The organism is Nocardia asteroides (genome assembly GCA_019930625.1).
GTDB classification, from domain to species: domain Bacteria; phylum Actinomycetota; class Actinomycetes; order Mycobacteriales; family Mycobacteriaceae; genus Nocardia; species Nocardia sputi.
Map to the genome: position 1 here is coordinate 5,862,701 of CP082844.1, position 115,343 is coordinate 5,978,043.

At 67.1% G+C, this 115,343-nt stretch carries 92 protein-coding genes and 5 pseudogenes (2 of these 97 running past the window's edge); 43 read left to right on the forward strand and 54 right to left on the reverse strand.

The features are described 5' to 3' along the window. The 4 genes from kdpA to K8O92_26595 all read left to right on the forward strand — a co-directional run. A protein-coding gene (gene kdpA, locus K8O92_26580) for a potassium-transporting ATPase subunit KdpA (GenBank protein ID UAK31339.1) crosses the window boundary here: on the forward strand, positions 1 to 677 show its end. The gene continues 994 nt to the left of window position 1, outside the view; the window shows 677 of its 1,671 coding nt (coding positions 995-1,671); its start codon lies beyond the left edge, outside the window; its stop codon occupies positions 675 to 677. Position 678: 1 nt separating this feature from the next. Continuing rightward, positions 679 to 2,835 carry a potassium-transporting ATPase subunit KdpB gene (kdpB, locus tag K8O92_26585; protein ID UAK31340.1) on the forward strand — a complete coding sequence of 719 codons (2,157 nt, stop codon included), beginning with the start codon at positions 679 to 681 and terminating at the stop codon, positions 2,833 to 2,835. A 1-nt stretch (position 2,836) separates the two neighbouring features. Then, positions 2,837 to 3,706, forward strand: coding sequence for a potassium-transporting ATPase subunit C (locus K8O92_26590; protein UAK31341.1), 870 nt, complete (start codon positions 2,837 to 2,839; stop codon positions 3,704 to 3,706). A gap of 198 nt (positions 3,707 to 3,904) precedes the next feature. Continuing rightward, complete coding sequence (locus tag K8O92_26595; protein ID UAK35962.1) at positions 3,905 to 5,035, forward strand: potassium channel family protein; 1,131 nt, start codon at positions 3,905 to 3,907, stop codon at positions 5,033 to 5,035. A gap of 202 nt (positions 5,036 to 5,237) precedes the next feature. Here K8O92_26595 and K8O92_26600 read toward each other — a convergent pair whose 3' ends face one another. Continuing rightward, positions 5,238 to 6,200, reverse strand: coding sequence for a DUF389 domain-containing protein (locus K8O92_26600; GenBank protein ID UAK31342.1), 963 nt, complete (start codon positions 6,198 to 6,200; stop codon positions 5,238 to 5,240). Between the two features lie 140 nt (positions 6,201 to 6,340). Between K8O92_26600 and K8O92_26605 the strand changes: the two genes are divergently transcribed. Continuing rightward, positions 6,341 to 6,829 carry a cation transporting ATPase C-terminal domain-containing protein gene (locus tag K8O92_26605; protein ID UAK31343.1) on the forward strand — a complete coding sequence of 163 codons (489 nt, stop codon included), beginning with the start codon at positions 6,341 to 6,343 and terminating at the stop codon, positions 6,827 to 6,829. 254 nt (positions 6,830 to 7,083) lie between these two features. On the opposite strand, the gene K8O92_26610 is transcribed toward K8O92_26605, so the two are convergent. Both K8O92_26610 and K8O92_26615 read right to left on the reverse strand, forming a co-directional pair. Beyond that, complete coding sequence (locus K8O92_26610) at positions 7,084 to 7,764, reverse strand: hypothetical protein (protein UAK31344.1); 681 nt, start codon at positions 7,762 to 7,764, stop codon at positions 7,084 to 7,086. 143 nt (positions 7,765 to 7,907) lie between these two features. Next, the gene (locus K8O92_26615) at positions 7,908 to 8,240 is read right to left on the reverse strand and encodes a sporulation protein (GenBank protein ID UAK31345.1); all 333 of its coding nucleotides are present in this window, start codon (positions 8,238 to 8,240) and stop codon (positions 7,908 to 7,910) included. A gap of 120 nt (positions 8,241 to 8,360) precedes the next feature. On the opposite strand from K8O92_26615, the gene K8O92_26620 reads away from it, so the two are divergent. Next, positions 8,361 to 8,666, forward strand: a complete 306-nt coding sequence (locus K8O92_26620; protein ID UAK31346.1) for a hypothetical protein — start codon at positions 8,361 to 8,363, stop codon at positions 8,664 to 8,666. A gap of 495 nt (positions 8,667 to 9,161) precedes the next feature. Here the strand turns inward: K8O92_26620 and K8O92_26625 are convergent, their stop codons facing one another. Continuing rightward, entirely contained in the window at positions 9,162 to 10,025 is an 864-nt protein-coding gene (locus K8O92_26625; protein ID UAK31347.1) for a universal stress protein, read from the reverse strand. Positions 10,026 to 10,179: 154 nt separating this feature from the next. Next, a complete protein-coding gene (locus tag K8O92_26630; GenBank protein UAK31348.1) occupies positions 10,180 to 10,524 on the reverse strand; it encodes a hypothetical protein in 345 nt (114 codons plus the stop codon). 264 nt (positions 10,525 to 10,788) lie between these two features. Here K8O92_26630 and K8O92_26635 point away from each other — a divergent pair, with 264 nt between their 5' ends. Both K8O92_26635 and K8O92_26640 read left to right on the forward strand, forming a co-directional pair. Beyond that, positions 10,789 to 11,139, forward strand: coding sequence for a DUF1918 domain-containing protein (locus K8O92_26635; protein ID UAK31349.1), 351 nt, complete (start codon positions 10,789 to 10,791; stop codon positions 11,137 to 11,139). A 93-nt stretch (positions 11,140 to 11,232) separates the two neighbouring features. After that, on the forward strand, positions 11,233 to 12,123 hold the full coding sequence (locus K8O92_26640) for a universal stress protein (GenBank protein ID UAK31350.1): 891 nt from the start codon (positions 11,233 to 11,235) through the stop codon (positions 12,121 to 12,123). A gap of 50 nt (positions 12,124 to 12,173) precedes the next feature. On the opposite strand, the gene K8O92_26645 is transcribed toward K8O92_26640, so the two are convergent. Then, on the reverse strand, positions 12,174 to 13,970 hold the full coding sequence (locus tag K8O92_26645; GenBank protein ID UAK31351.1) for a long-chain fatty acid--CoA ligase: 1,797 nt from the start codon (positions 13,968 to 13,970) through the stop codon (positions 12,174 to 12,176). Positions 13,971 to 14,293: 323 nt separating this feature from the next. On the opposite strand from K8O92_26645, the pseudogene K8O92_26650 reads away from it, so the two are divergent. Continuing rightward, a pseudogene (locus K8O92_26650) lies at positions 14,294 to 15,639 on the forward strand (phosphoribosyltransferase). A gap of 275 nt (positions 15,640 to 15,914) precedes the next feature. On the opposite strand, the gene K8O92_26655 reads toward K8O92_26650, so the two are convergent. Both K8O92_26655 and K8O92_26660 read right to left on the reverse strand, forming a co-directional pair. Next, the gene (locus K8O92_26655) at positions 15,915 to 17,618 is read right to left on the reverse strand and encodes a GAF domain-containing sensor histidine kinase (GenBank protein ID UAK35963.1); all 1,704 of its coding nucleotides are present in this window, start codon (positions 17,616 to 17,618) and stop codon (positions 15,915 to 15,917) included. Between the two features lie 209 nt (positions 17,619 to 17,827). Further along, on the reverse strand, positions 17,828 to 18,481 hold the full coding sequence (locus tag K8O92_26660) for a response regulator transcription factor (GenBank protein UAK31352.1): 654 nt from the start codon (positions 18,479 to 18,481) through the stop codon (positions 17,828 to 17,830). 327 nt (positions 18,482 to 18,808) lie between these two features. Between K8O92_26660 and K8O92_26665 the strand changes: the two genes are divergently transcribed. The 3 genes from K8O92_26665 to K8O92_26675 all read left to right on the forward strand — a co-directional run bounded on the left by K8O92_26665 (position 18,809) and on the right by K8O92_26675 (position 21,736). Next, positions 18,809 to 19,561: an SDR family oxidoreductase gene (locus tag K8O92_26665; protein ID UAK31353.1), complete on the forward strand. Its 753-nt coding sequence runs from the start codon at positions 18,809 to 18,811 to the stop codon at positions 19,559 to 19,561. Positions 19,562 to 19,571: 10 nt separating this feature from the next. After that, positions 19,572 to 20,561 (forward strand): nitroreductase family protein, encoded by a 990-nt coding sequence (locus K8O92_26670; protein ID UAK31354.1) that lies wholly within the window; start codon positions 19,572 to 19,574, stop codon positions 20,559 to 20,561. A 278-nt stretch (positions 20,562 to 20,839) separates the two neighbouring features. Beyond that, on the forward strand, positions 20,840 to 21,736 hold the full coding sequence (locus K8O92_26675) for a universal stress protein (protein ID UAK31355.1): 897 nt from the start codon (positions 20,840 to 20,842) through the stop codon (positions 21,734 to 21,736). Positions 21,737 to 22,011: 275 nt separating this feature from the next. Here K8O92_26675 and ppsA read toward each other — a convergent pair whose 3' ends face one another. The 4 genes from ppsA to K8O92_26695 form a co-directional block, all read right to left on the reverse strand. Beyond that, entirely contained in the window at positions 22,012 to 24,318 is a 2,307-nt protein-coding gene (gene ppsA, locus K8O92_26680) for a phosphoenolpyruvate synthase (protein ID UAK31356.1), read from the reverse strand. 258 nt (positions 24,319 to 24,576) lie between these two features. After that, entirely contained in the window at positions 24,577 to 25,131 is a 555-nt protein-coding gene (locus K8O92_26685) for a flavodoxin domain-containing protein (GenBank protein UAK31357.1), read from the reverse strand. Positions 25,132 to 25,270: 139 nt separating this feature from the next. Further along, positions 25,271 to 27,973 (reverse strand): cation-transporting P-type ATPase, encoded by a 2,703-nt coding sequence (locus K8O92_26690; GenBank protein UAK35964.1) that lies wholly within the window; start codon positions 27,971 to 27,973, stop codon positions 25,271 to 25,273. A gap of 32 nt (positions 27,974 to 28,005) precedes the next feature. Next, a complete protein-coding gene (locus K8O92_26695; GenBank protein ID UAK31358.1) occupies positions 28,006 to 28,914 on the reverse strand; it encodes a DUF302 domain-containing protein in 909 nt (302 codons plus the stop codon). Positions 28,915 to 29,082: 168 nt separating this feature from the next. Between K8O92_26695 and acsA the strand changes: the two genes are divergently transcribed. The 5 genes from acsA to K8O92_26720 all read left to right on the forward strand — a co-directional run bounded on the left by acsA (position 29,083) and on the right by K8O92_26720 (position 34,612). Further along, entirely contained in the window at positions 29,083 to 30,897 is a 1,815-nt protein-coding gene (gene acsA / locus K8O92_26700) for an acetate--CoA ligase (GenBank protein ID UAK31359.1), read from the forward strand. A gap of 77 nt (positions 30,898 to 30,974) precedes the next feature. Continuing rightward, positions 30,975 to 31,901: a pyruvate dehydrogenase (acetyl-transferring) E1 component subunit alpha gene (gene pdhA, locus K8O92_26705; GenBank protein UAK35965.1), complete on the forward strand. Its 927-nt coding sequence runs from the start codon at positions 30,975 to 30,977 to the stop codon at positions 31,899 to 31,901. Beyond that, positions 31,898 to 32,866: an alpha-ketoacid dehydrogenase subunit beta gene (locus K8O92_26710; GenBank protein UAK31360.1), complete on the forward strand. Its 969-nt coding sequence runs from the start codon at positions 31,898 to 31,900 to the stop codon at positions 32,864 to 32,866. The genes pdhA and K8O92_26710 overlap by 4 nt, the downstream gene beginning before the upstream one ends. Further along, positions 32,867 to 34,354, forward strand: a complete 1,488-nt coding sequence (locus K8O92_26715) for a 2-oxo acid dehydrogenase subunit E2 (GenBank protein ID UAK31361.1) — start codon at positions 32,867 to 32,869, stop codon at positions 34,352 to 34,354. Between the two features lie 3 nt (positions 34,355 to 34,357). After that, positions 34,358 to 34,612 (forward strand): acyl carrier protein, encoded by a 255-nt coding sequence (locus K8O92_26720; protein UAK31362.1) that lies wholly within the window; start codon positions 34,358 to 34,360, stop codon positions 34,610 to 34,612. A gap of 40 nt (positions 34,613 to 34,652) precedes the next feature. Here the strand turns inward: K8O92_26720 and K8O92_26725 are convergent, their stop codons facing one another. Next, positions 34,653 to 35,231 carry a CBS domain-containing protein gene (locus K8O92_26725; protein ID UAK31363.1) on the reverse strand — a complete coding sequence of 193 codons (579 nt, stop codon included), beginning with the start codon at positions 35,229 to 35,231 and terminating at the stop codon, positions 34,653 to 34,655. A 498-nt stretch (positions 35,232 to 35,729) separates the two neighbouring features. Here K8O92_26725 and K8O92_26730 point away from each other — a divergent pair, with 498 nt between their 5' ends. After that, positions 35,730 to 36,470: a hypothetical protein gene (locus K8O92_26730; protein UAK31364.1), complete on the forward strand. Its 741-nt coding sequence runs from the start codon at positions 35,730 to 35,732 to the stop codon at positions 36,468 to 36,470. Positions 36,471 to 36,572: 102 nt separating this feature from the next. Here K8O92_26730 and K8O92_26735 read toward each other — a convergent pair whose 3' ends face one another. Together K8O92_26735 and K8O92_26740 are read right to left on the reverse strand one after the other, a co-directional pair. After that, on the reverse strand, positions 36,573 to 37,964 hold the full coding sequence (locus tag K8O92_26735) for a WS/DGAT domain-containing protein (GenBank protein ID UAK31365.1): 1,392 nt from the start codon (positions 37,962 to 37,964) through the stop codon (positions 36,573 to 36,575). 431 nt (positions 37,965 to 38,395) lie between these two features. Beyond that, the gene (locus K8O92_26740) at positions 38,396 to 39,922 is read right to left on the reverse strand and encodes an AAA family ATPase (protein ID UAK31366.1); all 1,527 of its coding nucleotides are present in this window, start codon (positions 39,920 to 39,922) and stop codon (positions 38,396 to 38,398) included. Positions 39,923 to 40,570: 648 nt separating this feature from the next. Between K8O92_26740 and K8O92_26745 the strand changes: the two genes are divergently transcribed. The 4 genes from K8O92_26745 to K8O92_26760 are packed head-to-tail and all read left to right on the forward strand — an operon-like array spanning position 40,571 to position 45,734. Further along, entirely contained in the window at positions 40,571 to 41,557 is a 987-nt protein-coding gene (locus K8O92_26745) for a 1-phosphofructokinase family hexose kinase (protein ID UAK31367.1), read from the forward strand. A gap of 51 nt (positions 41,558 to 41,608) precedes the next feature. Then, positions 41,609 to 43,207 carry a beta-lactamase family protein gene (locus K8O92_26750; protein ID UAK31368.1) on the forward strand — a complete coding sequence of 533 codons (1,599 nt, stop codon included), beginning with the start codon at positions 41,609 to 41,611 and terminating at the stop codon, positions 43,205 to 43,207. Continuing rightward, a complete protein-coding gene (locus tag K8O92_26755; protein ID UAK31369.1) occupies positions 43,204 to 44,118 on the forward strand; it encodes an ABC transporter ATP-binding protein in 915 nt (304 codons plus the stop codon). Before K8O92_26750 ends, K8O92_26755 begins: the two co-directional genes overlap by 4 nt. Positions 44,119 to 44,126: 8 nt before the next feature. Next, a complete protein-coding gene (locus K8O92_26760) occupies positions 44,127 to 45,734 on the forward strand; it encodes an ABC transporter permease (GenBank protein ID UAK35966.1) in 1,608 nt (535 codons plus the stop codon). Between the two features lie 174 nt (positions 45,735 to 45,908). On the opposite strand, the pseudogene K8O92_26765 reads toward K8O92_26760, so the two are convergent. The 5 genes and pseudogenes from K8O92_26765 to K8O92_26785 form a co-directional block, all read right to left on the reverse strand. Next, positions 45,909 to 46,525 (reverse strand): annotated as a pseudogene (locus K8O92_26765) (maleylpyruvate isomerase family mycothiol-dependent enzyme). 44 nt (positions 46,526 to 46,569) lie between these two features. Beyond that, positions 46,570 to 47,043 (reverse strand): SRPBCC family protein, encoded by a 474-nt coding sequence (locus tag K8O92_26770; protein ID UAK35967.1) that lies wholly within the window; start codon positions 47,041 to 47,043, stop codon positions 46,570 to 46,572. A gap of 8 nt (positions 47,044 to 47,051) precedes the next feature. Then, positions 47,052 to 47,390 (reverse strand): metalloregulator ArsR/SmtB family transcription factor, encoded by a 339-nt coding sequence (locus tag K8O92_26775; protein UAK31370.1) that lies wholly within the window; start codon positions 47,388 to 47,390, stop codon positions 47,052 to 47,054. Positions 47,391 to 47,570: 180 nt separating this feature from the next. Continuing rightward, the gene (locus K8O92_26780; GenBank protein UAK31371.1) at positions 47,571 to 48,752 is read right to left on the reverse strand and encodes a cysteine desulfurase; all 1,182 of its coding nucleotides are present in this window, start codon (positions 48,750 to 48,752) and stop codon (positions 47,571 to 47,573) included. Then, a complete protein-coding gene (locus K8O92_26785; protein UAK31372.1) occupies positions 48,749 to 49,420 on the reverse strand; it encodes a metalloregulator ArsR/SmtB family transcription factor in 672 nt (223 codons plus the stop codon). The genes K8O92_26780 and K8O92_26785 overlap by 4 nt, the downstream gene beginning before the upstream one ends. Positions 49,421 to 49,629: 209 nt before the next feature. Here K8O92_26785 and K8O92_26790 point away from each other — a divergent pair, with 209 nt between their 5' ends. Both K8O92_26790 and K8O92_26795 read left to right on the forward strand, forming a co-directional pair. After that, positions 49,630 to 51,000 carry an MBL fold metallo-hydrolase gene (locus K8O92_26790; GenBank protein ID UAK31373.1) on the forward strand — a complete coding sequence of 457 codons (1,371 nt, stop codon included), beginning with the start codon at positions 49,630 to 49,632 and terminating at the stop codon, positions 50,998 to 51,000. Further along, positions 50,997 to 52,355 carry an MFS transporter gene (locus K8O92_26795; protein UAK31374.1) on the forward strand — a complete coding sequence of 453 codons (1,359 nt, stop codon included), beginning with the start codon at positions 50,997 to 50,999 and terminating at the stop codon, positions 52,353 to 52,355. Before K8O92_26790 ends, K8O92_26795 begins: the two co-directional genes overlap by 4 nt. A gap of 292 nt (positions 52,356 to 52,647) precedes the next feature. Here K8O92_26795 and K8O92_26800 read toward each other — a convergent pair whose 3' ends face one another. Then, a complete protein-coding gene (locus tag K8O92_26800) occupies positions 52,648 to 53,259 on the reverse strand; it encodes a disulfide bond formation protein DsbA (protein UAK31375.1) in 612 nt (203 codons plus the stop codon). A gap of 155 nt (positions 53,260 to 53,414) precedes the next feature. Between K8O92_26800 and K8O92_26805 the strand changes: the two genes are divergently transcribed. After that, positions 53,415 to 53,684, forward strand: coding sequence for a metal-sensitive transcriptional regulator (locus tag K8O92_26805; protein ID UAK31376.1), 270 nt, complete (start codon positions 53,415 to 53,417; stop codon positions 53,682 to 53,684). A 33-nt stretch (positions 53,685 to 53,717) separates the two neighbouring features. Continuing rightward, positions 53,718 to 54,128, forward strand: coding sequence for a DUF302 domain-containing protein (locus tag K8O92_26810; protein ID UAK31377.1), 411 nt, complete (start codon positions 53,718 to 53,720; stop codon positions 54,126 to 54,128). Between the two features lie 33 nt (positions 54,129 to 54,161). Here the strand turns inward: K8O92_26810 and K8O92_26815 are convergent, their stop codons facing one another. After that, positions 54,162 to 55,169, reverse strand: coding sequence for a hypothetical protein (locus K8O92_26815; protein UAK31378.1), 1,008 nt, complete (start codon positions 55,167 to 55,169; stop codon positions 54,162 to 54,164). Positions 55,170 to 55,419: 250 nt separating this feature from the next. Further along, positions 55,420 to 56,415, reverse strand: a complete 996-nt coding sequence (locus K8O92_26820) for a nitroreductase family protein (GenBank protein ID UAK31379.1) — start codon at positions 56,413 to 56,415, stop codon at positions 55,420 to 55,422. A gap of 205 nt (positions 56,416 to 56,620) precedes the next feature. On the opposite strand from K8O92_26820, the gene otsB reads away from it, so the two are divergent. Beyond that, on the forward strand, positions 56,621 to 60,529 hold the full coding sequence (gene otsB, locus K8O92_26825; protein UAK35968.1) for a trehalose-phosphatase: 3,909 nt from the start codon (positions 56,621 to 56,623) through the stop codon (positions 60,527 to 60,529). 37 nt (positions 60,530 to 60,566) lie between these two features. Here otsB and K8O92_26830 read toward each other — a convergent pair whose 3' ends face one another. From K8O92_26830 to K8O92_26840, 3 genes are all read right to left on the reverse strand, one after another. After that, on the reverse strand, positions 60,567 to 61,430 hold the full coding sequence (locus K8O92_26830; protein UAK31380.1) for a universal stress protein: 864 nt from the start codon (positions 61,428 to 61,430) through the stop codon (positions 60,567 to 60,569). Between the two features lie 17 nt (positions 61,431 to 61,447). Continuing rightward, positions 61,448 to 62,320 carry a universal stress protein gene (locus tag K8O92_26835; protein ID UAK35969.1) on the reverse strand — a complete coding sequence of 291 codons (873 nt, stop codon included), beginning with the start codon at positions 62,318 to 62,320 and terminating at the stop codon, positions 61,448 to 61,450. Between the two features lie 399 nt (positions 62,321 to 62,719). Then, positions 62,720 to 63,247 carry a flavodoxin domain-containing protein gene (locus tag K8O92_26840; GenBank protein ID UAK31381.1) on the reverse strand — a complete coding sequence of 176 codons (528 nt, stop codon included), beginning with the start codon at positions 63,245 to 63,247 and terminating at the stop codon, positions 62,720 to 62,722. On the opposite strand from K8O92_26840, the pseudogene K8O92_26845 reads away from it, so the two are divergent. The 4 genes and pseudogenes from K8O92_26845 to K8O92_26860 all read left to right on the forward strand — a co-directional run bounded on the left by K8O92_26845 (position 63,164) and on the right by K8O92_26860 (position 66,211). Next, positions 63,164 to 64,315 (forward strand): annotated as a pseudogene (locus K8O92_26845) (STAS domain-containing protein). The gene K8O92_26840 and the pseudogene K8O92_26845 sit on opposite strands and share 84 nt — an antisense overlap. Positions 64,316 to 64,395: 80 nt before the next feature. Next, complete coding sequence (locus K8O92_26850; GenBank protein ID UAK31382.1) at positions 64,396 to 64,998, forward strand: hypothetical protein; 603 nt, start codon at positions 64,396 to 64,398, stop codon at positions 64,996 to 64,998. 44 nt (positions 64,999 to 65,042) lie between these two features. Then, a complete protein-coding gene (locus K8O92_26855) occupies positions 65,043 to 65,285 on the forward strand; it encodes a hypothetical protein (protein UAK31383.1) in 243 nt (80 codons plus the stop codon). Between the two features lie 23 nt (positions 65,286 to 65,308). Beyond that, the gene (locus K8O92_26860) at positions 65,309 to 66,211 is read left to right on the forward strand and encodes a universal stress protein (protein UAK31384.1); all 903 of its coding nucleotides are present in this window, start codon (positions 65,309 to 65,311) and stop codon (positions 66,209 to 66,211) included. A 61-nt stretch (positions 66,212 to 66,272) separates the two neighbouring features. Here K8O92_26860 and K8O92_26865 read toward each other — a convergent pair whose 3' ends face one another. The 6 genes from K8O92_26865 to K8O92_26890 are packed head-to-tail and all read right to left on the reverse strand — an operon-like array spanning position 66,273 to position 71,281. After that, on the reverse strand, positions 66,273 to 66,737 hold the full coding sequence (locus K8O92_26865; GenBank protein ID UAK35970.1) for a hydrogenase maturation protease: 465 nt from the start codon (positions 66,735 to 66,737) through the stop codon (positions 66,273 to 66,275). A gap of 14 nt (positions 66,738 to 66,751) precedes the next feature. Next, complete coding sequence (locus K8O92_26870) at positions 66,752 to 68,041, reverse strand: Ni/Fe hydrogenase subunit alpha (GenBank protein ID UAK31385.1); 1,290 nt, start codon at positions 68,039 to 68,041, stop codon at positions 66,752 to 66,754. Further along, complete coding sequence (locus K8O92_26875) at positions 68,028 to 68,801, reverse strand: oxidoreductase (GenBank protein UAK31386.1); 774 nt, start codon at positions 68,799 to 68,801, stop codon at positions 68,028 to 68,030. The genes K8O92_26870 and K8O92_26875 overlap by 14 nt, the downstream gene beginning before the upstream one ends. Then, entirely contained in the window at positions 68,798 to 69,652 is an 855-nt protein-coding gene (locus tag K8O92_26880; GenBank protein UAK31387.1) for an FAD/NAD(P)-binding protein, read from the reverse strand. The genes K8O92_26875 and K8O92_26880 overlap by 4 nt, the downstream gene beginning before the upstream one ends. After that, on the reverse strand, positions 69,649 to 70,158 hold the full coding sequence (locus K8O92_26885; GenBank protein ID UAK31388.1) for a cyclic nucleotide-binding domain-containing protein: 510 nt from the start codon (positions 70,156 to 70,158) through the stop codon (positions 69,649 to 69,651). Before K8O92_26885 ends, K8O92_26880 begins: the two co-directional genes overlap by 4 nt. Next, positions 70,145 to 71,281 carry a 4Fe-4S dicluster domain-containing protein gene (locus tag K8O92_26890; GenBank protein ID UAK31389.1) on the reverse strand — a complete coding sequence of 379 codons (1,137 nt, stop codon included), beginning with the start codon at positions 71,279 to 71,281 and terminating at the stop codon, positions 70,145 to 70,147. Before K8O92_26890 ends, K8O92_26885 begins: the two co-directional genes overlap by 14 nt. 272 nt (positions 71,282 to 71,553) lie before the next feature. Here K8O92_26890 and K8O92_26895 point away from each other — a divergent pair, with 272 nt between their 5' ends. Then, positions 71,554 to 72,474, forward strand: coding sequence for a universal stress protein (locus K8O92_26895; protein UAK31390.1), 921 nt, complete (start codon positions 71,554 to 71,556; stop codon positions 72,472 to 72,474). A gap of 330 nt (positions 72,475 to 72,804) precedes the next feature. Here K8O92_26895 and K8O92_26900 read toward each other — a convergent pair whose 3' ends face one another. The 5 genes from K8O92_26900 to K8O92_26920 form a co-directional block, all read right to left on the reverse strand. Then, positions 72,805 to 73,251, reverse strand: coding sequence for a CBS domain-containing protein (locus K8O92_26900; GenBank protein ID UAK31391.1), 447 nt, complete (start codon positions 73,249 to 73,251; stop codon positions 72,805 to 72,807). Between the two features lie 291 nt (positions 73,252 to 73,542). Next, positions 73,543 to 74,457, reverse strand: a complete 915-nt coding sequence (locus tag K8O92_26905) for a universal stress protein (GenBank protein UAK31392.1) — start codon at positions 74,455 to 74,457, stop codon at positions 73,543 to 73,545. Between the two features lie 435 nt (positions 74,458 to 74,892). After that, a complete protein-coding gene (locus K8O92_26910; protein ID UAK31393.1) occupies positions 74,893 to 76,647 on the reverse strand; it encodes a GAF domain-containing protein in 1,755 nt (584 codons plus the stop codon). Between the two features lie 60 nt (positions 76,648 to 76,707). Then, complete coding sequence (locus K8O92_26915) at positions 76,708 to 77,355, reverse strand: response regulator transcription factor (GenBank protein ID UAK31394.1); 648 nt, start codon at positions 77,353 to 77,355, stop codon at positions 76,708 to 76,710. A 188-nt stretch (positions 77,356 to 77,543) separates the two neighbouring features. After that, positions 77,544 to 78,464 carry a universal stress protein gene (locus tag K8O92_26920; protein ID UAK31395.1) on the reverse strand — a complete coding sequence of 307 codons (921 nt, stop codon included), beginning with the start codon at positions 78,462 to 78,464 and terminating at the stop codon, positions 77,544 to 77,546. Positions 78,465 to 78,933: 469 nt separating this feature from the next. On the opposite strand from K8O92_26920, the gene K8O92_26925 reads away from it, so the two are divergent. The 3 genes from K8O92_26925 to K8O92_26935 all read left to right on the forward strand — a co-directional run bounded on the left by K8O92_26925 (position 78,934) and on the right by K8O92_26935 (position 85,098). Continuing rightward, complete coding sequence (locus tag K8O92_26925; protein ID UAK31396.1) at positions 78,934 to 79,899, forward strand: acyl-ACP desaturase; 966 nt, start codon at positions 78,934 to 78,936, stop codon at positions 79,897 to 79,899. Positions 79,900 to 80,373: 474 nt separating this feature from the next. After that, positions 80,374 to 80,754: a hypothetical protein gene (locus K8O92_26930; GenBank protein UAK31397.1), complete on the forward strand. Its 381-nt coding sequence runs from the start codon at positions 80,374 to 80,376 to the stop codon at positions 80,752 to 80,754. A gap of 126 nt (positions 80,755 to 80,880) precedes the next feature. Then, a complete protein-coding gene (locus tag K8O92_26935) occupies positions 80,881 to 85,098 on the forward strand; it encodes an HAD-IC family P-type ATPase (GenBank protein ID UAK31398.1) in 4,218 nt (1,405 codons plus the stop codon). Between the two features lie 52 nt (positions 85,099 to 85,150). Here K8O92_26935 and K8O92_26940 read toward each other — a convergent pair whose 3' ends face one another. The 6 genes from K8O92_26940 to K8O92_26965 form a co-directional block, all read right to left on the reverse strand. Further along, positions 85,151 to 86,719, reverse strand: a complete 1,569-nt coding sequence (locus tag K8O92_26940) for an MFS transporter (protein UAK31399.1) — start codon at positions 86,717 to 86,719, stop codon at positions 85,151 to 85,153. Positions 86,720 to 86,869: 150 nt separating this feature from the next. Then, entirely contained in the window at positions 86,870 to 88,279 is a 1,410-nt protein-coding gene (locus K8O92_26945; protein ID UAK31400.1) for a wax ester/triacylglycerol synthase family O-acyltransferase, read from the reverse strand. Positions 88,280 to 88,441: 162 nt separating this feature from the next. Further along, positions 88,442 to 90,454 carry an erythromycin esterase family protein gene (locus tag K8O92_26950; GenBank protein ID UAK31401.1) on the reverse strand — a complete coding sequence of 671 codons (2,013 nt, stop codon included), beginning with the start codon at positions 90,452 to 90,454 and terminating at the stop codon, positions 88,442 to 88,444. 464 nt (positions 90,455 to 90,918) lie between these two features. Beyond that, on the reverse strand, positions 90,919 to 92,577 hold the full coding sequence (locus K8O92_26955) for an STAS domain-containing protein (GenBank protein UAK31402.1): 1,659 nt from the start codon (positions 92,575 to 92,577) through the stop codon (positions 90,919 to 90,921). Then, complete coding sequence (locus tag K8O92_26960; GenBank protein UAK31403.1) at positions 92,574 to 94,406, reverse strand: phosphoenolpyruvate carboxykinase (GTP); 1,833 nt, start codon at positions 94,404 to 94,406, stop codon at positions 92,574 to 92,576. Before K8O92_26960 ends, K8O92_26955 begins: the two co-directional genes overlap by 4 nt. A 93-nt stretch (positions 94,407 to 94,499) precedes the next feature. Next, entirely contained in the window at positions 94,500 to 94,829 is a 330-nt protein-coding gene (locus K8O92_26965) for a metalloregulator ArsR/SmtB family transcription factor (GenBank protein UAK31404.1), read from the reverse strand. Positions 94,830 to 95,268: 439 nt separating this feature from the next. Between K8O92_26965 and cadA the strand changes: the two genes are divergently transcribed. Then, positions 95,269 to 97,635, forward strand: coding sequence for a cadmium-translocating P-type ATPase (cadA, locus tag K8O92_26970; protein ID UAK35971.1), 2,367 nt, complete (start codon positions 95,269 to 95,271; stop codon positions 97,633 to 97,635). Positions 97,636 to 97,900: 265 nt separating this feature from the next. Then, positions 97,901 to 98,053 (forward strand): hypothetical protein, encoded by a 153-nt coding sequence (locus K8O92_26975; GenBank protein UAK31405.1) that lies wholly within the window; start codon positions 97,901 to 97,903, stop codon positions 98,051 to 98,053. Here K8O92_26975 and K8O92_26980 read toward each other — a convergent pair. From K8O92_26980 to K8O92_27005, 6 genes and pseudogenes are all read right to left on the reverse strand, one after another. Beyond that, positions 98,042 to 98,197 carry a hypothetical protein gene (locus tag K8O92_26980; protein ID UAK31406.1) on the reverse strand — a complete coding sequence of 52 codons (156 nt, stop codon included), beginning with the start codon at positions 98,195 to 98,197 and terminating at the stop codon, positions 98,042 to 98,044. The two genes, K8O92_26975 and K8O92_26980, sit on opposite strands and share 12 nt — an antisense overlap. Next, complete coding sequence (locus K8O92_26985) at positions 98,194 to 98,442, reverse strand: DUF2892 domain-containing protein (protein UAK31407.1); 249 nt, start codon at positions 98,440 to 98,442, stop codon at positions 98,194 to 98,196. Before K8O92_26985 ends, K8O92_26980 begins: the two co-directional genes overlap by 4 nt. A 31-nt stretch (positions 98,443 to 98,473) precedes the next feature. After that, the gene (locus K8O92_26990) at positions 98,474 to 98,743 is read right to left on the reverse strand and encodes a metal-sensitive transcriptional regulator (GenBank protein ID UAK35972.1); all 270 of its coding nucleotides are present in this window, start codon (positions 98,741 to 98,743) and stop codon (positions 98,474 to 98,476) included. Positions 98,744 to 98,829: 86 nt separating this feature from the next. Next, positions 98,830 to 100,986 carry an MMPL family transporter gene (locus tag K8O92_26995; protein UAK31408.1) on the reverse strand — a complete coding sequence of 719 codons (2,157 nt, stop codon included), beginning with the start codon at positions 100,984 to 100,986 and terminating at the stop codon, positions 98,830 to 98,832. 453 nt (positions 100,987 to 101,439) lie between these two features. Next, positions 101,440 to 101,650: pseudogene (locus K8O92_27000) on the reverse strand (IS1380 family transposase). A gap of 667 nt (positions 101,651 to 102,317) precedes the next feature. Further along, positions 102,318 to 102,686, reverse strand: a complete 369-nt coding sequence (locus tag K8O92_27005; protein ID UAK31409.1) for a hypothetical protein — start codon at positions 102,684 to 102,686, stop codon at positions 102,318 to 102,320. A gap of 612 nt (positions 102,687 to 103,298) precedes the next feature. Between K8O92_27005 and K8O92_27010 the strand changes: the two are divergent. Continuing rightward, positions 103,299 to 103,642: pseudogene (locus K8O92_27010) on the forward strand (transposase). 13 nt (positions 103,643 to 103,655) lie between these two features. On the opposite strand, the gene K8O92_27015 reads toward K8O92_27010, so the two are convergent. After that, positions 103,656 to 103,886 carry an IS3 family transposase gene (locus tag K8O92_27015; protein UAK31410.1) on the reverse strand — a complete coding sequence of 77 codons (231 nt, stop codon included), beginning with the start codon at positions 103,884 to 103,886 and terminating at the stop codon, positions 103,656 to 103,658. Positions 103,887 to 104,186: 300 nt separating this feature from the next. Here K8O92_27015 and K8O92_27020 point away from each other — a divergent pair, with 300 nt between their 5' ends. Genes K8O92_27020 through K8O92_27035 form a run of 4 tightly spaced genes read left to right on the forward strand, consistent with a single transcriptional unit; the run spans position 104,187 to position 109,030 of the window. Then, the gene (locus tag K8O92_27020; protein UAK31411.1) at positions 104,187 to 105,095 is read left to right on the forward strand and encodes a hypothetical protein; all 909 of its coding nucleotides are present in this window, start codon (positions 104,187 to 104,189) and stop codon (positions 105,093 to 105,095) included. Positions 105,096 to 105,100: 5 nt separating this feature from the next. Beyond that, positions 105,101 to 106,054 carry an L-histidine N(alpha)-methyltransferase gene (locus tag K8O92_27025; protein UAK31412.1) on the forward strand — a complete coding sequence of 318 codons (954 nt, stop codon included), beginning with the start codon at positions 105,101 to 105,103 and terminating at the stop codon, positions 106,052 to 106,054. Positions 106,055 to 106,063: 9 nt separating this feature from the next. Then, positions 106,064 to 107,215, forward strand: coding sequence for an N-methyl-L-tryptophan oxidase (solA, locus tag K8O92_27030; protein UAK31413.1), 1,152 nt, complete (start codon positions 106,064 to 106,066; stop codon positions 107,213 to 107,215). A 6-nt stretch (positions 107,216 to 107,221) separates the two neighbouring features. Further along, on the forward strand, positions 107,222 to 109,030 hold the full coding sequence (locus K8O92_27035; protein ID UAK31414.1) for a DUF2264 domain-containing protein: 1,809 nt from the start codon (positions 107,222 to 107,224) through the stop codon (positions 109,028 to 109,030). Between the two features lie 13 nt (positions 109,031 to 109,043). On the opposite strand, the gene K8O92_27040 is transcribed toward K8O92_27035, so the two are convergent. The 3 genes from K8O92_27040 to K8O92_27050 are packed head-to-tail and all read right to left on the reverse strand — an operon-like array spanning position 109,044 to position 112,705. Then, positions 109,044 to 111,356: a xanthine dehydrogenase family protein molybdopterin-binding subunit gene (locus tag K8O92_27040; protein ID UAK31415.1), complete on the reverse strand. Its 2,313-nt coding sequence runs from the start codon at positions 111,354 to 111,356 to the stop codon at positions 109,044 to 109,046. Then, positions 111,343 to 111,840, reverse strand: a complete 498-nt coding sequence (locus tag K8O92_27045) for a (2Fe-2S)-binding protein (protein UAK31416.1) — start codon at positions 111,838 to 111,840, stop codon at positions 111,343 to 111,345. Before K8O92_27045 ends, K8O92_27040 begins: the two co-directional genes overlap by 14 nt. Next, positions 111,830 to 112,705, reverse strand: a complete 876-nt coding sequence (locus K8O92_27050) for an FAD binding domain-containing protein (protein ID UAK31417.1) — start codon at positions 112,703 to 112,705, stop codon at positions 111,830 to 111,832. Before K8O92_27050 ends, K8O92_27045 begins: the two co-directional genes overlap by 11 nt. Positions 112,706 to 112,898: 193 nt before the next feature. On the opposite strand from K8O92_27050, the gene K8O92_27055 reads away from it, so the two are divergent. After that, a complete protein-coding gene (locus K8O92_27055; GenBank protein ID UAK31418.1) occupies positions 112,899 to 114,014 on the forward strand; it encodes a glycosyltransferase in 1,116 nt (371 codons plus the stop codon). Here the strand turns inward: K8O92_27055 and asnB are convergent. Then, positions 114,004 to 115,343 carry the 3' portion of an asparagine synthase (glutamine-hydrolyzing) gene (gene asnB / locus K8O92_27060; protein UAK31419.1) on the reverse strand. 508 nt of this gene lie beyond the right edge of the window, so the window shows 1,340 of its 1,848 coding nt (coding positions 509-1,848); the start codon falls outside the window, past its right edge — the gene reads right to left on this strand; the stop codon is at positions 114,004 to 114,006. The genes K8O92_27055 and asnB overlap by 11 nt on opposite strands.

Consider the following 115,343-nt stretch of genomic DNA (forward strand, 5'->3'; position numbering starts at 1 on the left):
CCACCTTCGCCGCGGCGACCACGCTTACCTCCACCGGCGCGGTCGATTCGTCCCATGACTCCTCCACCAGCCTCGGCGGTCTGATGCTGTTGTTCAACATGCAGCTGGGCGAGGTCGCGCCCGGCGGTACCGGCTCGGGCCTGTACGGCATGCTGATCCTGGCGGTGATCACCGTGTTCGTTGCCGGACTGATGGTGGGGCGCACACCGGAGTACCTGGGGAAGAAGATCACGCCGCGCGAAATCAAGCTCGCCGCGTCGTATTTCCTGATCAGCCCGCTGATCGTGCTGGTCGGCACGGCGGTGGCCGTGGCGCTGCCCGGCCAGCGCGCGAGCATGCTGAACTCCGGGCCGCATGGTCTGTCGGAGGTGCTCTACGCCTTCACCTCGGCGGCCAACAACAACGGCTCGGCGTTCGCGGGCCTGACCGGCAACACCGAGTGGTACAACACCGCCCTGGGCCTGGCGATGCTTGTCGGTCGCTTCCTGCCGATCATCTTCGTGCTCGCCCTTGCCGGTTCACTGGCGCGGCAAGGCACCACTCCCGCGTCGATCGGCACGCTGCCGACGCACCGGCCACAGTTCGTCGGCATGGTCGTCGGCGTGACGGTCATCCTGGTCGCGCTCACCTTCCTGCCCGTGCTCGCACTCGGGCCGCTCGCCGAAGGAATCCACTGACATGTCCGGTCCCGTCATCGATGAGAACGTCGCCGCGCAGACCGTGCGCGCGCGTCCGCGGCGGGGCACGAGCGTCCCGAGTGGAGTGCTCGACCCGAAGCTGCTGCTGACCTCGTTGCCGGACGCGGTCCGCAAGCTCGATCCCCGCACCCTTTGGCGCAACCCGGTGATGCTGATCGTCGAGCTGGGCGCGATGTGGTCGACCATTCTCGCGCTGGTCGACCCGACCTTCTTCGCCTGGGCGATCGTCGTATGGCTCTGGCTCACCGTGATCTTCGCCAACCTGGCCGAGGCCATCGCCGAAGGCCGGGGAAAAGCCCAGGCAGACACGTTGCGCAAAGCCAAGACCGACACCATCGCGCGGCGGCTGGTCGATTGGTCGCCGGGCGCGCGGATGGTCGAAGAATCCGTCGCCGCGCCCGAGTTGCGCCGCGGCGATCACGTCGTGGTCGAGGCCGGGGAGGTGATCCCCGGCGACGGTGACGTGGTAGAGGGCATCGCCTCGGTAGACGAGTCCGCGATCACCGGCGAATCCGCGCCGGTGATCAGGGAATCCGGCGGTGACCGTTCGGCGGTGACCGGGGGCACCACCGTGCTGTCGGACCGGATCATCGTGCGGATCACCCAGGAACCGGGCCGCAGTTTCATCGACAAGATGATCGCGCTGGTGGAAGGCGCGAGCAGGCAGAAGACGCCGAACGAGATCGCGCTGAACATCCTGCTGGCGGCGCTGACGATCATCTTCGTCTTCTCGGTCGTCACGTTGCAGCCGATGGCGATCTTCAGCAAGGCGAACAACCCAGGGGTGCCGGACACCGCCGCGCTGGACGTGCACGGCGTCACCGGCATCGTGCTGGTTTCGTTGCTGGTGTGCCTGATCCCCACCACCATCGGCGCACTGCTGTCGGCCATCGGCATCGCGGGAATGGACCGCCTGGTGCAGCGCAACGTGCTGGCCATGTCCGGCCGCGCCGTCGAGGCCGCCGGAGACGTGAACACGCTGCTGCTGGACAAGACTGGCACCATCACCCTCGGCAACCGCCAAGCCACGGACTTCGTCCCAGTGCCCGGCGTGAGCAAGGACCAATTGGCCGACGCCGCCCAACTGTCCAGCCTCGCCGACGAGACGCCGGAGGGCCGCTCCATCGTCGTCTACGCCAAACAGGCCCACGGTCTGCGTGAGCGGACGCCGGGCGAGCTGACCCACGCGCACTGGGTCGAGTTCACCGCCCAGACCCGGATGTCGGGCGTCGACCTGGACGGCCGACAGTTGCGCAAAGGCGCGGCGAGCGCAGTGACCGAATGGGTGCGTTCCCGAGGCGGTGTGGTGCCCGACCAGCTCGGCGCGACCGTCGACGGCATCTCTGCGGCAGGCGGCACGCCGTTGGTGGTCGGTCAGGTCACCGATGGAGCGGCTGCGGTGCTCGGCGTGGTCCACCTCAAGGACGTGGTGAAGCAGGGCATGCGGGAGCGTTTCGACGAGATGCGCCGGATGGGCATCCGCACGGTGATGATCACCGGCGACAACCCGTTGACCGCCAGAGCGATCGCCGACGAAGCAGGCGTCGACGACTTCCTCGCCGAGGCCACGCCGGAGGACAAGCTGGCGCTGATCAAGAAGGAACAGCAGGGCGGGCGGCTGGTCGCGATGACCGGCGACGGAACCAACGACGCGCCCGCCCTCGCGCAGGCCGACGTGGGCGTCGCGATGAACACCGGTACCTCGGCAGCCAAAGAGGCGGGCAACATGGTCGATCTGGACTCCGATCCGACCAAACTGATCGAGATCGTGGAGATCGGCAAACAGTTGCTCATCACCCGCGGCGCGCTAACGACGTTCTCCATCGCCAACGACATCGCCAAGTACTTCGCGATCATCCCCGCGTTGTTCGTGCCGTTGTTTCCCGGTCTCGACCTGCTCAACATCATGCGGCTGGCCAGTCCGCAGTCGGCGATCCTGTCCGCGGTGATCTTCAACGCCGTCGTCATCGTGGCATTGATCCCGTTGGCGCTGCGCGGCGTACGTTACCGGCCGTCGAACGCGTCGAAGTTGCTCAGCCGCAACCTGACCGTTTACGGGCTCGGCGGCATCATCGCGCCGTTCCTCGGCGTCAAACTCATCGACCTCGTGGTCCGATTCCTCCCCGGGATGTCCTGATATGCGCTATTCGACCTGGATCCGGCAACATCTCGCCGCGCTTCGCGCGCTGCTGGCGCTCACGGTGGTCACCGGAATCGTGTACCCCCTGGCGGTCTTCGCGGTCGCGCAGCTGCCCGGACTGCGCGAGAAAGCGGACGGTTCGCTGGTCGAGGTGAACGGAACGACCGTGGGCTCCGTCCTGATCGGGCAGTCGTTCACCGATGCCGACGGCGCCGCTCTGGTGCAGTACTTCCAGAGCCGTCCGTCGGCTGCCGGCGACGGGTACGATCCGATGTCGACCGCCGCGAGCAATCTCGGACCGGAGGACGTCGTCGACGCCCCGGCACGCGCGAGCCTGCTCACCACGGTGTGTGCCCGAAGCAAGGAGGTCGGCGACCGTGAGGGGGTCGACGGCAGCCGTCCGTTCTGCACGAAAGACGGTGTGGGCGCAGTGCTCTCGATCATCGGCCCGCGCGACTCCGACGGAGATGTATCGCAGCCGGTGCAAGTCGTCAGCGTGAACCAGGCATGCCCGGCGACGCCGTTCCTGCACACCTATCGGGGCGTGCGGGTCGACTGCGCAGAACCGGGCCGGAGTTACTCGGCCGGCCGCATCGTGCCGATCCATGGCGATGCTCCCATCGACCCAGCGGTACCCGCCGACGCCGTCACCGCCAGCGGCAGCGGGTTGGACCCGCACATCTCTCCGGAGTACGCGGCCATCCAGGTTACTCGCGTCGCCAAGGCGCGCGGCGTTTCCGAACAGCAGGTGCGCATGCTGGTAGACGAACACACCAGCAGGCGGACTCTGCGGTTCCTCGGCGAGCATCGCGTGAACGTGCTTCAGCTGAACATCGAGTTGGACCACCGCTATCCGTACCGCGCATGAGAGGACGTGTCAGCTCATGCGCTGCAGGGACAGCGGCGAGATCCGGCGCGCCACTGCATGGGCAATCGCGTCCAGCGCGGGGGTTGGCGGCGATAAGGTGTACGGCGGTGTGCCGGGAAGTCTGGTCGGCGCGTTGTTGGTGCGTGTGCGGCCGGGAGGTTCGGTGATCGGAAGTGCGGCAGCGGCCCAGTGTCGGGGATGGTCACGTCAAGACATCTACTGCAGGCCGGTACGGACCTTGGTCAGGCTGCGGTGAGGCCGGTGCCGCAGGGGCGGCGTTCCTCGGGTATAGGCGTGTTGGCGTCGCGTCCCGGGTTCGGTCTGGTCGGTGTGGTGCGGGTACCGCATCAGGTCAGCAGCCCGTTGGCGGCTATCGCCCGCCGGATTGGGTACGCGGTGGCGGCGCTGACGGCCACCGTGCTGGTGGTGTACTCAGGGCGCGAGGGATACACCGATTCCCATGATGGACAGCTGTCGCTGCTGGACTGTGTCTATTACGCGACGGTGTCACTGTCGACGACCGGGTACGGCGACATCGCTCCGGCGACACCGACCGCACGATTGGTCAACATCTTCGTCGTGACCCCGTTGCGAGTGTCCTTTCTGATCGTGCTGGTCGGCACGACATTGGCTGTGCTGACCGAGGACTCGCGCCAAAGCTTGCGAATCCGGTGCTGGCGGCGCCGTGTGCGTGGACACACAGTGGTGGTCGGTTACGGCACCAAAGGCCGTGCGGCCGTGGAAGCGATGCTCGAGGAGGGCGCTCGGCGATCATCGATCGTCGTCATCGACACCGCGCCGGAGGCAGTCGAGGCTGCGGCCGGGCGCGGCGTGGTCACGGTGCGGGGGTCGGGCACCGCGTCGGAAACGCTGCAGCTGGCGGTGGTGAGCCGGAGTGCGGCAGTGGTAGTCGCTGTGGGACGCGACGACACCGCGGTGCTGTCCACCCTTACCGCCCGCCACCTCGCACCGGCGGTGCGGATCGCGGTGGCGGTACGCCAGAGCGAGAACTCTGAGCTGGTGCGTCGCTGCGGTGCCGAGGTGGTGGTGGTGTCATCGCAGACCACGGGCCGGTTGATGGGTGTGGCTACCGGCGCTCCGCGGGTGGTCGAGTTGATAGAGGATCTGCTCAGCCCGGAGGACGGCTTTGCTGTCGCTCAGCGACCCGCCGAACCGCACGAAATCGGCCTGACCCCGAGGGAGTTGCCCGACATCGTGCTCGGCATCGTCCGCGAGGGACAGCGCCTGCGCACGGCCACCCGCCAACCACCCGCCGTGGCCGTCGGCGACGAACTGCTGTATATCCACCGGGTCACCACCCAGCAATGACCCGTCCCGTGGGCCAGCGGCTACGGCGAACTCTGCGGTCCGCCGTAACCTGAGAAGTTCTCGGCGACCAAGTCTGCCACCACGTGAAAGTGTTCAGGCGGGGCGGACCACAGGCCAGGGATGCCGTCGCAACAGTCCGGAGACCGACTTCTCCGGCAATTGGTATTTCGCGGCAATCGCTACGGGACCGACCACTTGCTGCCTACAGCATCCGGCGCGGCGTGCTCATCGCTTTGGCACGCCGCAGCGACACCCGTGACCACACCGCCTGCTGCACTGCCACAGTCACCCAACCTGCCAGTGCCATTCCCGACAGGTTGACCACGAGTTGCAGGGCGCTGCCCCAGACGGCCGACCCGACACCGAAAGCAGCGCCGAGTGCGATATTGCCCGCGGCCGGCACGGTGGTGACAGAGATGAATACCCCGGCCAGCCCTCCCGCCTTGGCGGAGGTCAGCGCCAGCACTCCGGCGGCGGCAGCGACGACGGCGACGATGAACGACCATTTGTCGGGTGTGTAGATGAAGGCTGTCCCAGGCCGCGGGCCGGTGACGTCTTCTACGGTGATCCAGCCCAGCCCGCGCCCGAGCAGCGCGAGGGTGAAGGTGATCGCGATCGCGGTGGCGAAGCCGAGCAGCAGCGTGCGGACAGCGAGCCCGAACAAGGCGAATCGGCGACGTACCAGCGCGACTCCGAGTGCGGCGATGGCGCCGAACTCCGGCCCGAGGACCATCGCCCCGATTACCAGAATCTGACTGTCCAACACGATCGCGATCGCGGCGATCACGGTGGCGAAGGTCATGAAACTGAGATAGGTCCAGTTCAGCTCGGTTTCCTCATACGAGCGCTGGGCCACATCAGCCCATACCACCGCGTCTGCGCTGCTACCGGGGGTGCGTACCTCGCAATCGAACCCGCTGCGAGACAGCCAGGTACGCACCGGCTCGATCTCGATAGTGCCCACCCGGTGCAATCCGATCGCGCGCAACCGCTGGATCAAGTCGTTGGCCGCCTCACGCGCCACGTCGGCCACCAGCATGTCACCCTTGGGCCGCAGCGCAGCGCCGCGCATCACCGCCAGGCCGCTGACGGCATCGTCCTGTTCCAGAATTCGGATCACGTCATCGGTCATCTCGCTCGGAGCCAGCATTCGCAGTCGCAACACCCAGATAGTGTGCCGCGTCTTTCCGCTGGCATCGGCACCATCCGCCCCAACGATCGACTCAACCTAGTTTCCGAACGCGGCCGACAATCGTCGCCGGTGCCACGCTGCCGATACTGCCGACCCAGATCCTGTGGATCAACATGACCACTGCCGTATTGCTGGGCTTGATGCTCGCCTTCGAACCCGAAGAAGACGGGATCATGACCCGCCCGCCCCGCGATCCGGCACAGCCGCTGCTCACCCGCGCCCTGATCGTGCGGATCCTGCTGGTCTCCACCCTGCTGGTTGCCGGCTCGTGGTCGATGTTCGAGTGGGAACTCACCCGCGGAGCCGACTTGGCCGAAGCCCGCACCGCGGCGGTGAACCTGTTCGTCGTGGTCGAAGCCTTCTACCTGTTCAGCTGCCGTTCCCTGACGCGATCGGCATGGAGAATCGGCCTGTTCTCCAATCCGTGGGTCATCGCCGGACTCACCGCACAAGCGATCGGCCAGCTCGCTTTCACCTACCTGCCCGCCATGAACACCGTGTTCGACACCGCGCCCCTCGACACCGCCACCTGGCTGCGCATCCTCGCCATCGCCGCGGCCGCGAGCGTCGTGGTCGCGGTAGATAAACGTCTCCGGCGCTGAGGGCACACCGGCGCTGGAACACGTGGGTTGTGTGGCGGCCCGCTGCCTCGACCATATAGGCCCGCTGTTCGAGACGCTGGTAACTCCGTGCAGCAACTCTCGGTCGGAATGGATGCCAGGTGCCGGGGGAATCTGCCACCATGACATGAACATGCCTGGCGTCCTTGGCAGTTCGCCCCGACGCGCGAGTGCGGAGCGTGACTCGTTTGTCCCTGCATGGGGCGTCCGGAAGCAGCCGGATTGCTGTCGCCGGCTCACGTGTGATCGGAGACGACACCCGCGCTCGTCTGTGTGTTCTCCGCGGCGCCGAGGCGGCGGCGCAGGTTGGCGAACTGCCGCGCCTGCATGATCAGGTGAGCGGGCTGACCGACGAGGAAGTCGGTGACCGCCATCAAAGGGCGGGGCGCATCCCGTCCGATGGTGCGCACCACCAGGCGAGTGCGTCCGCCGGGTAGCTCGATGAGATGAAAGCCCCACACACCTTGCGTGAACATCCGGGGGAGCGGGCCCCGAGGATCGAAAGGACGGCCGCTGGGCAACGTGAGATCACTGCGCAGCACCAACGTCGTCGGACGATCGATGATCGCCACCGTGAAATACATGCGTCCGTCGACTGTCGCATTCACACGGTCGCCCACGCGCAAGTCCTGCCATTTCGGCACAATCCGTGTCGCGCTGGGCCGCCCGCGATTGTCCAACCGGTCCCAGCTGTACCAACCAGCACGGTCGGCGCCCATCTGAACCAGCCAACACCAGACGGTTTCCCGGGGCGCCTCGAGGGTTGTGGCCATGGTCGAGCAGCCAGTCGGGGCCGGAACCAGTGTGTCACCGGGATACTCGGCTGCCACCTCGGCAGGGGTGGCACCCCAGCGCAACATCCGGTGCCGCAACGCCAACGCCGCCACCGCGGCCAGCGGAAGAACGGGCCATCGCATATTCGTGCCTCCCGTCGGGGGTCTGTTCGTATGTTCAGCTCAGCAGTCCGGGTCCCAGCAGGGCCGATAGTCATGACGACGCGGGCGATAACCTTTCGGCCAGCAGCTGATCACACGGCAGGCGTGCGATGCTCGTGGCATGATTACCGGCCGAGCCGAGCGATTCGTGCACCGACAAGCAGCGCCGTAACGGTGACGGCGCCGACCACGGTGATGAGTCGATTGACGTCGATAGCCGGTCGCCAGCTCAGTCGGCCGTTGCGCAGGACATAGACGCCGACGGGCTTGGCGCCCAGGCCGAATCCGACGCCGGACCCTTCCTGTCCGGCCTTGTCGGCGCCCGTGCCGCCGCCCGCACCGCCGGATACGGTGGCGACAGCGATCAGGGTGGTGCCGTCCCGCTCGACGGGCTCGGCGTACACCCGTTGGACCGTCATGGCATCCTTCGCTGAGCCGAGAACGTCTTCGACCTTCATTGCGTCTCCTCTCGTGCGCTCGTACGGGTTGTTCCCGTCGGCCAGTTCAGGGTCCAACGGCAGCCACACGCGGACGAGAGTCGATCGGCCCTCAATCGTGGGAGGAACGGCAACAGATCGGTGCCGGACGGCGATCGAAGCCTTTATCCGCTGGTTTGTGTGTCCGGCTCGGACAGGACCTTTTCGATGCGTCCGTCCGATCACCACCGCCGCGACAGGCTCCGTTGCTGGCACTTCGAGGATCGCGACCGCTGGCGAGTCGGCGCGCTCAACGGTTCGCACTGTGGCTTCGAGACCAGCCTCCTTGGCCGGCCTTGCCCCTTCTTCGGCGACGGCGATGGCGTCGTGTCGAGCTGCCGAGCGTACTTCCTCGACGAGTTCCTGCCGGAGTGTTTCGTCGGACACCGTGTGCACATGATGGGGTAGCAATCCCGGGGAGACATAGAGGACAATAGCCGGGCTGCGTACGAACAGCGTGCCGCGGCCTTTATAGCTCGTGCAGCGCCGGCGAAGCCGTCATAGCAGATCAATATCTGCGGGGGCGGTGTGTTCGCCCTTTCTGCACCCGAAACGTCCGGACGATTACAGATATCGAGACTTGACGCAGAGGTGATCGCCGTTTCGGTAGATGCCACAGCATCGGATCTTTACGGCTTTCTAGTCGATAGATAGGTGGCCGCGACGACCATTGCCGCGATGATCGCGGTGATGACAACGGCGGCAGTAGGCCAGTCCATGATGGTTCCTTTCACGGGTCTCGATATCCACTGTCGCGCGATGAGCGTCGAGGTCGTAGGGAAATTGGTTACCGTCTCCGGGTCTTTGGGCCTCTTTCCATTCCTTTACGCAGACGTGTTCCTGACGCTGCTGCTGCCGTGGGCGAGCAAAACCAGCCCAACCGGCTCCCTGCGGCATGAGCAGTCAGCTCGCCGACCTGGCGATGATCACCGGCACCTCGGCCGCGTGCAGGACGGCCTGACCGACCGACCCGAGCGTCATGCCGGGAAAGCCGCCGCGTCCATGGCCGCCGACGACGATGAGCTGGGCTTTTTCGCCTATCTGGAGTAGCTGCTCGGCGGGGCGGTCCTCGACAACGATGCGCCGCACCCGAACCTCCGGATACTTCTCGCCGTATCCGGCCAGGCTTCGGGAGAGGAGTTCCTCGCCTTCCTCCTGCATATCGGCGCGTGAACTGAAGCGCAGGAAGTCCGACCACGTGTGCACCGCGATGAGTTCGACGCCGCGGAACGCGGACTCGTCGAAGGCGACCTCGACGGCGTGCACGCTGCTCGGTGAGCCGTCCACGCCGACCGCCACCGGGCCGTCGGATGGAGTGGAGGTTTCCGGGATGACGGCGACCGGACATGCGGCGTGCCGAGCCAGTGCGGTGCTGACCGATCCCAGTAGCCTGCGGTTGATGGCGCCGAGCCCCTGCGTGCCGACGACGAGCAGTCGCGCGGTCTTGGAACGATCACGTAGGACCGGGATCGGGGGCTCGTCCACCAGTTCGGCGCTGATATCGAGTTGGGCGATCGACGCGGATACGGAGACGGCGGCCGCGCGGGCGGTTTCCAAGGTGTGACGTACACCTTGCAAGTAATCATCGAAATCGAACTGTCCGAGTTCGATACCCGATCCGAAGCCACCCAGGACTCCGATCGCGTAGACGAGGTGTAGCGGCACTTGATGGTGAGCGGCGTCGGCGGCGGCCCAGCGCAAGGCCGCGAGCGCGTCGGAGGAGCCGTCGACGCCGACGACGATAGGGGGATTGCTGATAGTGGGCATCTGTTGCACTCCTTCCTGCTTCTCGCAGGTACCCCTTGCTGATCGATGAGCGGCGCACGGCACCGGATAGTGCGGGCAGCCGAGCCGGGCGACCACGACGGTTACGTGGCCTGCTTCCATGCCGCTGCCGGTACATCCACGGCTATCGACACGCCTACTGCGGTGCGGACGCGGTGGTGAGATGCTCGGCGATGAGAATGCGGTGGGCTTGCTGAGCCGCGTCGGCCCGGCGTTGGTCATCAATGTCATCGCTCGGCAATTGTTCGAACCCACGGGCGAGAACCGCCACGGCGTCACCTAGCAGCAGCACCCGGTGTTCCATTTCGTCCAGTCGTTCGGTAATTGCGTCAGCCGCGACCCTGTCACTGCCGGTTCCGCCGCGCAACATTGTGCGCAGAGGTGTCGGCAGCACCCAGGTGCCGATCTTCTCGGCGACGGTGTTGAACCGTTCGCGCGCGGTGTGTAGTGACGCTGCCGGTGAATCGCTCTTCGGGACCATGGCTTTCAGCATTCTCCCGGCCGCCGCGATTCGCCTAGGGTCCGATGGCCCTGAGTGGCGGGTGCTGTCGGCCCCGCTACGGGAAGCCTCCACCCGATGGTGCAGATGCCCCGCGAGAAACTGGGGTGTCAGCCTCACCCTGCGGATAACCGATAGCCGTACGCTGCACCGAGAAGGACCTGTGCCTGCGACCAATGACCCTACCGGCGGTACTCGCCCCGTTGCGACGATGAGTGCGGACGGGAACCGAGGAGGTTGGGCGGTATGCATGCGAACGTGGGGGACTGGCTGATAGTCGAAGGTCGCAGTGTCGGCGGCGCGGTTCGGCACGGTTTCATCGAGGAAGTGCACGGAAAGGACGGAATGCCGCCTTACCTGGTGCATTGGACCGATACCGGGCATCGGGCACTGACATTCCCCGGGCCGGACGCACATATAGCGACCCGCGACGAACTGCGTGTGCAAGAAGAAGTCACAGAGGCACACTTTTCCTCGAGGCACTATCGGACGAGCCGGTCGGCCGCGAAGCCCGCGCCCCGAGTAACCGGCACCGATGGCCCATCGGTGGTCCCTCCCCCGAGCCAGTTTCTCCGCGGCGGCGCGGAAGGCGATTGATCCGGGGCGGTCGCAGGGATGCGAAGCGACAGCCGGATGTGCAGACCAATTGGCGAGGATAGGTAGGGCAGCTGCGGCTTCCAGGTGAATATCATGACAGACAACACGACGCCACCACAGGGGCAGGTCGATCGGCCGACCATCGTCGCCGTCGACGGCTCGACCGTCTCCTATTACGCCGCGGCGTGGGCGGCGGCGGATGCGGCGTTGTATCGGCGCAGACTGTGCATCGTCACCTCGGTTCGGACCGGCTTCGGCGCGAGTGCACTCTCGGCCGACACCGGCGCAGCGCGGAGCCTGGACGTCGAGCGAGTGCTCGGCGAGGCTCTCGAGGTGGCTCGGAAGGCTGCGCCCGACGAGACGCTACCTGTGGAAACCGCACTGATCGCCGCTCCGATCCTTCCGTATTTGATCGATCGTTCGCGATCGTCGGGAATGGTGGTCGTCGGCAGCCGTCGTCTCCGGGCGTTCGGCCGTGGATTGCTCGGATCGGTGAGCACAGCGGTTACCAGGCGCGCACGTTGCCCGGTCGCGATCATTCGCTCGGCTCCGGCCACGGATGCGGCGTCCGCGGGCAAGCCGGTCCTCGTCGGAGTGGACGGAACGCCCAATTGCATACCGGCGGTCCGCCTGGCGTTCGAAGAGGCCTCCCGGCGCGAGGTCGAGTTGATCGCGCTGCACGCGTGGAGCGATACACGCGGGACCAATCTGATTCCGACCTGGGACGCCGTGCGCGAGCTGGAGACCGCGCTGCTCGCACAGAGCCTGGCCGGGTTCGGCGAGCGATACCCAGAGGTGCCGGTGCGACGAGTGTTGCTGCGCGACAGTCCTGTTCGCTGCCTGGCCGATGAAGCGCGGGACGCGCAGCTGCTGGTGGTGGGCAGCCGTGGTCGCAAAGGCGCGACGGGCATGCTGCCCCGCTCCACCACTTCCGCACTCGTGAATACAGCACAGTGCCCCATCATCGTCGTGCGTCATCTCTGAGGTTGTGTGGTAGACGGGTCCAGGTGTGGCTGAAGTGGGGCCGGTCGCGTTCACTCGCTGTACATCGCGCTTATCTCCGTGGCGAAGTCGCGGAGCACGATGTTGCGTTTGAGCTTCAACGACGGGGTGATGTAACCATTGGCCTCAGTGAGCTCGGTGTGCAGCAGCCGGAATTTGCGGATGGCCTCGGCCTGGGAGACGGCTTGGTTACCATCATCGATGGCGGCCTGGATGGCGGCGAGCAAGTCGGAATCGGAGGCGAGGTCGGCGATGGTGGCATCGGCGGGCTTGCCATTGAGCTGCTTCCAGGTGGGGAAGTGCTCGGCATCGACGGTCACCAGGCAGCTGATGAACGGCTTGCCGTCGCCGAGGACGATCACCTCTCCGATGATGGCGTGGGCGCGGATGCGGTCTTCGATCATCGCAGGGGCAACGTTCTTGCCGGCTGCGGTCACGATGATCTCCTTCTTGCGTCCGATGATGGTGAGGTATCCGTCGTCGTCGAGCGTGCCGAGATCGCCGGTGGCGAACCAGCCACCGCGGAACGTGTCGGCGGTGGCGTGTGGGTTGTTCCAGTATCCGGTGAATACATTCGGTCCTCGCAGCAGTATTTCGCCGTCGTCGTCGATGCGGACGGAGGAACCGGGGAGCGGCTGGCCGACCGTACCGATCTTCGGCCGGTCATCCGGATTGAACGTGGCGGCCGCGCACGTCTCGGTCAACCCATAACCTTCGAGCACGGTGAATCCGACGCCGCGGTAGAAGTGGCCCAGCCGTTCGCCGAGCGGCGCGCCGCCGGATATGGCGTGCGTAGCGCGCCCGCCCAGCGCGGTACGCAGCCGTCGGTAGACCAGGCGGTCGAACAGTGCATGGCGGACCCGGAGCGGAAGCCCGATTCGCCGCCCGGTGTCCAGGGCGCGGCTGTAGGCGATGGCAGCCGCGGCCGCCGAGTCGAAGATCCGTTCCCGGCCGGCGAGTTGGGCTCGGACGCGAGCGGTGTTGTACACCTTCTCGAAGACGCGCGGCACGCCCAGGATCAGTGTCGGCCGGAACGCCCCGAGTTCCGCGGTGACATCTTTGACGTCGCTGACATGGGCGAGGTCGACCGGGACGTACGCGGCCGCCACCTCGGCGATCCGGCCGAGCACGTGGGCCAGTGGCAGGAACAACAGCACCGAGGACTCTCCGGTACGGAACAGCGTCGGCATCCGAGCGGTGATATTGCCCAATTCGGCCAGGAAGTTGCCGTGGGTCAGCTGACAGCCCTTCGGGCGGCCGGTGGTTCCGGAGGTGTACACAATCGTCGCCAGGGCGTCGGCCGACAGAGTGGCTCGCCGCTCGGCCACGGCTGTGTCGCTGATACGGGTGCCCTCCGTGGTCAGAGTGGCAGCGGCGCCGGCGTCGATTTGCCAAGTATGGGTCAACTTCGGCAGTTGGTCGCGCACGGTTGCGACCACGGCCGTGTGGTTGTCGGTCTCGGTGACGACGGCGACCGCGCCGGAGTCGGAGACGATCCACTGCACTTGTTCGGAGGAGGAGGTCTCGTAGACCGGCACCGTGACCGCACCCGCACACCAGATCGCGAAGTCCAGCAGCGTCCACTCATACCGGGTTCGGGACATGACAGCCACCCGATCCCCGGCCTGGATGCCGTTGGCGATCAATCCTTTCGCCGTCGCCCACACTTCGTTGCGGAACTGGGCGGCTGTCACATCACGCCAACGACCGCCCACTTTGCGAGAAATCACGGTCAGGTCCGGATGCCGTGCGGCGTTGCGTTCGATCAAGTCGGTGAGGTTCGCGTCGGCAGGGACATGGTACAAAGCCGGTAATCCGAATTCGTGCATGATCGCTCCTCGGCGCCGCTGCCGGAAGGGCACACGGTGCGCTCGACCTAAGTCAGCTGCGCACAGTTGAGTATGGCTCCGATCGCATCGATGCTGCGATGGCTGTTGGCAGTCCTGCCTGAGGACCAAAGTCCTGTGTCGCCAGGGACCCTGCAGCACTGCGCCGCGCGCCATCACCCGCGCCGGGCCTAAGTGGTGCGGTGGGCGGTCACCCCTCGCCGCTGTCCTGGATTACGCAGGACCAACGGCTCTCCGCCCGGCGACGATCGGACCTGCCGTCACGAGGTGAGGACGGCAACGCTGGACCAGAGAGGAGGTCGGCGATGCTTTTCGATGATCGCCGTGACGCCGGGCGTCGCCTGGCGAAACGGCTGGAGTACCTGCGGGATGAGGATGTTGTCGTGGTGGGCCTGCCGCGTGGCGGTGTTCCCGTGGCCTACGAGGTCGCGAGGGTGCTGGGCGTACCACTGGACGTGCTCGTGGTACGTGAACTCGGTGTCCCATACCAGCCGGAACTCGCTTTCGGCGCGATCGGCGAAGATGGCGTCCAAGTGATCAACGACGTGGTCCTCGGTTACACAAGACTCACCCGCGAGGAGATCGCTGAGATAGAGCGTCGTGAACGCGCCGAATTGAGACGGCGGACCGAGCGGCTGCGGCGTGCTCACCCGCGTATCCCGCTGTTGGGTCGAACCGTGGTCGTCATCGATGACGGCATCGCCACCGGCGCGACGGCTCGCGCCGCCTGCCAGGTGGCGTGGGAACAAGGCGCACAGCGCGTTGTGCTGGCCGTCCCGGTGGCTCCCCGGGACACGCTGGCGATACTGCAGGACGTGGCCGATGAGGTGGTCTGTCTGGAGATGGCCACGTGGTTCGGCGCTGTCGGCGGCTGGTACCACAATTTCGGCCAAGTCGCTGACGCCGAGGTCGACCTGCTTCTTCGTTCTGCGGAAGACCGCAGCGAGTTCCCCCAAATGCCGGTGGACGATCCGCCGTTGTGTGATGAGGACATCCAGTTCCCGCTCGGTTAGGGCGAACTGTCCGGGTATCTCACCATTCCGGAGAACCCGCTCGGGCTGGTGATGTTCGCACACGGCAGCGGCAGCAGCCGTCGTAGCCCGCGCAACCGATTCGTTGCCGAGGTGCTGAACCGAGCCGGGCTGGCCAACTTCGTTTTCGACAAGCTCACTGCCGAGGAGGAGATCGACCGGTCACGAGTCTACGATATCGAGCTGCTGTCGCGGCGACTGCTCGATGTCATGCGATGGCTGACCGGTCGACCCGACATCGCCGGCCTGCGGATCGGGTACTCCGGGGCCGGTACGGGCGCCGCCGCTGCGCTACGGGCCGGGGCCGATCCCAGCGTCTCTATCGCCGCGGTGGTGTCGCGTGGCGGCCGGCCGTATCTCGCCGGGGCGGCAACTCGCGGTGGTCCGCGCACCGACGTTGCTGGTCGTGGGTGGGGCACGACCATTTAGTGCTGGGGCTCCATCGCACGGCGGTGCAAGAGATGTCGTGCGAAACCGCACCGACTGTGTTGCCCGACGCCACACACTTGTTGGCCGAGCCGGGCGCATTGGAGAAGGTCGCCGAACTCGCCCGCGACTGGCTGGTCGCTCAGCTGGCGCCCGCGTCGGCGGCGGGTGGCCGGACGGAGACTCGATCATGATCTCGATTTGCGTTCCTGCCGGGCAGCGCCAACAGTCGGCCGCCGCTGTGGACCTGCTCGATGTTGGCTCGACGACTCGGCGCGGCGAGCCAGCGGCCCCCACGCCGATCGAAGAGCGCTCGATCGCTCAGCTGCTAGCGGATGCCATCGCTCACCTGAACGCTTTGCGGCCGCTGTACGAGCTGCTCAGCCGGGGCCCGACGGCGGTGTCGACGGAAGCCGCACAGCACCGTCCGGCTAACGCGGCGGCGAAGTCCCGCCGTCCTGCTATCGGTTCAGCGCAGCGGCACTTTCCAGCACAGCCGAGTGCCGGGTTTGCCTTCTGGGCCGTTACCTGGTGTGACGGAGAAGGTCCCGGCCGCTTGTTCGGCACGCTGGGCCAGATTCGTCAGACCGCTGGGGGTGACCTCGCGGGGCATGCCGCACCCGTCGTCCTCGATGACGATGGTCAGGTCGTCGGCCACGGTGATCTCGACCGAGACCGACTCCGCGCCGGAATGCCGGACGGTGTTGCTGACCGCCTCGCGCACAACGGCTTCGGCATGATCAGCCAACTCCGGATCGATCACCGAGAGCGGACCGGCGATGTGTACGGAGGTTCGGATGTCGCTGGCGGCGGTCTGCTGGCGGATCGCCTCCTCGATGCGTTGCCGTACCCGCCCGCTGTGCCCCTCGCCGCCGTGCAGGTCGAAGATCGAGGTCCGAATCTCCTGCACCACGTCTTGCAGATCGGTGATCGCTTCGGTGATCCGTTCGCGTACTTCGGGAACGCGGGTGCGTGGGACGGTTCCCTGCAGGCTCAAGCCGACGGCGAACAGTCGCTGGATCACGTGGTCGTGCAGGTCGCGGGCGATGCGGTCGCGGTCGGAGAGGATGTCCAGCTCCCGCACGCGCTGCTGGGCGTCGGCCAGTTGCATCGCCAGCGCCGCCTGGTCGGTGAAGGCGGAGGTCAGTTTCAAGGTCTCGTCGTCATAGGGCGCCGACTCCACGCTGCGTAACGCGATGAGGACACCGACGGTGGAGTCGGGTGTCTGCATGGGCAGTACCAGTGCAGGCCCGGCCTCGGGGAAGATCTTGCCGAGATCGGCGCGGCGTGAGTCGTCGAGCCGTTGGGGGGCGTGCGCCCGGATCGCGGTCGCGATGGTGCTGTCCCCGGAGGGCAGTTCGACGAGCCATTGACCGTTGCGGGCGCCTGCGCCGTGGGTGATCACCAGTTCGGTGATCTCCTCGTGGCAGCTCTCTGGGTCCGGTACGACCGCGAGGAAGGTCCGCTCGGAGCAGGTGAGCCGACAGGTGTGGTCCACCAGGTGAGCCAGAACTTGATCGGAGTCGGTTGCGGCGAGGAATTCGGTGGTGATGTCGCGGGTGGCTTCGATCCAGGCCTGCCGGGTGCGGGCGGATTCGTAGAGGTGGGCGTTGTCGATGGCGATACCGGCCGCGGCGGCTAGGGCCCGCACGATGACCTCGTCGTCTTCGGTGAACGGCTGGCCGCCTGCCTTCTCGGTGAGGTAGAGGTTGCCGAAGACCTCGTCGCGGATGCGGACGGGCACGCCGAGGAAGGTGCGCATCGGCGGGTGGTGGGCGGGAAATCCGACCGAGGAGGGATGCTCGGCGAGGTTGTCCAGCCGGATCGGTGTGGGCTGGCTGAACAGCAATCCGAGCACCCCGTGACCCTGCGGGAGATCCCCGATCAGTTCGCGGGTCGGCTCGTCGATGCCCTGGTAGATGAACTGGGTGAGTTGCTGGTCGTGGCCGCGGACGCCGAGCGCGCCGTAGCGGGCCTCGACCAGGGAGATGGCGGTGTGCACGATCGTGCGCAGGGTGCGATCCAGGTCCAGCCCGGAGGTGACGGTCAGCATCGCCTCGATCAAGCCGTCCATCCGGTCGCGGGCGTCGATGATCTGCTCGATGCGATCTTTGACCTCGCCCAGCAGCTCACGCAGCCGCAGTTGCGAAAGCGTATCGCGGACCGAGTACATGCCTGCTGACGTGTCATCGGTCATATCGACTGCTCCCGAGTCCCAAGCTGTCCAGGGCAGGCGGCCATGCTGCAAGCCTATGCTAGATAAATGTCCGGCACGTCCGGATCAGCATTCGATGACGGCCGGTACTTCGCGTTGAAGCGATCTATTCGGCAAGCTCGGTTGTCGAGAGGTGCGCTATCAAAGACCGGTAAGTCTGACGATGATCAGAAGCCGGCGCTGGACCCGGACGGCCGGGATCGGAGTTTGGAGGCGTAGACGGCTGCCTGGGTGCGCCGTTCGAGGCCGAGCTTGGCCAGCAGTCGGGAGACGTAGTTCTTCACCGTCTTCTCGGCCAGGAACATGCGCTGGGCGATCTGCCGGTTGGTCAGTCCTTCGCCGAGCAGGTCGAGCAGTCTGCGTTCCTGCTCGGTGAGCGCGGCCAGCGAGCCGTCCTCGGTGTTCGCGCGCAGCCGCTGCATGAGGGCGGCCGCGGCGCGGTTGTCGAGCAGGGAGCGCCCGGCGCCCACCTCCTTGATCGCTTTCGCCAACTCCATGCCCTTGATGTCCTTGACCACGTAGCCGCTGGCTCCGGCGAGAATGGCGTCCAGCATGGCCTGCTCGTCGGTGAACGAGGTGAGGATCAGGCAGCGCAGATCGTCGAGTTTCGAGAGCAGATCGCGGCACAGTTCGATGCCGTTGCCGTCGGGCAGGCGGACGTCCAGTACGGCGACGTCCGGCCGCAGCGCCGGAATCCGGGCGAAGGCTTGGGCGACATCGCCGGCCTCGCCGACGACGGACAGCTCCGGGTCGTCGGAGAGCAGGTCCACGAGACCGCGACGGACGATTTCGTGGTCGTCGACCAGAAACACCGTGATCATGGTGGTGTCCAATCCAGGGGAGCAGTTGCGCGGTCGACACTACGCATCCGGCAGGCCGCTGGGTACCGACCAAAGTCCCTTGGAGGCGACCCTTCGTCCACACTCGCCGTGGTCCTTGCGAAGCCTCGATCCGGTCTTTGTCCATGCCTCGGGTCGATGCCCGGCTCGTCGGATCGGCGTGCGGCGGACCGGCGGTCGACGCGGGGCCGATCGTGGCCAGAGTGCCCGGTAATCGGTGACCTTCGGCCGTCACGGATGCCTGTTGGTTCGCGCGATGCTGAGTTCGAAAACAAGTGGGCACAGCCAGCTGAAAGGATCTTGATCGCCATGGCCGGACTCGAAGGCAGAAGCGCGGTCGTCACCGGCGGTGCACGCGGCATCGGCGCCGCCGTCGTATCCGCCCTGGCGAAGGAGAACATTTCCGTCGTCATCGGCGATCTGCTCGAACACGAGGGCAGCGCGTTGGCGGAGTCGCTCGGTTCGGGTGTGATCTTCCGTCGGCTGGATGTGACCGACGAGGGCGCGTGGCGCGCGGTCTTGGACGACGCGGAGGCGGAGTTCGGTCCCCTGGCGGTGTTGGTCAACAATGCGGGCATTATCGATTTCGGGGGCGTCGAGACTGAATCTCCGGTGATGTTCCGGCACGTCGTGGACGTGAACCTCTACGGCGCCTGGCTTGGTATGCATCTGGCGGCGCCGCGGTTGCGGGCCGCGGGCGGCGGGGTGATCGTCAATATCTCTTCGACTGCTGGGTTGATCGGGTACGCGGGTATCGGCGCGTATGTCGCGAGCAAGTGGGGTTTGCGGGGTCTGACCAAGGCCGCCGCTCTGGAATTGGGGCGCGCGAACGTTCGTGTGTGTTCGATACATCCCGGTCCCATCCACACGCCGATGACCGGGGCCATGGACGAGTCTGTGGCCGCGAATCAGCCGCTGGCTCGCTTCGGTGAGCCGGACGAGGTCGCGGCGATGGTGCGATTCCTGGTCACCGAGGCCACGTATTCGACTGGCTCGGAGTTCGTGCTCGACGGTGGTGCCACCGCCGGTCAGGTCCTGGGCCTGCCGGACGAAACCCGATGAGAGGCTAGCGATGCCGAAAACACATCCCGATCTCGAGACGCTGCGATCCGTGTTGGCGCTCGCGGCGCGAGCGCCGTCGGTGCACAACACCCAGCCATGGCTTTGGCGGCTCGGGCACGAGACCGTGCATCTGTATGCCGACGAGAGTCGGAGGCTGCCGCACACCGACCCGGAGGGTTGCGACCTGCTGTTGAGTTGTGGTGCGGTGTTGCATCATCTGCGGGTCGCGGCCCGCGCGGAGGGTTGGGAGACGACGATCCATCGGCTGCCGGATCCGGCCGCGCCTGACCATCTCGCGTCCGTCGAGTTCCATCCCGCCGCATTCACGGCCGAGGATGTCGAGTTGGCGCGCGCGATCAGCAGCCGCAGCACCGATCGCCGTCGCTACAGCTCCTGGGAGGTGCCGGCCGCGCACATCGAGGCCATCATCGCCGCAGGGGAGGCGACCGGGGTGCTCGTGCGCGACATCAATGAAGAACCGGCGCGGACCCAATTGCTGCGGGCATTCGAACAGGCAGCGTGGGAACATGCCCGTGACCTCGCCTACGGCGCCGAACTCGCGCAGTGGAGTGGCAGGCACGCGGCGCCGCAGGGGGTCCCGGCGCGCAACGCGGTGCTGGACGGCGCCGATCCGACGGTGCGTCCGTTCTCGAATCCGGGATTGCCGCAGGCGGTGGTGCGCGATGTCGACGCCGCTGACCGGATGCTGCTGCTGAGCACCAGCAGTGACGACCGATTGTCCCGGTTGCGCGCTGGTGAAGCCGCGAGTGCGGTGCTGTTGACCGCCACGACACTCGGTTTGGCGACGTGTCCGCTGAGCGAGCCGATGGAGTTGGCCGGCACCAGGAAACGCATCCGCGCGAACGTGCTGGACGATACCGGATATCCGCAGATCGTCGTTCGGATCGGTTACGCGATCCCGAGTGCCGATCCGATTCCCGCCACTCCGCGTCGCCCGCTCGACGAGGTGGTTCAGCCCCTGGACCCGTCGGGTTCGTGATGGTGCGCACGGAGAGGTGATCTCGAGGGCACAGTGTCCGTAGCCCGCGGTTCGCCTGTGGCGATCGCGGCCGCGGAGCAGTAATCCGCTGATCCGGGCGCAGAACCCCCTCGACAATCGCCAGAGCGGCGACGACGGTGGACGAATCGGCGCAGGTCGCGGCGGCAAACCGGTCGACGAAGCGATTCACAGCGCTCGCTGGATGGCCGAATGGCGCCGGACGAGCCGACCCATCGGCAAGGACACAGAAGAAACGATTCGGGACCGAGGAGAACGCGATGACCGAGAACTCGACTGCACGCACTGGGCAGACCGATCTGATCGTGGTCGCCGTCGACGGATCCGCGACCTCATACCACGCTGCGGCGTGGGCAGCCGCGGACGCCGCGTTGCATCGGTGCCGGCTGCATATAGTGACCTCCGTCGCCATTCAGCCCGGCTACGGTGCCGGTGCCATGCTGACCGAAGCCGATGTGCAGTGGCTGCGCAAGGACGGGGAACGGGTGCTGACCGAGGCCGCTCGGGTGGCCAGGGCGGCCGCGGCGGGCGAGGCGTTGGCCATCAGCACCGAGTTGACTCTCGAACCGATCATCCCGGACCTGCTGGACAGGTCCAGGCACGCCAGAATGCTGGTTGTCGGCAGCCGCGGGCTCGGAGCGGTCCGCCGTGAGCTGCTCGGCTCGGTGAGCATGGCGGTCACCCGCCACGCGCATTGCCCGGTCGCGGTCCTGCGCCCGGGTTCGGCACCCGATGTCGTCTCCTTCGATAAACCGGTTCTCGTCGGGGTGGACGGCACCACCACCAGCGTGCCCGCGATCGAAGTCGCCTTGGAGGAAGCCTCGCGACGCAAGGTCGGACTGGTCGCGTTGCACGCATGGAGCGATGCGAGCGGCATCGACCTCGTGCCAGGATGGGATGCCGTGCGAGAGCGAGAGGACGCGTTGCTCGCGGAGAATCTGGCCGGATTCGGTGAACGCTACCCGGATGTCTCGGTGCGGCGCGTACTGGTGCGAGACCGGCCGGTTCGCTCGCTGCTCGATCAGTCCGAAGACGTACAGCTCCTGGTGGTGGGCAGCCACGGCCGCGGTGGCTTCGCCGGCATGCTGCTCGGTTCCACCAGTGCCGCGTTGCTGCATTCGGTGGAGTGCCCCATCATCGTCGTGCGTGAGCGGTGAGCGCGTTCAAACCGGCCTACCACACAGTTCTCGTTCGGCGCAGGTCGTGAATTGCGACAGTGGATGTCGCGGCTGAGCACGAACGCCTGCGTCTCGCGCCTTTCGACCCGCCATTGGGGCTCGGTAAGGACAGCGTTTCCGGGGTCAGCCGCTGCCTTGCGCCGTCCAGGTGGTGTTCGAGTGGCATGACGGCATGCCGAGGTCCTGTCGCAACTCGCGTCCAACCGCCCGTGCAGGTCGTCCGAAGACCGGCGTCTCCGGAGGGCTTTTTAGTTTCAGCGAGCACCGTCATCCGAGGAGAGCGCCTGCTCGAGTAGCACTCGCCGTTCGGCGGCGGCGATCGCGCGACGGGCCGCCGGCACGGCGTCCGGCGTCACCGAGATCGATGTGATGCCCATCCGGACAAGGTATTCGGCGAATTCGGGCCGCGTCGAGGGCGCCTGTCCGCACAGCGAAGACGTGATCCGTAGCCGTCGCGCCGTCGCCACGATTTTCCCGATCGCGTCGAGCACTGCCGGATCGGACTCGTCGAACAGTTCAGCGCACGTAGTGGAGTCGCGGTCGACGCCGAGCATCAGCTGGGTGAGATCGTTGCTGCCGATGGAGACGCCGTCGATGCCGAGTCCCACGTATTCGGGCAGCCAGTGCACCACCGAGGGGACCTCCGCCATCACCCAGCGATGCAGTCCACGCTGGCTGCCGAGCGGGCTCATCTCGACCAGGTCCAGGCAGGCTTCCAGCTCCCACCGGGTGCGAACGAACGGAATCATCAAGTGCAGGTTCTGGGTTCGCTCTCGGACCAGAGCCAAAGCTTCGAGCTCCAGGGCGAATACCTCGGGTTCGCGGATGTAGCGGTAGCAGCCGCGGTAACCGATCATCGGATTGCGTTCATCCGGTTCGTACCGTGTACCGCCGGTGAGGTCACGAAATTCGTTGCTGCGCAGATCGGTCGCCCGGTAGATGACCGGCCGCGGGGCAAACGCCGTCGCGATTCGCTGCAGAGACTGGGACAGTCGCTCGATGAAGACGTCCTGCTCGCCGCGGGCGATCAGGTCCCTGGGATGGCGTCCCTCGAGCGCCTGCGTGATCAGCGTCTCCGCTCGCAGCAATCCGACTCCGTCGACCTCGGTAGCCGCGACACGTTCGGCGGCCTCCGGGAGCGCAAGGTTGACATAGATGCGCGTCGCGGTCGATTCCACAGCGGCGATCGGCGCCGTCGGACGAGGTTCGGCCCGCGCCGGTCCCGATCGCCCGGCCTGGATCTGGCCGGCGGATCCGTCGACCGTAACGACCGCGCCCTCGGTGAGGGTCGTGGTCGCCGTGCGAGTGCCGACCACGCACGGCACACCGAGCTCGCGCGCGACGATCGCGGCATGACAAGTCATCCCGCCACTGTCGGTGACCAGGGCCGAAGCTCGCGAGATGGTAGGCAACCAGTCGGGGTTGGTCATGGCCGCGACGAGCACTTCGCCGGCGCGCAGTGCCGAGCCCTCCGCCGGTGAACGCAAGATGCGCACGGTGCCGCTGGCCCGGCCCGGGGCGGCCGCGAGACCTCGCAGCAGTACCTGGGCCTGGGCAGGCTCGCGTATCGGAGGTTTTGCAGTGGTCTGCCCGGCGAGCGTGGTGATGGGCCGGGCCTGCACCAGCCATAACTGGTGGTCGTCGAATGCCCATTCGACGTCTTGCGGTCGGCCGCCGTGCAGCTGCTGGACCTGCAAAGCCGTCCGGGCCACCGACACCGCCTCGTCCTCGCTGAGTACCTGAGCGGCCGCCTCGTCGTCGCTCAACTCGATTCGCTGGTCGCCGTCGGGCCCGGACACGATGGCGAAGCTTTGATGGCCCGCACGCGCGGCGATCAGCGTGGGCCCCTTGGCGTCGAGCATGTAGGTATCGGGTTCGGTGGCTCCGGAAACAACGACCTCGCCTTGGCCACGAGCCGCCTCGACGACCACACGATCCCTGCGGCCGGTAGCCGGATCGGCGGTGAATGCCACGCCCGCCCTGCGGGCCGCCACCATGCGCTGCACCACTACCGCGATGTCGGGGCGTTCGTACATTTCGCGGCGGGCGCGATAGGTGAGTACCCGGGGCGTGAACAGCGATGCCCAGCAGTCGACGATGGCATCCATCAATCGGTCATCGCCGCGGATGTTGGTCCGCGACAGATTCATTCCCGCGAAGGATGCGGTCGCGCTGTCCTCGCCGATCGCCGACGAGCGCACCGCGACCGGAACCGAATCGCCCAGCCGGTGGTAGGCGGCCAGCACGGCGTCGTGCACTCCTGCCGCCATCGGTGTCTGGTGCACGAGCTTTCGCATACGGATGCACAGCTCGTCCAGTCGCGGTTCGTCCGAGTTAGCGCCCGCGGACGCGGCCTGAAGCGCCTCGGCATGCAGTGTGTCGAGTTCGGCGCCGTGCGGGCCGTGGATGATCACTTCCTCGTAACATGATTTGAGAATCGCGTACCCGGGTGGCACAGGCAGGTGCGCCGCCACCAGCTCACCGAGATTCGCCCCCTTGCCTCCGGCACGGTCGGCATCGGCCAGCCGCAGGTCACCGAGGTCGGCCACGTAATCGCCCATAACGGCTCCGATCGGTCGTACTTCGAACGTCGCGTCTGTTGTCAGCCTCGCTCAGTACCGCCGGCATTCACCACGGCCGAAGGTCCCCTGGTTCGTCCCGTTGGGCCCTGCCCGCGAACCCGGTCAGCGGTTCCCGCCTGGGAGCGGAAGGCCCCGCTGCTCGGTGGCACGTCCATCGGCGATGGCGCGCAGCCAATCGCATGCGGTGGGGGCTGCCGGCGCGACGGGGTCGCGGTGATGGCTCATTGTGTGCGCCTCTCACGGCTGGACCGTGGTGGAGCGGGCTGGTGGCAGCCGCAGACTTCGGGCGATGGTGTCCGCCCACGAACGGACCGCTGCCCAGTCACGCAGGTCCCCGTAGCGTCCTTTGCCCAATAGCCGGTAAAGGAGTCGAGTCCGCAGTGAAATGCCGTCACTGTCGTACCGTCCGGCGAACGCCCGGTAGTCGTGCGCCTGGATCGAATCGCGCAGAGCGGCGATTTTCCTCGGGACGATCCGGCCGAGGCGGCGGCCGATCGGGCCGCGCAGTGCCGGGGCGAGCCCCACGCTGAAGAGCCATACGTCCCGTTGCGCCAATTCGTCGTGGTGGGCGTGCACGTAGTCGGCGGCGGAAGGCAGGAACTTCATGTTGTGTACTGCGCTGCCCAGCACGAGGGTGTCGAATCGGGACAGATCGGGCGCGTGGTCGATATCGGCCAGTTCGACGATCGTGTCGCGACCCGACAGCTCGGTGCTGATGAATTCGGCGATGTCACGGGTCGATCCCTGTTCGGTCGCGTAGACGACCGCGATGCGGTGTTTGTCCTGGTCCATGTCGAAAAGCCTCCTCGTGTAGTTCCGGCTCGGTGAGAGGCCTCGTGCCCGGGCCGTGGGGACCATGGTCACAGCGATTGGCGGCAGTCCCGTGCCGAGCCGGGCCGGAAGAATGCGGACCCCTCGTGCAGGCGAATGCTCACGCGTGATTCGGCGCGGCCGCGCGGCGGCGCAGCAGCCAGCGCCGCAGTTCGTCGGCGCCCCACACGATGAACGGGTACGGCAATGTGAACGCGAGCATGGCGGGCGTCAGCGCGGCTGTCCCGAGCAGGCTCTGCATCACCGGGACGTAGATGATGATCGCGGCGAGGGCGAGTTCGAAGGCGATACCCCACAACAGCAAGGGATTGGACAGGACGCCGATCGAGCGGAGTGAGGCACGGTCGGTTCGTGCGGCGAACGCGGTGCCGATCTGGCCGGCGACCATACCGAAGAAGGTCATTGTGGTCGCCTGCTGGTAGGTATGGTGCAGCGGCGTGCCGGGACCGGTGGGGTCGCCCAGGTGCCAGCCACCCTGCAGCAGCACGAAGAAGAACCCTGCCATGGCCAGGACCGCGGCGATTACTCCGAGGAACAGCCAGGCGCGTAGCAGCATGGGCGTGCGGATCACCGACTCGCTGCGTTTGCGGGGCGGCCGTTGCATCAGACCGGGCTCGGCCGCTTCCCGTCCGAGCGCCAACGCAGGCAGCGTCTCGGTGCCGACGTCGAACGCCAGTAGCTGCATCACGGTCAGCGGCAGTGGGACCGCTCCGCCGGAGAGTGCGAACACCAGTAGCGGCGTCACCTCAGGGGTGGTGTGAGCGAAGATGTAGCAGATGAACTTCCGGATGTTGTCGTAGACCCGCCTACCGGCCTGGATGGCCGAGGTGATGGTGGCGAAGTTGTCGTCGGTGAGCACCATGGTGGCGGCCTCACGGGCCACGTCGGTGCCCGAGCGGCCCATCGCGACACCGATGTCGGCGCGCCGCAGGGCTGGTGCGTCGTTGACGCCGTCACCTGTCATGGCCACGACGTGTCCAGCGGCGCGTAGTGCGTCGGCGATGCGCAGTTTGGCCTCAGGGGACGAGCGAGCGAAGATGAGTTCGGCCTGCCCCGCCAGCAGTTCGTCGAGTTCGTCCTCGCTCATCCGTTCCAATTCCGTACCGGTGATCACGGTTGGCGTACCGCGCGTTATACCGATCTGGCCGGCGACGGCCGCTGCGGTCAGCCCGTGATCGCCGGTGATGACGATGATGCGGATACCCGCGCCGTGGCACAGCTGCACCGCCTCGGCAATCTCGGGCCGCGGCGGGTCCTCCATCGCTACCAAGCCGAGCAGGACCAGATCCTTTTCCGCTTGCTGCCGGTTCAGTGGCGCTGCGGAACCGGCGAGGTCGCGCGCGGCGACAGCCAGCATCCGCAGACCTCGGCGGGCGCGGGCGTCGACGAGTTCGGTGAGCTGCTCGCGGCGGTGCGGATGCAGAGGGCGGATGCCTCCCTCGATGCCGAGTTCGGCGGTGCACAGTGGCAGCAGCGATTCCGGCGCTCCTTTGGTGTGCACGTGCAGCCGACCGGTCTCGTCGGAATCGAGAGTCGACATCCGTTTGTGTACCGGGTCGAAGTGGAACAGACGCTGTCGGAATCGCTCCCGCTCCTCGGGCCGGACCTGCTCCCCGAGAACTGAGGCCGCCTCGAGCAGTGCCAGCTCGGTGGGGTCGCCGACGGCGGGCCCGGTGTCGTCGGCGAGACGCGCATTGTTGCAAGCGACGATCGCTTTGGCGAGGTCGGCCAGGGTGGGATCGCGCTTTCCGGGTGCGGCATAAGGGTCGTGAGTTCCAGTGGTGGTATCGATCGTGACAACCCGCATGCGGTTCTCGGTGAGGGTGCCGGTCTTGTCGGTGCAGATCACATCGGTGGAACCGAGGGTCTCCACGGCGCTGAGACGTTTGACCACGGCGCCGCGGCGCGCCAGCTCCCGCACCCCGATCGCCAGCGCCAGTGTGATCACCGGCAGCAGCCCTTCCGGGACGTTGCTCACCAGCAGAGCGATCGCGAAGATCACGGAGTTGATCGGGGACAGCCCAGCCCCGAGCATCGCCAGCGGGATGAACGCCGCCGCGAGCAGAACGGAGATCAACGCGATCAGCCAGGCGACGCGGCGCACTTGGTGTTCGAGGGGACTCTCGTCTCGCTCGACTCGTTCCGACAGCGCGGCGATGCGGCCGAGTTCGGTGTGCATTCCGGTGGCGAAGACGATGCCGCGTGCCTCGCCCTCGGTGCAGGAGGTGCCGCTGAAGACCAGTTCGCGGGCCTGCGCCAGCGGCACCCCGGCATCGACAGCGTCGGCGCTTCGGTAGACCGGCATCGACTCCCCGGTCAGTTCCGACAGATCCACCTCGACACCGCCGGTGAGCAGGCGCGCGTCCGCGCAGATTCGGTCGCCTTCGGCGATGACAAGGACATCTCCTGGCACGACACCGGTCGCCTCGACCTCGGTGACCTGGCTGTCACGCACGACTTGCGCTCGTATCGGCAGATAGGCGGCCAGTGCCTCCACCGCCTGCTCGGCGTGCCGTTCCTGGGCGAACGCAAACGCCGCGTTGATCACGATGACGACGACGATCGCGATCGCGACCGGGACGATGCCGACCACCCCGGCGAGACCGGCCGCGGCCCACAGCAACAGCGCCAGCGGGTGGGTGAGCTGGCGAGCCAGATCCCGTTGCCAGCTCCGCCGGCCTCGCCGCCGCAGCATGTTCGGTCCATAATGGACAAGACGCCGTTCGGCCTCGCGAGCGGTGAGTCCGGAGCGGCTGCCGCGCAGATCGCGTAGCAGCAGATCGATCCGCTCCGTGGGATCGATCCTCAGATCCGATTCCGGCTCGACCAGGTCGGTCACGTGGATGCCGGCGCCGCGTCTCGGAGGCTGTCCAAGGCGCCCAGGAGCCGCCGCCGTACGTCACCGGCGACCGGGGGTAGCTCCCATCCCGCGGTGACGGGAGCCAGCACATCGGGATCGATGGCCTCGACCACGGTGCCGTCGTCGAGCGAGCGCACCACCACACGGCACGAGGTCACCAGGCCGGACTGCCGGTCGGCGGTCAGCGCGCGGAAGGTCAGCCGAGGATCGCAAACGTCCAGAACCAGGTAGTTCTCGATGCGCTCGCCGATCGTCTCGCGCAGTGTTGCCTGCATGTCCACTTCGGCGGTCACGATGAGCCCGTGGCGCTGCAGCGCCTCCCTGGTGCGTTCGACGGCGATGTCGAACGGCGCGTCGAGGTTGGCCTCGATGGTCGTGGCAGGAGCGACCGGCAATCGGATCTCGGTCAGCAGTCGCCGAGCATCCGAGACCTCGTCCGGGCCGATCAGATACGCCTCGGTTGGTGGACCGATCGGCTGATAATTCGCGTCGCGCAACCACTGTCGTAGCGCCTGATAGGCCGCGCCGAGGTCGCGGTAGCTGCCACGATGGCAGGTGCGGGCGACCAGGGTGCCGGGCAGGAGGATCACCTGGGCGCCGGAGCTTGGCCCGAGGGTGGGCGCAGGTTCCACCGGGACGCCGAATTCCACCGCGATCGCCTCGTCGATAGGCAGATCCTGGGAGAACGTGATCGTCGGCGCGCCGCTGGCAGTCAATCCCGCACTCTGCACGATCCGGGTCACCTCCCGCATTCCCTCGGCGATGTCCGCGCCGAGCAGATTCGGGTTCGGACGGATCTCGCGGGGCACCCGCAGCACTACCTCCGGTGCCGACTCGATCAGGGCCACCTGGTATTCCATCGCAGCCTCCTCGGTTCGCGTCATGCGATGAGCGTCCCTCCGCCAGGCTTCCGCCGCACAGGGGCGAAAGTCCCGCTCTGGGGGTCCTACCGCCATCGGACGCCGGAAACGACGGAGGTCACCACCAGGGAAGGTCTTTACGCCCTGCCGGAGAAGTGCACACCCATCGTTGACTGGATCACGGAGGCCGAAATGAAGACTGTGAGCCACGACGCATCCAAGTACGAGCCGACGCATTGGAAGCCGATCGAGAAGTCTCCGATCGAACGGGTCGACGCGAATCTGAACGATTATCGGATGTCCTACCGAGTATTCGACTGGGCGGCGGCGCAATCAGATTTGGCGGGACTACCAGGTGGGGGAGTGAACATTGCCTACGAGGCGGTAGACCGTCACCTGGGCACGTCCCTGGCCAACGCCACCGCCTTGCGCTCGCTGCGCGTGACCGGTGAACGCTCCACCTTGACCTATGCCGACCTGGCGGATTTGAGCAATCGATTCGCTGCCGTGCTGCACGGTCTGGGTGTGGGCCCGGGCGAACGGGTGTGCATCTTGCTGGGCCGCACCCCCGAACTGTACGTCGCGGCCCTGGGTGCGTGGAAGGCCGGTTGCGTCGTGTCGCCCCTGTTCTCCGCTTTCGGACCGGAGCCGATACGGCAACGCCTCGATATCTCCCAGGCTACGACCCTGGTCACGACGACCGGCCTCTACCGGCGCAAAGTCGCGCCTATCCGGGACGGGCTGCCGGCTCTACGGCACGTACTGATCACCGACGCGCAACCGGATGGCGAGCCGGAAGGTGACGTCATCGACTTGGCGCTGGCCATGGTGGCCGTCGACGCCGAATTCCCGATCGTGCGAACTCGCCCCGATGACGCCGCGCTACTGCATTTCACCAGCGGGACCACCGGAAAACCGAAAGGCGCGGTACATGTACACGGTGCGGTCCTCGCGCACCGGATCACGGCACGCTACGCGCTGGATCTGCGGCCCCGAGACGTATTCTGGTGTACAGCGGATCCGGGGTGGGTGACCGGCATGTCCTACGGGGTGATCGCGCCGTTGAGCCTGGGCGCCACCGTGATCACCGACGAAGCAGACTTCGACGCCCTGCACTGGTACGCCGTCCTCTCCAGGGAAGAAGTTTCGGTTTGGTACACCGCGCCCACCGCACTGCGCATGCTCATGCGCCGCGGAGACGCGCTGCCGCCCGGCACCGATCTTTCCCGCCTGCGGTTTGTCGCCAGTGTCGGTGAGCCGCTGAACCCGGAGGTCGTCGTGTGGGGCCAACAGGTCCTCGGCAAGCCGGTGCACGACAACTGGTGGCAGACCGAGACCGGCGCCATCATGATTGCCAACTTCGCGTCCGAACAAGTGCGACCAGGCTCTATGGGACAGCCGCTGCCCGGAATCGAGGCCACGATTCTACGCCGCGGACCGGACGACCGGGCGGTGATCACAGACGGGGACGTTCAGTATGCCGAAACCGGCGAGATCGGTGAACTCGCGCTACGGGCGGGATGGCCGTCGATGTTCCGCGACTACTGGGGTCAACCCGAAAGGTACGCAAGGGCATTCGCCGACGGCTGGTATCTGTCCGGCGACCTCGCCCGCCGTGACGCCGACGGCTACTACTGGTTCGTCGGCCGAGCAGACGACGTGATCAAGTCGGCAGGGCATCTGGTCGGACCGTTCGAGGTCGAGAGTGCGCTGATGACACACCCCGCGGTCGCCGAGGTGGGCGTGATCGGCACTCCCGATCCCGTGGCCGGAGAGCTGGTGAAGGCATTCGTGCTGTTGCGGCCGCACTACGTCGCTTCCGAAGCGCTGCGGGCCGAGCTGCTCGCGTTCGGCCGTCGGGCACTGGGCGCGGTGGCACCCAAGGAGATCTCCTTTGCCGAGAGCCTGCCACACACCCGCAGCGGAAAGGTGATGCGCCGACTGCTGAAGGCCCGCGAACAAGGATTGCCCGAGGGCGACGTGTCGACTTTGGAGGGCACGCCGTGACCACCATCGAGCTGCCGGATCATCTCGGCGACCGCCTGCCTTTGGCTGCCGCGGAACGGATCGAATTGCTGCGGCAGATGATCCGCATCCGGCGATTCGAGGAGCGCTGCGTGCAGCTCTACAGCGCCGAGAAGATCCGAGGTTTCCTGCACTTGTACGTGGGCGAGGAAGCTGTCGCGGCCGGTCTGCTGCGGCAGATCGGCGCCGAGGACGCGGTGGTGTCCACTTATCGGGAACACGGGCACGCACTCGCTCGCGGCATTCCGATGGCGGCATTGATGTCCGAGATGTTCGGACGGGTGTCCGGGTGCAGCGGCGGTCGCGGCGGCTCCATGCATCTGTTCGATGCCGGACGGCGCTTCTTCGGCGGCAACGCGATCGTCGCTGGTGGGCTGCCGCTAGCGGTCGGGCTGGCCCTGGCCGATGCCATGCGAAACCGTCCAGGGGTGACAGTGTGCCTGTTCGGTGACGGCGCCGCGGCCGAGGGCGAGTTCCACGAATGCTTGAACCTGGCCGCACTGTGGCGGCTTCCAGTCCTGTTCGCATGTGAGAACAACCGTTACGCGATGGGGACTGCGCTGCACCGTGAGCACGCGGTCACCGATCTGGCGCTGCGCGCCTCCAGCTACGGTTTGGCTGCCTGGCCCGTCGACGGCATGGACCCCGAGGCAGTCGCGGCGGCCACCCGACGGGCGGTGGAATCCATTCGCGGGGGCAGCGGACCCTGCTTCCTGGAATTGCGAACCTATCGGTTCCGCGCCCACTCGCTCTACGACGCCGATCGCTACCGGGACAAAGCTGAGATCGAGCTGTGGAAGAAACGCGATCCGATCCCGCGTCTGTCCGCCGAATTGCAGGCGTCGGGAGCGCTCGACGAGCAGGCCCTCTCCGCCCTTCAGGCCGAGGTCGACGCCGAGTTGGACGACGCGATCGCCGAGGCCGAGGAGGGGCCGCTGGAGGAGGTTGCCGACCTGACCCGGCACGTGTACGCGGAGCGACCATGATCACCTATCGCGAGGCGGTGCGCGAAGCGCTGCGAGAAGCGCTGGATCGCGATGATCGCACCTTCCTGATGGGGGAGGACGTCGGCGCCTACGGCGGCTGCTTCGGGGTCAGTCGCGGCTTGCTCGAGGAGTATGGACCGAACCGGATCCGCGACACTCCCTTGAGCGAATCCGCGTTCGTCGGCGCGGGCATCGGCGCGGCGTTGGGTGGTATGCGGCCGATCGTCGAGATCATGACCGGCAATTTCAGCTTGCTCGCGCTGGACCAGATCCTCAACAACGCCGCGACGTTGCGGCACATGTCGGGTGGTCAGCTCGGCGTGCCCTTGGTGATCCGGATGGCGACGGGCGCTGGCCGTCAATTGGCTGCCCAGCATTCGCACAGCCTGGAAGCCTTTTACGCGCACATCCCGGGACTTCGCGTGGTTTCACCGGCCACCGTGCCGGACGCTCGCGGGATGCTGTGGACCGCGCTGCAGGATCCGGACCCGGTCGTGATCTTCGAACCGATCGCGTTGTACAACAGCGAGGGCGAGTTGCCTCTGGACGCGGAGCCGGTGGACATCGACCATGCGGCGCTGCGGCGGGCGGGGACCGATGTCACTGTCGTCGCGTTCGGCGGGACTCTGTCGATCGCCGAGTCAGCCGCCGAACTGCTCGCCGGCGAAGGAGTTTCCGCGGAAGTGATTGATCTGCGCAGTTTGCGGCCACTGGATCAAACCACGGTGCTCGACTCGGTGGCGCGCACACATCGCCTGGTGATCGTCGACGAGTGCTGGCGCAGTGTCGGTATTGCGGCGGAAATAGCCGCCCGCGCAGCCGAATACGCTTATTTCGACCTCGACGCCCCGATCGCGCGGGTCTGTACCGCAGAGGTGCCGATTCCGTATGCGCGGCAGCTGGAGGAGGCGGCGCTGCCGCGGGTGGAGGCTGTCGTCGACGCGGCGCGGACGGCGGTGAGCTGAGTGACCGAGTTCCAGATGCCCTCGCTGGGCGCCGACATGGTCGAGGGCACACTGCTGCACTGGCTCGTACATCCAGGAGATGTGGTGCACAAGGGAGACGTGGTTGCGGAGGTGGACACCACCAAGGCCGCGATCGAGATCGAATGCTTCGATGACGGCGTCGTCGGGACGATCCTGGTACCGGAAGGAAAGACGGTGCCGGTGGGCACCCCGCTGGCCACGATAGAACCCGCAATGCGCCAGCCCGGCGAGGCCGGCGGGGCCCGAACCGCTGTACCGGCCGCGAACACACAGCCGGGGACCGAACCGGTGCAACCGGCCCACGGTGAGCAGGCACCCGGTCCGGATGGCGCACAGGAAGACGGTTCTCGTGCCACACCGCTGATCCGGCGACTGGCACAGGAGGCGGGCATCGATCTGGCGACACTGCACGGGTCGGGGCCCGGTGGGCGGATCGTGCGCGCGGATGTGGAGGCTGTCATCTCCGCCGGTGAGCGCGCGACGCCGCAACATGTTGCCGCCGGTCTCGACGAGCAGATGCCGCTCCAGGAGCGAACGAAGCCTCAGGAGGGATTCGACGCACCCGAAGGTCCGTCGCTACGAACCGAGGTGGCGCGAGCGTCCGGCTACGCGCGTCGGCTGGTCTCCGGATCAGGAGTCGATCTGGCGAACGTCTCGGGCACCGGCCCGGCCGGTGCAGTGCGCGCTCGCGATGTACGAACCGCCGGAGTCGGCCCCGGAACTGCCTCTCCCGCAGCGGAATCCGCGCCCGCACCGCCCGCTGGACAGACACGTGAGCGCACTGCCGAAGCAGCGCAACATGATCCCGTCGCGATACGCAAGGTGATCGCGGCGGCCATGACCAGGTCGAAGCGGACGGTACCGCACTACTACCTGTCCAGCACCATCGATATGGACGCCGCACTGCGCTGGCTGGAGGACACGAACCGGCGCGCACCCGTCACCGCGCGCATGCTGTCCTCCGCTCTGCTGCTGTGTGCTACGGCGCGGGCGGCGCGCGCGGTGCCGGATCTCAACGGACACTGGCTCGATGACGAGTTCCGTCCGGCATCCGACGTGCATCTCGGCGTTGTGGTGTCGCTGCGGGGCGGCGGAATCATGGTGCCCACCATCCCGGACGCCGGCGCACTCGCTCCACCGGCCATGATGGACGCACTGCGTGGCGTGGTCGCCCGTGCTCGCACCGCCCGGCTGCGTTCCGCGGACGCCGTTCCCGCGACTATTACGGTGACGAACCTCGGTGAGTTAGGGGTGGATTCGGTCTTCGGCGTAATCGCCGCGCCGCAGGTCGCGATAGTCGGCTTCGGCGCTGTCGCCCAACGTCCCTGCGCGGTGAACGGGCTGCTGGGCGTGCGTCCCCAGTTGACCGCCACGCTCTCGGCGGATCATCGGGCCAGCGACGGCGCGGTCGGAGCCCGCTTTCTCAACACTGTCGCCGACCTGCTCCAACAGCCAGAGGAGTTGTGAAGCATGATGCCCGGAACCATGTCCCGCGAGAAGGCCGAAGGCATAGTGCGCGACGCACTGCGCGGATTCGCCGGCGAGGCCGACATCTCCGCCCTCGGCCAGGACGAACCTTTGCGCAGCGCATTGGAACTCGACTCGATCGACTTCCTCAGCTTCGTGGAACGGCTCTCCACCGCAGGCGGCCGGATCGAGGAGAGCGACTACCCACGGCTTTCGACGATCCGCTCTTGCGTCGACTTCCTCACCAGTCCCCGCTGAACCCCACCCCGATGGCTCTGCGTACGGAGGGGCGTTGAGCTCAGCGGTCTGGGACGATTCTGGCGTCGTCGACCACCTCCACGTGGCGCACACCGTCAACAGTGCGGACCAGAGCGGCGATGACCCGTTGTTCGCTGGGATCGGCGAACATGCCGCGAACGGTGACCACTCCGTCGGATATCTCGATCGACCACTGCCGACGGCTGCCTGCGTAGTCGTCCAGCAATGCTCGGATTCTCGCGTCGATGGTTGCGTCATCGCTGATCAAGGCGCGCAGCAGGTCGCGACGAGATACGATTCCGACAAGTAGTCCGGCCTCCACGACGGGCATTGATCGAAGGTGCCCGGTGAGCATGCGGGAGGCGATCGTCGCGGTGTCGGTACCGGGTGTGACGACCTCGACCGGTGCCGACATCACCTGTTCGACCGTGGCGGCTCCTATGCCGGGATCCGCTGCCAGTGCGTCTGATTCGGCCAGCATTCCGACCACTCGCCCCTGCTCGTCGACGACCGGCAGCGCGGCGAAGCCGTGCGCGGTCAGCAGTGCGGTCGCCTGACTCAACGGTGTTTCCGGCCGCGCCGTCACGACAGGTCGGCTGAGGACATCCCGTGCGTACATCGGTATCACCTCCGGAACGTGGCCGTGGACGTTGTTGTCGTGCCGGGTCGAGAACAGGCCGCGACGCGGCTCGCGGGCGCCCCGCTCGACGTTCGATGAGCGACAGGCGACTGGTCCGACGACATACGTTCAGCTTGATCGTCCTCCAGCGCTTACGTGAGAGGCGTCCTGCCCTCTCACTCCGGGACCAACGTCCTCGGGGCGTGGCGATGCCCAGGGTCCTGTGCATGTTCCGAACGGCCACCGGATGGTGACTTTCGTTTCTGTGGCAGCACGAAAGCGCAGCAGAAGATCGAGGTATAGGACGAGGCGATTCGACAGGCCGGGAGAGGCAGTTGTGACAATCACCAGATATGCGAGGTCAGGGCTCGGCGCTTCGCCGGTGTTGCCGGCATTGCGGCTGCCCGTCGGGGTGTCGCGGACGATGGGGGAGAGGTTGAGGCGGTTTCTCAAAATGCGTATCCGCGGCAACACACCGACACGCTCGACCCTTATCCGGTGATCGACGTGGGAGCAGGCAAGGTCGTGCCGTCACGCCGCGACCTCGGGCGTCGCTGGTTTGTCGCGGTTACCAGCGGCGAGGCCCTCGGCTTCGTATTGCTCGCCTGTGTCGGTGCGCTCATCGCCGACTCGTCGCCCGGCGTGATCGCTGCCGCGCTATTGATCGCGGGTGCGGTCGAAGGCAGTGTGCTGGGCTGGTTCCAAGCCCGCGTCCTGCGCAGCCGACTGCGGGGCTTTGCGGCCCGCGACTGGGTCGCGGCCACGGTCGTCGGCGCTGTCGTCGCATGGACCGTCGGACTGTTACCCCTCCTCTACGGTGACCGAATCGGTGACTGGCCGATCGGTATACAAATGCCGACGGTTTCGGCAGGTGCGATCGTGATGGTGTTCGCTCTCGGTGTCGCACAGTGGTATGTCTTGCGGCAATGGTCAGACCGAGCGGTTCTGTGGATCTGGGCCAACGCCGTGGGCTGGATCACCGGGCTGAGCGCTTTCCTGGTGGTCACCGGCCCGCTGTGGCGGCCTGGGCAACCGGCGGTGGTCACTGCGGTGATCGGGGCTCTCGCCGGTCTGGTGATGGCCGCGGTGATGGCAGCGACCACGGGAGCGTTCCTGGTGCGCATCCTGGAGCCGGGACATCTGAGGGCTTCCTCTCGAACAGGTGAGAACACTCGTCGCGGTTGGAAGTCGCGCGGTCGGCTGGATTCGCCGACGACATCACCCCGCACCAAATCGTGAACCGATGCAACGGCAGCGACGCGATCGGCCCCGTCGGCCGCCGCCCTGGTGTGCACGACGGCTCCGGGCGGCGCGCGGTGTACGGCTTGCCTCACGGAATCGTTACACCGGCGTTGACCGAGACGCTTCTTCCGTAGATTCGGCCCCGGATCCCGGTTCGAGCCCCAGCACGGTCGCGAAGCCCGCAGTGAGGCACTCGGTCAGCGTTTCCAGGTCCGGGATCGCGGCGGTGTCCGCATTGATTCCGATGTAACAGGTCCCGGCGTGCGAGGTCAGCGTCACGTTGACGGCCGTACCGATGGTTGGGGCGAAGGCGTACATCCGCTCGATCCGCGCACCGGCGATGTAAAGAGGCACGGGGGAGCCCGGGACGTTGGAGGCGACGAAGTCGACGTGTTTGAGCATTTCGGTCAGCAGCCCGGCAGGCAGCCGATTCAGCGCGGCCGCGATGGCACCCGACAGCGGTATCGCCGGTTCGCGACGCCAACCCGCGACCGCGGCGCCGACAGCTCGCATCAGGTCCGCGGTCTCGGCGCCGCTGACCGGCAACGCGAAGCGAGCGAGGGTGATGCGGTTGCCGCCGAGCGGGTCGTCAGCGGTGCGGAGACTGATCGGCATCGTCACCCGCAGGTGGTCGATCGTCGCTCCGTGCCGGTCGTGATATGTGCGCAGCCCGATCACCACAGCGGTCAGGAAGGCGTCGTTCACGGTGCAACCCGTGGCCCACGCGGCGCCGCGTAGCCGCTCGAGGGAAATGTCGAGCACCGCCAACCGGCGACCGAGACTTCGTCCGGTCATAACGGGTGACATCGTCGTAGTGATGGGCCTCGCCAAGTGGACGAGCGAGTTCGCCAGCGCGGCGCTGTCGCGGACCGCCTGCGCGGGATTGGTCAGTGCCCGCCATAAGGTCGGCGGCGTAGAACGGATACCGCCGCGAAGAAGATCTGAGCCGACCGACCAGTTCCACACCATGATGTCGCGAAGTGAGCTCGTGCGGTCGTCCAGCGGCTCGGGCGGAGGACCATGGTCGGTGCCCGCGCGGTCGAAATCGAGCAGCGACGTAGCGATCTGGATGCCGCCGATGCCATCGGTGAGACTGTGGTGCACAGTCAGCACCAGCGCGCATCCGCCCCCCTTCAAACCGCCGAGCAAGGTCGAACGCCACAGCGGGCGGACCGGATCGAATCCGGTCATCGCCTCGGTTCGCGCGAAGTCGAGCACTGCGGACATGGTCGCCGGTTCCGGTAGCGCGGATCGACGCACATGCCAAGAGAGGTCGAAATCCGGATCGAGTGCCCACCTCGGAGGGGCGAGGCCGAGCAACGAGTCGGCGAGCCGATGTCGCAATCTGGGCACGAGACGAGTACCGCGATCCATCGTTCGCGTCAAGCGATCCCAGTCCGGTTCGGTGTCGAGGACGAGGACCGACACGATTGTCGAGCGAAGGACCGGATCGCGCTCCATGTTCCACGAGAACAGGTCCGACTGCGACATGTGGGATTCGCGGGAGTCCATTACCTGCTGCCTTCCTCTACCAGGTGCCCCGTCGAACCGCTGCGTGTTCTCAGCCGTGCGTCCGGCCTTGTTCCACGGGGCGCGCGGTGTGAATGAGGGCCTGCGAACTGACGATAGTTGCGTGCAGGGCCGGGCAATCGGCACGCCTCGGATCGCGGACCTCGGCACCGGCGGTGAGGAAGATCGAATCTCGAGGTGGGCAGCAGGTAAGGCATCTCACCGGCGAACGGTCCGCGCCCGATCGCGCGGGGCCCCAGGCACACGACGGTTTCCATACCGTTCAGTCTGTTCAGTTGTGGTCGACGGCAAACGATGACGAAGACCCTTATCCGAAGGCCTTTTGTCCTATACCCGGAAGCGTATCCGGGAGCAGAGGCCATCGTCTGCCCATCCGATCGGCCGGGTGTTGCTCATCCACGCCTGACGGCGGCAGAAGCCGGGACCACCGCACCGCGCCAGGCGTCCAACGCTGTGCCGATCGAGCCCTCGATCGGCTGTGCGGTGTCGAGCACGAGCGCCTCAGGCCATGGCGTTGCCGCGGCCGCCAACGCGGCCGCGATCGCGGGTGTGGCGTCCGAGTCGCCCTGGGGTCTGGCGCCGATCCGCTCGGCGGCGAGGGGCCGGGGACAGACGCACCGCAGCGGTACCAGATCACTGCGAGTCTCGTCGGCCAAGGCGGCGGCTCGGGCGCGCTGGTCGGAGTCTGTCCAGCTGGCGTCGAGAATTACCGAGATTCCGCGCTCGAGCCGCTGCCGAGCCTGGTCCAACATCTGGGTATATACGAGTGCTTTCACGGCAGGCCGATAGACGCCGGCCCCGAAGATGCCCGCCGCGCCAGTGATGGATCCCGTGGTGCGCAGCTCAGCGCGGACACTATCGCTGGAAATCATGACTGCGCCGGTGGCCGCCGCCAACCGGGCTGCCACCGTGGACTTTCCGGTGCCGGGCAGGCCACCCACGAGCACCAGACGGACGGCGCCCTGCTCCAGGTGTTCGACGGCGAGGTCGAGATGCCGCTCGGCACGCCCGGCCGCTTGCACATCCCCCTGGTCGGCGCGGATATGGTCGGTCTTCGCCCGGACCATCGCCCGGTATGCGATGTAGTGGTGCCGAAGTGACGGCGGGGGCGAGTCGCCTGCCGCGTGCAAGTAATCTTCGAGAAACGAGTCGGATTCCCCTGGGTGCCCCAAGAATTCGAGGTCCATCGCCAGAAAGGCGGCGTCATCGACGCCGTCGACATAGCGGAGTTCATCGTCGAAGTCGAGGCAGTCCAGAATTCGGAAGCCGTCCGGCAGGACGAAGATATCCTCGGCTAGTAGATCGCCGTGACCGTCGACGATGCGGCCGTCGGCAATGCGCTCCGTCAGCAGGGCGTTGCGGCCGTCGATGTAGCGCATGGCCAGATGTTCGGCGCGAACGAAGAGGTCGGGATCGCTCATCTCGTGCGTATATTGCCGCAGGGGCCGTAGTAGACTGTTCCATCGCCGACGCAACTGCGCAGGTGTACCGGCGCGATCGATGTCGGCGCCGCGGCGAGCGCCCGCGTGGAAGCGCGCCAGGGTCTGCGCGAGCGCGGACAGTTCGACGGCTTCGCGAGCCGGGCCGGTGAGCGTGGTGGACAGTCGTGACGCGTCCGGCATCCGGCGCATCACGATGATCGGTTCGTCGGCGCCGCCTTCCGGGTCTGTCAGATGGGCCAGACCGAGATAGACGTCGGGTGCGAGGCGCTGATTCAGCTCGAGTTCGCGAGCGCACGCCCGCTCCCGGTTCTCGGGCGTGCCGAAATCGAGGAAGTCGGTGATGACCGGTTTCTTCGCCTTGTACGCGCGGTCCCCACACAGCACCACCAGCCCGGTATGCGTCTCACGTAATTGCGCGAACGGTTCCTGTGCGTGGGAGGTGCCGGGCACGGTGCGCAAGGTCGAGACATCGAACATGACGGCGCTCCCTCTCGAAGACGAGTCGATCTGCCGGACGATTGGTTCCATCGCGCCAGGCAGGACCTCCCGGCACGACCAGTCTCACAGGAAGCACCCGAGATAATCTGGAGGACGAATTCCCCTCTGTCGCGGTACGAATGTCATCGGCGCGCGAGGACTACAGCGTCGCCTGGGGGCCATCTCCCTGCCGAGCGCTGATGTCGCGGTCCTGCCCGGCCACGCTCGACACCGCCGCGACGAGTTCGAGCTGAGCAAGCATCGAACCGATGTCCGGATCGACCCTGCCGGAAAGCGCAACCGACCGGTCCCGCCAGTGACTAGCGACAAACAGTCGCCAGACAGAGACCGGGTGTCGAGGGCAGGGACCTTAGTCCCAGCGCCTGAGGGGCCGCCGACTCTGCTACGGCCGTGCGCCAGTGGGCAGAGTAATCGGTGCCGGACAGCGATGCGGTGTGACGGAGACCGAGGCGTCCGGTCGTTTCACGGACTTCGTGTGGCGGGACAGCGATCATCTCCACAAGACGACGGGCCAGGGTCCGGAGAACTCGACGCTCGACTAGATCGGCCTGTCGCGACATAGGCCCGTCGATGCGCGCGCCCGTCTCCGGCGAGGTCGCTGCGAAAGGACGGAGCGAGGAGGTTCCGGTGGGCCGGATCGTGACATTGACGATGAATCCCGCGATCGATCTCGCGACTCGGGTCGAGCGAGTCGTACCGACCGACAAGATGCGCTGCGCGAGACCACGCTTCGACCCAGGCGGTGGCGGGATCAATGTCGCGCGCACGGTGGCCGAGCTGGGCGTCGAGGTGACCGCGGTCTTTCCCACCGGCGGCCCGAGCGGTCGCCTGCTCGAGCAGTTGGTGCGCGATACCGGAGTGCCGCCGCGGCCGGTGCGGGTAGCCGAATCGACCCGGGAAAGTCTCTCGGTCACCGAAACCATCAGCGGCGAGCAGTACCGATTCGTCTTTCCAGGCCCGCGGCTCACCGACCCGGAACAGCATCGCTGCCTGGCCGAGGTGGAGCGTGCGGTGCGCCGCGGGAGCTACCTCGTGGCCAGCGGAACTCTGCCACCGGGTGTGTCCTCGGACTTTTATCAGACCCTCACCGATCTCGCCGGCGAACTCGGTGTGCGTGTGGTGCTGGATACTTCGGGCATCGCGTTGCGCAGTATCCGCCGCGGCGTCTATCTGATCAAGCCCAGCGTGCGGGAACTCGGCGACTACGTCGGGCATCCGCTGATCGATCGCACGGAACAGTTGTCGCAGGCTCGGCGGCTCGTCTCCGACGGAATGACCGAGATCGTCCTGCTTTCCCTCGGCGCCGCCGGAGCGCTCATGGTGACTCGTGACCGGCACGAGTGGTTCGCGGCGATCCCGGCGCGGGTGCGCAGCGGTATCGGTGCAGGCGATGCGATGGTGGGCGGCACCACGGTGGGGCTGACACGGGGATACGAACTCGCCGACGCGGTGCGTCTGGGTATCGCCGCCGCGACGGCAGCGCTGGCCACGGCGGGTACCGGCCCCGGGCGCTGCGGGCACATCGCGGAGCTGTACCGAGAATCTCTGCTCGACGACGGCTCTGGTGGGGAGGCCGATGACCTCGCGCGGCCGACGGCCCCGCCGCTGCGGTAGCCGCCCGACGCGCTCCGAGCCACAGTACGTGGACAGGACAGAGGTGGACAGATGTCAGCGCGGCCGCCATCCGACGGGTCTGCGGGAAAGTGTGGGACGTTCGACCTCCGCCTTCGAGTCGATGTCCTCCTCCAACGCCCTCCGCGAAGCCGCACGCTGAGAGTGCAACGACGGCAGCGAGCGAATGGGGAAACCGTGCTGGTAAACGAGGACTTGCGACTAGCGGACCGGATCGTACGCGTATTCGGTCGGCGTGCCGTGGTGGGCGCCGCGGTCGCCGTGGTGCGTGAGGGTCGAATGGAGTTCGCTGGGCACGGGATGGCCGACCTCGCGGCGAACCGTCCGGTCACCCAGGACACGATCTTCCGGATCGCGTCCATCACCAAAACATTCACCGCGATCGCGGTGATGCAGCTGTGGGAGCGCGGACTGATCGATCTCGATGCCCCGGCGAGCACGTATCTACGCGCTTATCGTCTGGTCCCCGCCGATTCGCGGTTCGGGCCGGTAACGGCGCGCCACCTGCTGACCCACACCTCGGGCATCGGTGAGACAGCCCATCCCAGGCGGGTACTGGACCCCGATTTCGGAGAGAGCGTTGCGCCGGGCGAACCCGTACCGCCGCTGAGCCGGTACTACCGGCGCGGCCTGCGTGTCCACGCCGAACCGGGCAGCCGATGGACCTACACCAACCATGGTTTCGCCACCCTCGGCCAGATCGTCGCCGACGTCACCGGCGTCCCATTCGCCGATTATCTGCGCGAGCGGCTCTTCTTGCCGCTGGGCATGCTCGACACGAGTCTCACTCCGCCCGCAGCCGCGGCGCGGCGGGCGGTCGGATACCGACTGCGCGCGCACGGGCCGCAAGAGATCACCCATCGCGAGATGATCACCGCCGCGGCGTCCTCGGCCTACTCCACTCCGCGCGATATCGGCCGCTATATCGCCGCACTGCTCGGCGGCGGTGGCAACGAATACGGATCCGTGATCGAATCCGCGACGCTGGCGATGATGTTCGCACCGCAGTACCAGCCCGATCCCCGGGTGCCGGGAATGGGCCTCGGATTCTTCCGCGGTCAAGCCGGAAACCATCGGGTGATCGAGCATCAGGGCATCCTGCCCGGTTTCAACTCCCAGATCTGGCTCGCCCCCGACGACGGACAGGCCGTCCTGGCCTTCGTCACCGGCGGTCATCGCGCCATGCTCTGGCTTCCGGCCGAATCCTCCGCCCTACTGCACGAGATCCTGGGTGTCGCGCAACCGGCGATCCGCGACGACGTCGCGCACCGACCGGAAATCTGGTCCGAGATCTGCGGCTTCTATCCACTGCCCGGAGCGCTCACCGATGTCCGCGCCCGATCGATGGTAGGAGCAGGCGCCGAAGTACGGATCAGCGGTGGCCGACCGGTGCTGCGGGTGCTGACCCCGATTCCCGCCCTGGTGCGCGGACTGCCTCTGCACCCCGACGATCCCGACGATCCCTTGGCCTTCCGCATCGATATGGGTCGGTGGGGCCTAGGCACCGGCAGAATTCTGTTCAGTCGAGAGTCCGGCACGGGGGCGATGAGGATGCACTTCGACCTGCATCCCATGACGCTGCGAAAGTCGAGAACCTTGCCGGCCCGGCGGGCGGAAAGGATGCCCAGATGACCGAGCCCGCGATTACGATCGCCGGCCTGACGAAATCGTTCGGTCCCGCGAAAGCGCTCGATGGACTGGATCTGACCGTAGGCACCGGTGAGATCCATGGGTTCCTGGGTCCGAACGGCTCGGGTAAGACGACGACGATTCGGATTCTGCTGGGACTGCTGCGTGCGGATTCCGGGACGGTGCGCATGCTCGGCGGTGATCCGTGGTCGGACGCAGTCGCACTGCACGCGCGATTGGCCTATGTGCCCGGTGAGGTCCTCCTCTGGCCCGGAATCACCGGCGGCGAGGTCATCGACTTGATGGGCCGTCTGCGCGGCGGGATCGACCGGCGCCGCCGCGCCGAATTGCTGGAGCGATTCGATCTCGATCCACACCAGAAGGCCCGTGCTTACTCGAAGGGCAACCGGCAGAAGGTCGCGCTCGTCGCGGCGTTGGCCTCGGACGCGGAGCTGCTGTTGCTCGACGAGCCGACCGTTGGCCTCGACCCCCTGAAAGAAGCCGAATTCCAGCGCTGCGTCGCGGAATGGAAGCACGAGGGCAGGACCGTCCTGCTGTCGAGTCACATTCTGGCCGAGGTGGAGGCACTGTGCGATCGGGTGAGCATCATCCGGTGCGGGCGCACCGTGGAAAGCGGCACCTTAGCCGAGCTGCGGCATCTGACCCGCACCACGATCACCGTCGAAACCATCCGGCCGCTGGCGGGGCTGGACGCGGTGGCGGGAGTGCACGACCTCGTCCGCGACGGCACTCGGGCCAGGTTCGATGTCGACACCGCCCACCTCGACGCCGTGACGCGCGTACTCGCTGATCTCGGCGTGCGCAGCCTCACCAGCACGCCACCCACACTCGAAGACATCTTCCTTCGGCACTACGGCGCCGCATCGGCCCCTTCAGGGGAGCAGAACCGGTGAGCACCGCCTTGATTTCGCGGCCGACGCTGCGGCAAGATTTCTCCGGGGCGGGCACGCTGCTGCGCTTCGCGCTGCGACGCGAGCGGTTCTCGCTGCCGTGCTGGCTGTTCGGCGCCGCCGCGCTGCTGGCGTTCCAGTCGGTCGGTAGTCAACGCTTCTACGACACGCCGCAGAAGCTCGCGCAGCTGCGCGAGACGATGAGTGCCAGTGCGGCCGCCGTCGCCATGGGAGGGCCGACGCAATTGCTGACGACCATCGGCGGCGAGATCGTTTTCGAGATACTCGCGTACCTGGCGGTCGTGGTCGCGTTGATGAATATGTTTCTGGTCGGCAGGCACACTCGCTCGGACGAGGAGACCGGGCGCGCGGAACTGCTCCGCTCGGCGCGGGTAGGGCGCCGGGCACCCACCGTCGCCGCGCTGACACTGGCGGGGCTGGCCGATACCGCCGTCGTGCTGGTGCTTTTCGTCGCCGCGGTCGGTACCGGGCTGCCGACGGGTGGCTCCCTGCTGCTGGGAGCAGTCACCGGGGGCGTGGGTGTCACGTTCGCCGCCGTCACCGCGGTCGCCGCGCAGATCTTCGAGAATCCGCGCAGCGTCTACGGGGCGGTCGGGCTTGCTCTGGCGGCCGCCTATGTAGCGCGCGCGATCGGCGATGTGGGCAACGGAGCCGCCTCCTGGGCATCGCCCATCGGATGGGCCCAGCGCAGCTACCCGTACGCCGGCGACCACTGGTGGACGGTGCTGCTGTTCGCCGCCGCCACCTTCGCTCTGACCGCTTCGGCCTTCGCTCTGCTGGATCGACGCGACTTCGGCGCCGGACTGCTCCCCTACGGCACGGGGCGCGCGACCGCGTCCTGGGCGCTGGGCTCGCCGCTCGGCCTTGCCTGGCGGTTGCAGCGCGGTTCGCTGGCCGGGTGGGCCGTGGCCGTTTTCGCGTTAGGCGCCGCGTACGGCTCGTTCGCCGACAGTATCGCGGATTATCTCGACGACAATCCCGAGATCGCCGCCTACCTTCCCGGCGGCGCGGCCGACGCGGTGAACTCGTATCTGTCCCTGACGGTGTCGATCGTCGCGCTGCTCACCGCCGCGTTCGGCGTCGCCAGTGTGCTGCGCGCGCGTGGGGAGGAAACCGCGGGACGCGCCGAGCCGCTGCTGGCGGCTCCGGTCAGCCGGTATCGCTGGCTGGCGAGCCATCTCGCCATCGCTGTGGGGGGCGGCGCGTTCGTGCTGACTGTCGGTGGTTTCGGCATCGGTCTGGCGTACGGGTTGACGATCTCCGATTCAGGACAGGCACTGCGTATGACCGGTGTGGCGCTGGTGTATCTACCGGCGGTCTGGTCGGTGATCGCGGTTGCGGTGCTCGGCCTCGGCTGGGCTCCGAGAGCGGCTGTAGCGGTGGCGTGGGCCGCCTTCGCCTACTGCGCCGTGGCGCTGCTCTTCGCGGCCGCATTCGATCTGCCCGACTGGTTCGACGACGCCTCGCCGTTCACCCACATTCCGAAGGTGCCGCTGCATACCGTCACCGCCACGCCCATACTCGTGATCATCCTGACCGCACTGGCCGGGCTGATACTCGCTGCCGCCGGTTTTCGCCGCCGCGACGTCGGGTATTGACCAGGACTCCGTCCACTGGCGAACACGTTGTCGCTCGTCGCGCGAGTACTCGGCGAGGCCCGAAGCGGAATGAGGACTGCCGATGATTCGGGCGTCTGCCTGGTTGGTCGGTGGGCGATCAGCCGTAGCACCACGCCATGCCGGAGGCGCGCGGTGCAGGCGGGGCGACGAGAATCAATTACCGATTCGCCCGGCTAGTCGTGCTCGGCCAGGGCCGGCTAGTTCGTCGGTGATGCCGCGGCGACCGGCCATTGTCATCAACAGCGCTTCACCGGTACCGGAGACCAGTGTTCCTTTCCCGGTGGACCAGTCGAGGTCGGTGGCCTCCAGTCGTAGCCCGCGGATGCGCCACGGAACGCCGAGGCGGGGGTTGGTGCGTATCGCTGTCAGTACCCGGTGCAGGCGCTGCGGTGGGATTTGGCGGGGATGCCGAGTCCGCGGCGGATGTCCTGGTGGTGGATGGTGCCGTCGACGAGTCCGATCATGCCTCCGAAACCGGCGGTCAGCCCTCGTGGCCGCAGGCGTGTGGTGAACAGTTCGAGCAGCTGATCGGGCGTGTGGGAGGCGAATTCGTCGACGCCGACCTGGTTGGCCCACAGCAGTCGGCCCTTGACGAACCGCCTGACCAGCCCGGCGGTGCTGAGGTCGTCGTAGCTGATCATGTGGGCGACCACGTCCTTGACCTGCCACCGCTCACACAGCGTCGGCATCTGCCACTGCTGCGGGGTCAACCCGGTCAGCAGCGCCGCGAGATCCCTGCGTTCGGCCTCGGCCATATCCATATCGTTCATCTCGGCCTGCCTGCCCTCGGGTCGGTCGTACCGGGTGCGGCCGGTCATGCTCGCGCACCGGCGATGTCGGCGAACCGCGCGAGCACCGTGCTCCAACCACCGCCGCGTTCGACGATGGTGTCGCGCATGGCCTTACCTTCGATGAGCCGGTCCAGGTGGCGGTGTTCGAGGGTGAGCGCGGTCTGCTCCGGTGATTCGGCGGTGAAGCGGAACTCGATCTCGCTGGCGCGAGCGGGGTCCGGGTCGTATTGCCAATGGCCGTTGATCTGCCAGGTCACCACGATCCGGTGCGGCGGTTCCCATACCAGCACGCGCCCCCAATCGCATTCCGAACCGTCCACCCCGCGTTCGAACCAACGCCCGCCCACCCGGGGTTCGAGGATCGCCTCGGCCATGTCGGCTTCCCCGATGTGATAGGCCGTCGGCCACCAGTCGCCGAACGACTCGGTGAAGAAGGCGAACGCCTTCTCCAGCGGCAAGCGCACGTTCGCCGTGCCGTGCAGCGCGGCGAAGGGCATGGGTGTGGTCATCGAGGAGGCTCCTGTTCGGTGGTGTCTGTGGCCGCTGCGTCGGCGGCTTTTTGGAAAGCGGCCAGTGACTCGTCCCAGATCCGCTGGAAATACGCCTGGATTCCGGCCAGGCCGTCGGGGTTGATCCGGTAGATCCGCCGGGTCCCCTCCGCCCTGGCCACGACCAGGCCGCCGTCGCGCAGCACCCGCAGATGCTGCGAGACCGCCTGGCGGGTGATCGGCAACGACTCGGCCAGCTCACCCACCGACGCCGGGTGCCGTGCTACCCGCTCGAAGATCTCTCGCCGCATCGGGTCACCCAGAATCCCCAGGTCCACATCTCTGAAAGAGTTCACTTTCGTAAGTGTGCACTTTCATATACTGGTGCGCAAGCCTTCGCGGCGGCGATGACGCCCATCAGCGATCCGACCTCGTGCGGATGCGGTCGATCCGACGGTATCGACGTGGCAGTGTCGGTGGTGGGTCGGCCGGTGATCACATGTGGCGTTTCGGCGCTGCCCACGCTGGTTGCCGTTCTATGACGGGGCCGGTGTCGCTATGACGGCTGCGACGAGCGCGGTGACCGCCTTCTCGATGTCGTCAGGGGTGGTCCACCGGCCAAGCGACAGCCGTAGCGCGCTCAACTCCCGCGCGGTGTCGAGTCCCATTGCCTCGAGTACCGGGGATGGGGCGTGGGTGCCGCTGTGGCAGGCCGAGCCGGTGGAGGCGGCGATGTCTGGTGCGGCAGTGAGGATCTCGTGGCCGCGCGTGCCGTCGACGCTGACGTTGAGGGTGTTGGGCAGCCGGTGGTCGGGATGACCGTTGAGATGCACCCGCCCCGGTAGTGCCGTGCCGAGCTGCTGGTGTAGCTGGTCACGCAGCCGCGCGATGCGGGCCGGGACGTTGCGGGCGAGGTCGTCGGCGGCGAGGTCGTCGGCCGCACCGAATGCGGCTGTCAATGCGACGCTCTCGGTGCCGGCGCGCAGGCCGTGTTCCTGGCCCCCGCAGTAGACGACGGGTTCGAGTTCGACGCCGGTGCGTACGTAGAGGGCACCGATGCCCTTGGGCGCGTACATCTTGTGCCCGACCACCGTGAGCAGGTCCGCGCCGAGGGCGGCGACGTCGACGGCGATTTTGCCCGCGGCCTGGGCGGCATCGCAATGGAACAGCGCGCCGTGGTGGTGGGCAAGGGCAGCCAGTTCCCGGATCGGTTGCAGCACACCGGTTTCGTTGTTGGCAGCCATGACCGAAACCAGCGTCGCCCCGCTGTCGCGCAGGGCGGCGGCCAGCGTGGCGGGGTCCAGGCGGCCATCAGCACCGACCGGCAGCACCGTGACCCGCACGCCGTGCAGCCGGGCCAGGGCCTGGCAGGTCTGCAGCACCGCGGGATGTTCGGTGGCCTGGGTGATGATGTGGGCACCGGGCGTGCGCACCATGGCTCCGCGCAAGGCGAGCAGATTCGCTTCCGATCCCGAGCCGGTGAACACGATCTCCGGGGGCAGGGCACCGATCAGGACGGCGAGCTGCGCTCGGGCCGTGACGAGCGCGGCGGCCGGGTCGGCACCGTAGGCATGGCTGCTGGAGGGGTTGCCGAAGCAGGTGGTGAGGTAGGGCAGCATCGCGGCGACGACGCGCGGATCGACCGGCGTGGTGGCGTTGTAGTCCAGATACACCGGCCCATCGGCGGGACCGGGCCGGTCGGGGACGGGTGTGGTCATGCCGGAGAGGCGGCTTCGATGGGCAGTCGGGCCAAGCGCCATTCGAGCATGCCGTCGTGCAGGCGGATCGCCCGACGGCCGCGGTCGGTGAGTAGCCGCACCGCGTCGTAGGCCAGCACACAGTACTCGCCGCGGCAGTACACCACGATCTCGGTGCCGCCGGGCAGCTCCCCGATGCGCTCGGCCAGCTGCTCGACCGGGATGCTCACCGCCCCGGGGATGTGGCCGGCCTCGTATTCGGGCACCGGCCGCACATCCAGCACGATCACCTCACCGGCCGCAGCGCGGGTGAGCAACTGCTCGCGGTTCATCTCCATACCGCCGTCGGGGCGCAGGTAGTTGTCGCGGGCGGGGGCCACGGCGGCCTGGTGGGTTTCGGCGACCTTGCGCAGCAGCGCGAACAGCTGCGCTACGTCGTCCCCGGCCAGCCGATAGTGGATCCGCACCCCCTCGCGGCGAGTGGCGACGAATCCGGCCTGCTTGAGCGTCTGCAGATGCGCAGACGCGGTCGTCAGGTTCAGCCCTGCCGCGGTGGCGAGTGCTTCCACGGTGCGCTCGCCTTGGGCCAGCAGGTCCAGCAGTTCCAGGCGCTTGCCGCTGCCCAGGGCCTTGCCGCTGGCTGCGAACGCCTCGTATAGAGCTGCCTTGGCGGCGGGCTTGTCACTCATTCACATACTCCAATCATCCGTGGAATAGCGTATCCCTCCCTCCGTGGCGTGCCATGCGGCGCTCCGCGCCGCCCAGCCTGGGAAGAGCCTCGACAGTCCGCCTCCTGCGGGCTTGCTCTTCCAAGGAAACATGGAATAGTCTACTCGCAATATTCCATGGTTTATTGGAATAGTGGTCTTGCCTGCGGGCCAGCGACAGGAGTTCTGCGATGCCGACCGATTTCACGCTTGTTCCCATCATCGATGAGGGGCTGGGCAACTCGACCTACCTGCTGGATCTGGGTGATGGCCGGGCGCTGGTGCTCGACCCGGAACGCGACCTGCGCCAAGTGCGCTCCGAAGCGCAGCAGCGCGGTCTGCGGATCGCGTTCGCTGTCGAAACCCACCTGCACGCCGACTTCATCTCCGGGGCGCGCGAACTCGCCGATATCGACGGCGCGACCGTCCTGGCACCCGAGGTGGGGCCACGCGGATTCGAGGTGACCGCTCTCGGCGACGGCGACACCATCGCCATCGGCGCGTTCACCCTGCACGCGTGGTTCACCCCGGGCCATTCCCCCGAGCACCTGTCCTACCTGCTGCATGAGGAGGACAAGCTGCTGGGAGTGTTCACCGGCGGATCGTTGATGGTCGGCACCGCCGGGCGCACCGACCTGGTCAGCCCCGAGCAGACGATCCCGCTGGCGCGGGACCAATATCGTTCGTTGCAGCGGCTGATGACCCTGCCCGAGGACACCCCGGTGTGGCCGACGCACGGTGCGGGGTCGTTCTGCTCGTCCTCACTTGGGGGTGAGCGGGTCAGCACCATCGGCAAAGAGCGCGCGACCAACCCGCTGCTGCGGGCCGACGGTGAGGACGCCTTCGTCGAGGCCCTGCTGGGCTCGATGGGCAGCTTCCCCGACTATTTCCTGCGGCTGGGCGAGATCAACCACAAGGGCCCGGCCGTGCTCGGCTCCACCCCGGAACTGGAGCCGCTGACCGCCGACGAGGTCACCGATTTGATCGCCGAGGGTGCCCAGGTCGTCGACGTGCGTCACCAGGCCGACTTCGCCGCCGAGCACATCCCCGGCGCACTGGCCATCACCCTGCGCCCGGTGTTCGCCACCTGGCTGGGCTGGCTGGCCGATACGAACCGGCCGATCGTCATCGTCCGCGACACCACACAGAATCCCGACGACATCGTCTGGGAAGCAGCCAAAGTCGGCTTCGACACCCTCGCCGGAGAATTGCACGGTGGCATGAACGCCTGGACCGGGCCGGTCGAAAGCACCGCGGCGCAGCTGCTCGCCGCCGATCAGTTGACCGCGCACCCGTCGGCGGCGGTGCTGGATATCCGCCAGCACGGCGAGTACGCCGCCGGGCACGTCCCTGGTGCCCGCAACATTGAACTCGCTTCGCTCGCTGAGCATCTGGTCGATGTCCCGGCCGGGCCGGTGGTGGTGATGTGCGGCCACGGTGAGCGCGCCATGACCGCCGCCAGTCTCCTCGAACGCCACGGCCGCACCGATATCCGGGTGCTCGACGGCGGCCCCGGCGACTATGCCCGCGCCCTCGGCCAGGATCTGCAGGCCGGATCATGAGCCTGCGCGCCGGTGTGCGCCCCCCGGTATTGGGGTTGCGGGAGAACGCAGCCCAGTTCACGCTTCTGGTCGCGGTCAACGCGCTGGTCGGTGGAATGGTCGGCCAGCAGCAGACCGTGCTGCCGTTGTTGGCCGAATCCGAATTCGGGCTCACCGGCTACACCTTCATCTTCACCTACGTCGCCGCGTTCGGGATCACCAAAGCCATCGCCAACTATTTCGCCGGCACCTTCTCCGACCGCTACGGCCGCAAACCGGTCCTGCTGGTGGGCTGGCTGTTCGCAGCCCCGGTGCCGCTGATGCTCATCACCGCCCCGAACTGGTGGTGGGTCGTGGCGGCCAACGTGCTACTGGGCATCAACCAGGGCCTGACCTGGTCGACCACCGTCGTCATGAAAATCGACCTCGTCGGGCCCACCCGCCGCGGACTGGCCATGGGGCTGAACGAAGCCGCCGGCTACGGCGCCGTCGCGATCAGCTCCCTGCTCGCGGGCTACCTCGCCGAACACTACGGACTACGTCCGGCACCATTCCTGCTCGGGCTGGCCTACACCGCCCTGGCGTTGCTGCTGTCCGGGGTCTTCATCCGAGAAACCCGAGGCCACGCCCACCTGGAAGCAGGCCAGCACGCCCCCCGCGCCGACGGCCTGCACGACCACCTGCACGCCGAGCTCACCGACCGGCAAATCGCCGTCCAGACCAGCCTCAGAGAACCCGCCTTGTCCTCGGCCAGCCTCGCCGGACTGGTCAACAACCTCAACTTCGGCCTGTCCTGGGGACTGTTCCCGCTGCTGTTCGCCGCCTCCGAGCTGTCCGTCGGCCAGATCGGGCTGCTGTTCGCCCTCTACCCAGGGGTCTGGGGCGCCGGACAACTGGTCACCGGGGCACTGTCGGACCGCATCGGCCGCAAACACCTCATCACCACCGGTATGGCGACCCAAGCCGCCGCCCTCGCACTGATCGCCGCCTCCCACGGATTCGCAGGCTGGGCGGTCGGCACCATCCTGCTCGGAGCGGGCACCGCCATGGTCTATCCCACCCTGCTCGCGGTGATCGGCGATGTCGCCCACCCCGTCTGGCGCGGCCGCGCCGTCGGCGTCTACCGCGTCTGGCGCGACCTCGGCTACGCCGTCGGCGCCATCCTCGGCGGCATCGTCGCCGACCTGATGGGCCTGCACGCCGCGGTCTGGGCCGCCGCCGCAGTCAGCGCAGCCACCGCCGTGGCCGTTGGCATACGCATGTACGAAACCCACCGACCACCCGCCGAATCGGCACCGCCCGAGCGCCGGTCAGAACAGGATGTCGCGAACGAAGAAGGAGCGATAACCGCTGCGCCCGAACCAGCTGAGGGGTGACGGCGATCGGTGTCACCGTCATCATCTATGCACCGCCGCCGTCCTGACTGATCAACCCACAGTGGCACTGGCGTGAGTTGGCGGGACTGTCTGATCTATCTCCGATCGGCCCCTCCCCGAGGGAACCACCGGCGACCGGGACGTGGTCCGGAAACGCGGTTCGGAGCGTGGTCGTCGTCGTGTCCAGGGCGCCACTGGTCCGGCGGGATGGCGACGCGAACGGCATCGATGTGCGCGCCGCAGCCGGTCCAGGTGGTCTTGCCACAGACACGGCACATGATGGAGGAGCACATCAGCGCTGTTCCTCGGCGTCTGCGAGGGTGGGCGGGCCCTGGTATGGGCGCTGTAGCGCGGCAAATCCGGGAGTGGTGGCCGCGATGATAACGGCAGCCAGCAGCTCGGCGGCGTGTCCGGGCTGGGGTGGCTCGGTCAAGACCGGACCGCTGAAGACGTGACCGTCGACGCTGATGATGGGGCTGCCGCTCCGCCCACCGAGCGCTGTTTGGCTGGCGTGATGGGTGTGGGCGACAGCGGCGTCGTAACGGGTGTCGTCGAGGGCTTCGATCAGCTGGCGATCAAAACCGGTCGCGGTTAGCGCGGCAGCCATCGCGGCGTCGGCGTGGCTGCCGCCCGCATGCCACCGCTGACCCAACTCGAGGTAGAGCGGTGTGAACGCGGTCCGGCCGTATCGCTGCACGGCGGCGGCGAACACTCGGCCGAGCCGACGTGATCGGACGATCATCGGGGCGTGGTCGGCATCGACGTCGTGATCGCCGTTGAGCACGGCCAGGCTCATCTGCCGCAAGGTCACCGCATGCTCGTCGGGGGCACTGTCGAGCAGCCACTGCGCCGCCACCCAAGCGAATGGGCATACAGGATCCACATACAGATCGATATCGGCCACTGAAATCCTCCTGTCACCGCCAGATACCCGGGCGGGTATATTGCTCATATCGTCAATATACCCCCGGGGGTATCGTATGTCGAAGCGTCACAGGATCGGCCGGATATACCCCCACCGGTATCATGACGGAGGTACCGAAGAAAGAAGGAGCAACCATGGTCGGCGACGAAACAGCTATCACCGAAACACTCAACAGGCTGCGGCGCGCGCATGGTCAGCTCGCCGGCGTCATCGCCATGATCGAGCAGGGTCGCGACTGCAAAGACGTTGTCACCCAACTCGCCGCGGTTTCCCGGGCACTCGACCGCGCCGGATTCAAGATTGTCGCGACCGGACTGCGCGAATGCCTCACCGGCCGAGCCTCCGACGGCCAGAAGCCGATGACCGTCGAGGAGCTGGAGAAGCTGTTCCTAGCTCTGGCCTGACTCGCAATCGTCCCCTCACGAAAGGACCGAACCATGAATCTGGGACTGTCCACCACTCTGCACACCAGCTTCGACGACGCCGTCGACCGGACCAGGGCCGCGCTGAACGAGCAAGGATTCGGCGTCCTCACCGAGATCGACGTCCGGGCCACCCTGAAAGCCAAGCTCGACGAGAACATGGAGGACTACCTCATCCTCGGCGCCTGCAATCCACCCTTGGCCCACGAAGCGGTCGAGATCGACCGGCAGATCGGACTCCTGCTGCCCTGCAACGTCGTCGTGCGCCAGAACCCCGGCTCCGATTCCGAGGTCATCGTCGAAGCAATGAATCCGCAACTCATGGTTCAGGTGACGAACGAACCGGCACTGCAACCCGTAGCCACCCGAGCAGCCGCCAAGCTGCAGGCCGCCATCGACTCCCTGAGCACCGCGAATTCCGTGTGACATACCCAGCGGGCGTAGTCCATCGGGTGCGAGTCAGCGGGAACCTGTGACGGTGAAAATGTCCGTCACCGGCCGCCGAGGAGTAGGCGGAATCGTGTCCGCGTCGTCGGGCGCGATGCCGACGCGAATCAGCACCTGTGGGGCGGCCGGGCGAGGGACGAGTCCGTTGAGCACCCCGCGGGTGGTCGGCAATTCGGTGATGTGGGTCAGCGCGCAGGTCGCCAGTCCCGCGGCGGTGCATTCGAGCAGGACGGCCGATAATGCCTCTCCGGTACGCAGCCACTGGGTCACCGAGTCCCCTTCGCTGCTGAGCACCACCAGCCGCGCGTGATCATCGAGTCGGGCGCGTCGCTTCGAATGTGGGGCTGGAGGGAACGCGCGTCCGACTCCGACCCGAGCGTTTTCGGCGTCGGAGACCAGCGCGGAGGCAGGTACGCCCTCGGGGGTATCCGAATGTCCTGCCCACCATTCCAATTCGGTTTGGTATAGCAAGTCGTGGCGGCGCAGAGCCCCGGCCTGCTCGGAGGCGGTGGCCAGCCGAGGGCGTGCGTTGTCATCCAGGACGGTGAGTTCCACCTCGTGCGGTGAGGTGAGCATCCGCAGTCGGGGGAGGATATCGGCGAAGCCCTCCGGTTCGGTCATCGGTAGCCGGTCGGTGCGCCGCCGGTCGATGGCGAGCGCTCGGGTGTGGATACCCTCGGGTGGGTCCGGCCACGGCCGGAATTCGACTACCGCGAGGTGGTCGGGTCGCTGCCGGTCGGGTACCCGCATCGTGTCGGTGTGCCAGCCCTGGTCGGCGAAAGCGGTCCGCGCGTGGTGCAGCATGGCCCCGCAGCTGATCACCAGTTGGCGCCCGTGCGGGTCGGTCGAAGGCAGTACCCGGTCGGCGTCGGTGTAGAGGTGTAGGCGTGTGCCGTCGAACACCCACCGCCACGGCTGGGTATTGTGCACCGAAGGGGCGCGGGTGGCCAGCCCCAACGCGGCCAGGATCGTCCGATGATCGGGCACCGAAATGGCGGGTGCATCGTCGTTCGCGGTCATTCCTCGAGTGTTCTCGGTACGCGAAACTGCGGATACGGGCCATGCGTCCGCAGCGTGGGGCCTTTTGTCATCTTGGATGGCCGGTGATCCCGTCCATGCCTCTCCACGCGCTGTGTGATACCCCGCAGCATCTTCCGCTCCATCACCGGACTGCCAGGTTCCATCACGAGGACGGTGAAGACGCGCGTGCTGGGACCAGCGAGGGCACTGGTCCCTGCGGGATCGGATGGAGCGTGGGGTATGGACGAATTCAGTCGGGCTTGCGGGCGGATTCAGGCATTTCGAGGACCTCGCTGAGCGGGCGGCGTGAAGTCGCCGGGGCGTTCGGCGCCGATTCGGGCGCGATACCAACGCGGATCAAGACCTGGGGGAGCCCGGAGTGTCCGGTCAACTCGCGGACCACGGCACGGCTGCTCGGCACCTCGGTCAGGTGGGTCAACGGACAGGTCGCTAACCCGGCGAGTGTGCACTCCAGCAACACCGTGGACAGCACCTCACCGCAGTGCACCAGGTCCTCGGGTGTGTCGCGGTCAGTGGACAGGACGAGGATCACCGAATGGTCCTCGGTGATCTCGCCGCGCCGGTCGCCGGTGGTGGTCGGAAACTTGCGGCCCACGCTCACTCGCTGCCGTTCCTCCTGGGAGATCAGCGCGTCGCTGGGCACTCCCGCGTCGGCGATCGTGTGCCCGGTCCACCATTGCAGTTCGGCGTGGTAGCCGGCGTCGTAGCGGCGCAGTGCCGCGCTCATCTCCGAGGCGCGGGCGAGGCTGGGGCGGCTCTCGTCACCCAGCACGTCGAGTGTTGCGTCGAAGGGATCGAAGGTCGATCGTAGGACCTCTTCGAAGTCGGGCCATCCGGTGGGCGCTTGGAACGGCAGCCGGTCGGTGTGCCGCCGGAGGATGGCGTCGGCGCGAGCACGCTCGGCTTCGGTGACGATCCGAGCTGGTTCGAAGGTGATGTTGGCCAAGTGCTCGCGGCGGTTGGGATCGGGGAAGCGGGCGACATGGACTCGCCAGCCCGCCGCGGCCATCGCGGCGCGCAGATGGTCCAGAGCGATACCGCAGCTGATCAGCATCTGTCTGCCGGATGTGTCCGTCGCCGGAAGCATGCGTTCGGGCGCCGCGAACAGGCGCAGGGTGTGGCCGTCGAAGCTCCAGTGCCAGGGTTGGCTGTTGTGCAGCGACGGCGCCCGGCCGGCGAGCAAAACGGCCTTCTCGATGGTTTCTCCGGACGGTAGCTGGTTCATACCGTCACGGTAGGGATCCAGAGGCGATGTCCGGAGGAGTCGTAGGTCCCGAATCCCACCGCAGGTGGTCCCCTGTCGGCCGAGTCTCCCGGGACGTCGGCCCCTAGACGGGAGGCATCGGTCCGTTCAGGCTGTATGTGTGGGAAAAGGTGCCACGGCGGTACCGCCGATCGACGCGCGCCGACACGACGCGGTGATCTTCGATATGGACGGGGTGGTCACCGATAGCGCGTCGATACATGCCGCGGCGTGGACGGAATTGTTCGATTCCTTCCTGAACCAACGCCCCGCGGGTGCCGGGCAGGACCGCTCACCGTTCACCGAGGACGACTATCTACGATACGTGGACGGCAAACCGCGTTATCGGGGCGTTGCGGATTTTCTGGCCGCACGAGGGGTCGCACTGCCTTGGGGGAGACCGTCCGATTCGGACAGTGCTGAGACGGTATGCGGGCTGGGCAACCGAAAGGATCACCTTTTCCTGGAGCGAGTCGCGCGCGAGGGGGTAAAGGTATTCGAATCGACCGTCACGCTGGTGCGGCGGCTCGGCGAGGCGGGCATCCGTACGGGGGTGTTCTCAGCCAGCCGTCACTGTGCGGAGGTGCTCACGGCTGCCGGTGTCGCCGACTTGTTCACCGTGCGGGTGGACGGTATCGATGCCGAGAGGCTGGGCTTGCCGGGTAAGCCCGATCCGTCGATGCTGCTCGAGGCAGCCCGGCGGCTGGGTGCCGAACCGGATCGAACGGTGGTCGTGGAGGACGCCGAGGCGGGGGTGGCGGCCGGACGTAGCGGTGGGTTCGCACTGATCATCGGAGTCGACCGGCACGCGGGCACCGATCGTCTGCTGGCGCAGGGGGCGGACATCGTTGTAGGCGACCTGGAGCAGGTGCGGTTGTGTGGCGGCTTCCGGCGAATCTCGGAGCTACCCGACGCCATGGAGTGCTGGTCGCGCATCGTGGATCTGCTCGGCACCGAAAAGCGGGCTGTCCTACTGGATTTCGATGGCACGGTGGCCGAGATCGTCGCCGATCCCGCCGACGCCGAACCTATCGACGGCGTGGCGACAGTGCTGACAACGCTTGCTATCCGATGCCCGGTCGCGGTCATCAGCGGACGCGATCTGACCGATCTGCGCGACCGCGTCGGTGTCGATGGCATCTGGTATGCGGGTAGCCACGGCTTCGAACTGATGGCCCCGGACGGTACCCGGCACGTCCACGACGCCGTGCCGGGAGCCGAGCGTGCACTCGCCGAGGCCGCGCGCGAACTAGGGCAGAGGTTGGACGACATCGCGGGAGTGCTGGTCGAGCACAAGCGCTTCGCGGTCGCGGTTCATCATCGCAATGTCGCGGTAGAGGATGTCGGACGGGTGGTTGCCGCGGTACACCAGGCCGGACATGCGGCTGGCTTACGTGTCACGCACGGCCGTCGCGTCACCGAATTGCGACCGGATGTCGACTGGGACAAGGGCACCGCGCTGCGGTGGATTCTCGACCATCTAACCGCCCCGGTACTGCCGATCTATCTCGGGGACGATCTGACCGACGAAGACGCCTTCGATGCCGTCGAAGCCGACGGCGTCGCCATCGTGGTGCGTGCCGAAGAGTCCGGCGACAGGCACACCGCTGCCCGCTTCTCGGTCGCCGGGCCACGGCAGGTTCACGCTTTCCTCGAGCGGCTGGCGGAATTGTCGCGCACCGAATCGGGTGCCATCGTGCCGGAGTCGTGGATGCTCATCTTCGATGGGTACGACCCCGCCCAGGAGAAGCTTCGCGAGGCGTTGTGCACTGTCGGAAACGGCTACTTCGCCACCCGCGGTGCGGCGCCGGAAAGCGTGGCGGGGGCGGTCCATTATCCGGGTACTTATGTCGCCGGGGTGTACAACCGGCTCTCCGACGAGATCGCCGGGCACGTCATCGACAACGAGAGCCTGGTGAATCTGCCGAACTGGCTTCCGGTGACCTTCCAGATCGGCGGCGGAGAGTGGTTCGACGTCGATGCCGCCGAACTGGTTTCCTACCAGCAGCAATTGGATCTGCGCTGCGGCGAACTCGTGCGGCTGTTCCGTTTCCGCGACGTCTCGGGGCGGATCACTACGATGTCGCAACGCCGTTTCATCGCCATGCACCGCCCGCACCTGGGCGCGTTGGAAGCGACGATCACCGCCGAGAATTGGTCGGGTACTCTGCGACTCCGGTCGGCGATCGACGGAAGGGTGCGCAATCACCTGGTGGAGCGCTACAGCGCCCTGTCGGGCACGCACCTCACCGCCGAGCACGCGACAGCCCTGTCCGACGATTCGGTGCTGCTCGCGGTGCGGACCAACACCTCCGGCAGATCAGTGGCTATCGCGACGCGCAGCACCCTGCGGCGCGGCCGGGAACCGGTCGACCCGCCGCGGGAGTTGATCGATCGAGATGGTCTGATCGGCCACGAGTGCGCCGTCGACATCACAGCCGGAGGGTCGGTGACCCTGGAGAAGATTGTCGCCGTGTTCACCGGACGTGACAACGCGGCAGCGGGTCCAGAGGAAGAGGCCGCCCGCACGATCGCAGTCGCCGGCGGGTACGCGGATCTGTTCGAAGGTCATGCCGTGGCGTGGGAGCATCTGTGGGCGCGGCTGCGCATCGACCTGGATGGAGCGCAGGACGCGACGCGGCTCGTGCGCCTGCACCTATTGCATCTGACGCAGACACTGTCGCCGAATACCACGGATCTCGATGTGGGTGTACCCGCGCGCGGCTTGCACGGTGAGGCCTATCGCGGGCACGTGTTCTGGGACGAGCTGTTCGTCTTCCCGGTGCTGAATCCGCGTTTCCCCACCTTGACCCGAGCACTGCTGCGGTACCGCTATCGACGGTTGCCCGAGGCGCGCCGGGCGGCCGCGGCAGTGGGACTGGCCGGGGCGATGTTTCCGTGGCAGTCCGGCAGCGACGGCCGTGAAGAGAGCCAGAAAATGCACCTGAATCCGCTGTCGGGACGGTGGAAGCCCGATCCCAGCCGCCGTGCGCACCACATCGGGGTCGCCATCGCCTACAACGTCTGGCAGTACTACCAGGCTACCGGCGACCTCGAGTTCCTCGTCGAAGGCGGCGCGGAACTGCTGGTGGATATCGCCCGTTTCTGGTCGAGCCTGGCCGGCTACGACGCCGAGCGCGACCGCTACACCATCCGTGGCGTCATCGGTCCCGACGAGTTCCATTCCGGTTACCCGGACGCGCCTGACGCCGGGATCGACAACAACGCGTACACCAATGTGATGGCGGCCTGGGTGATTCGGCGTGCGATCGACACGCTGGATCTGCTGGCCCCGCGCGAACGAACGGAATTGCTGGAGACGCTGTCGGTGCGGCCGTCGGACACGGAGCACTGGCGAGATGTGGCCCGGCGAATGTATGTCCCGTTCCACGACGGAGTCATCAGCCAGTTCGAGGGCTACGAGCGACTGGCCGAACTCGATTGGGACCGCTACCGCAGCCGTTACGGCAACATTCAGCGGCTGGACCGGATACTCGAGGCCGAAGGCGACGACGTCAACCGTTATCGGGCCGCCAAACAGGCCGATGTGCTGATGCTGTTCTATCTGCTGTCGGCCGACGAACTCCGGGAATTGCTCGGTCACCTCGGCTACGAGCTGCCCGGCGAGATGATCCCGCGGACCATCGACTACTACCTGTCACGCACCTCGCACGGCTCCACGCTCAGCGCGCTGGTGCATTCGTGGGTGCTGGCGCGGGCCAACCGTGATCGTGCCGTGGAGTTCTTCGACCTCGTGCTCGGCTCCGACGTAGCCGACATCCAGGGTGGCACCACCGCGGAGGGAATTCACATCGCCGCGATGGCCGGCAGCGTCGATCTGCTGCAACGCTGCTTCACCGGCATGGAACTGCGCCACGACCGCCTTGTGTTCTGCCCTTACTGGCCGGAAACTCTGGGCGCGCTGTCGTTTCCGATGATCTATCGCGGCCACCGGCTGACCGTACGGGTCAGCGGGCAGGGCATCGAGATCAGCTCGGATCCTGGCGCGTCGGCGCCGATCGAGATCACCTGCCGGGAGCAAACCGCCCGCCCGAAGCCGGGGGAGACGATCCGGCTGGCGAACTCGATACCCTAGATCCGCGGGCTGGACCGTTGGTGCGCAGCGGTGCGAGTCAGTTTGCCGACCTTGCGATGATCACCGGCGCTTTCGCACCGTGTAGCACCGCTTGACTGACCGAACCGAGGGTCATGCCGGCGAAGCCGCCGCGCCCGTGACTGCCGACGACGATCAGCTGCGCGTTCTCGCCCTCGCCGAGCAGTCGCTTGGCGGAGCGATCTTCGACCACGATCCGCCGCACCCGTACCTCTGGATACTTCTCGCCGTAGCCAGCCAAGCTCTGCGACACCAGTTCCTCGGCTTCGTTCTGCATTTCCGCGCGCGAGATGTATCGGAAGAACTCCGACCAGGTGTGTACCGCGACCAGCTCGGCGCCGCGGTGGGCGGCCTCGTCGAAGGCGACCTCGACGGCACGGGCACTGCACGACGAGCCGTCGACGCCGACCACCACCGGGCCTTCCGCGTGCTCGAAGTCGGCGGGGATCACCGCGACCGGGCATGCGGCGTGCCGGGCCAGCGCCGTGCTCACCGAGCCGAGGATGCTGCGGCTGAAGGCGCCAAGCCCGTGGGTGCCGACGACGAGCAGCCGCGCGGACTTGGATCGGTCGCGCAGCACCGGGATCGGCGGCGCCTCGACGAGATCGGCGGTGATGTCGAGCTCGCCGATCGAGGAGGCCGCCGCCACGGCGTTCTTGCGCGCGATCTCCAGAGCCGTCCGTCCCTCCTGCCGGTAGCTGTCATAGTCGATTTGGGGAATGGCGATGCCGGGACCGTAGTCGATCGGCGTGCTGATCGCGTAGACGATGTTCAGCGGTGCGCGTCGGCGGGCCGCGTCGGCGGCAGCCCAGCGGACCGCGGCCAGTGAGGTCGCAGAGCCGTCGGAACCGACGAGAATCGGCGGATTGATGCTGCTGGACATGTGATTTTCGCTTTCTTCTAAGCCCCGTGGGCGACCATGACCGGGCAATGGGCATGTTGGACAGGGAAAATGCTGGTAGACCCGAGCAACAGGCCGCGGAACCCGCCGCGGCCCCGGCTACCGACCACGAGCAATTGCGCGGACTTCGACCACGCGGTGAGCAGAGTGCGTGGCCGGGCGATGGAGCCCTTGTGAGTGACCCGGACCTCGGGATATTTCTCCTGCCAACCGGCGAGTTGCTCGGGTGAGCGTGCGTTGTGCGGCGGTCTCCAGCTCCCGGACCGGAAGGAGTTCGATGGTGCCGGCTTCCGAATGCAGCGTGAAGCCGCGGCATGTACCGCGACGAGCGAACTGCCACGAATGTCGGCCTCGATGAACGCCGCGCCCGCCGCGGCTTCGGCGGCGGGGCTACCGTCGAAGCCGACGACGACGGGTCCGTCGGCGCGGGTGCGTTGCTCGCTTCCGGTGTCGTGGACGACCACGATGTCGCCGTGGCCGTGGGCGGTCACCGCCAACACCGTCGAGCCCAGGTGGGCGCGCCTGCCGCCGTGTCCGACGCCGAGCGTCACCAGGTGCGCGGAGGCCGATCGTTCGATGAGCACGGTGGCCGGATGAGCGGGCGACAGTTCGGGGTCGACGCGCAGTTCGGGGTCGACGCGGCGGGCCGGCCGCGCTGCGCGAACCAATCGGGCGGCGCCTTCTTCCCGCAGTTTCTGGGCGACCGCGGGCAACACCAGGTCGTACAGGCCGAAAACAGCCTGGGTAGCAGCCAGGTCGAGGCCGTGCACGATCAGAAGCCTGCGTCCGCGCTGGGCGGCCGTCTCGGCGGCCAACCGCACGGCCAGATCGGAGGCTTCGGAACCGTCGATCCGACGACTACGGCAGCGGATGCCAGGTGGTGCGGGCTGTCGAGGAGACTGGCGGACATACGTGGTGCCCCTTCGAAAGTCGATGCTTGCGTACTCGAAGAGTAGGGACCGGTGAGCGTGCACACGGCTGGCGTTGGTCCCGAATGCTGAGGTCCTTCGGCAGCATGCCGGTTGGCCCCCTCGGACGGCATGGCTGGACGCGGCGACATCTCCGGGATCCCCGGGCGGTTCGTCGCCGACGATCTCGGCTGCGACCGGAACAGGCCGCTATGAGCATCCGGCGGACGGACATGGGGCCACTGGCGCACCGAGCGCAATGCGGCCGGTCATGCGACGGCGGCAGCTTCTTCCAAGTCCGCGACGACCACTTTCCGATGGGCATCCATACTTTTCCGAGCACGTATCCGCGTCGGTGCGCCGTCAGGTGTGGTGCACGATTCGGTCGAGTTCGGTGTGAGCAATCCGGCCCGCCCACACCCGGGCGCGGTCCAGCTCGCCCGGTATGAGCGGGCCGGTCGTATCGTCGACAAGAAAATCCACGGGCTGATCGGCGAGGGAGTAGCCCAATCGGCACAGTCGTTTCCCGATACCGCGTGCGGCCGAGCCCGGCAGCCAGGGTGGTTTGGCCACTTTGGTGCCGAAGGCCAACGCGCGGTGGCCCGGCGATACGGGCAGTGCGTCCGCGAGCCATTCCCGTACGCCGATGTCGGTCGCGATCGGTTCATCGGTGAGCTTGGCGGCGTCGCGGCGCGTCTGGGAGCGGCTGAGCCCGAAGGCGTGGGTGGGGCCGCCGACCACGAGCAGGTTCAGCGTCGGCCCACACACTTCTGCCGCCGCCACCACATTCACGACTTCGACCTCGGCATGCTCACGCAATCCCTGTGCGATGGCCTCGGCGATCGCCGCGGTATTGCCGAACATCGATTCGTAGATAATTCGCGCGCGCATGACGAATCTCTCCTCTGCGCCGTGCCGGGTAAGGATTCCGACGGTAGGGCGGCAGAGAGCGGCCGGAACAGAGTCGAACCGACCCTTGCCATGGGACCTTCGCCCTGTGCTGGGGGTGCCTCTCGTTTGCGAGTCCCATTCCGGCCGACTTTCTGGCATTGGGTAGACGATGCTGGAACTCCCGGGATTGGGGCAGTTCAAGGGCTACCAGCGGCCGTGGCTGCGGGCGGATCTGCTCGCGGGTGTCACCGTGACCGCCTACCTCGTCCCGCAAGTCATGGCCTATGCGACCACCGCGGGGCTGCCGCCTGTGGCCGGCCTGTGGGCGGCCGCCACGGCGACCGCGTGGAGGCGAACACCGAACTGGCTGCCCTCGGCGCGACCAACCTCACGGCCGGGCTGCTGCACGGATTCCCGGTGAGCTGTTCGGGCAGCAGGACCACCATCGCCGACGCCATGGGCGCTCGCACCCAGCTGTATTCACTCGTCACACTCGCCGGTGTGCTGGCCGTGCTTCCGGGGGCACGCGGCATCCTCGCGGCTTTTCCGTCCGCGGCGTTGGGTGCGCTGGTCGTCTACGCGGCGCTGCGGCGAGGATCGCCCGCACCCACGACGCGATCCTGGGCTTCGTCTCCGGGGTGGTGGGAATGCACGACATCGATGACTATCCCACCGCGAAACCCGTTTCAGGGCTGGTGATCTACCGATACGACGTGCCATTGTGTTTCGCCAATGCGGAGGATTTCCGCCGCCGAGCGCTGGCGGCGGTGGGTTCGAGCGCCGAACGCGGGGAAACGCTGGTGCGCTGGTTTCGTGCTCAACGCCGAGGACAACGTGGAGGTCGACTTGACCGCATTGGACGCCGTGGAACAACTCAGGGCCGAACTATCGGGCAAGGGGATCGTCTTCGCCATGGCGCGGGTCGAACATGACCTGCGCGAAGCCCTGGACGCTTCCGGCCTGACATCGAGAATCGGCGAGCGGCACCTGTATCCGACACTATCGACCGCGGTGGCAGCCTTCTGCGAGGACCGGAACACGGGGTCCGACGGCCCCTCGGGTGGATGACCTTTGTCTCTGCCGATGCCTCGTTCGACGCGCGATCCTCGAAGCTGACGGCACCCGTCGTCGGAAGAGGTGAAACGGCGATGTCCGAAAGCGTGATCATTCCGCTGGACGGATGGTGGACTCGACTGCTCCGTTTGTGGTCGCTACAACCGTGTAGTTCGAACGAGCTGATGCGCACGTCCGACCGCATCGAATCAGCGATCCGCGTGATCGCCACGATCGCGGTGCTGATCGCGGTGCCTGTCGCGGGCGCCCTCGCTACGGACGCGTATGCCGACACCTCCGCCGAAATCCGCAGCGAAGGCACGACGAAATCCCTGGTTCACGCCGTGATCACCGACCAGCCCGTCCGAACCGCGGCGCATCGTTACGAAGCCCGAGCGCGATGGGACGAGTCCGGCCATACGGGCGATGCCGTCGTGCCGGTCCGGGAGAAGACCCAGCTGGGCGATCGTGTCGAGCTGTGGCTCGACGCCGGGGGCACTCCCACCGCGCGACCACGCCACCCGGACACCGCCGTCGTGGCCGGGATCGGCGTGGGTGTTTCCGTCCTGGTGGGCGTCTGGCTGTGCGGATGGTGCCTGGCGAACGGTGTCGCCCTGGTGTTGGCGCGGCAGCGTAGCGCGCGATGGGACCGCGAGTGGCGACAGATGTGTCGTCCGGCAAGAGAGGAAAGGCAATGATGTACTGGTACGGGAGCGGGCCACAGTGGTGGATGTTCGTTATCATGATCTTGTTCGTCGTCCCGCTGTGGATCGCGGTGGCGATCGCGCTCGTAGCCGTGCGCAGACCTGAGCGCGCGCAGGCACCCCGATTCAGCGGCCCGGCGCGCTTGTCACCGGAAGCGCTGCTCGCCGAACGGTTCGCCAGCGGCGATCTCGACGAATCCGGATACCTGCGACGCCTCGCGGTGCTGCATCCCGCTCCCGCGACCCCGGCCGAAGACACCGACCCGCGTACGCGGCAGTGAATGCAGTCTGGAAGGAAGTTGGCATGTCCACCGAAAAGGCTTCGCGCCTCGCACCACCGAACTCGTCGATCCTGGCCGCGGTGGACGGATCGGCCTGTTCGTATCAAGCGGTAGCGTGGGCGGCCGCCGAAGCAGCCCTGCATCGTTGCGCGCTGCACATCATCACCTCCATGGCTATACCCACCGGTTTCGGGCCGGGCATCTCGATGGGGGAGGCCGACCTGGAGTGGATGCGCAGGGACGGCGAACGCATCCTCACCGAGGCTGCGCGGGTGGCGCGCACAGCTTCGCCGGGCGACGAGCCCGCGATCACCACCGAGGTGAGCTTCGAACTGGTCATCCCGCTACTCATCGAGCGTTCCGCGCAGGCGCGGATGCTTGTGGTCGGTAGCCGCGGGCTCGGCGCGTTCCAGCGGGGCCTGCTCGGTTCGGTGAGTACCGCGACCACCCACCACGCGCACTGCCCGGTCGCGGTGATCCACGGAATCTCGGCGATCGACGCCGTGTCAGCCCGTCAGCCGGTGCTCGTCGGCGTCGACGGCACCGCCAACAGCGTGCCCGCCGTCGAGCTCGCGTTCGAGGAGGCGTCGCGGCGGAAAGTGGACCTGGTGGCGCTGCACGCATGGAGCGACACGAGCGGTCTGGACGTGCCGGCCCGAGGATGGGACGGCGCCCGCGAATCGGCGGAGGCGGTGCTGGCCGAGAATCTCGCGGGCTGGAGCGAACGCTATCCGGATGTCGCCGTGCGGCGCGTCGTCACCGCGGATCGACCGGCACGGTCCCTGCTGGAAGAGTCGGCGAATACGCAACTGGTGGTAGTGGGCACGCACGGTCGAGGCGGATTCGTGAGCACGGTGCTGGGGTCGACCAGCAATGCGCTGCTGCACTCGATAGACGTGCCGATGATCGTCGTCCGTTCGAGGTGACGGCGGGACCGACCATCGCCGACCCATGTCACATCCGGCGCCGCGAGAAGCACTGACCTGATTACCTCCGGAGCCGATTCGTCGGCTCGGCCCTGCGCAATTCCGTGATGACGGTTTCGACCGCGTGTGGAACGGCGGCGGCGACCGGCTCCGACAAGCCGACACCCAGATCGAGGCATGCCGCGTCCACGGCGATGACGACGATCCGGCCGGGGACACGGCCGAGTGCGCGGCCCAGGGGTAGCGCGTCCTGGATTCCCAGTGTGTGGGAGGACGACGCGGTGCCGGCCTGCTGGAGCAGATCGAAGTCGCTGCGGCGGACCCGGCCGGGAATCGATGGCTCGCAGCGCACCGCGTCGATCACCACGGCAAGGTCCATACCGGCCCAGATATCGACAACGGTGGTGGGTTCACCGTCTGACAGGGAGACCAGAACTCCCGGAATGCCGAGTTGTTCGATCTGGAGGGCGACGGCCGAACCGACTCCGTCGTCACTGCGGTAGTCGTTTCCGACGCCGATGACCACGGCCCAGGGCTCGGTCACCGGCGCACCACGTCGACGTCGAGGAAGTGCGCCGAGCAGGAGATACACGGATCGTAGTTTCGGATCGCGCGCTCGCACAGCGCGGCGAGCGCGGCATCGTCGAGCTCGAGATTCTCCGAGACCACGCGCCGCAGGTCGTCCTCCATAACGGCTTGGTTCTGGGAAGTCGGCGGAATGATCGTGGCCGAGCGGACTATGCCGTTATCATCGACCTCGTAGCGGTGGTAGAGCAGTCCGCGGGGCGCTTCGCTCACACCGTGGCCGGTCCCCGCGCGGGGCGTTAGGGGTATCGCGGCACGGGAGGGCCGTTCGTAGCCGGCGATGAGACTCAGCGCCTCCTCGATGGCATAGAGAACTTCGACCACGCGGACCAGGATGCTGCGGAACGGGTTACGACATTCGGTGCCGAGCCCGATCTCGGCCGCGACTTGTCGGGCACTCGGTGACAGCTGGTGATAGTTCAGCGTGTATCGGGCCAGCGGCCCGGTCAAGTAGCGTTCGCCGTCGAGCATCGCGTGCAAGGCCGTGGAGTGCGGTACCTGGTATTCGCGCACGTGATCGGGAAATTCGGCTGCAGAGAACCGCAGCCCGGTGCTGGTGTGCACAGCACCTGTGTCGACGGCGTATCGGTACGGTTCGGTCGCGGCGAGAAGTTCGTACTCGAGTTCCAGCTCGGGAAAGTCGAATCCAGCCGCAAAGCGTGCGGTGTTCACCGCGCAATCCCGTGCGCGGCTGAGCGATTCGATCACAGGGGCGAAATCGGTGGGTTCGGGAACGGAGTAGAAGCCGCCGAGACGGATATTGACCGGATGGATGGCTCGGCCGCCGAGGAGTTCGAGTAGCGCGTTGCCCGCCTTCTTCATCGCCAACCCTTGTTCGACAAGTTCGCGGTGGTCGGCGGCGAGCGCGATAGCGTTCGGGTAGCCGAGGAAGTCCGGAAGGTGCAGCATGTGGATATGCAGGGAGTGACTGGAAATCCATTCCCCGCAATACAACAGCCTGCGCAGTTCGGCCAGTGGCCGTTCCAACTCCACACCGCAGAGTTGTTCGAGGGCGTTGCATGCGCTGGTTTGGTAGGCCACCGGGCAGATCCCGCAGATTCGAGAGGTGATATCGGGCGGTTCGGTGTAGGCGCGGCCACGCAGGAATGCCTCGAAGAATCGCGGCGGCTCGTAAATATTCAGTTCCGCGGTTTCGACGTGCCCATCCGCGACGACGATACGCAGCGCGCCCTCGCCTTCGACGCGAGCCAGCGAGCCGACTTTCAACTGCCTACGGTGACTCATCGCGGCTCCTGTTCGCGAAGTCCGGCGCGGCGGCGGCATAGGTGGCGAAAACGCGGTCGATGTCATCGGTGTCCATGCCGTTGACACGCAGGATGGGAAGCAGCGCATGGATGTTGGGATTCGCCATAGGACCGAAACAACCGAAGCACCCACGGTGATATGCCGGGCAGAGGGCCCCGCATCCTGCCTGTGTGACGGGTCCCAGGCAGGGGATTCCCTCGGCGACCATCACACAAGTGGTGCCGCGGCGTTTGCACTCGGTGCAGACGCTGGTGTTGGGGATGTCGGGTGCGCGGCCGGCGAGGAACGCGCACAGGGTGTCGAGCAGTTGCCGCCGGTCGATCGGGCAGCCACGCAGCTCGAAGTCCACCGGTACGTGCGCCGAAATCGGGGTGGAGGTGCTCAGGGTGGCGATGTATTCCGGGCTGGCGTACACCACCGAGGTGAACTCGGCGACGTCGGCGAAATTGCGCAGCGCCTGGATACCACCGTGGGTGGCGCATGCCCCGATCGCCACCAGAATCTTGGATTGCTCGCGGATCCGGATGATCCGGCGCAGCTCTTCTTCGGTGGTGATCGAGCCCTCGACCAGGGAGACATCGTAGGGGCCGGGCTCCATAGCGCTGGAAGCTTCCGCGAAGTGGGTGATGCGGACCCGGCCCGCGAGTGCGAGCAGCTCGTCCTCGCAGTCGAGCAAGGTGAGCTGGCAACCGTCGCAAGACGTGAACTTCCATACCGCGAGTGTCGGTGTCTTCGTCATAGTTCTCGTACCGCCAGTAGTGGTTCGGCCGCCGCGTAGTCGACGACGGGTCCGTCTCGGCACAGCAGCAGCGGGCCGAGCTGGCAGTGACCACAGCGCGCGACGCCGCACTGCATGTTGCGCTCCAACGACACTTGGATATCGGTGGCCGGAATTCCCTTGCGCAGCAGGCCCTGTGCGCAGAAACGCATCATCGGTTCCGGCCCGCAGAGGAAGGCGGTGGTGTTGCCGGGCTCCACGGTCAGGTGGGCCAGTGGCTCGGTGACGAAGCCGATTCGGCCGTCCCAGCCCGGTGCGGGGTGGTCGACGGTCTGATGCAGTTCGATCGAACCCGCGGTTGTCCACCGCTCTTGGTCGTGGCGGAACAGTATGTCCGCAGGGGTGCGGGCTCCGCTGATCAGCACGATCCGCTGGTAGTCGTCGCGGGCCGCGAGGGCGGCGAGCACCGCTGAGCGCAGCGGCGCCAGTCCGACCCCTCCGCCCACGATGACGAGATCTCCTCCGACTGCCGACGCCAGATCCCATTCGGTGCCGAACGGCCCACGGACACCGATCAGGCCGCCGATATCGGTGTCGTGCAGCGCCGCGCTGACCGCGCCGACCGCGCGGATGGTGTGCTCGAGAATGCTGTCACCGGCGGCGGGATCACCGCTGATCGAGATCGCTACCTCGCCCACGCCGAAGCTGTAGAGCATCATGAACTGCCCGGCCCGAAACCGTTGCGCCGCATCCCGTACCGGTTGCAAGCGTAGTGTCACGGTGTCGGAGGTCTGCGGCGTACGGCCGACGACCCGGTAGGGCAGCATCGTGTCACCGGACGGAGCCGTGCGCGGCTGCGTGTCTACGCTCATCGGTCACCTTGCCCGGCCGTGATGCGGGGCAGACCCGCGGTGCACGATTCAGCGGGGTTGCGGTAGAGGTCGAGCAGCCGGGCCCGGGTGGCCTGCAGTCGTTCCAATAGCGCTTCGAACAGCATCAAAGTCAGGGCGTGGCCGAATCGCGGGTCCTGGTCGGCGAGTTCGGCCAGGGTTCGGGCGCCGAACTCGATGGCCTCGACCGGTTCGGCTGTCACCGCGCCGAAATGCCACCGGTAGGGCGGTACCAGCCATGACCATCCGAGTAGATCGCCGCCACTGAGGGTCTGAAGGACGACGGCACCGCGACCTGGCACCTGCGCGTCCAGCAGTATCCGGCCGCGGCGGATCAGCCAGCATCGGTCGGCCGGCCGGCCTTCCGCGATCACCTGGACCCCGGCGGGGAAGGCCACGTCACGCCCGGCGCCGGCCAGCGTGTGCAACTCTTCTCGGCTCAGTGCCGCCAGCCGCCCGAACGCGGACAATTCGTCACCCGTTGGCACGGTCGGTCTCCTCGGCCAGTTCGGCCAGTTCGGCCAGCCGGGCGACCTCGGCGGTCAGGTCGATCTCGGCGGGGCACCAGGCGATGCACCGCCCGCAGCCAACGCATCCCGAGCTGCCGAATTGGTCGTACCAGGTGCTGAGTTTGTGGCTGATCCACTGCCGGTAGCGGCTCTCACCGGATTGCCGCACGCTGCCGCCGTGCAGGTAGGAGAAGTCCAGTTCGAAGCACGACGACCAGTGCTCCCAGCGCTCGGCATGGTCGCCGGTGAGGTCGGTGACCTCCTCGGTGCTGGTGCAGAAACAAGTGGGGCACACCATGGTGCAATTTCCGCAGGTGAAGCAGCGGCTGGCAACGTCCTGCCAGTGCGAGGACTCCCGGGAGTCGTGCAGCAGTGCGCGGATGTCGACCTCGGGCATCTCACGGCCCATCCGATCGGCTGCCGCCGACACCGCTGCCCTGGCGTTCGTGACCTCCTCCGCGTCCGCCGGACGCGCGGTGAGTTCGGCCAGGATCTCCTCGCCGTCTTCGCTGCCCACGTCGACCAGGAATCGGTGTCCCTGAGCATCGATGCGCTCGGTGAGCGCGAGGTCGTATCCGGCCGAGACGCCGGGGCCGGTACCCATCGACGCGCAGAAACACACGCCGCCCGGTTCCGTGCAGTTCGCGGCGACGACGAAGAGATCTTTCCGCCGGGCGGTGAACGAAGCGTCAGGGTGGGCGCCACCGCCGAGCACTTGCCCTAGGATCGCGATCGAGGTGAGGTCGCAACCGCGGACGCCGAGAAACGCGGAGCGGACCGGCGTGTCCTCGACGGGTTCCATCTCGAGATCCGGTCCGAGCTGGGCTATCTTGCGACGTGGGGGATGCAGGAACTGCTTCCAGGATCCTGGACCGGCTGAATGCGCGAATACCGCCTCGTCGTCGCGGCGATGCAGCCGATACCGGCCCGGCGCGGTCTCCACGCCCCATCCGGCAGGCAGCCGCCTACCACCGTCCAGTTCGTCCAGAACGATCGCGCCATCGCGCACCTGCGGACCGATGACGCGGTATCCGCGCTCACGCAGCACATCCACTAGACGATCCAGCCCAGCGCGGTCGATTACCACGGTGTCGTCAGGCATTGTCGAGGCCTCTGTTCGGTCGGGTCCAGCCGTCCGCTTCCGAGTCTGGTGAACGACGAGACCGGCCGCGAGGGACCAAGGTCCCGAATCGCGGTGGCCGACGGCATCGTGCCTGACAGGGACGTCGCTCTCCAGGCGCGGCCGATGCTCGGCCGATGCGGACTTTCGGCCCTGCCCTCGGGGACGATCAGCCGCATTCAAGCCGCGGCACGGCTCATACCGTTGAGTCGGCGCTCGGCTGAGCGCCAAGCGATCACAGGCTCGGGAGGCTCATGACAGAGCAGCGATTCGGCGACCCTCATCACCTCTCGACGGCGAAGGTGATCGTCGGCGTGGACGGTTCGGACGGGTCGTGGACCGCCCTACGGTGGGCAGCGCTGTTCGCGGCCGAACGCGGACGTGAACTCGAGATCCTGCACGGCATGGATCTGGTGGGGGCCGGCTGGGCGCTGGGCGACTACGAGGTCGTGGTTCCATCGGTCGTCGATGCCATCCGCGAACAAGGGCGAGACGTAGTCACCCGGGCCGAACGTGTGGCCCGTTCAGTCGCGCCCGAGTTGTCTATCTCGGTTCGCGTGACCACCGACACCGGCAAGCGACTGTTGATCGAGCACAGCGCCGAGGCGTACGCGGTCGTGATCGGAGCGACCCCCGCCGCCGGGACATTCGCGCACCTCGGCTCGACGCTGCTGGCCGTGACCGCCCACGCGCAGGGCACGGTGGTCATCGTGCGCAGCGATCCCGACGCCGGCGGCGCGATTCGCACGTCGGGCCCGGTGGTGGTCGGCGTGGACGGCAGCCCGGGCGGTGACGCGGCGATCGCGGCTGCCTTCACCGAAGCGGCCGAACGCGGTGTCGAGCTCGTCGCCGTTCATGTCTGGAGCGATTGGGATTCCGGCCGGTTCGCCGGTCACATCAACCTGTTCGAGGCCGAACTCGACAATGTCGAGCGGGCGATCCTCGCCGAGCGCATCGCGGGCTGGCAGGAGAAATTCCCGGGTGTTCGCGTCACCCGCAAGGTCGAGGTGTCCGCGCCGGGTCCCCACCTGCTGGACTGGTCGAAGATCGCGCAGTTGTTGGTCGTAGGCAGTCGTGGGCGCGGCGGATTCGCGGGCATGCTGCTCGGCTCCACCGCCAACACACTGGTGCAGCACGCTTCCTGCCCGGTCATGGTGGTCCACACCGCACGATGACCCAGACCGAGCCAGCGGACAGCGTCACCGATACGTGCGCGGTGGCGGGTGGTCGCCCCCGTCCGCGTCGACGCAATCGAACACCGCGGTGGCAACGCCGGCTCGGGGCGAGTTTCGGTAGCGACCGTTCGATGGCGTGACCGAGGGCGACCCATCCTCGGTCACGCCGCCGTTCGCTGGCGCCCGCGCCGAGGTTACCGATCCGGCTTCGATCGGCGGGCGGGGATCCGCACCATCGGCCGCGTCCCGTCGTTTCTGTGACACCGCTCAGCAGTGCTCCGAGCTTCCATCGCCGGATGCCGATCTGTGGCGCATCGAGGTGACAGATCCTCACGCATTCTCGGTGGTGGGCAGGTTGGCGGCGCAGACCGCTTCTACGAATTCACCGACGGTGTTCTCGGTCAAATGGCGGGCCAGATCGGCTTCGGTGATGATGCCGACCAGCACGCTGTTGTCGGTGATCGGAAGCCGCCGGATCCGCTGCTGCCGCATGAGCGTCAGCGCGTCGTCCACCTCGGTGTCGATCTCGACGGTGTGCAGCCGTTCGGCGCCCTGTGCCAATTCTCCGGCGGTAGTGGTCTTCGGATTTGCACCGACACCGACGACCTTCACGACGATATCGCGATCGGTGACAATGCCGACGGGATGACCTTCGCCGTCGCAGATCGGCAGCGCGCCGATATCGAGCTGGCGCATCCGCTGGGCGGCTGTTGCGATGGTCTCTCGAACACTGATGTGTTGTACGTCGGGCCGCATGATGGTCTGCACGGTAGTCATGGGGATCTCCTTTTGCTCCGGGCGGCGTGCTCGTTACCTCGATGATCATTGGACGGCGGCGGAAGTATCGACAGGGCAGAAGGTCATCCTGACGTCGGTGCCACCGCGGCGGCGGTCACCGGTGTGCTGAGGACACTGAGGAGATGACGTGTGCACAGCCGCTGGTACGCGTCGTCGGGTCGCAGATGCAGAGCCGAAATATGCGCCGGTCGACGCCATCGAGTGCACCCGCGTGGTCCACTCGCGTCGTGGGTCGGTCGTCGCCGCGACCGCCTCCGACAGAGGACACCCTCACTTCGGATGTACGACCATGACGGGGCACTCGGCGTGCTGTATGAGCCAATGACTGGTGGAACCGAGTAGAAGGCCCCGGAATCCGCCCCGGCCGCGGCTGCCGACGACGACGAGTTGCGCGTTCTGCGACCAATCGCCCAGATGTTCACGAGGCTCGGACAGATAGACTTTGCGGATCACGGTGACGTCGGGGTACTTCTCCTGCCAGCCCGCGAGTCGCTCGGCCAGCAGCGCTCGCTCACCGATCTCCAGGTTCTCCAGCGGGATCTCGAGGTACTGCGCTCCCGCGAATTCACCGGCGGAGAGGTCGCTCCAAGCGTGGATGGTGACCAGATCGACACCGCGTGCTGCCGCTTCGGCGAAAGCGGCGGCTATGGCCGCTTCCCCCACTTCGCTGCCGTCGGCGCCTACCACAACCGGTGCGCGGTCGCCGGTCAGCTGCCGGTCGCCTCGCACCACCACGACAGCGCCGTCCGCGTGGGCGGTCACCGCGAGCAAGGTCGATCCGAGATGAGCGATCGCGCCCACGCCCGGTGTGGCGCCGAGGACCACGAGATGCGCGTGCGCCGACAGTGCGGTGAGCAGCGCTGCGGCGTTCTCTTCGCCGAGCTTCGTGGCCACAGCGAGATCGGGGGCGACACCATGCGCCAGCGCGCGGGCTTCGGTGAGGATGTTCGAACCGCGTGCGCGCATCGTCTCGCTGACCGGGGGCACCATCACGTCGTAAACGCCGAGCGTGGCGCGAGCCGCGGGAAGGTTCATTCCGTGCACGATCAGCAGGCGGCGCCCGCGATCCGCTGCCGTCCGGGCCGCCCAGCGGACAGCCGCCGAGGCGTGCTCGGTGCCGTCGGTGCCGACCACTACCGCAGCGGACGCGAGTTCGTGCGGATTGTCCTCGTGCTGATCAACCATGTCGGTGCCCTTCGGTGTGCGGATCCGTGATCTGTACGGTAGGGATCGGCACCTGCGGCGACTGCTGGCGTTGGTCCTCGACTGGAGGGCCGATAGGCAGTTGGGGGTGCCGCGCCGATTCGTCTGTTCGGTGTTGTGCGCATCCGTGGCTGCGTCAGGTGCTCGCACGTCACCGTGAGCGAGTTCGTTTCGCCGCGAAGGCGGCGAGCTTACAGCGACCGCATCGCACGCTACTCCGGCGCAGACGAGACAGCGAACCTGACTCGGTACCGCTCGATCGACCGAAAGTTACTGCGGCGCAGAGGTCGCTCGACGGCGGAGCGCTGAAACGTCGTGGTGCTGCGGCGTTCGCGTACCGGTTTCGACAGTGCGAGAACGTATCCGTTCCGGGTACTTGTCGCGCCGTGATGGACGTTGTCCAGCCGTCGAACTCGATTACGGCAGCGGAGCTGTCCAGCGCAGCGCGGTGCCGCCTTCGGGCCGGTTGGTGACGCTGAAACTGCCACCGGCGTTCTCGGCCCGCGCGGCCAGGTTCGCCAGTCCGCTGCGGCATGAGATGTTCGCCGCGCCCGCGCCATCGTCGGTCACCTCGATGGTGACGTCGTCCTTGACCTGCAACTCGACCGCCACGGTGCTCGCGGCCGCATGTCGCACCACGTTGCTCACCGCCTCCCGCAGAACTGCCTCGACGTCGTCGGACAGAGGTGGCGCCAGTACCGTGACCGGTCCGGCCAGCCGGACGGTGGTCCGCAGGCCGGTGTCGGCGGTCATCTCGACAACGATGCCGTGCAACTGTTTTCGATACTTGAACGAATCCGCCGTCGTGTTGCTCTGCAGGTCGAAAATCGAGTGGCGGATGTCCTGAACGATGCCTTGCACGTCATCGATGGTGTCCATCAGGCGGGATTTGATCTCCGGTACTCGTGCCCGCTGCACTGTGCCCTGCAGGGAGAGACCCACCGCGAACAGCCGCTGGATAACGTGGTCGTGCAGACCGCGGGCGATGCGGTCGCGGTCGGAGAGGACGTCGAGTTCACGCATCCGGCGCTGGTTGTCGGCCAATTGCAGGGCAAGGGCCGCCTGGTCGGCGAACGCCGCCATCATGGCCTGCGTGGCGGTGTCCAGCGGTGTCGCTCCGGCCGCCCGGAGGGAGGCGAGCACGCCGATCACCGAGCCCCGTGCCCGCAGCGGGAGAATCAAAGCGGGGCCCGTCTCGGGCGCTGTCTCGGCGAACGTATCGGCGAGCGGTTCGTCGACAGTGGCGGATGATCGTCCTGTCTGGAATGCCTCGCCCACATGCGTACCGGCAACGGGCACATGCAGACCGTTCATCGCCTCCGAATTCGGTCCGGCGGCGGCGACGACCAGAAGTTCGGTCACTTCGTCGTGGGGGATGTCGGGGTCCTCGGGCAGAGCGAGAAATGTGATCGCGGAGTCGGTCAGTGTGAGTGCGCGTTCGGCGACGAATTGCAGGACTGCCTCGGGTTCACCACCGGCCAGTAGTTCGGTTGCTACGTCGCGAATGGCTTCGAGCCATTGTTGCCGGACTCTGGACTGCTCGTAGAGCCGGGCGTTTTCGATGGCGATACCCGCTGCGGCGGCCAATGCCTGGACCACGACCTCGTCGTCTTCGGTGAACTCTTGTCCGCCTGCTTTTTCGGTCAGGTAAAGGTTGCCGAATACTTCGTCACGCACTTTGACGGGGACACCGAGGAAGGTGTGCATGGGCGGGTGATGGGCGGGGAAACCGACCGAGGCGGGGTGGTCGGCGATTCTGGTCAGTCGCAGCGGCTTGGGTTCTTCGATGAGTAGTCCGAGTACGCCGTGCCCGCGTGGTAGGTGGCCGATCATGACGCGGGTGCGGTCATCGATGCCTTCATAGACGAATTCTGCGAGTTGAGTGCTGGTTGCGTCGGTTTCGCGGACACCGAGTGCGCCGTATCCGGCGTCGACGAGTTCGATGGCGGTGTGCACGATGGTCCGCAGTGTGTTGTCGAGGTCGAGTCCGGCGGTGATCACGAGCATGGCTTCGATGAGCCGGTCCATACGGTCGCGGACATCGACGATCTGGGCGATCCGGTCCTGGACCTCGATGAGCAGCTCACGTAGCCGCAGCTGCGACAAAGTCTCCGTCACCGAGGTCCGGCCGTTCGAACCGGGCATGTACGGCTGGCCCTCCATGGACCGCATTCTCCCACGATCGAGCCGCTGGCTCCCATTGCGGACGATCGCCGAGACCGGGCGGTCACATCAGGACTGCTTCTCCGGCTGTTTCAGCTTGGTGGCGATTATTGCGGCCTGGGTGCGACGTTCGACGCCCAGCTTGGTCAGCAGGCGCGACACGTAGTTTTTGACGGTCTTCTCCGCGAGGAACATCCGACCGGCGATCTGCCGGTTGGTCAAGCCTTCGCCGAGTAGGGCGAGCAGGGCGCGTTCCTGGTCGGTGAGACTGGCGAGTGGGCCGGTTTTGGCCTCTGCTTCCGATCGGAGTTTGGCCATGAGCGCGGCGGCTGCTCGGTTGTCCAGCAGCGAGTTACCAGCGCCGACGGTGCGGATGGCGTCGACGAGGGCGAGACTCTTGACATCTTTGACCACGTAACCGCTGGCCCCGGCGAGGATGGCGTCGAGCATGGCCTGCTCGTCGGTGAAGGAGGTCAGGATCAGGCAGCGCAGGTTCGGATCGGCCGAGAGGAGTTCGCGGCACAGCTCGATGCCGTTGCCGTCGGGTAGTCTCATGTCCAGCACGGCAACATCTGGGCGGAGCGCTGGAATGCGGGCCAGTGCTTGGGAGTAGCTGCCCGCTTCGCCGACGACGACCAGGTCCGGCTCCAGTTCGACGAGGTCGGCGACGCCGCGGCGGACGATCTCGTGGTCGTCGACCAGGAACACCTTGACCATGGATAACCCCTTTCATGCTGTTATCTCAGACTACGGAGTGCCAGATCGGCTCGGATCGGAGTTCGACCTCGGATCGGTGACCGAGGTCCCTTGACAGGTCGTGTCCGTACCGGCGTTCGGCTGCCGACATACGGTGCCGCAGCATGAGCAAGCGGTCAGCAGGGTGGGCGGACCGGTTGGCGTCGGGTTCACGCCGAATGTGCGACCAGGACCGGGCAATGCGCGTGCTGGACGAGAAAATTGCTGGTCGAGCCGAGCAGCAGGCCGGTGAAGCCGCCGCGGCCGCGGCTGCCCACCACGATCAACTGCGCGGTCTTCGACCAATATTCGAGGCGTTGAGTCGCCCCGGTCAAGTACACCTTGCGGGTCACGCGGACATCCGGGTATTTCTCCTGCCACCCGGCTAGACGTTCGGCAAGAATGGCGTCCTCCGCCGTCTCCAAACCGGAGCCCATGAAACCGGTGTCCGCCTCGCCCGCGAACTCCTCGAAGCGCAAGTCGCTCCACGAATGTACAGCCACCAGCTCGGCGCCGCGCTCTGAAGCTTCGGCGAAGGCGGCGGCAATGGCTACCTCGCTGACCGGGCTGCCGTCGACGCCGACCACCACCGGGCCTTGCCTTTTGATGTGCGGTTCCCCGCCGGTGTCGCGTACCACGACGATGGAGCCGCGGCCGTGGCTGGTGACCGCGAGCAGCGTGGAGCCGAGATGGGCGAAGACGCCGACATTGCCGGTGGCGCCGAGCGCGATGAGGTGCGCGGATTTCGAGAGGTGGATCAGCAGCCTGGACGGGCTCGCCTCGGATATTTCGGTGCTGATCTCCAGGTTCGGCGCGACCTCGCCGGCCAGCTTGTGTGCGCCGGCGGCGATTCCCATGCCACGCGTTCGTAAGGCTTCGATGATCGATGGGGGAGTGGCCAGGTGGCTGCCCGTAATGGAGCGCAGCCCGGCAATGTCGAGCCCATGCGCGATGAGCAAAGTGCGGCCACGCCGCGCCGCTGTCTCGGCGGCCCAGCGGACGGCCAGCTCGCTGCCCTCGGAACCGTCTGCGCCGACCACCACCGGCGCGGACGCCAGAAGATGCGGGTTCTCGCGGTACTGCCGGTCCATGTATATCGCCCTCCGGACCTCGGAAATCAGCTGTCCTTCGTAGCGTAAGAACTCGCAGGTCGATCGGCTGCTGCCCTTGGTCCTGGTCCCGCAGGCCGAAGGGCCGCAATGTCGCCGCGCCGGATCGCCCGGACGACACCGGGTATCTGCCATCCGGACCTTCGCACCTGTCCGCCAGTAAAACCGGGAGGAGTGACGTGGGACGGCCGAATCCTGGGTAGGTGAGAGGTAGAGACCGTGAATCTACAGCTTATCGTCCTCTTCGCAAACCGATCCGGCCAAGAGCATGCGGGTCGATGCATCGCCGCGACGACGGTCGCAAAGTGTTGTCGTTGCCGCGGTCATCGAATGAACGGGTATTCGGTCCCGCCTCCCCGGGGCCTTCGACCCTGTGCGCCAACCGAGGGCGGTGGTGGTGTGTATGCCGACCGATTCGAAGCATTGCGAAAAAGAGAGGCAGGCAACAGCATTGGCGCGTGACCTGACGCAGCGAGAGATCCTGGCCGAACTGGAGCCGATCGCCGAGGACTGCGTGCACCGGCACCTGTCGATGGCCAAGGACTGGCACCCCCACGACTACGTGCCCTGGGAGGAGGGGCGAAACTTCGCCATGCTCGGTGGTGCGGACTGGTCTCCCGAGCAGTCCACGCTCACCGAGGTGGCGAAAGCCGCGATGGTCACCAATCTGCTCACCGAGGACAATCTGCCTTCCTACCATCGCGAGATCTCCGAGAACTTCTCCCGTGACGGTGCATGGGGTACCTGGGTCGGCCGCTGGACAGCCGAGGAGATGCGGCACAGCACCGTGATCCGCGACTATCTAGTGGTCACCCGCGGCGTGGACCCGGTTGCTCTCGAAGCGGCCCGGATGGCCCACATGACCAACGGATTCTCCTCCGGTGCAAATGAAACCGATGTCGCGAGTGGCGCCGGATTCCTGCACTCGGTCGCCTACGTCAGCTTCCAGGAACTGGCCACGCGGGTCACCCACCGCAACACCGGCCGAGTGTGCGACGACCCGATCGCCGACCGAATGTTGCAGCGCATCGCCGCCGACGAGAACTTGCACATGATCTTCTACCGCACCATCTGCGGCGCCGCCCTGGATTTGGTGCCCGATCAGACGATGGAGGCAATAGATACCATCGTGGAGAACTTCCGGATGCCGGGCGCGGGCATGCCCGACTTCCGCCGCAACGGCGTGCTGATGGCCAAGCACGGGGTCTACGACCTGCGTCAGCACTTGGAGGAAGTGCTGCTTCCGGTAGTCAGGCAGTGGAACATCATGGACCGCAACGACTTCGGAGCGCGCGGCGAGCAAGCGCGCGAGCGACTCGCCGCATTCCTCGATGACCTGCAACAGGTGCGGATCCCACGCTTCGAACAACAGCGCGCCCGCGCCTTGGAACGCGAACGCGCCCGCGCATCGCAGTAGCGCCCGAGGAGAGATCATCACCAGCATGCGGTCGAAGCGGTGCTCGTCGGCGACGAAGTGGCTTATGACCGGAACTGAGCGGCCGGTGCTGCGGCGGTGGTGTCCCACGCCGCACCCGCTGCCGATCCGGTGCTCCGGATCGGTTGCCGCCGGTCTCTGCACCTGAGTGGTACCACGATCGACGAAACCATTTCGTCCACGACACGATGCCGCTCAACCAGAGGGAAACCGTCAGCTGACCACCGCTGCCGCGCGCAACGAAACGCCTGTGTAGCCGATGCCCCCTCATGATCTGTCCGTCGCGTATGCCGCGAGGGGCCCCGACACGGATACGCTCGCATCCACCGCTCGGACCGCATCGGCACATTGCTCGTCCGGCGAATGATGACTGTCGCGTCGAAATGGGCCTATCGTCACGGGAATGGGTGATTTCGACCCTGGCGATGGGCGCCCGGCGACGGCGATCCTGATCTCATGACCGAGAACTCCAAGCTTTCGGGGCCCGAACAGCGGCGCATCGCCGAACAGGCCCTGGATGCGCTGGCGCAACCCGCCGAGCGGGTGCTCCTCCAGGTGCGGTGTGGGCGTGGTCATCATGTGGCGACCGTCTTCGATACGTCCGCCGGTGCGGTGTACCGGTCGGTGGTCGGTCGGCATGCCCACGGTGATCGCGACTTCGTCGACACCGGTCACGGCGCTCACCACCGTGGCACGCGATACGTCGACCTCCTGGCGGCCGACGCGATCGTTGACGACGGCCTACCCGCCTCCTGCGAATGCGGTTCGCACACATTGTCGCGAGCCGGGCTGATACGGGCCGTCACTAGCAACGAGCACACGCTGCAGTTGCGCTGAGCGCAGTACCGGGCGCGGCCCGGAACACCGGTATCTGCTGTCGGAGCCGACTGCGGTTCCAGCCGGCCGACCGACGACGGAGGCATGATGTTGGGCGGTTACTTCGATAAAGCGCTGCGTCTCCCGATGGTCGCAGCGAATGCGTTGCGGGTCCCGACGGCCTACGCGCGGCGTGCTCCGACTGTGGCGGCCTACGCGCTGCGTGCTCCGACTCTCGCGGCGGACGCGCTGCGCACCGTGTTATCGGACGCAGCGGGACACACCCGCCCCGTATGGTCCGGCGGCGACCGCCTGCACGTCGCGGTGCGCGGACCGGCGTCGGACCGGCTCGAGGCGTTCACCATGGACTTGACCGCGCGGGTCGGCCAGTTGCCCGAGGTGGCTTGGGCTGGCCTCGACGCCGGGTGCGGGCGTCTCGTGGTCTCCCGGAAATCTTCGGAGGAGTTCGACATGGCCGCCATCTTCGCCGCAGTGGCGGAGGCGGAGACCGCCGCGGATGTCGAGGCTTCCTGCGCCGCGGCTGTCGCCACGCATCCCACCGACCGGACCGCTATGGCCCGGTATGCCGTGGCAGCGGTCGCCGACGTGGCCGCGATCGGCGTCGCCGCTGTCGGCGCTCTGCTGCGTGTTCCCGGGCGCTTGACGCCGATCGAACTAGCACCCGTCATCGCGTTCGTGCAGAACCAAGAGCGGCTGCGCGGCCCGCTGGAGCGGCGATTCGGGGTGACCGAGGTGGACTTGGCCCTTGGCATCGCTGCTGCCACGGCCGGTGCCCTGGAACGACAGGCGCTCAGCCCGGTCGTCGATCTGATACACCGGGTGTCGCTGCTGCGGCAGGAACAGTCACGCGCGCAAACCTTCGCGCGAGTGGAGCCCGTGCTGTACGCGACCGCGCCGCCGGCACGGCCGCTGCCGGAGCCCCCGCCGCGGCCCATCCCGTTGCCGCCGGGTCCGATCGAACGCTACGACGAGCAAGACCTGATGGCGACGATAGCCGCTGCACTGACCACCATCCCGCTTTCTCACCGGGCGCAGGAGGCGATCGACGTGGTGAGCGCGGGGGTTGCTAAGGCCGCCCGGCTCGGGCGCGAGGCATTCGCCACCGGAGTAACGGAGTACCTGGGCCGCTGTGACGTACTGGTGGCGCGTCCGGGACCGTTGCGCATACTCGACCGCGTCGATCGCCTCGTGATCGACGTGGATCTGCTCGGTGACGCGCAACCGCCGGAGCCGGTGACCGGCCAGGACATGGAGATTGTCCGGTACGACCCCAAGACCGAGCCCGAGCAAGGTGGGGAGGACCTCACCGAGCTCGTCGCCCGGCTGCAGCGCGAAGGCCACGTCGTCGCGGTCGTCGCCGGCGGCGACGAGGCCGCGCTCGCCGCCGCGGACTGCGGCGTAGCCGTCGCACCCCACCCGGAGCATCCGGTGCCGTGGCATGCCGACCTCATCGCCGTCGACGGGCCGGTCGCCGTCGCGGCCGTGATCGACGCCTGCTGGCTCGCCCGGGACATCAGCCGGCACAGTGTGCTGCTGGCGCTGGCCGGGTCGGCGGCGAGCGCGCTCGTGCTGCTCGGCGTCCCGATGCCGTGGCGGCGTCGTCAGGTGCTGCCGGTCTCGCTCAGCGTCGACGCGGCGGCTCTGATCGCACTGGCACACGGGCGCCTGAGTGCGTTACGGCTCGTCCCGCCGTCCCCGAAGGCACAGACGCATGAAGACTGGCATCGCGTCCCTGCCGCCGAGGTGCTCACCCGATTGGGCAGTAGCCCGGAAGGGCTCACCGCCGCCGAGGCCGGCGCCCGCCAGCCGCCGCCAGCCGCCATGCCGAGCGCACATCGGCAGTTCCTGGCCCATGTTCTCAACGAGCTGCGCAATCCCCTCACACCAGTGCTCGCGGCGGGTGCCGCGCTGTCGATGGCCGTCGGATCCATGCTGGACGCGGCCATGGTGGCCGCCGTCGTGCTCGCCGACGCCGGGATCGGTGCGCTGCAACAGTTCGAGGCCGACCGTGCCGTCGCCGCGCTCGACCGGGTGGCCGCCCAGCGGGTGCGAGTGCGCCGCGACGGGACCGAGCGTGGTGTCCTCGCCGGCGAGTTGGTCGTCGGCGACGTCATCCGCCTCGGTCCTGGCGAAGGGGTGCCCGCCGACTGCCGCCTGCTTGAGGCCGAGGGCCTGGAGATCGACGAGTCCGCGTTGACCGGCGAGTCACTGCCGGTGCCCAAGGGCCCCGCGCCGATCGACGCCGCGGCGCTGGCCGACCAGACATGCATGTTGTTCGCGGGCACCGCCGTCGCGACGGGACGAGCCAGCGGGGTCGTGGTAGCGGTCGGGGCGGACACCGCCGCCGGACGGGCCGCCCATGGCGTCACTTCTCCGCGCACCGGGGTGGAGACCCGCCTCGAGGCGTTGGCGGCGCGCGCCACCCCGGTCGCACTCGGGGCGGGAGTCGTCACCGTGGCCGCCAACCTCGCCCGGGGCGCCCCGCTGGCCGAGACGCTGGCCACCGGCGTGAGCCTCACCGTCGCGGCCGTCCCCGAGAGCCTGCCGATCCTCGCCACCGCTGCCCAGCTCGCCGGGGCCAGACGCCTGGCCGAGCGGGGTGTCCTGGTCCGCCACAAGCGAGCCGTGGAGGCGCTCGGACGGGTCGATGTGCTGTGCGTGGACAAGACCGGCACCCTCACCCATGGAATCCTGCGCGTCACCGCCGTGCACGACGGATTTCAGGGTGCCGATCCCGGTCAGCTCCCCGGCAGGCACCGGCGGATCCTCGCCACCGCCCATGCAGTGGCAGCGGCCACCCTGCCTGGGCGTCGTCGCACGGGCAGCACCGACGACGCGATCGTCACCGCCGCGACAGCGGCCCGGCTCGCGGAGCCTCCGGCCGCATCGACCGAGATGACCTACGAGTCGGGCCGGGCCTACCACGCGGTCATCGTCCCTGCGGAGGTCGGTGTCCAGCTGAACGTCATCGGCGCTCCGGAAACGATCTCGAGCCGCTGCACTCACTACGAACATCCCGCCTCGGGTCACATCGAGTTGGATCGACATCGCCGCGTCGAGCTCGATGAACTGGTCGAGGAGTTGGCGGGAGACGGCGGCCGGGTGCTCGCCGTCGCCACCCACCGGCTCGCCGCGGCACCAGACGGCGAGTTGACCGAAGAAGACGTGATGGGCCTCACCCTGGCCGGGTTCCTGGTCCTCTCCGACCCGCCACGCGGCCACGCCGCGGAGGCTTTGAATCGAATCGCCCGAGCCGGTGTACGGCCCGTGCTGATCAGCGGCGACCATCCTGCGACGGCCCGCTGGTTGGCCGCCGAGGTAGGAATGCTGCATACGTCCGACGGCAGCACCGGTATCCTCACCGGCCCAGAGCTCGACCGTCTCGAGGACGACGCCCTCGACGCGAGGCTGCCCGGGGTGTCCGTCTGTGCCCGGGTCACGCCTGCCCACAAAGTCCGGCTGGTGGCCGCCTACCGCAGAGCCGGGCACTGCGTCGCCATGACCGGCGATGGTGTGAACGACGCGGCCGCGATCCGGCTCGCCGACGTCGGTATCGCCCTCGGCAGCGGCCGCAGCACCGAGGCGGCCCGCCACGCCGCCGACGTCGTGCTCGTCGAGGACCACATCGGCAGTATCGTCGACGCACTCATCGAAGGACGTGCCCTGTGGGTGGCGGTCCGCGATGCGGTCGCCAACCTGATCGGCCACAACTACGGCGAGATCGCGGTGATCACCGGCTCTAGTCTGCTGACCGGCACGACCCCGCTCACCGCCCGCCAGCTGCTGCTCTGCAATCTGTTCACCGACACGATCCCGGCACTGGCAATCGCCATGCGCCCAGTGCCCGACCTCGATCCGGAGCATCTGCTCGCAGAGGGACCGGACCGCTCCGTCGGCCCGTTGCTGACCGAACGCATCACCGTGAACGGCGTCGCCACCGGTCTGGCTGGCGCGGGCGGCTACCTGGCCGCCCGCCTCACCGGTAGCGTCCAGCGGGCTCGCACCGTCACCCTGCTGAGCATCGTCGGCGCGCAGCTGGACGAAACCGCGGTGCTGCGACCGACCGACCCTGTCGTCGTCGGCGCGGCAGTGGTATCCGCGGCGGCGCTGCTGGGCATCGTCGAGACTCCAGGACTGAGTCAGTTGTTCGGATGCCGACCGATAGGTCCAGGCGGCCTGCTCATTGCCGGAACCGCCGCCACGGCAGGGGCCGTCGGCACACTGCTGTTCGGTCCGCAGACCTCGCTCCGCCGTGACGAGGAACGGCTGTCTGCCAGCCACACCATACGGCACCTTCCGTGGTCGCGGACCTCGGCTGTGACGCATGGGCACATGATCTTGTAGGGAATAGGGCTGTTCAGCCTGAAGCTCGAGACCTCTGCCGGTGCGGTGTCGGTCATGAGGCCGAATGGGGAGACCTCCGGCCGCGCCGCTCATCGCCTTGGGTCCCCTCGGAAGGGGAGCCGTCGTGTGCGATGCGGCGCGGCACGAGTAGTAGCGCTGCCACCGCGACGGCGAGCGGCAGGATGCTGACGGTCAGCATCGTGAGCCGAAGACCGTCCGCGAAGTCCACATCGAGCCGCAGTCCGGCGGCTTGCCGCAGCAGGCTGGGGTCGTACCCCGCGCTGCCCGGGCTGTGCGCAAGCGCGCCGCGTGCGGCGTCGACGGCCTGCTCCGCGCTGGTGGCCGACAGCGCCCGTGAGTGCGCGTCCGCCAGCCATTCCCGCCGGAAGAAGACATTCAACAGCAGGAGGTAGACAGTGGGCCCGAGGGCATAGCCGGTCATGCCTGCGGCCAGTTGGACGGAAGCGACGGTACCGGATTGCCCGGGCGGCGCTTCGGACAGCACCATTTCGGATACCGAGGTGGCGGTGACCAGGGCGCCCAGGTTGCACAGCCAGATGGCCAGCACCAGCAACCACAACGCCATGGTGGGAGCGAGGGTTCCCGCCATCAGGAGTCCACTGGCCGCGAGCAGCCCCAGGCCTGCGATCAGTACCGGTCGTGGGCTGAAAATGCCCACCAGGCGCCCGGCCAGCGTGACGGCGCCCGCGATGAGCAGCGTGCCCGGCAAGTACAGCATGCCGATGGCCTCCGGCGACAACGACAGCACCTCGCCCCCGAACTGGCCGAGCGCGATCCCGAGTCCGGCGGACAGGAAGTTGAGGGTGAGCGCCGCCGCCAAGGCGACACCGAAACTCGCGCTGCGGAACAGCGTCAAATCCAAGGCAGGTGCCGGCGTATGCCGCTCATGAAGCACGAACAAAGCTGCCGCTGCCGCGCTGAGCACGAGCGGCAGCCAGGTTTGCGGCCGGAAGACGCCTTGTTGTGCGGCGGCGATGCCGATGACGAGGCCGAGCAACGCCAGTCCGACCAGCGCCACGCCGATCACGTCCAGCCGCGGGCGCTGCCGAACGGGCGACTCCGGCACGTAGACGGCGGTCAGCCACAGCGCGAGCAACGACAGAGCTGGGGCGACCGAGAACAGCGACCGCCAGCCCACCGCGGTCACCATCCAGCCCGTGAGCGCCGGGGTCGCGCCGCACAGGAGCATCTCTACCGCCATGAACACGCCGATGGCCGCGGGCCGCTTCTTCTCCGGCACCGAGGTCTTCAGCAAGGCCAGCGGCACGCCGAGCAGCGCTGTCATCCCCAGGCCGGCCAGTACGCGCATCGCGAACAGATAACCGCTGCCAGGTGAGAGCAGCGAAAGCAGGTCAGCGACGGTCACGATGCCCAGGCCCAGCATCAACAGCCGTTTGAGCCCGAAGGTATCACCCAGATTGCCCGCGGCGAGGACGGCGGCGGCCATCACCAAGGTCGCCGTGCCGCCCAGCAAACCGACCAGCTGCGGCGGCACACCCAGGTTCCGGCTCACTTGCGGCAGGTTCAGGCTGAGCAGGAGCGGGTCCAGCACTGTGACCGTGAACGCGATGGACAGTCCCAAAATGGCCGGTAGAGCCATCGCGTCAGTCCGTGACCGAACCGCTGGCACTTCGCACCTCCCGTTTTCGAACGTTGATCGGTGATGCCAATCGCCGCGTCCGGTCGGCACTTAGGGGGGCATTCGAGGGAGGCGGTGTCAGGTGACGGGTCGCTGGTCGCTGTCGCGGACCTACTTCGCGTGCCGTGATCGGGTGGCGGCGCTGATAGCGCGGCCGAGGACCGGTTGCGGTCGTGGCGACACCGGTCTGCCGCGGGCGTGGCCGAGCAGCACCGCGATCTCGGTCGTGATGCTCCCGGAGATCGTGTCGATATCCGGTGTGGTGTCGTAATCACCGGTGATGCCGAAGGTCAGGCGGTCGAGGTAGCTGAGGATCGCGATCGTTGTGCGGACCCGCATGGCGATCGGGATGCAGGGCCACAACTCGATCACGTTGCGTCCGGCGAGGGTGAGGCGATGCCGGGGTCCGGGAATATTGGTCGCGAACGCGACCACGCCGCGCTGGGGAAACGACACTGCCAGCCGGAACACTTCCGAAACGATCCCGAACGGCAGCCGCCGAGACAGCGAGAGCAGCGACTTCTCGGCAGCGGGTTCCCCTCGGGACCGGTGCCTCTGGATCTGCTCGTGGACGGCGAGCAGACGCTCCACGGGATGGTCGACCTCGATCGGCAGATGAGCGATCACCGCGGAGACGCGGTTGTCGAGTACCTGTCTGGCCTCGGTCGTTCGTGTCGAGACCGGAACAACGACCCGGAGCTCGGTAGGAGTGGGATGTTCGCCGCGGCTGAGCAGCAATCGACGGTAGGCAGCGGCGATGGCGGCTACGGCGACATCGTTGACGGTTACGTCGAACGCCGTAGCTATCTCGCGCACTTGCGACAGTTCGGTTCGAGCAACGGTGTAGCGGCGCTGTCTACCGATGGGGCCGTTGAGCGAGGACTCACTTGCCGGCGCGATCGCCGCGTACAATACGGGCGCCAACGTGCGCACGGTTCCCACTGCGGAACGCGGGATGGTCAAGGGTGCCCGAATCGCCTTCTTCAACAGTTCCGGCAAGCCGGTGCTCGCACGTCTTTCGTCCGACCTCCGATGCTCGCCGATGTCGCTCGCATCAGGATCGCAGAAGCTTTCGAGCAGCGTGATCTCGGAGATCCCGTCGGCCAAGGTGTGGTGGGCTTTGAGGATCAGCACCCAGCGGTCCTCGGCCAGCCGGTCGACCACGACCACCTCCCACAGCGGATGGTCTCGATCCAGTCGCTCGGTCAGCTCGGTCGCGATCAGCTCCCGCAGTTCCTTCTCGCCGCCCGGAGCCGGTAACGCGGTCCACCGGATGTGATGGTTCAGATCGAAATGCGGGTCGTTCTCCCATACCGGCGCTTTCAGGTCCAAGGGGGTGCGCCGGACCCGCTGCCGCAGCCGTGCGTGCCGCTCCAGGCCGCGATCCAGCCAACCCCGTAGTTCCTCCTTGGCCGGGGGTGGCCCTTCGACGATCGCCACGGTTCCGATGCCGAGGCTGACCCTGCGGTCGGTGTCTTCCATCTCCATGAAGCCTGTGTCCAACGGGCCCAATTCCGTCATCGTGAACCTGTCCCGGCAGCGGTCGCAGGCTGCTGCCTTTGGCTAGAACTGCCACTGCTACGAAAAGAATCGTCGCGCGAACCGGACGTCAGTAGTGAGATGCCAAGGTCACCGGCACAGGTGACGTTGGGCCCAGGCGGTCGACACGAGCCGGGAGCAGCCTCAGAGTCCAGTGGGATACGTTTCCGGAGTGGCGTCGGTGACGCGGTGCTCACCCGGGTCCAAAGGCTCGACGGCGGTGGTGTTGTCGATATGGACGACCGCGTCGTATCTCTCACCGAGGCGGGTGTGGAAGTAGTGGCTTCTGCGTTCGGTGCCGGGCTGATAGATGACGCCGATGGCGCGTTCGAGGCGCGGATGCCGAAGCAACTCCGCGGCGCCGGGCGAGTCGGTGCGAAGCATGAAGGACGGGATGCCGGTGTCGTGCATGAGCTCCTCGGCGCTGCTGGGCAGGGACATGCGTACGAGTTTGTGCTCGGCGGGGCCGTCCCATTCGCTAGCCGCGGTGACCGTGCCGCGGCAGGTGGTGAATCCGATGATGCGGCATGCGTTCGGATGCCTTTCGCGGACCAACTGCCCGAGGGAGAGCTGGCCCTCGGCGGCCAGTTCGGTCGCACGGGCGTCTCCGACGTGCGAATTGTGCGCCCATACCACGATTCGTGCCGGAGCGCCCGGACGGTCGAGGTGGTCGGACAGAGCGTCGAGCGTGTCGGCCATGTGCTCGTCCCGCAGATTCCACGATGAGACGCGGTCGCCGAACATGGCGCGGTAGTACGCCTCCGCGTCCCGCACCGTACAAGCATTGCGCAGAGCGTCGAAGAGTGCCTCACCATCGTGTGCCTCGAGATGTCCGGCGGCGCTGCGCTGGAGGTCGACGAGTTGGCGTAAGACTTCGGCTTGACAGGACTCGCCCGCGCCGAACGCGGCGGCGAAACCGTAGGCTTGGCCGTCGTTTTCCGAGGTGCGGTCGAAACAACTGTAGCGCCGTCGCGCGCGTTCGGCCGCAGCGGGATCCACCGCCTCGAGGTAGGAGATGACCTGCCGCACGGAGCGATGCATGCTGTACAGGTCGAGGCCGTAGAAGCCGGTGAGCGCTGCACCCCCATGACGTTGTTCGTCGTTGTGCCGGCGCAGCCAGGAAACGAATTCCTGGACCACTGTGTTTCGCCACATCCATACGGGGAACCGTTCGAAGCCGCTCAGCGCGTGGGCCGCCGATTCGTCCGTCCCGAGCCCGTGGACGTATCGGTCGACCCGGTGAGCATCGGGCCAGTCCGCTTCGGCCGCGACGCCGGTGAAACCTTTCGCGGTGATGAGCCAGCGGGTGATCGCTGCTCGGGCGGAGTAGAACTCGTGGGTGCCGTGCGAACTCTCGCCGATGAGCACGAATTGTGCGTCGCCGACGAGATCCTCCAAGGCTTCTTCGGATGGCACGCCTGCGGGAGCCGCGATCGCTGCCCTGCGTGCCGTCTCGACAGGGTCGGTCATGGTGGTCGAGGCCTCTGCCGGGGAAGTCGCGAGTAGTTCCCGGACCTGTCCGTCGGTTACCTGGGCGAAGTTCCAGAATGAGTCGCCGACCGCGAGGAAGGGAGAGGGCATGCTCGCGCATACCATTTCGTCGACCAACGCCTCGAACTCCCGGCAGGTCGATTCCGGCGCCGCCGGAACGGCTACCACGATGCGCTTCGGCTCGCCCGCGGCGATCGACTGTACCGCGGCGAACATACTCGCGCCGGTGGCCAAGCCGTCGTCGACGAGGATCACGGTGCGGCCCGCCACGTCCATCGGTCGGCGGCCGCCGCGGTAGGCGGCCTCCCGCCGCATCAACTCCCGTGCCTCGTCACGGGCGATGTCACGCACCTGTTCGGCGGTCAGGCGCATACCTCGGATAAGGTCGTCGTTCACCACGATCCGGCCGCCGCTGGCCAGCGCGCCGATCGCGTATTCGGGATTCCCCGGTGCGCCGAGCTTGCGCACGATCAGCGTGTCGAGCGGGGCGCCGAGTGCGGCGGCGACCTCCCAGGCGACCGGGACACCGCCGCGAGCGAGACCGAGTACGACGACGTCAGGATTACCCCGGTAATGCTGGAGCAGTCCGGCGAGGACGCGACCGGCCTCGCGGCGGTCGCGGAAGATCGGTTGGGGTTCGTCACGGGTGATCGGCGCCGATGCCATGACGTGCTCCTCTCAGCGGATGGCGTCCGGGGCGCTCCGGGATCGCGCAGATCGCCAGGACACGTCCCGGGCGCGCATACCCACAAGCTTGCGCGTGAGCAGGCCACTGAGTGAGAGGCATCCTGCCCGCGCCGAATGGACCATGGTCACCGGTGCGGCGGACGCTCATGCCACAAGCCGGAATCGCAAGACCAACGGCGCTCCACTCGGCGACGATCAGATCTGCCCAGTGCGAGATGGCGAAGAACACTGGGGTGTGGAAGGAGGTCTTCGATGATCGCGGCACGCCGGGCGTCCTGGGGAGACGGCTGGAGTCTCTCGGGACGAGGATGCCGCGAGGCACGGAAACACTTCACGATCCGTTTCGCTGTCCCCACATCCTCTTCCCGACAACTAGCGCGTCCTTGGTTCCTCCGGGTGTGGGAACACCAACGGCGCCGGTGTGCTGGAGCGGATCGGGGAACTCACGTGGTTTGTCCGGCAGGGTTCGGCGCACATCTGCGGGCGTGGGCGATGGCCTCGGGGGTGTGCTCGAAGATTTGCGCGTCGCCGCCGGTGGGCAAGGCGCCGATCGTGGCGAGGCGGCGACGATGATCCGCGCGCAGACCGGACATCAGGACGGTGATGTCGCGGTGTTCGAGTTTGCCGATCGCGTCTTTCAGCACCAGCGCGCCGGTGGTGTCCAAGGCGGTGATTCCGGACATGCGAAGGATGACCACGTGCACGTCGGACACTTCGGCCAGTTCCAGCAGGAACCGGTGAGCGGCGGCGAAGAACAAAGGCCCCTCGATGCGGTAGGCCACGATATGGTCGTGCAGCAGGTCGTGTTCCTCGGCCAGATGGTCGGTGGCGTCGGCTGGCATCCCGAGTGGGACCTGCTGTAGCCGGGCTTCTTTCGCGACCGACCGAAGAGCGAGCACGATGGCGATGCCGACGCCGACGGCGACCGCGGTCACCAGGTCGAGGGCGACGGTGACGCCGAAGGTGATCGCCATGATGATCGCGTCGCCGCGCGAGGCACGGGCGATCGCGGTCAGCGACGCGGTCTCCACCATCCGGACGGTCGTCGCCAGCAGGACTCCCGCCAGGGCTGCCAGTGGGATTTCCGCCACCATGGGTGCGGCCAGGTAGATGATCGCGGCCAGCACGGCGGCGTGGGTCAGCGCCGCGAGCCGGGTGCGCGCGCCGGAGCGGACGTTGACCGCGGTGCGGGCGATCGCGCCGGTGGCGGGCACACCACCGAACATCGGGGCGGCGATGTTGGCCACCCCTTGGCCGAGCAGTTCACGATCGGGGTCGTGACGGGTGCCCACGGCCATCGCGTCGGCGGCGGTCGCCGACAGCAGTGATTCCAGTGCGGCGAGCGCCGCCACTGCCAGTGCAGGCGCGATCAATGACCCGAGCTGGTCGAGGTGCACGAATCCTATGGAGGGAGCCGGCAATCCGGTTGGGATCTGCCCGATCGGGGTCAAGTCGAGATCGAACACCCGCACTGCGACGGTGGCTGCGGCCACAGCGATCAGCGCGAACGGCAGCTTCGGCAGATACCGGCCACCGGCCAGGACTACCGCGGCTACCACCAGTGCGGTCGCCAGTGTCAGGTGGTGCGGGTGCGAAATGTATTGACACACCGCGTCGAATGCCGACTGCCACACCTTCTCGCCCTCGGCGTGCTCGATCCGCAGCGCTGACGGGACCTGCTGCAGCGCGATGACCACCGCGATGCCGGCGGTGAAGCCCTCGATCACCGGGGCCGGCATGTAGCGTACGGCCCGCCCGACCCCGGCAATTGCGAGCACTACGAGTACGAGACCGGCGAGCAGCCCTACGGCGAACACCCCGCCGGCGCCGTGCTGGCCGACGATCGGCACCAAGACCACCGTCATCGCGCCCGTGGGTCCGGACACTTGGAAGCGGGAGCCGCCGAACACCGCAGCGGTCGCGCCCGCGACGACGGCGGTCGCCAGTCCAGCGGCCGCGCCCAACCCGGAGGAGATTCCGAAGCCGAGCGCGAGCGGCAGCGCCACCAGCGCCACGATCAGACCCGACAGTAGGTCCGCGCCGGGCGCGCGCAGCGCGGCTTGCCAGTCCGACCAGCGCGGCAGTAATGCGAGCGCGTTCACAGCGCCCTGGCCAGACGCATCTTCAGCGCGGCCAACTGCGCACGCAGCCGGTCGGGCAGCCGATTGCCGCCGATGGTGGCGTACCACTCGTCGATCGACGTGGTCTCGGCCACCCACTCGTCGATGTCGACGGCCAGCGCCGCGGTAGCCAGTCTCCGGGCTCGCTCCGACAGGCCGGTCAGGTCCAGGGCGTCCGCAGTGGGCACGAACCCGATCGGTGTCTCCACGGCGTCGGCGGCACCGTCCAGGCGCTGGAGGGCCCACTCGAGTACACGCATGTTGTCGCCGAAGCCGGGCCACAGGAAGCTGCCGTCGGCGCCACGTCGGAACCAGTTGACCTGGAATATCTTCGGCAGCTTCGCGGGATCGGCGTCGGCGCCGATTTTCAGCCAGTGCGCAAAGTAGTCGCCGACGTGGTAGCCGAGGAACGGCAGCATCGCCATCGGATCCCGCCGCACCACACCCACCGCTCCAGCCGCCGCCGCGGTGGTCTCCGACGACAGCACCGACGCGGTGAACACCCCGTGTTCCCAGTCGAAGGTCTCAGTCACCAGCGGGACTGTCGTCTTGCGGCGGCCGCCGAAGAAGATGGCCGAGATCGGCACCCCAGCCGGGTCGTTCCACTCCGCCGCCACCGACGGGCACTGCTCGATCGGGGTGCAGTAGCGGGAGTTCGGATGCGCGGCAGGGGTTCCCGACTCAGGGGTCCAGTCCTGGCCGTGCCAGTCGATGAGGTGCCCGGGCGGAGCGTCGGTCAAGCCCTCCCACCACACGTCACCGGCGTCCGTGCGCGCGGTGTTGGTGAAGATCGAATTACCGGCATCGATCGTAGCGATCGCGTTCGGGTTGGTCTGCTCGCCGGTTCCCGGGGCGACGCCGAAGAACCCCGCCTCCGGGTTCACCGCGTACAACCGGCCGTCGGCGCCGAAGCGCATCCAGGCGATGTCGTCGCCGATCGTCTCCGCAGTCCAGCCGGGCAGGGCGGGTTCGAGCATGGCGAGGTTGGTCTTACCGCACGAGGACGGGAAGGCGGCCGCGATGTAGTGGATCTTTCCCTGCGGTGTGGTGAGTTTGAGGATCAGCATGTGCTCGGCCAGCCACCCCTCGTCACGGCCGAGCACCGAGGCGATCCGCAGCGCGAAACACTTCTTGCCCAAAAGCGCGTTACCGCCGTAGCCGGAGCCGTAACTCCAGATCTCCCGGCGTTCCGGGAAATGTGAGATGTACTTGGTCGAATCGCACGGCCACGGCACATCCACCTGGCCTTCTCCCAGTGGAGCGCCCACCGAGTGCAGGCACTTCACGAAGCCCGTCCCGTCGCTGAGTTTGTCCCACACGGGTGTGCCGGAGCGGGTCATGATTTGCATCGCCACCGCCACATACTCCGAATCGGTGGCCTGCACACCGTATTTCGGATCTTCGGCATCCAACGGTCCCATGCAGAACGCGATCACATACATCGTCCGTCCCGCCATGGCCCCGCGGTAGTGCTCGGTCATCACCGTGCGCATGTCCAGCGGATCGACCCAGTTGTTGGTCGGGCCGGCGTCCTCGCGATCTTCCGAGCAGATGAAGGTGCGGTCTTCCACCCGCGCCACATCGTCGGGATCGGACACGCACCAGAAGGAGTTCGGCTTTGCCGCAAGCGGCACGAAGGTGCCCTTCTCGACCAGCAGCCCCGTGAGTCGGTCCCACTCTCCTCTAGAGCCGTCGCAGAAAACGATGCGATCGGGTGCGGTCAACTCCGCGACTTCGGCGACCCACGTCAGGATGCCCTCATGCTCGGTCGGTGCCTGCGCGCTCTCGGCAACGTCCAGGTGGCTGGTCACGACGAATCGCTCCTTCGAAAACTGCTAGGTTTTTAGTTTAGAAAAATTGCAATCAGCTACCGAGCGGAAGCGGCATTCTTATAAATGGCGAGGTCAGGCGGGTTCTTCCAGGGCTTCGACCTGACCGGCGACTACGCCGGTGAGAATGGCCCGTGCGACCGCTAGAAGCTCGGCGACCTCGGGAGTGGTCAATTCGTAGGTCACCGAGAGGCCTTCACGGCGAGCGGTCACCAGTCCGGCGCGCCGGAGGATCGACAACTGCTGGGACAAGTTGGCCGCCTCTATCCCGATCTCGGTCAACATCTCCGAAACTGCGTGCTCACGCTGACTGAGTAGCTCGAGCACGCGCACCCGCACCGGATGCCCGAGTGTTCTGAAGAAGTCGGCCTTCATCTGATAGAGCGGCCGCTGCAGTCCTGGCATCGCCACCACTCCCTCCGGTTCCCGGCGAAGCGGTATCGGTATCCACCGCCTTATTTGCAGAGTTTAGCAAACAATGCTTTTGGCAATTCGGGGGACCGTCCTCGGACCAGGACCTCCTCGCTGCACGCGGTCTCGTCGCGGTCAGCACCACGATCGAGCGGCCGCACCTCAGTCGAGAGAATGCGCCCACCCATGTGATCCGGTGACGACGAACAGTGCGTCGTGGCTTCCGTGATGATGCAGTCGTCGCGGGCCCTGGCCATGCTGGCCGAGTCACGGCTGCTGGGATTCGCTGCGGTGCGCCTCCCCGGGGCGAACGGCCTCCGCATTCGGGAATTGCGGCCCTGTTCAGGAGGTGCCCGGGTCGGTTTTCCTGAGACGAATCCGCTCGTCGGAAGGAGCTGTTCGGGAAGGAGCGGGCGTGTCCGGAACGAATTCGATGATCGAGCAGTGGTCCGGACGGGCCGCTGTGTGGGTGGGGCCGGTGCTGGTGTCGGCGACGGTGGCCGCCCTGATGTCCGGACTGGTGTTCTGGCTACTCGGGCTGCGGGAAGTCGCTGAGGGTTGCTGGATCGCGGCCACGGTGGTGGCGGTCGTGCCTGCGGTGTGGTGGATGGTCACCACGCTGCTGCGGGGTCGGGTCGGGGTGGATTTGATCGCGGTGTTGTCGCTGGTGGGCACCTTGCTGGTGCACGAGTATCTCGCTGGTGCGCTGATCGCTGTGATGTTGGCGACCGGTCGCGCACTGGACGCGGCGGCCGAGCGACGCGCGTCGCACGATCTGAGGTCTCTGCTCGAGCATGCACCGCGTTCGGCACGCCGCCGTGTCGGCGCCGAGGTGAACGTGATCGCGTTGGACGAGGTCGCCGTCGATGACGTGCTTTTGGTGGCGCCCGGCGAGGTGGTGCCGGTCGACGGGCGGGTGCTCGACACAGTGGCCGTACTGGACGAATCGGTGCTCACCGGCGAGCCGTTGCAGGTCGAGCGGGGGATCAGCGAACCGGTGCGCAGCGGTGTCGTGAATGCCGGCGCCTCCTTCGAAATCCGTGCGACCGCGACCGCGGCGGACAGCACCTACGCCGGAATCGTGCGGCTGGCTCGAGAAGCCGGCGCCGAGAACGCCCCCGTGATCCGGTTGGCCGACAGGTACGCGGCCTGGTTTCTGCCCTTGACGCTGCTCGTGGCCGGGGCGGCGTGGCTGTTGAGCGGGTCGGCGGTGCGCGCGGTCGCGGTCCTCGTCGTGGCCACCCCGTGTCCGCTGTTGTTGGCCGCGCCGGTGGCTATCGTGTCGGGGCTGTCGCGGGCCTCCCGCCAGGGGGTCGTGATCCGCAGCGGCGGTGCGCTGGAGAACCTCGGCCACGCGACCACACTTGTCATGGACAAGACCGGAACGCTCACCGCGGGCCGGCCCGCGGTAGTCGAGGTGATCGCCGCCCCTGGCCAGGACGCGGCCGAGGCATTGCGGCTGGCCGCGTCGGTTGACCAACTGTCGCCTCATGTGCTGGCCGAGGCGATCGTTACCGAGGCGCTGGCTCGCGACGCGGCGCTGTCGCTGCCCACCGCTGTCAAAGAACAGCCTGGCCGCGGCATCTCCGGCATCGTCGAGGGCCACCGCGTCGAGGTGGGCAAACTGCCTGATTCGGCGACGGGATCCGAGTGGGCGCGTGCGGTGGACAGCCGAGCGCGCTTGGACTCCGCGGCGATCGCGTGGATCGTCGTCGACGAGGAGCTTCTCGGGGCGGTTCTGCTGCGCGATCCGTTGCGGCGGCACGCGCCGCGAACGATCCGCAGACTGCGCGAGGCGGGGTTGAACCGGCTGGTGATGCTCACCGGCGATCGCCTCGAACCGGCCCGCGAGGTCGCCGCCGTGCTCGGCCTCGACGAGGTGTACGCGGGGCAGAGTCCCGCCGACAAGGTCGCCGCGGTGCGCGGCGAACGCGAGCGCGCGGTGACGGTCATGGTCGGTGACGGTGTCAACGATGCTCCCGCCTTGGCGGCCGCGACTGTCGGTGTGGCGATGGGCGCACGCGGGTCCACCGCTTCTTCGGAGGCCGCCGACATCGTGCTCACCACCGACCGGCTCGACCGGCTCGCCGACGCCATGGACACCGCCCGCTGGTCGCGCCGTATCGCCGTGCAAAGCGCCGTGGTCGGGATGAGCCTGTCACTGCTGGCGATGATCGTGGCCGCCGCCGGGCTGCTCCCGCCCGCCACTGGTGCACTGCTGCAAGAGGTCATCGATGTGGCGGTGATCCTCAACGCGCTGCGAGCGCTACGGGGCAGTCCAGCCGCTCGCACCGAAGTGGCCGCGGCGACAGAGGAATTGCTGCACCGCTTCGCGGGTGAACACGAGACTCTGCGTGAGATGCTCACGCTGTTGCGTACCGCCGCTGACCGGCTCGCCACCGCCAACGATCCCGCGGCCCTGGCCGCTGTCGAGGACGCCAACCGCTTCCTGGTGACCGATCTGCTGCCCCACGAACGCGCCGAGGAAACCCTGCTCTACCCGGCGCTGGCCGGCCCGCTCGGCAGCACCGAGGCCACCGCGACGATGAGCCGCGCCCACGCCGAGATCCAGCGGCTCACCACCCGCGTCGGCGCCCACCTCGAACGCGCCCACGCCGCGGGCGCCATCACCGGCGACCAGATCGACGACCTACTCGCCTGCCTCTACGGCCTGCACACCTTGCTGCAGCTGCACTTCCTGCAGGAGGAGGAGAACTATTTCACCCTCACCGACGACGACCAACCCGAGAACATTCCGGCCTCTCAGCAGCCTCACCCCCACGAACCCCTGCGGCGATGACGCCGTCACCTGGAGCGGGCGCAGGTACCTGATCCCGCGCGCGGCTGCGGTAGGCGCTCGATCAGCCGGCGAGGTCGATCGTCCCCCCGAGAAATTCCGTTGGCCGCGACGGAGAGCAGTGTCCGTTCCCGCAGTCGCGCCTCGTTCAGTTCTTCCTCGGGCACACCGTGCAGAACGGCTTTCGCAGGGACGTGGGCTTCATCGATGCCGGTGAGGATCACCGGGGAGAACTCCTTTTGGAACGGTGCATGGTCAAGCTCTGGACGTGTCCGGGTTTCGCCTGGTTCTCGTCCAGTGCGCGGGCGTTGATTTCGCGCTCGGCAAGGGCGCGGACCAGCTGGCTGCGGTCGACGGTGTGTGCCGACCGGTATTCGAGTGCGGATTCCTGGCCTTCCTCCAGGTCGTGTCAGGCCGGTGAGCGCGCCGAATGCCTGTTCGGATATGGCGTTTCGGGCCAGATCGACGGCTTTTCGAGACTGGTCGCGTAGAGGATCGTGGCGAGCTCGAGGTTCGTGGCGTGATCCGCTTTCTCCTCGGTCCGGGCGCGGTCACGAGAGGTCACGTTCGGAGTGTCGGGCAGTAGTCGGCCGGCCCGGCGGGAACACCGAGCCGCCGCAGCAGCAATGTCACCGGACACCATCCGACGGCGCTGTAGAGAAGCAGGTTCGCGCCGACCAACCCGGTGAAGATCAGCCACCATGGCGAGAACATCGCGGCCAGTAGCGCACTGATCAGCACGAACGTACCTGCCAGCAGCGGCACGACGCGTGCGATGGACCAGCCGTGATGTCGAGATACTTGCCGCATGTGCATGTCCTTCAATCCGTCGGGGTGCTGTTCAGGCGAGAGTGAGGAACAGCTTCTCCAGTTCGGCTTCGGTCATCGGCTCGGAACCATCCGGGGTGTCTCCGGTGAGGCATTCGCGCAGTCCGGTGGCGACGATCTTGAATCCGGCCCGGTCGAGGGCACGGGAGACGGCCGCGAGTTGGGTGACGACGTCTTTGCAGTCGCGGCCTTGCTCGATCATGGAGATCACTCCGGCGAGTTGGCCGTGTGCACGGCGCAGCCGGTTGAGTACCAGGGCGATCGTTTCCTCGTTGCCGACCATGGCGTGTTCCCTTTCATCGAGTTCCTCAGCCAATATACCCATGGGGGTATCCCCGGGCTCGATCGGTCGGAGCCCGGGGACACCGGTCAGCGATGGGCGAAACTGATCGCGGGCAATAGCTTGCGAAGCCAGCGGGGTGACCACCAGGCGTTGTGCCCGGTCAGGCGCAGCAGGACCGGCAACAGCACCAGCCGCACAGCGGCCGCGTCGAGCAGGACGGCGACGCCGAGGATGATTCCCATCTCTTTCGGGGGCAGCGGTTCGGCGAGGGCGAAAGTGAAGAACACAGCCACCATGACCGCGGCGGCGGCGAAGATCACCCGTCCGGAGTGGGCGAGTCCGTCGATCTGGGCGGTTTCCGGGTCGCCGGAGCGTTCATAGTGTTCTTTGGCGGTGGCCAGGAGGAACACCGTGTAGTCCATCGCGATCGCGAAGATCATCGCGAAGAAGAACACTGGTCCCCACCCGTCCAGGAAGCCTTGTGGGGTGAAGTCGAGCAGACCGGCGCCGTGTCCGTCCTGGAAGATCAGTTTCGCGACGCCGAAGGCGGCGGCGGTCGACAGCAGGCTGACTAGAGTGCCGAGCGCGGCGATCAGCGGCGCTTGCAGTGCGATCAGCAGCAGTGCGAATCCGAGGACCAGGACGATCGCCACGATAATTGGGAAGTAGTCGTCGAGGGCTTGCTGCAGGTCGAGGTTTTCCGCGGGTGCCCCGCCGACCACGGCGTCTGCGGGCAAGTCGTCGCGCAGATCATCGAGGATCTCACCCATGCGCGGGTCCGATGGGTCGACATCGGGCAGCGCCTGCATCATCACCAGACCGCTGTCGTCGAGGGCGGGCTGGGGAGGGGTGACCATCATGATGCCGCCGACGGTGGCGGCGGCCTGCGCGGCCTGCGCGGATTGGGTGGCCAGGGTGATGATCTGCAGCATGCCCGGCGCGCCCTCGCCCATCTGGGCCTGAACCAGTTCGTAGCCTTGGCGCACCGGGGCGTCGGAGGGGACGACCTGGATCGAGGGCATAGCCACCTTCAGTCCGGACACCGGGATCGATAAGGCGATCAGTACGATGACCGCGCCGATCGCGTATGGCCACGGATGCGTGTGCAGCAGCAGCCCCCATGCTGCGAACCGCGGTGAACGGTGCTGCTGGCGCTTGGCATGCGGCAGCGAACCGGCGTTGATCCTGCGACCGAGAGCTCCGAGTGCCGCGGGCAGCAGCGTCATGGTTGCCGCCAGCACGAACGCCACGGCGAACATGATCCCAACCGCCATCGTCCGCACCGCGGGCGCCGGCACGATGAGCACCGCCGACAAGCTGACCAAGACTGTCAGCCCGGACAGCGCAACCGCTTTGCCCGCGGTGTCCATCGTCTCGGCGACCGCGGCCTTGGCGTTCGGGGCGGTGGTGAGCGCGTCGCGGAATCGGGCGACGATGAACAGTGCGTAGTCGATGCCGAGCGCTAGGGCGAACATCATGGCGAAGTTCATCGCCCACACCGAGATCGGCGTGATGTGGTTGAGCAGCACCAGCCCACCGGCGGAGGCCACCAGTCCCGCCAGGGTGAGCAGGAGTGGTAGTCCGGCCGCAACCAGCGACCCGAACGCGAGCACCATGATTGCGAGCGTCACCGGCCAGGAGAACAGTTCAGCCTTGATCATGGCGTCGTGGTTGGCCTTGTTGAAATCACTCCACAACGCCGACGCGCCGGTGGGGTAGACCTCGATCCCATCGCTGGACAACGCGGTCAGCGCATCCTTGTGCTCATCGACCGCCTTGACCATGTCATCGGTGGAGGCGTTCGCGCCCGCGATGAGAACTCCGGTATGCCCGTCCGGACTGATCGACATCCCCGGCTGGGGCCCTACCACCGCGCCGAAGCGCGCATCACCTGCGAAGACCTCGGCGATCTCGCTGAGGACCCGCTGGACTCGTGGACTATCGATCGTCGCGGCGTCGGAATGGACCACCACCTGCACAGCTGCCGAAGAAGCGCCACCGAAATGCTGCTGTGCCAACTCGCGCACCCGCACCGATTCCGATCCGTTGGCCTGCCATCCGGCCCCGGCCAGCGATGTGAACACGCTCGGCGCGGCCGCGCCGAGCGCGATCAGCAACAGCAACCACACACCGAACACAATCCGGGCACGCCCAGCCATCGCGGCACCGAGCCTGCCCAGCACGCCAGAGTTCTCCGGCGGTGAGGTGTCCCGAGCAGGTGAAACAACCAACGAGTCGGTCATGAGTTCCTCCTTGTATACCCCCTGGGGTATGCAGATTCAAGTACTAAGATACCCCAGGGGGTATTAGAAGAAAAGGTGGCTCCCCACAGGCGGGCGCATCTGGGGGCCACGAGAGCGGTGCCGGTGGAACTTCGATCGCGCCGCGGATCGGCTGATTTCGGAAACGGTCGCTGTTGACCACGCCCGATGGTCAGGAGTGCCATCCCCAGATCCGCCGACCGTCAGATGGCCGTTGAGCCCTCATCCGGCCGGGCTGGCATACCGGTCGGGCCAGGCTGAAGCGGCCATGCCGCATGAGGCGATGGTCGCCTACTCGATACTCGCCATGCTGATTGATGGTTGCGGACGGGCCCGCCATTCCCGTCCAACGTCACCGGCTCGTCCTCGAGCAGCCGGGTGATGAATAGCGGAACGTCTTCTCCGAAGCTCCACCGGACCGAAGTTTGTTGCAGTCAGGAACCGGCAGGCGACCGCGTCGGAGCTGACGGACGTGGCCGAAGGTGAACGGCCGCAGGAACGATCCAACGTGGATGGCGCGGAGGCCCGGGCGAAGACCCGCCCCATCACGCCGTGCCGCGGCAGCGTCATGTCATCGATCGAGTCGGCACCGCAGACCATCCACCGCCAGCGATGCGACCTTAACCCCAGCGTTCGCGCCCTTGTCGACACGCTCAGTTGTTGCCGCGACGGCTCATCCACTACGAAATAGGCCGCGCGCAATGTATCCCTTGAGCGTGCGTTGGTAGAGCAAACAAACTCGAGCAGATTGAGTTCCGGGTATGCCAACCCGAGCCGAGCGGTTAGCGACAGGCACTTCGGCACCGCGAATCTCTCGTGGGCAAGCACCAGTGACGCTGCGACGAGCGATCGACATGATCCATCAGAGGTGATTCTCCCGCAGCCTGCGAACAAGCTCGGTTACCGATTCGGCGAGCCCTGAGGCCGTCTGCTCCTGGCAAGTGGATGGGGTTCGCCGGTGATCGTCATGAGCGCTTCGACGACATCACCGCGCAGGTGGGTCAGGACGGCAGTGTCTTCGTGGTGCTGCCCGATATAGATCCGCTCGATCGTCTCGCCGAACAGCTGGCGGACGTGAGCACGCCGCCCTGCCCTCGTTGCTGGGGTGGGTGCGTGACTACGGTGGCATCCTCGTCGCCCTCGCCTACCTGCAGTACATGTCCCTGGCCGCAGCGCTGACTCTATGGGGCGCACGCATGAACCGGCCCCGCTCCCGCGCATTGCACCGCTCCTCCATCCACACCCCAGCGTTTGCATCACGGTCCACGCGGCGCGCGGACCGGGGGTGAGCGAAGGTGAACCTCGTGCGAGGTTTAGTGTTCGACTTCGTGGATGACGGCTTCGGCGCGCACGTGCAGGACTTCCTGCAGAACCATCCTCGACATCGACATGTTCGACAGGTGCCCAGGCAAGGTGATCACCGTGTGCGCCGCGGCGCGGCGGCATTCCTGCATCATTTCGGCGAACGCCGGGGGTAGCAATCCGCCCTGTGGTGGTGGTTCGTGGAACACGGTGGCCAGCTCGTAGCCCAGCGACCGGGCAGCAGCCCGTAACGTGTCCTCACCCGCGGCGCGGGCGCGGTCACCGATCAGGTCATCGCGCAGATACCCGTAAGCAAGAGGCAGCAGTGCAGTAGTCATCATGGAAACCAGTTCCGCATCGACGGCCACCCAGAAAGACATTCGTCTCCGGCCGGCCGGATTGATATGTTCGCCGCAGCCTCGCCCGCAACGCCGGGGCCCGGCACACGTGGACACCACGTATCCGATCCACGACCGCGTCCCCTACTGGGCGTCGTTGCCCGATCGGCTCCACCACGTTGTGCACCACAAGGGGTCGCTATCGTCGCGACGAGCATCAACCACCCGGACGGAACCCCGCCCACCAGCAGCCCTACCCGCCGACACCACCAACCCTGCCCGCATAGGTAGACATTCCTCATCCGAAACCCGCCCACCCATTACCTACCGCGTGCGTAGCCTGCCGTCTCACATCCCCAGCCGGTTGGTGCGCGCCGGCGACACTGCGGTCGAGGTCGTCGTCGTACTCGCCGTAATCGGGCGGAGTGCCGGGTTTGGCTGGTGCGTTCTCGCTATCGGTCGATGGGTGAGCGGTCACTGATCGATGGGGCCAATAGCAGGGTGGTACTGCCATCTCCTTCTGTGATCTCGTAGCCCTCGATCACGTCAGTCGGCTTGATCTCGGCATGCCCGACCAGACGTCCGTCCCGACGACACCCGGAATCGGCTACCCGGACCACACCCCATTCCACGACCGTCCCGAAGTACATATCTGTCACTTCCGACGCACACGCCGGCTTGGTGGCCGCAATCGGCGCCACCCTGTCCGGTGCGAGCTGGCAGCATTGTCGCACCCACTACACGGTCAATCTGATGTCGGTGTGTCCGAAATCGTCGTGCCCGTGGGTGCGGACCTTGCTGCACTCTGTATTCGATCAAGCCGACCCGGATCGGTTGCTGCCCAATACGATCGGATGCTCGATGCGGTGGCCGAGAAACTGCCGAAGGTCGCCGACCACCTCGACACCGCCCGCGCTGATCTGCTCGGGTTAACGAGCTTCCCCAAGCAGATCTGGTCCCACCACCCCGTGCGCCGTGAGGTGAGGTTCCCCCGCTGAGCCGGAGAGCTGATTATCTGGTTCCGGCTGGAACCCGTTGATGGTAGCTGTCCTCGTACTCGTCCGGTGACCGCCAATCCAGCTTCTTCTGGATGCGCTGGGTGTTGTACCAGCCGTCGATGTAGGAGAACAACGCGTTCTCCGCGTCTCCCCTTGTGCGCCAAGAGTTCCGGTACACCAGCTCGGTCTTCAGCGTGGAGAAGAATCCGCGCGATCGTCGTTCGGAAGACCGGTGGACGGACATTGCCGAACAGGTCGATCGGTCAGCGCCGGTCGCGCCCAACCGGCGAGTTCGCGCGCACTCGTTTTCCCGCGCTCGAGGCGGTTCGCTGACCGGGTGGTGACGCATCGCGACTGGGCTGTGTCACGAGGCTATCAACTCACTCTCCCAGTGTGGGAGACCTACCAGCTCTTTCTCCCAGTGGGGGAGTAACGACCGGACGGGAACCCGATGTTCCGCATCTTGCCTCCTCATGCTTTGCCCACTACCCGTGCTGATCTGCGGTTCTGTCCGGCCGTCGGGGAGGCCTTCGCCGCACTGGCCGTGATCACTCCGGCGTGGTCGGACTATGAGGCGCTGGAGCAGGTCCGGTCCGTTACCCTGCCGGAGGAGACCGCACCACTGCACCCGGCACCGCGCACGTTGGCCGGGGCACTGGACCACGCGTTCGAGATCCAGCGCGTGAGCGGGACGACAGCGCTCGTGCACAGCGTTCTCACGGCCTACCGCATCCTCCTGGAGGAGGCGATCAATGGCGGCGTGTCCCTGACCCCACGCCAGTGGGGGACATTGCGCCTGGCGTTCTCGGCTCTGTGCCGATTCGCGGTGGACGGCACCCCGCCGCCGGTGGCCGCGGCGCTGACCTGCCGGGTCATCGCCCCCCACGGTCACCGCGACTCATTGGGCAGGTGGATTCGCGGACACCATGTGTTCATCGTGCTGCTGCAATGGATTTCAATCGCGCTGCACGTCATGGTGAGCCATGTGGCGTCGGGCGAGATTCGCCGCGCGCGTGATGCTTTGGCCACCGCATGTTTGCTCATGCGTGGCTCAGCCATGGCTCTTCGGTTCACCGGAGATTTTCCGTCCGGCGACTACGAACAGCACATCCGTCCCACGCTGCTGCCACCGGCAGCTCCGCCGAAAATGACCGGACTACATTGGGCTGATCACCGGTATCTGGCACGCAGCCTGACGACGGCAAGTCCGGTGCTGGCCGATCCGCCGCATCAGATGCTCGCGTGGCGGAATGCGTTTCACCGGGCATTGCAGGACACCTACGAGTCCCACAAATTCGTATGCGCCGAATTCCTCGGACCCAGCGGAAGCACGCCCGTGTCGTCGGCATCCGGCTCGACGCCGATCGGCATGCTCAACCGCCTGAAAATTCACCGAACACAATTGGCAGTGAACCCTACGCGGGCTCCACGAGACACGGCTCTGCCCGAGTAATCACCATGAAGAACTTCGCAACGTCGAACGAAACACTGCACGCGACTGTCGTACGTGGCCTGACTTCGTCGGACAAGTACATACCGACCACATGGGTGTTCGATACCCGCGGTGGGGATCTTTACGAACACGCCATCACCGTGCCCGAATACTACTTGTCCGTGGCCGAGACGCGTCTGTTGACGGTCAGTGTCGCTGGCATAGCGGATGCGACCCGTGCCCGGACTCTGATCGACCTGGGGTGCGGCGCCGCGTCGAAATGCCGGCCCTTGCTCGAGCAGCTCCATTCGCGGGGCTTGTTGACCTGCTACGTGGCGTGGGATATCAACGAGGACGCTGTCGCGCAATCCGTCGAATTCGTGTCCGCCGCGTTTCCCGCGGTGGCCATCGAATCGATCGTGGAGGATTTCCACGAGTCTGCTCGACCGCTGTCGTTCGGTAACCCACAGTTGGCGATCTCCTTGGGGTGCACCTTCGGCAATCTCTCGCCCGGTGAACGCCACGCTCTCTTCAGCTCACTGTGCCGCAGGCTCGGCGCATCCGGCAGTCTGCTGATCGGCGCCGATTTGCTGAAGAATACCGACAAGCTGCTGGGGGCGTACGACGGTACCGCGCCGAGCGATTTGTGGAAGAACGCGTTGGTTCGGGCCAACGCCGAATTGGATGCTGATTTCGATCTGGACAACTTCGTCTACCATAAGCAGTGGAACGCCGCGGCCCGGCAAGTCGACCACTATCTGCGCGCAACCACGTCGCACAAGGTCAGCCTCCGGCGGATGGGAGCGACCATCGGCTTCGCGCGGAACGAACTGATCAAGGTGGCGCACTCGGCGAAAATGTCGGCCCTTGAATGGACGCAGGAGCTGGAGACGGCGTCGTACACGGTGCAACGCTGGTGGATCGACGATCGCGATACCTACGGGCTCTGTCTGGCTCAGGCTCAGCCATTCCGCGGATAGTTGGCAGTCATGTTCGATGTTATCGTCGTGGGTCTGGGCGGAGTGGGCAGCGCTGCAGCCTGCCATCTTGCCCAGCGCGGCTTGTCGGTCCTAGGACTGGAAAAGTATTCGCCCGTCCATCACTATGGCGCCAGCCACGGCGGCACCCGCATCATGCGTCACCTGCAGTACGAGGACCCGGCGTACGTACCGCTGGCGAGACGAGCTTCCGAACTGTGGGAACGTGTGGAGCACGACGCAGGCACGAGAATTTTCTCGGCAATCGGGGGACTGATGGTAGGTCCCGAGAACGGGCCACTGATCGCGGGCGCCGCGAAATCCGCCGCAGAATGGGACCTGCCCTGTGAGTTGCTGGACGCGGCCGACACCCGTCGCCGTTTTCCGACTCTCAATCCCGGGCCCGGCATGGTTGCCGTGTACGACGCCGGAGCCGGGGTTGTGCACCCCGAAGCCGCGGTGGCGGCACATCACATGTTGGCCGAGCGAGCCGGCGCGCATTTGCGTTTCCGGGAACCAGTGCTCGACTGGGCGGCTCGCGGCGACGGTGTCCGGGTGCGGACTGCCAGTGCGGTCTACACCGCCAGCCGGCTGGTGCTGTGTCCAGGCGCGTGGGCCAAACATCTGATCCATGTCGGCATGGAACTGAACGTGGAAACCATTGTTCAATGTTGGTTTCGCCCACGGGACGGGGCCGCGGACTTCGACTATGCGAAACACCCCTCCGTGATCTGGGAATGCGACAACGGCGTCATGTTCCTGTGTTGTCCCGATATGCGGGACGGTCAGGGTGTGAAGATCGGGTTCTCGTTGGGCACACAGGCAGAGGTGCCGGACAACCGAATCGCCCGTGCGGCGGATATTCAGCAGATACGCCGGTACCTGCGCAACCGCATGCCGTCGGTGGCCGGTGTGGTGCGACGGCATGCGACGTGTGTCGACGGCACGACGGCGGATCAGCATTTCGTGGTGGCGCCGCACCCGGATCATCCGAACGTGATCGTGGGATGCGGGTTCTCCGGCCACGGATTCAAGTTCGTCCCGGTTCTCGGGGAGATCTTGGCCGATCTGGCGAGTGCCGGGACAACAACGCACCCGATCGACCTGTTCGACCCGCGACGGCCGCGAACACTGAGGATCGGACACGAACTGCCGAAGGGATGACCTCCGATGGCCGACATCGCGGACCGAGCGAGTGTGCAGTTGCTGGCCACCGACCTGGCCGAGGCGGTGATACCGTATTTCAGCCCGGGTGGCGCCCGGGTACGGCTCGGCGTGAACACCACCGGTTACGACGACACCGCGGCCGAATTGGAGGCGTTCGCCAGGCCGCTGTGGGGACTGGCTCCGCTGGCCGCGGGCGGCGGGGACTTCACGCACTGGGAGACCTATCGCCGCGGCCTCGCGTCCGGCACAGACCCGGCCCATCCGGAGTACTGGGGTCGGCCCGGTGACCGCGATCAGCGGATCGTCGAGGCGGCGGCATTGGGTTTCGCGCTGGCCCTTGTGCCGGAACAACTCTGGGATCCGCTGACCGGGCCGCAGCGTGATCGGGCCGCTGCGTGGCTGTCCTCAGTGCTCGACTGCGCGACCGTCGAGAACAATTGGCGATTCTTCCCGGTGCTGGTCGGGCTGGGCCTGGACCGGGTCGGCGTGCGATACGAACGCGCGGCCAACGTGGCGCGCCTGGACTGGCTGGAGAGCTGCGCGCTCGGTGACGGCTGGTACGCCGACGGGCTCACCGAACGACGCCGCGACTACTACGTGTCCTTCGCGATGCACTTCTACGGGTTGGTGTACGCGGCACTGGCCGGGGAACGCGACTCCGCACGCGCCGAACGGATGCGTGCGCGGGCGAGCGCGTTCGCCGCGGATTTCCGGCACTGGTTCGCCACCGACGGCGCGGCTGTTCCCTTCGGCCGCAGCCTCACCTATCGGTTCGCCCATGTCTCGTTCTGGGGTGCGCTGGCCTTTGCCGATGTAGAGGCGCTGCCCTGGGGTGAGGTCAAGGGATACCTGCTGCGCAACCTGCGGTGGTGGCGCGACCGTACGATCACGACGGCCGACGGGCTCCTGTCGGTGGGATACGGCTACCCGCAGCCCTTGCTGGCCGAGCAGTACAACGCCCCCGGATCGCCGTACTGGGCGATGAAGGCGTTTCTTCCGCTGGCCCTGCCCGCCGACCACGCCCTGTGGACGGCTCCGGAGCAGCCCGCCCCCCAGCTGCCGGAAACCAGTACCCAACCGCACGCGGGTGTCGTGCTGATGCGTTGCGAGCAGGGGCGGCAGGCGATCGCGCTCGGTTCCCTGCAGTACCACCAGTGGGCGCGGCACAGCGAGGCGAAGTACGCGAAGTTCGCGTACTCCTCGTGGTTCGGCTTCAGCGTGATGTCCGGCGCGCACGGCCTCGCGCAGGGGGCGTTCGACAGCACGCTGGCGCTCAGCGACGACGGTGGCGAACATTACCGGACCCGCGAGGTGCCGCTGGATCCGGTGGTGCACGACGGCTTGGTGTACTGCCGCTGGCGGCCGTGGCCGGACGTCGACGTGGAGACCTGGGTGCAGGCCGATCCGCCGTGGCACGTGCGCGTGCATCATATCCGCAGTCCGCGCGCGCTGGTCACTGCGGAGGGCGCGTTCGCGGTGGACCGCGACACTGTCGCAGGTCCGCCGACCACCTCGGCCGGCCCGGGGCACGCCCGAATCTCCGGTCCCACGGGACTGTGCGTGATCGATGACCTCGACGGCGATCGAACCGGCCAGCTCGTGGCGGCCTTTCCCGGCACGAACGTCATGGCCCGCCGCACTGTGATCCCCACCCTGCTCGGAACCCACCCACCCGGCGAGTTCTGGCTTGCCTGTGCGGTTCTCGGCCTCGCCGATGCCGTCGGCGGTGGCGACGGTGACGGCTGGCCCCAGCCGCCGAGGCGCCCCGAGCGGTCCATGTTGCTGGCCGCGCGGTCGACGCCGGACGCCTGACGATCGGCGTCCTTTACACCGCTGATCCAGTGTTGTTGCTACCCAGGGCTTCCCACAGTTCGCTGCGCGAGATCGGCATGCGGTCGATCCGCAACCCCACGGCGTCGTCGATCGCCGACGCCACCACGGCAAGCACCGGCAGGGTGCCGGCCTGACCGACCCCGGTGACCCCGATCGGGTTCGCCGGGCAGACGTGGTCCGGTACACGTGCCAGCCGCACCGGGGGGATCTCCGCCACGCTGGGCAGCAGATACTCCGTCAGGGTCGGAGTGACCAGGCGCCCGTCCGCGTCCAGCGGGAGACGCTCGTAGAGCGCCTCGCCGAGACCGTGGGCGATGCCGCCGAGCACCTGTCCGTCCACGATCCCCGGATCGATGACCGTCCCGCAGCCGGTCACGGCGACGTAGTCGACGATCTCGATCCCGGCGGTCGCCACATCGATCTCGACCACGGCGGCGTGCACCCCGTAGCCAACGGCGGAATCCGCTGCCGTGTAGTAGGCGGTGGCGGCCAGGCCGGGGTGCTCGCCGTCCGCCAGCGGCAACGGATCGTCGAGATCGCCGGTGTCATGGGCGAATTGGACGAGCACGGGGTGGCACAGCCGGGCTATCGCGGCCAGGTTCAGCCGGTCGTGTGGGCGGGACCGCGAGACCACCACGCCGTCGCGCAGATCCAGGTCGACGATGTCGCAGGCCAGCTGGTGCGCGGCGGCTCGCAGTGCTTTGTTTCGCACCTTGTGGCACGCGATCGCCACGGCCGAGCCAGCCATGACCGCACTCCGGGAGGCCACCGTGCCAGGGGTGAACGGGAATCGCTCGATGTCGCCGCAGGTCACATGGACCCAATGTGGCGACACGCCGAGTTCGTGGGCGGCGATCCTGGCAAGGGTCGTGTGCTGGCCCTGGCCCTGGCCGGTCAGCCCGACGAACACGTGGACGGCGCCATCCGGGTCGACCCGGACGTGGGCGCCCTCGTAGGGGCACGGCCCCCGCCCGGTCCGTTCGACGTAGCAGGCCAACCCGACCCCGAGGTGCCGGCCGCGGGCGCGTGCGGCCTCGCGTCGCGCCTCGATCGTTGCCCAGCCCACGAGGTCCGTGGCCTGCCGCAGCGCGGAGGGATAGTCGCCGCCGTGGTGGGGGATCGGGCCGGGATAGGGCAGGTCCACCGGGCGGATGAGGTTGATGCCGCGGACCGCGGCGCGGTCGCGTCCCAGATGCGCGGCGATCGCATCCATGGTCCGTTCGATCACGAACATCGCCTGCGGTTTGCCGGCGCCGCGCACCGGGGTGACCGGCGGCATGGTCGTATACAGGACCTCGCACTCGATCCGGACAGCGTCGATGCGGTACAGGCCGCACAGGTGATTTGCGGTGTTGACCGGCACCCGGATCCCCACGGGTGTGTAGGCCCCGGCGTCGTGCCAGAACCGCACGTCCAGGGCGAGTACCCGCCCGACATCGTCGAATGCCACCCGCACCTTGTGGAGCTGCCCGCGCTCATGTGTCGAGGCGAAATGCTCTTTGCGGTCCTCCACCCACTTCAGCGGTCGGTCCAGTCGTCGCGCGGCCCACGCCACCAGGACCTCCTCGGGCCACGGGTGCACGCTTTTCACGCCGAATCCGCCGCCCACGTCGGGGGCGACCACCTCGAGCCTTGACTCCGGGAGGTCCAGGTGGTCGGCCAGCAGTCGCCGCAGACTCGCCGGGGTCTGGGTGGCGGAGTAGACACGCAGGCCTTCGTCGGTTGGGTGCGCGTAGACGCCCCGCATCTCCATCGGAGTGGACGCGGTGCGCTCCACGTCCAGCTGCACGGTGAGGGTGTGCGGTGCGGTCGCGAGCACCGCCGCAGCGTCGCCGTGGACCTGGATGAAGCGCCCGGCGATGTTTCCGGGAACATCGGCATGCACCAGCCGGTTGGCTGCGCGGGCGGCCTCGATGCCCACTACGGGCGGCGTCGGGTCGTAGGTCACCTGGACCCGGTCGCGGGCGTCCTCGGCGACGTACCGATCCTCAGCCACGATCATGACCACCGGCTGACCGGCATGGTGCACCTCGCCGCCGGCCAGCGGGCGCGATGTCCGCGGCTGTGTCAGCGCCGCGTGGGGTTCGAGCTGCGGCAGTGGTGCGGCTATCGATTCCGGCAGGTCCTCGAACGTAATGATCGCGATAACGCCGTCGACGGCCCGCGCGCCGGTGCTGTCCACGTCTACGATCCGGGCGTGCGGATGGGGAGACCGGACGAACACCACAGCTGGTGCACCGTGCCCGAGGTCATCGAGATACCGGCCGCGTCCCGTGAGCAGCCGCTCGTCCTCACTGCGGGTCATCGTGGCGCTCCCCGCGCAAGATGGCGGCGGCGCGCAGCGCCGCGGTCACGATCGGCCGGTAGCCCGTACAGCGGCAAAGGTTTCCGGCGAGCACATCCTCGAGGTCCTGCGTGGACGGGCGGGGATTGTCGCGCAGATACGCCACGAGGGTCGTGAGGACGCCCGGGGTGCAAAATCCGCACTGCAACCCGTGCTCGACCTGCATGGCCTGCTGCAGTGCCCGCAGGGCAGGCCCGGCCAGCCCTTCGACCGTGGTGATCGCGTACCGCTGTGCGGCGACGGCCAGTAGCAGGCACGAGCGCGCCGGTGCGCCATCCACCAGCACCGTGCAGGCACCGCACACGCCCTCCTCGCAGCCGACGTGGGTAGCGGTCAGCCCGAGGTCGTGGCGCAGACAGTCCGACAGCAAGCGTCGGTCGCAGACGCGCACCAGGTGCGCCGCGCCGTTGACCCGCAGCGTGATCACGTGGGCGTCATCGGGCATCGTTGGGCTCCGCAAGCGCATGTGCCGTGGCCGCACGCAGTGCGCGGGTGGTCAGCACGTCGACCAGGTGACGGCGGTAGGCGGCGGTCGCGTACCGGTCGCCGACGGGGTGGATCTGCTCCCGTGCTCGCCGGCCTGCTGCGATCCACTCCACCCGGGTCGCGTCGCTGTCGATCGCGGTCTCGGTGAGATCCAGGGTGGGGGGCGTCACCGCGATGCCCATATATGCCACCCGCGCCCGGTCGATGCGCCGCTGTGCGGTGAGCGTGACGGCCGCGGCGACCCCGACGATCGCCCGCCCGACCCGACGCCGCCGGCTCACCTCCACCACCGCCGTTCCCGTCCCGGGTGGCGGGCGCCGAATCAGCGCCGACACCACCAGATCTCGCGCGCCGACGCCGTCGGCGAGGAACACCTCGGCGGGCACGGTCCTGGTCCCCTCGACGCCCGCCACCTGCACGCTGCCCCCGGCCAACGCCAGCGCCGCCCGCAACTCCGCCGAGGGCAGTCCACCGACGAGGCTGCCCACAATGGTCCCGCGACTGCGCACCGCCGGCACCGCTACCAGGCATAGCGCCTGACGCAGCAACGGCAGCACGCCGATCACCTGCCTGTCGTGTTCCACATCGGCTTGGCGAGCCACCGCGCCGAGGCGTACTCCCGCCGGCTCCAGTCGCACATAGTCCAGACTCGCGATCCCGTTGATGTCGACCACGTGTCCCGGAGTCAACTGCCGCGTGATCAGCAGCGGCATCAGCGACTGTCCGCCGGCGAGGATCGCCGCGTCGTCGCCCAGCGCCGCGAGGACGTCCACCGCCTCGGTCACAGTGGTCGGCGCGTGATACCGCAGTGCTGGTGGTGCCATGCGGCAACCGTCGTGCAGTCCGCTGACAGCGGCGTGACGCCGGCCCATCGCGGACCGTCAGGGGAACGTCAGCCGCGACGCCTGTGCCGTCACCAACAATCACACCTGCCACGTTCCGCCGAGACAGGAGCCACACGTGCGAGTGCTGTGCACCGTGACGGGGTCACCGTCACACGGACGGGCCATGCTCCCGATGGCTCGTGCCCTCGTCCGAGCCGGGCACGAGGTGGCCGTGGTCACCTCGGAGTATGTGGCCGAGACGTTCGCCGGCGAGCCGATGCGCGTGCATCCCGTCTTCCCTACCATGGCGCAGGTGCTGCGCGGCATGCGCGCCGGACTGTCCGAAGTACTCACGCAAGACCTCACCCCCTACCTGGAGACGGTCCACTTCGTCGGCGGTCCGCACGTAACGGCCGCGTTCCACGCGATCATGCCGGTGGCGCGGGCCTGTGCCCCGGACCTCGTGCTGCGCGACGGCGCCGACCTGGCCGGGTGCCTGATCGCGGAAGCACTTGGCGTGCCGCACCTTTCGGCACCGTCGGGCGCCACCAACATCCTGGACCCAGAAGGGGTCCTGCCACTGGTGAGCGCCCGCCGTGCCGAGGTGGGGTTGCCTGCGCAGGACGCGATGGCCATCTTCCGGTATGGCCGCCTGGATGCCATGCCGCCCCAATACTCGTGCGCCCGGTACGAAATACCACTGCCGTACGCCTACCGCCAGCCACTGTGGGAGTACGACGGCAGCATGCCGGAGATACCCACTGATAAACCGCTGGTGCTCGCCACCTTGGGTACCGCGCTGCCGATGTTCGCCGAGATCCGTCGGCAGGGACTGCCCGATGACGAGCACACTCCGCGTATGCGAGAACCGTTGCGCGCCATCATCGAGGGACTGTCCCGGGTGGACTGTCATGCTGTGGTGGCCACCGGCGGCACCCCGGTCGATGACGTCCCGGTCGGCGCGAATGTGCACCTGGTCGACTGGATTCCGCAACGGCGTGCCCTGCAGCGGTCACACCTGCTGGTGACCCACTGTGGATACAACTCGGTCCGTGAGGCGTTCAGTGCCGGGGTGCCGATGGTCGCGGTACCGCAGTTCGCCGACCAGGCGCATCATGCGGCGTTGATCGAAGGGTTCGGCCTGGGGCGGCGTGCCGAGCAGACCGCGGACGGTGTCGCCGGGGCGTGTCAGCGGGTGCTGGCGGATGAAACCATCCGCGAGCGGATGCGCAGCGCACATGGTGCGATGCTGGCGCTGCCCGACGAGGACGGCATCGTGGCGCAGCTGCAGAACCTGGTCACACCGTGAGCCGTGGGGAGAACACGTCGATCCAGGTGGCGATGTCCAACGCATGATCGATGCCGTTGCGGGCGGTGGGTGACAGACTCTCCGGCGGGTGCCGCACGACCCCGTGCAGCCAGTCCCGGTCCACGATGTCCCACACCGAATGGTTCGGCTGTGCCAGCACCTCTCGGGCCTGCTGTTGCAGCGCACGGGCATACCCCGTGTCTTGCGTGGACGGATACGGGCTCTTCTTGCGCCGCAGCACCGGCTCCGGCAGTACCTTGCGCGTCGCCGCGCGCAGCAGGCTTTTCTCCCGGCCGTCGAACACCTTCATGTGCCATGGCGTCCCGTACACGTATTGGACCAGGCGGTGGTCACAGTACGGCACCCGCACCTCCAGCCCGACGGCCATGCTCAACCGGTCTTTGCGGTCGAGCAGGTCCCGCAGGAACCTCGTCAGCGTCAAGTAGTAGCGGGCACGCATGCGCCGCTCGGTTGCGGTGTCCTCGGACAGGCTGTCGACCTCCGCCAATGCGGTGGCGTACTGGTCCCGGCTGTACTGGGCGAGATCCAGCTTGCGGGCGAGGTCTGGGTGGAGCATGTCGGTGGGGTCCGGCCAGCGCATGGACGGGCCCATCGCAGGCAGCCACGGGAAGGTGTCGTCGTCGCCGTCGGGTGCGGTATGCAGCCACGGATAGCCGCCGAACACCTCGTCGGCCGCCTCACCGGACAGCGCCACCGTCGAGTGCTCGCGGATCGCCCGGAACAGCGCCAGCGATGACATGTCCAGGTCGGCCAGTGGGACCGGGAGTTCGCGCGCGGTGATCACCTCGGTGCGCACCGCCGGGTCGGTCAGACCCGCGGTGTCCAGCACGACCTCGCGGTGCACCGATCCGACATGGTCCGCCACCAGATGTACGAAGGGGGTGTCGCGGGCCGGGCGCACGACGTCACCGCGGAACGCGTCGGCGTGTCCGGCGAAATCGACGGAAAAGGTCCGCACCCGCTCCCGCTGTGCGGTGAGGTGCCGGGCCGACAGAGCCGTGATCGTGCTGGAATCCAAGCCACCGGACAACAGGACACACCTGGGGACGTCCGCGGTGAGCTGCTGGGTGACGACCTCGTCGAGCAGGCCACGGATGGTGTCCACGGTCGTCGCGCGATCGTCGGTGTGCTCGTCGGTGCGCAGCCGCCAGTATGTGCGCTCACGCAGACCCTCACGGGTGATGGCAATCGTGGTGCCGGGCAGCACGTCGCGCAGGCCGGCCCACATGGCGTGCCCGGGTGTGTGGGGTTTGAACGCCAGCATTTCCCGGAGACCGTCGATATCGACCCGCCGCGCGGGCAGCGGAT

What these genes read in the sequence shown, in the direction of transcription:
- K8O92_26740 (UAK31366.1), bottom strand. Translation starts at nt 39,922, where the DNA reads ATGTTCGATGTCTCGACCTTGCGCACCGTGCCCGGCACCTCCCACGCA.
- K8O92_27025 (UAK31412.1), top strand. Translation starts at nt 105,101, where the DNA reads ATGAAGAACTTCGCAACGTCGAACGAAACACTGCACGCGACTGTCGTA.
- K8O92_26785 (UAK31372.1), bottom strand. Translation starts at nt 49,420, where the DNA reads ATGAGTGACAAGCCCGCCGCCAAGGCAGCTCTATACGAGGCGTTCGCA.
- K8O92_26950 (UAK31401.1), bottom strand. Translation starts at nt 90,454, where the DNA reads ATGGCATCGGCGCCGATCACCCGTGACGAACCCCAACCGATCTTCCGC.
- otsB (UAK35968.1), top strand. Translation starts at nt 56,621, where the DNA reads ATGGACGGGGTGGTCACCGATAGCGCGTCGATACATGCCGCGGCGTGG.
- K8O92_26805 (UAK31376.1), top strand. Translation starts at nt 53,415, where the DNA reads ATGGTCGGCGACGAAACAGCTATCACCGAAACACTCAACAGGCTGCGG.
- K8O92_26855 (UAK31383.1), top strand. Translation starts at nt 65,043, where the DNA reads ATGATCTTGTTCGTCGTCCCGCTGTGGATCGCGGTGGCGATCGCGCTC.
- K8O92_26590 (UAK31341.1), top strand. Translation starts at nt 2,837, where the DNA reads ATGCGCTATTCGACCTGGATCCGGCAACATCTCGCCGCGCTTCGCGCG.
- K8O92_26595 (UAK35962.1), top strand. Translation starts at nt 3,905, where the DNA reads ATGGTCACGTCAAGACATCTACTGCAGGCCGGTACGGACCTTGGTCAG.
- K8O92_26695 (UAK31358.1), bottom strand. Translation starts at nt 28,914, where the DNA reads ATGACGCGAACCGAGGAGGCTGCGATGGAATACCAGGTGGCCCTGATC.
- K8O92_26985 (UAK31407.1), bottom strand. Translation starts at nt 98,442, where the DNA reads ATGCGGCAAGTATCTCGACATCACGGCTGGTCCATCGCACGCGTCGTG.
- cadA (UAK35971.1), top strand. Translation starts at nt 95,269, where the DNA reads ATGATCGAGCAGTGGTCCGGACGGGCCGCTGTGTGGGTGGGGCCGGTG.
- K8O92_26910 (UAK31393.1), bottom strand. Translation starts at nt 76,647, where the DNA reads ATGCGGTCCATGGAGGGCCAGCCGTACATGCCCGGTTCGAACGGCCGG.
- K8O92_26990 (UAK35972.1), bottom strand. Translation starts at nt 98,743, where the DNA reads ATGGTCGGCAACGAGGAAACGATCGCCCTGGTACTCAACCGGCTGCGC.
- K8O92_26940 (UAK31399.1), bottom strand. Translation starts at nt 86,719, where the DNA reads ATGGCTCTACCGGCCATTTTGGGACTGTCCATCGCGTTCACGGTCACA.
- K8O92_26665 (UAK31353.1), top strand. Translation starts at nt 18,809, where the DNA reads ATGGCCGGACTCGAAGGCAGAAGCGCGGTCGTCACCGGCGGTGCACGC.
- K8O92_27045 (UAK31416.1), bottom strand. Translation starts at nt 111,840, where the DNA reads ATGCCCGATGACGCCCACGTGATCACGCTGCGGGTCAACGGCGCGGCG.
- K8O92_26640 (UAK31350.1), top strand. Translation starts at nt 11,233, where the DNA reads ATGACAGACAACACGACGCCACCACAGGGGCAGGTCGATCGGCCGACC.
- K8O92_26995 (UAK31408.1), bottom strand. Translation starts at nt 100,986, where the DNA reads ATGACCGACTCGTTGGTTGTTTCACCTGCTCGGGACACCTCACCGCCG.
- K8O92_26750 (UAK31368.1), top strand. Translation starts at nt 41,609, where the DNA reads ATGTCAGCGCGGCCGCCATCCGACGGGTCTGCGGGAAAGTGTGGGACG.
- K8O92_26685 (UAK31357.1), bottom strand. Translation starts at nt 25,131, where the DNA reads ATGGACCAGGACAAACACCGCATCGCGGTCGTCTACGCGACCGAACAG.
- K8O92_26770 (UAK35967.1), bottom strand. Translation starts at nt 47,043, where the DNA reads ATGCCCTTCGCCGCGCTGCACGGCACGGCGAACGTGCGCTTGCCGCTG.
- K8O92_26660 (UAK31352.1), bottom strand. Translation starts at nt 18,481, where the DNA reads ATGATCACGGTGTTTCTGGTCGACGACCACGAAATCGTCCGTCGCGGT.
- K8O92_26870 (UAK31385.1), bottom strand. Translation starts at nt 68,041, where the DNA reads ATGAGTCACCGTAGGCAGTTGAAAGTCGGCTCGCTGGCTCGCGTCGAA.
- K8O92_26670 (UAK31354.1), top strand. Translation starts at nt 19,572, where the DNA reads ATGCCGAAAACACATCCCGATCTCGAGACGCTGCGATCCGTGTTGGCG.
- K8O92_26945 (UAK31400.1), bottom strand. Translation starts at nt 88,279, where the DNA reads ATGACGGAATTGGGCCCGTTGGACACAGGCTTCATGGAGATGGAAGAC.
- K8O92_26645 (UAK31351.1), bottom strand. Translation starts at nt 13,970, where the DNA reads ATGCACGAATTCGGATTACCGGCTTTGTACCATGTCCCTGCCGACGCG.
- K8O92_26920 (UAK31395.1), bottom strand. Translation starts at nt 78,464, where the DNA reads ATGGACCGGCAGTACCGCGAGAACCCGCATCTTCTGGCGTCCGCGCCG.
- K8O92_26735 (UAK31365.1), bottom strand. Translation starts at nt 37,964, where the DNA reads ATGTCGCAGTCGGACCTGTTCTCGTGGAACATGGAGCGCGATCCGGTC.
- K8O92_27055 (UAK31418.1), top strand. Translation starts at nt 112,899, where the DNA reads ATGGCTCGTGCCCTCGTCCGAGCCGGGCACGAGGTGGCCGTGGTCACC.
- K8O92_26610 (UAK31344.1), bottom strand. Translation starts at nt 7,764, where the DNA reads ATGCGATGGCCCGTTCTTCCGCTGGCCGCGGTGGCGGCGTTGGCGTTG.
- K8O92_26810 (UAK31377.1), top strand. Translation starts at nt 53,718, where the DNA reads ATGAATCTGGGACTGTCCACCACTCTGCACACCAGCTTCGACGACGCC.
- K8O92_27035 (UAK31414.1), top strand. Translation starts at nt 107,222, where the DNA reads ATGGCCGACATCGCGGACCGAGCGAGTGTGCAGTTGCTGGCCACCGAC.
- K8O92_26815 (UAK31378.1), bottom strand. Translation starts at nt 55,169, where the DNA reads ATGACCGCGAACGACGATGCACCCGCCATTTCGGTGCCCGATCATCGG.
- K8O92_26780 (UAK31371.1), bottom strand. Translation starts at nt 48,752, where the DNA reads ATGACCACACCCGTCCCCGACCGGCCCGGTCCCGCCGATGGGCCGGTG.
- K8O92_26720 (UAK31362.1), top strand. Translation starts at nt 34,358, where the DNA reads ATGATGCCCGGAACCATGTCCCGCGAGAAGGCCGAAGGCATAGTGCGC.
- K8O92_26895 (UAK31390.1), top strand. Translation starts at nt 71,554, where the DNA reads ATGACAGAGCAGCGATTCGGCGACCCTCATCACCTCTCGACGGCGAAG.
- K8O92_26725 (UAK31363.1), bottom strand. Translation starts at nt 35,231, where the DNA reads ATGTACGCACGGGATGTCCTCAGCCGACCTGTCGTGACGGCGCGGCCG.
- K8O92_26915 (UAK31394.1), bottom strand. Translation starts at nt 77,355, where the DNA reads ATGGTCAAGGTGTTCCTGGTCGACGACCACGAGATCGTCCGCCGCGGC.
- K8O92_26860 (UAK31384.1), top strand. Translation starts at nt 65,309, where the DNA reads ATGTCCACCGAAAAGGCTTCGCGCCTCGCACCACCGAACTCGTCGATC.
- K8O92_26755 (UAK31369.1), top strand. Translation starts at nt 43,204, where the DNA reads ATGACCGAGCCCGCGATTACGATCGCCGGCCTGACGAAATCGTTCGGT.
- K8O92_26820 (UAK31379.1), bottom strand. Translation starts at nt 56,415, where the DNA reads ATGAACCAGCTACCGTCCGGAGAAACCATCGAGAAGGCCGTTTTGCTC.
- K8O92_26795 (UAK31374.1), top strand. Translation starts at nt 50,997, where the DNA reads ATGAGCCTGCGCGCCGGTGTGCGCCCCCCGGTATTGGGGTTGCGGGAG.
- kdpB (UAK31340.1), top strand. Translation starts at nt 679, where the DNA reads ATGTCCGGTCCCGTCATCGATGAGAACGTCGCCGCGCAGACCGTGCGC.
- K8O92_27050 (UAK31417.1), bottom strand. Translation starts at nt 112,705, where the DNA reads ATGGCACCACCAGCACTGCGGTATCACGCGCCGACCACTGTGACCGAG.
- K8O92_26635 (UAK31349.1), top strand. Translation starts at nt 10,789, where the DNA reads ATGCATGCGAACGTGGGGGACTGGCTGATAGTCGAAGGTCGCAGTGTC.
- ppsA (UAK31356.1), bottom strand. Translation starts at nt 24,318, where the DNA reads ATGGGCGATTACGTGGCCGACCTCGGTGACCTGCGGCTGGCCGATGCC.
- K8O92_26890 (UAK31389.1), bottom strand. Translation starts at nt 71,281, where the DNA reads ATGCCTGACGACACCGTGGTAATCGACCGCGCTGGGCTGGATCGTCTA.
- K8O92_26615 (UAK31345.1), bottom strand. Translation starts at nt 8,240, where the DNA reads ATGAAGGTCGAAGACGTTCTCGGCTCAGCGAAGGATGCCATGACGGTC.
- pdhA (UAK35965.1), top strand. Translation starts at nt 30,975, where the DNA reads ATGATCCGCATCCGGCGATTCGAGGAGCGCTGCGTGCAGCTCTACAGC.
- K8O92_26965 (UAK31404.1), bottom strand. Translation starts at nt 94,829, where the DNA reads ATGCCAGGACTGCAGCGGCCGCTCTATCAGATGAAGGCCGACTTCTTC.
- K8O92_26710 (UAK31360.1), top strand. Translation starts at nt 31,898, where the DNA reads ATGATCACCTATCGCGAGGCGGTGCGCGAAGCGCTGCGAGAAGCGCTG.
- K8O92_26875 (UAK31386.1), bottom strand. Translation starts at nt 68,801, where the DNA reads ATGACGAAGACACCGACACTCGCGGTATGGAAGTTCACGTCTTGCGAC.
- K8O92_26625 (UAK31347.1), bottom strand. Translation starts at nt 10,025, where the DNA reads ATGCCCACTATCAGCAATCCCCCTATCGTCGTCGGCGTCGACGGCTCC.
- K8O92_26905 (UAK31392.1), bottom strand. Translation starts at nt 74,457, where the DNA reads ATGGTTGATCAGCACGAGGACAATCCGCACGAACTCGCGTCCGCTGCG.
- K8O92_26675 (UAK31355.1), top strand. Translation starts at nt 20,840, where the DNA reads ATGACCGAGAACTCGACTGCACGCACTGGGCAGACCGATCTGATCGTG.
- K8O92_26935 (UAK31398.1), top strand. Translation starts at nt 80,881, where the DNA reads ATGGTCGCAGCGAATGCGTTGCGGGTCCCGACGGCCTACGCGCGGCGT.
- K8O92_26850 (UAK31382.1), top strand. Translation starts at nt 64,396, where the DNA reads ATGTCCGAAAGCGTGATCATTCCGCTGGACGGATGGTGGACTCGACTG.
- K8O92_27015 (UAK31410.1), bottom strand. Translation starts at nt 103,886, where the DNA reads ATGTCCGTCCACCGGTCTTCCGAACGACGATCGCGCGGATTCTTCTCC.
- acsA (UAK31359.1), top strand. Translation starts at nt 29,083, where the DNA reads ATGAAGACTGTGAGCCACGACGCATCCAAGTACGAGCCGACGCATTGG.
- K8O92_26605 (UAK31343.1), top strand. Translation starts at nt 6,341, where the DNA reads ATGACCACTGCCGTATTGCTGGGCTTGATGCTCGCCTTCGAACCCGAA.
- K8O92_26655 (UAK35963.1), bottom strand. Translation starts at nt 17,618, where the DNA reads ATGTACTCGGTCCGCGATACGCTTTCGCAACTGCGGCTGCGTGAGCTG.
- K8O92_27005 (UAK31409.1), bottom strand. Translation starts at nt 102,686, where the DNA reads ATGTCTTTCTGGGTGGCCGTCGATGCGGAACTGGTTTCCATGATGACT.
- K8O92_26840 (UAK31381.1), bottom strand. Translation starts at nt 63,247, where the DNA reads ATGCGCGCGCGAATTATCTACGAATCGATGTTCGGCAATACCGCGGCG.
- K8O92_27040 (UAK31415.1), bottom strand. Translation starts at nt 111,356, where the DNA reads ATGACCCGCAGTGAGGACGAGCGGCTGCTCACGGGACGCGGCCGGTAT.
- K8O92_26880 (UAK31387.1), bottom strand. Translation starts at nt 69,652, where the DNA reads ATGAGCGTAGACACGCAGCCGCGCACGGCTCCGTCCGGTGACACGATG.
- solA (UAK31413.1), top strand. Translation starts at nt 106,064, where the DNA reads ATGTTCGATGTTATCGTCGTGGGTCTGGGCGGAGTGGGCAGCGCTGCA.
- K8O92_26830 (UAK31380.1), bottom strand. Translation starts at nt 61,430, where the DNA reads ATGTCCAGCAGCATCAATCCGCCGATTCTCGTCGGTTCCGACGGCTCT.
- K8O92_26790 (UAK31373.1), top strand. Translation starts at nt 49,630, where the DNA reads ATGCCGACCGATTTCACGCTTGTTCCCATCATCGATGAGGGGCTGGGC.
- K8O92_26900 (UAK31391.1), bottom strand. Translation starts at nt 73,251, where the DNA reads ATGACTACCGTGCAGACCATCATGCGGCCCGACGTACAACACATCAGT.
- K8O92_26930 (UAK31397.1), top strand. Translation starts at nt 80,374, where the DNA reads ATGACCGAGAACTCCAAGCTTTCGGGGCCCGAACAGCGGCGCATCGCC.
- K8O92_26630 (UAK31348.1), bottom strand. Translation starts at nt 10,524, where the DNA reads ATGGTCCCGAAGAGCGATTCACCGGCAGCGTCACTACACACCGCGCGC.